This window comes from Yersinia massiliensis (genome assembly GCF_003048255.1).
GTDB classification, from domain to species: Bacteria; Pseudomonadota; Gammaproteobacteria; order Enterobacterales; family Enterobacteriaceae; genus Yersinia; species Yersinia massiliensis_A.
The window spans coordinates 2,594,207-2,709,549 of sequence record NZ_CP028487.1 but is presented as its reverse complement, the minus strand read 5'-3'; the positions used below and the strand labels follow the sequence as shown (position 1 = coordinate 2,709,549).

Below are 115,343 nucleotides of genomic sequence, written 5' to 3'. Positions count from 1 at the left end.
CTTTCTTCTCGAAGTGAAACTTCCGTTAATTGGATCGCATGATCGCCCGCCTGAGCATGAGATAGAAACAGCATATCGTTGACGATAGATGTCATCCGCTCAAGTTCCTCCAAATTTGAGGCCAACAAATCCTCAAGCTCGCTAATCTCGCGGGTACGCGATAAACCCAGTTGTGTTTGTCCCATCAGATTCGTTAGCGGCGTTCTTAATTCATGTGCAACGTCGGCATTAAAGCTCTCAAGTTGTTGCCAGGCGATCGCTTGCCGCTCAAGTACCCCGTTGAAGGCGATAGCGAGTTTTTGCAACTCATCTGGCAGTGTTGCGGTATCCAAGCGTTGCCCGTGATCCCCTGGTGCGAGATGGTGGGCTTGCTCGCTGAGTTTGTTGACCGGACGCATACCGATTCGAGCAATGACAAATCCCAACAGCGCGATCAAAAAGACACCAATGATGGCAATAATCACCAGCGTGCGAGTAAATTCATTCAGCGTCCCCATATAGGGCGTGGAATCGATCGCGACGACGTAGCGCAGTGCGGGGCGTTCACCTTCGGCAGGTATTTCTGCCACAAAGATAAATAATGAACATGAATCCTCTGTTGCACCGGGAACTTTGCTAAACCCACTTTTCAGTGAACCCCACTGAACGCCAACGGGGGGAGGGCCTCCAATCTGAAGTTGGGGGTTATCGCTGAGTAGCCAGTATTGTACTCGTCCCCCTTCCGCAGTCGCCAAATCGGTAAATTTGCTCGACAGTGTTTGCCAGCCATCCAAGGTGGTGCGCGAAAGGATCCACGGTGCCATGAGCGATTCCCTGAACCGCAATTCGTTATGCATTTGCTTTTGCAATGAATCATGCAGAGAACTTCTTAGCACAATACCAACGGCTGAAATGATCAGAACAGAAGCAAGGGCGAACATCAGTGCCAACCGTACTGAAATAGAGCGTTTGATCATGGGGTTGCCCTCCCTTTAATCTGCTGCTCAGGGCGGGTTTCTAAGACATATCCCATGCCTCGCACGGTATGCAGCAGCTTGACTGGGTAGGGCGTATCCATTTTGGCGCGTAAGCGTTTTATCGCCACCTCGACGACATTAGCATCGCTGTCAAAATTCATGTCCCAGACCTGTTCCGCAATCATCATTTTTGACAGGATCTCACCCTGATGTCGGGCTAACAGACTAAGCAGGGCAAATTCTTTTGCGGTGAGTTCAAGACGTTCACCTGCTCGTGTGACGCGTCTTGCCAATAAGTCGAGATGCAGATCGCTGATCGATAACTGAGTGACATCCGCGCCATCGCTAGGGCGGCGACGGAGCAACGCTTGTATACGGGCCACTAACTCAATCAGTGAAAAGGGTTTTGGCAGATAATCATCTGCGCCAAGCCGCAATCCTTTGACGCGCTCATCCACAGAACCGCGAGCAGATAGCATCAACACGGGGGTTTGTTTGCAGGCCCGAAGCCCCTCCAGCACGCCGTAGCCATCCATGCCGGGCAACATCACATCCAACACTATCGCATCATATTCGTATTCGAGGGCCAGATATAACCCGTCCGTACCATTAGCCGCGACATCGACAGTAAACCCCAGCTCGCTGAGTGCGCGATTGATGTAGGAAGATGTTTTTTCTTCATCTTCAACTAAGAGCAGTCGCATGTTTGTCACTCCTTTAATAGCACGATGGGTCATAAACGTCTTATTACCTTCATTCTAACGGAACAGGCCTAACAGCTCGCTGACATTTTCCTGACAATTTTGTCAGGAAAGCTATTTAGCTAACTGACAGAAATGTTATCCGCTGGTCATGCTGATGTCAGTCAATCCTCCTTAGACTATTTGAAAGTCTGAGTTCCCTTAATATAATTAAGCGGAATGTTTAGATAATTATCTGTTTATTCTAAATATTTAGAGGGCTACTTAAATGAAATGCACTATTTTCAAGTCGACATTATTAGCAGCGGTAATCAGTCTTTCATCGGGAGGCGTTATGGCAGCAGATTACAAATTAAATCCCTTCACGTTGGTTTATGACGGCGCAATTACTGAAAATGTGAAAGGCAAAGTGAATATTCATCCGGTCACTTATAAACTAAATGGTTTAGATATTTCAGCTAACGTCTATACCCCAGCGAATTATGATCCAGCCAAAAAATACCCAGCAGTCGTGGTGGCGCACCCTAATGGTGGCGTGAAAGAACAGGTTGCGGGTCTATATGCTCAGCGTTTAGCCGAAAAAGGGTTTATCACCATTGCGGCGGATGCGGCATATCAAGGGGCGAGTGGGGGGCAGCCCCGTAATGTAGACAAACCTTCTTATCGCATTGAGGATATTCACGGCATGGCCGACTTTATCACCCAATACCCCGGTGTTGATCCTGACCGCCTAGGTCTATTGGGTATCTGTGGTGGGGGGGGGTATTCACTAAAAGCGGCGCAAACCGACAAACGATTCAGCGCTATTGCCACATTAAGTATGTTTGATTCTGGTTTAGTGAGACGTAACGGTTATCAGGACTCACAGATTTCCACCATCCAAGAGCGCTTAAAGCAAGCTTCTGATGCGCGAGCGCAAGAAGCGGCTGGCGGAGAAATCATCTACATTGGCGATGCCAAACTGACAGATGAGCAAATTGCCAAATTACCATTTGATTTGTATCGCCAAGGTTTTGAGTACTACGGCAAAACGCATGCCCATCCTAATTCAACCTTCAGATATACCGCCAGCAGTTTACTCGACTTAATGAGGTTCGATGCGGCCAGTAATATGGACTTAATTGATAAGCCACTATTAATGATGGCTGGTAGTAAAGCCGATTCCCTCTATATGACCGAAAAGGCCTTTAAAAACGCGACCCATGCGAAAGATAAAGAATTATTCCTCATTGAGGGGGCGACTCACATTGAAACCTATTGGAAACCGGAATATGTCAATCAAGCCATGGGTAAGTTAGATCAGTTCTTTGGAAAAACGATTAAGTCCTAAAACAAGGCATGACGACCTAGATTTTATCAACAGCTAGATTTTATCAAGAATATCGTGGTGTTAGGTGTATCGGCCTGATGCCACGAAGATGACAGTGGTATGAGGTAAACGTCGCTTTTTCCTGTTTTGGATAAAAGAAAATCGTGTAGACGAGGTATAACCCTACAAACTCAGTGGAATATTGTGTCAATTAATCAAGAACAATAAAAAGATGTCGAAATGTTAATTGAAAACAGAGTTTGACCAGATTAGTTAAAATGATATTTATGACGAGCATTCTCAAGCGAAATATTGCGGCTGGAATATTTTAATTAATATTATTATGTGGTTAGCATTCACCCCCCTCCTATTAACAAGATTAATCTTGCCTTTCCCGAGACTTTGTAGAATAAATAATAAGAAAACTATCAACTATAATCGTAACCATAACATACTGATTCTGTGATTTTTATCCAGGCCGCACACGCGGGATCTCTCATGAATATAGACAAGAAACATCTGAAAATAATAAGCATTGCTTAATAATCAACTACTTTTCATAGTCACTTTTAGTTATTCCCTATAGTGTCTACACAAAGATGTATCAAAAAATAATATTTGAGGAGATAAGAATGTCAGAATCCCCGATCAGTCAAACAGATAGCAAACATTCCAAACAACGTCGTGCCTTATTAAAAGGTGCAGTCGGCATGTCTGTACTGGGTATTGCCAGCGGGCTAACTTTAGCCGTGCCTGGGATATCTTATGCGGCAGCATTAACGCGTGAGGAACGCGATAAACTCACGCCGGATCAAATTATTGCTGGAATGAAAGAAGGTAACGTTCGTTTTAGAAATGGCAAGATGCAACAGCATGACTATTTAGCGCAAAAACGTGCCAGTGCTGAAGGCCAATTTCCGGCTGCAGTCATTTTAAGTTGTATTGATTCACGTGCGCCGGCTGAAATTATTTTTGATACTGGGATTGGTGAGACATTTAATGCCCGTGTTGCCGGTAATGTTTCCAATAATGATTTACTTGGTAGCATGGAGTTTGCCTGCGCTGCCGCGGGGGCAAAAGTTGTACTGGTGATGGGACACACTGCGTGTGGCGCAGTACGTGGAGCTATCGATGGTGTAGAGCTTGGTCATTTGACCGGGCTGTTGAACCAAATTAAACCTGCCATTGCTAAAACTGAGTTTAGCGGTGAAAGAACCGGCAAAAACGCTCAGTTTGTTGATGCTGTCGCTAAAAGTAATGTGCTGCATACGATCGAAGAAATACGCAAACAAAGTGAGATCCTTCGCGGACTAGAGAAAGAAGGGAAAATTAAAATCGTTGGTGCCATGTATAACCTCAATGGCGGCGCGGTTGAGTTTGTAAGCTAATTGTTTACTAAATAAATGTTTGTCAGCGTCGAGTGTAATGACTCGACGCTTATTAATCTTCTTTACCCAATAAAGACTGAACGACGCTTATTATTGATGAGCCACACTTAAAAGCGATAAAGCTTATTGATAAAACTATCCCATGAGTGTGTTTCCTATCCCTAGGATTTGCAGGAGCCTCACAATGATTCCTCCTATATCGACTTGTTAAACCCATCCAAAAACTCAAATAACAGATCATTATTTTAAATAGGTGAGGCTTCGATATGTTTCAATTTGATGCCAATGGCACGCTCGTTATTGCTTCGCTGGTACTATTGCTTGGACGGCAATGCGTCAAGCACATTGCTATCTTGCAAAAATACGCCATTCCCGAACCCATTGCGGGGGGATTATTACTCGCATTACTCTTTCTGCTTATTCATCAGACGACAGGTTGGGAAGCCAACTTTGATACCTCGCTGCGTGACCCATTAATGCTAACGTTTTTTGCCTCTATTGGGCTGAATGCAAATTTGGCCAGTTTACGGGCGGGCGGTAAGGTTTTGGTTCGATTTTTTGTGGTCGTGATAGGGCTATTGTTGCTGCAAAACATGGTGGGTATCGGCATGGCGACCTTGCTAGGTCTGGATCCGCTGATGGGACTGCTGGTCGGGACCATCACCCTCTCGGGTGGGCATGGAACAGGCGCTGCTTGGAGCGCTGTTTTTACGGATAGTTACGGTTTAAGCAATGCGACGGAAGTTGCTATGGCCTGCGCAACGTTCGGTTTAGTCTTGGGCGGATTGATTGCGGGCCCAGTGGCACTTTATCTTATCAAGCACTCCGCTACGCCAGAAGGGAGGGCGGAAGATAGCTTGCAACCGACGACGTTCGAAAAACCTCAGTCCGGGCGAGTGATTACTGCATTGGTCTTAGTCGAAACTATCGCCATGATTACCATTTGTTTGATGGCGGGTCGCTATATTGCGGGAATGTTGGCAGAGACTATTTTCGCATTGCCGGTATTCGTATATGTGCTCTTTATTGGGGTTATTCTCAGTAACTTACTTCTTTATACTGGATTTTATCAGGTATTCGATCGCGCGGTTTCGGTGGTGGGTAACGTCAGTCTTTCGCTTTTCCTTGCCATTGCACTGATGAGTCTAAAATTATGGGAGTTGGCTTCTTTGGCATTGCCCATGTTGGCGATTTTAATTGTGCAGACGCTGACGATGGCGCTGTATGCCATATTTGTGACTTATCGGGTGATGGGTAAAAATTACGATGCGGCAGTGCTTTCCGCTGGGCATTGTGGCTTAGGTTTAGGGGCGACACCCACCGCCATTGCTAATATGCAGGCGATTACCGAGCGTTTCGGTCCTTCACATGTGGCGTTTTTGATTGTCCCGATGGTTGGTGCATTCTTCTTGGATATAGCCAACGCGATTGTCATCAAACTTTCGTTATTATTGCCGATGTTTACGCCATTGGGGTAAAGCGAAGTACTCAATAGCAAACTTCAAAAATATTATGGGTGCTATTAGGTGGCGCAATAACAATAAGAAGGTCATGTGATGACCTTCTTATTCATCCTTATAAGCGTCCCTATTCTTAAACCGGGAATTAACCACTGGGGCTTTTCTGTATCCATCACATACATCATCGGTAATAGTAAAAAGGAATTTTACCTTTCACGGAGATGAAGATGAAAATACAGGCATGGACAGAAAAGCTGCACGCTGGTCGCATAGATAATACATGTATTCGATACCGGACATTGCTGTGTCGCAGGCTGACTGAGCAGGATATTACCGGAGAGACGGTATGAAAAGAATTCAGCTGTCTGGCGGCGTGAAGCCCCTTTATTTGATGATTCCTCTGCTGTTATCGGCATGCCATACCCCTCCATTCCAGTCGCAAGTGAACAACACGATGTCTGTATCAGCAGAAAACATTGACCCAACTAAATCGCTTTTCCCGCTGGAGAATTATTCGCAGTCTGTCGATAAATGGTTCCCCCCTGGCCCTGAAATGCATATTCCAGTCATCGATGCCGCCACGCAGCAAAGGCATTTTTCTGTCCTCAAATCCCACTATTTTGGTATGGGGCAAGATGAACAGTCGCCTTGGAACCCCCATCACATCGCATCCATCCTAGACAAGGGCGCTGAAAGTGCCCGCGATGCCAGCATTAACAAGCACCTCGATAAGAACAGTGTTTCTTGGGGAGAAAACTTTAGGGTCCATTCGGGTGGCTGGAAACAGGCGATAATCGATAACGCGAATACCAGCATTGACCCTGTTTATCACCCCTCCGGTCGGGCTATTGCTGTCAGAGAAGCACTGGTCAGAATACTTCCGACCGCAGATCCGGCTTATGACGACCCTCGCAAAGCCGGGCAGGGATACCCATTTGACAATTTACAGGACTCGGCCATCCGTCCCGGTACCCCTGTGTACGTCCTTGCAGATAGCCGCGACGGGAGCTGGAAATACGTCATATCCCCATCGGTCACTGGATGGGTTCACAGCGAAGATATCGCGGGGGTGGATCAGCAATTTGTCACCGAATGGCTGACGCTGGCGAGAGAAAGTTTGGGCGCATTCATTAAAGAGCCGGTTTCCGTCCATGAAAACGGAAAGTATTATTTCACAGCCCGCCCCGGCACTATCTTGCCATTTCGCAATAAACAGTCGGCCCTTTTTCTGACCGCAATACCGGTACGTGACGTTGATGGTCGCGCGAAAATTCGCTGGGTCAACCTGAAAGAAGGCGAGTTCACTGCTATGCCGTGGAAAATGACGCCCAATAATATCGCAACGTTGATGAAGTCGATGAAAGGCAGACCCTATGGTTGGGGAAATTATAATTTCTATAACGACTGCTCTGCCGAAATACGCAGCTTACTGATGCCTTTCGGTATATTTCTTCCCAGAAACTCGGCGGACCAGATAAAGGCTGCAACCCGTGTTGTTGACCTCAGTAAAGAGGATACCAGTGCACGGATCCGCTATCTCACGGAACACGGCAAGCCATTCACCACGCTGGTCTATATTCCGGGGCATATCATGTTGTATATCGGCAACACGGTGATTAACGGACAGAATGTACCGATGACCTATCAAAATATATGGGGGTTGCGGCCAGCAGGATCCAATAGCCGGAGTATTATTGGCGGTTCTGTATTCTTCCCGTTATTAGCCTCCTATCCAGAGAACCTCGAACTGATGTCACTGGCAGGTAAGGCACAGTTTAAATTGGGATTTATTGAATAGTGGATACGGTTTACTGCTCCGAGTGATTATTTTCTCAAAGTAACCGTGTTGACGGTTACTTTGGTTGTTGTATGCATCTAACTCACTTTAATGTATCTCTTCTGTAAAATTTACTTTACATAATTAGCGAGAATGGTCATTTATTTGATGAGGAATAGTGATAATAATCACAAATTATCTTGGTATACATATTCTTTCATATTATATAAAAGAAGTTGGAAAGTTTAGTTTTCGGTTTCTTCTCTCTCTTAAATGGCCTGTTGGTCAATGAAACTCAACGGGGGGGAGTAACTTGTTGAACATTAAAAAATAAATATAGCTTGCGTAATTTGAATTCATCGTCTTTACATGTTTTCTATTATTGCTATTCATTAATTCGTACAAGACCATTTCCTTATACTGTCATCTCCTACATAATGATATAATATTATTATTTCTGTTGGCTCAGACGATGCATATTTACATTTCATTATTCAGTTGATAATGGGATGTATATGTTTCATTTAAACCGAATGTGAACATTACCATTATTGACTGGAGAGTGAAATGAATTATCCGGCAGAACCATTCCGTATTAAAAGCGTTGAAACTGTGTCAATGATTTCGCGTGATGAACGCATAAATAAAATGTGGGCAGCTGGCTATAATACCTTCCTGTTAAGCTCTAAAGATATTTATATAGACCTGCTGACAGACAGTGGCACCAATGCCATGAGTGATAAGCAGTGGGCCGGTATGATGATGGGTGATGAAGCTTATTCAGGAAGTGAAAATTTTTTTCATCTGGAAAAAACCGTTCGCGAATTGTTTGGCTTTAAACATATTATTCCGACACATCAGGGGCGAGGGGTAGAAAACCTTTTATCCCAACTGGCCATTAAACCAGGTCAATATGTTGCAGGAAATATGTATTTTACTACTACGCGTTTTCACCAAGAAAAGAATGGCGCAACCTTTGTAGATATTGTTCGAGACGAAGCACATGATGCAGCATTGAATATCGCCTTTAAAGGTAATATTGACCTTAAAAAACTACAAATGCTGATTGATCATAAAGGGGCAGAGAATATTGCTTATATCTGCCTTGCTGTGACAGTTAACCTTGCGGGCGGGCAGCCAGTCTCGATGGCTAATATGCGTGCTGTTAGAGAACTGACTCAGGCGCATGGAATTAAAGTGTTTTATGACGCGACGCGCTGCGTGGAGAACGCTTACTTCATTAAAGAGCAGGAAAAAGGCTTCGAAAACAAGAGTATTAAAAATATCGTACATGAGATGTTCAGTTATGCCGATGGTTGCACCATGAGCGGCAAAAAAGACTGCTTGGTAAATATAGGCGGTTTTTTGTGTATGGACGATGATGAAATGTTCTCGATGGCGAAAGAGCTAGTGGTGGTTTACGAAGGAATGCCATCCTACGGCGGCCTTGCGGGGCGCGATATGGAAGCGATGGCAATTGGTCTGCGCGAAGCAATGCAGTATGAGTACATTGAGCATCGCGTGAAGCAGGTTCGCTACCTCGGTGACAAACTGAAGAGTGCTGGTATTCCGATTGTCGAGCCAGTGGGCGGCCATGCTGTGTTCCTTGATGCTCACCGTTTTTGTGATCATCTGACGCAGGATCAATTCCCGGCGCAAAGTCTGGCAGCAAGCATTTATATGGAGACGGGCGTTCGTAGTATGGAGCGCGGTATCATTTCTGCTGGCCGTGACAAAGAGACTGGCGATCATCACCGACCCAAACTGGAAACCGTTCGCCTGACTATTCCTCGCCGAGTGTACACTTACGCGCATATGGATGTTGTTGCAGATGGTATTATCAAACTCTATCAGCACAAGGAAGATATTTGCGGACTGAAATTTATTTATGAGCCGAAACAATTGCGATTCTTCAATGCGTGTTTTGAGTATATTTAATTCTCTTCGGGGGAAATAGAGTGGTACGCGATGAAAACTCACGACTTTTTCTATGACTTTTTTCAGGTGACATAAAATACAACAAGTTGATACCCATCTAGGGATGTGAATCACTGCCCCTCATTATTTACAACAATTAACGCCAGCAATGATGTCTGGCGTCTTTCAAGTGTCTCGTTTATTTATTAAGTAAGCGTGGAAGTTGACTATTAAACTCGAGCAAACAACTGTTCATATATTTTTCTGTTTCAGTGGTTACTTTAGCATATCTATTTGCACTCCAATCAGCCTGTGTCGCTTCCACAGGTGTTGGAGCACATTCAGCGACAGCATATGCAGAGAACATGCTTCCATCTTCAGGGCGTTTATAGATTATGACTTTATACTTCAACTGATACATGGTGTCATTTGCTGCAGCGTCTTTGAAAATAAGAGCCCATGTTGCGTGACCGATGTAAAGCGGTTGCTTGTAGACATACCCACTGGCATTTTTAGCCATCCACTGACTAATATTCTGCTTCAATTTTGGGGTGAGATATGTATCTGTTGGATTTGGTAAAGAATCAATGGCAGTTCCTTTATAGTTTTCTTTATCAAAATCACTGCTCCTAAAACTCCCAGCTAACACAGATAATACCGCTAGGCTTTTTCCCACCGTGTTATGGGTAGGTGTGACTTCACGCAATTTATTGTCTGCTATGCGATTATCGTTCAGTTCTGCTAAGGCTGGTACACTAAATACATCAACCGAACTCCCATTCTCAGCTTTGACAGTTTCGGGTTTGAGCGAGCTAGCACATCCTGTTAAAACGATCATTGATGCAAGTGTTGCCATCATTTTTACATTCATTTTTAATAAAGTCCTAGTTTGTGAAATTAATATTAATCCGGTTTTTTATATTTTTTAGAAATATATCGCGTAGACTCCATGGGTTTTATTAGACCCAAGAGATTGGCTAAAACCAAGATAACGCTTCTTTAATTGAATATTCAGTGAACTGATTTATTTGTTCATCCGAATCGTATTTAAAACATTTTTTTAAGCCGTCTGAGAATATGACAACTTCAGAGTCAGAGAGACGAACATCAATAAAAGCGGCATCTTCCTCTAAAAGGTAGCCGGTTCTACTCTTTCTTTTTCTCTTCCTCTTTATCAAAGATAGGGCAGAAGTTGTTCAACGGTTCCCCTTCATATGGGGGCGAACCGCAAGAACGTTTTCCAAATCCTTATGATTCAATGCATCAGGTTCTGTTTGACGTTCCCACTCCGTTGGGAAGCTATCTTCCGTGCTGCTCAGATAGTTATGCACCATGACGGGCTTAGCAAGTCTCGCATTACCCACTTTCAGTTGTATTGAGAGTGGCCGTTGCGTCCGGTGTTATCTGGTTGCAGCGGCGAGAAGTGGACGTTTTCAAAGCGTACAAGCAAAAAAGTCCGTCCATTTGGACGGAACCTTTCAGTAACTCGTCTTGTACATATAAAATTTTTGCAATTCACTCGGTTCTCTTTCGAGAATACCAAGATAATGCTGATACGACCTAACCAACTCAAGATAGCCACATATCGCACTGATTCCAAAGGCCTCATATAGGTCAACATACCCTTCTTTTTTCTCTGTAATGACACATCCCCAATCATTTGGAAACCTATCATCTAAGACTTCAAAAAGATTTGAAGGCACCCAAAGAGGCATATTCTCCTCAGGACAGAGTAAAAAGTCAGTCCGATTTGAGTAAAACATGACACCATAAACCTTGTATTCAACACCTATTTCCAAAGGAGTGAATTTTGTCTCTTCAGTTTCCCCCATAACCCTTGCGTTATCGGGCAGGTCCTTACCGGACGTCGAGTTACATAGAATCAACATTTTTTGTACCTACTTAAATTTAAAGTCATCTATCTGACCAGTTTTCGTATTACGGACGTAATGTATTTCGACGCCGTTAATGCTTTGCGTCATTTTCACCCAGCCATCTTCTTTCGGCCATCGTGTATCTGCCATGGGAAGTGGCAGAGGGTGACCAGCAGCAGGGTTAGATAAAGTCTGTTCCATTGCTAGTTTTTCTTGCAAGGAATTTGGTTCCGTTCTGCCAGTTGAACCTAGTCCTAATGGTTTTTCTGACATATAAGCTAAATCATTTTTATTCGGACCATTAGGGATAGGTGTTACCGTGCTGTTTCCACCAGTATCAGGCTTACCGTCCGTGTTCCCGGTATTCGTAGCTCCTTGGCCTGACGATTGATTGTTTCCGGTATGAGTCGGTGTACCACTAAGATCTAGCGTTTGATTTCCTCCGGTATTGCTCGGTCCTTTGCCTGTTGTGTCTTGGTTACCGGTATGAAAAGGTGCGTATTTATCCTGCAACGAACTCAGATATTTACTAGTGATCTCATCGTTACCCATCATTTTCAAGGTAACAAGATGCTCCAGTTCATCGGACGTCATCTTATCCGCTATATCCTTCACGACTGTCCCTGCCAACCCTGCAATACCCGCTTTTGCGCCTATCTCCAGTAACTGCTCTGCGACCTTACTACGACATGGCGCAGCGATAGCGCAACCTTCCGCAACAACCTTCAGGAAGTTATTCTCAACCGCATTTTTCCCTGTCTGCGCACCCGCAACCGTATCAGCGGTGCTATCACCGGTCAAGCCACCCGCTAGTCCTGCTGCCAGTGTTGCCAGCGCGCTAACCGTCTGTTTCTGGTCTTCCGAGAGATTGTTTTTATCCCAGCCCATCGCCGCGATAATCACCGGTACCATCAGTTCTGCCGTTGCTGCACCCGCAGCGCCTGCCAATGCACTGTTACCACTGGCATAGGCAGTGACTGCACCCAGCACGGCGTGTGCCATGGCGTTAGCCGCCTGATTATCGCCGGTACTTTTCTTAATGACTTCCGCCAGATACGGTGCTGAAGCGCCCGCCAGTGCCTGCGCCATGTTACCGCCCGCTAGCCCCTGTATCGCTGCCGTCGCTGCTTGAATGCCTTGTTGCAGGGCACTGCCAGTACCGTAAGGCGCCATGGCGGTATTGCGTATCTGGTTGGTCAGTTGTTCTTCCGTTGGCGTCAAGATCCCTTTTTGAGCCAGCGCTTCTTTTGCCGCCTGAATCGCTTCTGGGTCTTTCAGCGCTTTTTCTTCCGCTATTCTGCCCTGCGTGCGAACAATATCACTGACCTGACCACCAATCTCGCCAATGAGCTGCGCTTCTCGCAGGCGGTTCTGCTCTTTCTCTTTATCAAAGATAGGGCCGATACTGCCGTTGGCGTTGTCGGTATCACGGCTCAGGTCATCGACATTCTGCTGCTGTTTATCGGTATCGCGGATGGTAATCGTGCCATCAGCGATGGCTGCTTGCGTAGTGCCAGCGGCATGACCATCATTACCCAGACCGGAGAGCACCACGCTACCCAGATTACTCAGCAGGTCAGACCCCACCGGGCCACCGGTACTCAGGCTGCCACCTTGATGCTCGGCCTTGAAATCGGCTTTGTTTTCGATGTTACTGAAGCCCAGCGTGCCGGTATCCAGACTGTTTTTACTCTTGTCAGCAGTACTGGCAATCACTGCGCCATCAAGCTGGGTGTGTTCGCCGACGGTGATATCAAAGCCACCTTTGCCCGCAAAGATACCGGTCTGTTCCTGCACCGAGTCATAATTGCTGTGTAACTTGTCCTGACTCATGCTCAGATTGGCTGAACCACCTCCGGTCACCGCGACACTGACACCGCCGCTGGTACTGGTCTGCTTCGAATCATAATTGTCGCTGTCCTGCTGGCTTTGCAGCAACAAGTCACGGCCCACATCAACCTTCACCGTTTCGCCACTCACCTGAGCGCCACCGAGGGCCGCTTTCACGCCTTGCAGGGCGGCCAGTCGGCCATTGTTTTCTTCACTGGCATCTTTGGCGGTGGTCACCGCGGTGTTCAGGACGCTGCCGACTGCGTCAGACAGGGCCAGCGTCAGGCCGCTACTTTTTTGCTCGACGCTGTGGGTTTGGCTACTTTGGTTCTCAGCCGCCAAAATGGCGACGTTTTTACCGGTCAGACTGATGTCTTTACCGGCTAACATGTCAGAATCGGTTGCCGAGTCTTGGATCACCAATGTTGAACGACTATGCGTCACCGCTGCGCCCGGTCTGATCCGGTTACAGCGGCGGGAAGTGGGAAGATTTAGGGCTTAGAAGAAAAGATCCCGCCCAGTGGCCGGGAGTTTTCAGTTCATTTGTTTATATATATGCCTCAACCATTCCTCAGATGAAGACCATTCATTGGGGTAATAATAGTTACAATCAATTTTGTTAAGCAGGATGTCCTGTAATTCATCATCTGGCAGAGAAAGTGCCAACAGATAATCTATTTCAGCTTTCATCTGCAACCGCTCTTCCACAGTCTCAGTTGCTTTATAAGCTGCCAATGTTTCATCTACGTTACCAAACAACACCTCAAAGTCCTGGTTAAAGTAACACCTTAGTAAATATGACAAAGAAGAGTATTTTTCATTAATATTCATGGTGTTGGGTAAAGGCTATGAATTAGCGAATGATAGAACTAATATTCAATATAATATTAGGTTTAATCTTTAGCTCAACCTTGCACTCTCTATCAATAGATAGTGTTTTCACGCTGATATACTTGGCCATTACATCTTTTACAATTGAAAACTCACTCACTCCTTCAACTATAAAATACTGTATTTTTTTATCTCCTATTTTCACTTCAGCACTTATCCAACCCTCAACCACAGAAAATGTGAACGTAACGTTAATGCCTAAACAATCAGTCACCTGATAAGAGTATGTTCCCGAGCTTAAATCTATAAAAACAGGTTCACTATCGAAAAAATCAAGTAAATCAATAGAGTCTGGATAGTTTTTTATGTTCATCATTAAACTCCTATTTAGGAATGGTAGTCACAAATTTTCGTGAACCATTAGGTAATATTTCAAATGTTGTTTGTAGTCGAGCGGCCTTACCTGATGGCCCCATCAGAAGAGATTCCCTTACCTCAAACGTACCAAATTCATTTGAAAACGTATTAATTACATTTCTAGGAGTATTTGCTGTTGCTTTAAAATGTTCAGCTAAAATCCTCTGGCCTCCAGCATCGTTATATATACCTAGATTTTCCATCGTAGAAGCTAACTGGTTAGAGCGAGCTGCATTATGTGGGTTACTAGCTGAATTGCCGAATAAATAGTCATATTTTTTTTCATCTATGACTAAATCATTATTCCTTGCATTCTCCTCATCTTCTGGTCCCCAGCCACCTGGTGTACCAGAACCCGTCCCTCCTAATTCCGCCTTGTCTGCCTCAGTCAGATCCTTGCCTATGTTCGGGCCTGATTCATTCTCTTTATCTCCATTCAATGCATCAGCTATCGCAACACCGCCGGCAGCACCGAATACCGCGCCTACACCACCTAGTGTGGGTTTGCTCAGGTCGAGAGGGTTATTCAAACACGTTAATGTTGAACAACCCAGCGCATTATTCTCAACCACCGTTTTACCGGTCTGCGCACCTGCTACTGTATCTGCTGTACTATCGCCAATCAATCCACCCGCCAATCCTGCCGCCAACGTTGCCAGTGCCGAGACCTTTTGTTTTTCCGTTTCGCTTAGTTCACTAACCGGCTTGCCGTAAGCATTTAAAGCGATCATGCCTATCAGTTCACCAGTGACCGCGCCACCCGCACCCACTAGAGCGTTATTACCCTGCGCTGCGGCTAGCGCGGCATTAACTACCGCATGTGCCAGTGTGCGCGATACCGGATCGTCAGGTAAAGTATCGGCGATCAGTTTAGTGATATACGGTGCCACACCATTCGCCAGTGCTGCCGCCATATTCCCACCCGCCAAGCCTTGTACCGCCGCCGTTGCTGCCTGCATGGCACGCTGTACTGCGCCGCCGGTGCCTAGCCCTGACTCGTTAAACGCCTGATTGTAAGCGGTCTGGTAAATCTGGTTATTGATATCCTCAGCAGTGGGCACTTTGTCCGGGTTGGCCTTTGCCCACTGTTTTTCTGCTGCCGCAATATCTTCCGGCGTGACATTCTTCATCCTCTCGTTCGCCGCTTTGGTGGCGATAATATCCCCTTGCGTACGCGCAATATCCATCGCCTGACCACCAATCTCGCCAATGAGCTGCGCTTCACGCAGGCGGTTCTGCTCTTTCTCTTTATCAAAGATAGGGCCGATGCTACCGTTGGCGTTGTCGGTATCGCGGCTCAGGTCATCGACATTCTGCTGCTGTTTATCGGTATCGCGGATGGTAATTGTGCCATCCGCGATAGCTGATTGCGTCGTGCCATCGGCATGACCATCATTGCCCAGACCGGAGAGCACCACGCTACCCAAATTACTCAGTAGGTCAGACCCCACCGGGCCACCGGTACTCAGGCTGCCACCTTGATGCTCGGCCTTGAAATCGGCTTTGTTTTCGATGTTACTGAAGCCCAGCGTGCCGGTATCCAGACTGTTTTTACTCTTGTCAGCAGTACTGGCAATCACTGCGCCATCAAGCTGGGTGTGTTCGCCGACGGTGATATCAAAGCCACCTTTGCCCGCAAAGATACCGGTCTGTTCCTGCACCGAGTCATAATTGCTGTGTAACTTGTCCTGACTCATGCTCAGATTGGCTGAACCACCTCCGGTCACCGCGACACTGACACCGCCGCTGGTACTGGTCTGCTTCGAATCATAATTGTCGCTGTCCTGCTGGCTTTGCAGCAACAAGTCACGGCCCACATCAACCTTCACCGTTTCGCCACTCACCTGAGCGCCCGCCAGTGAGGTATCACGACCGCTGCTGAGCGACAGTGTGCCGCCCGTGTCAATCTGTGTTTCCGTCCAGGTCGTACTGTTACCGTGCTCATTGCCTTGCCCTTTGTTGGCGTTGGCAAAAATACTCAGGCCACTACTGGTGCCATTTAACCCTACACTGACGCCCACACTGCCGCCGCTGCTGCTGTTACTGCCGTCAGTTTTTTGTGTATTGGCCGCGCCGAGTAGCAACACATCTCGAGCCGCATCCAGAGTGGTATCGCCACCGGCTTTGAGTTGGCTGCCTTGCACCACAATATCGCCACTGTTCGCGGGGTGACCATCACCGGTGGCGTTGATGATCAGATTATTGCCCGCCGTCAGGGTCGAACCGGTCACGCTGGTCTGCACCTGATGCTGTTGCGAGGAGGACTTTTGTGAGCCTAATGAGGCGCTGACACCGAACATGCTGGCGGTATCACCTCCTTGAGCCTCTACCAGTCGGCCTGCTTGTACTGCCTGCGCACCACCGAGGGCCGCTTTCACACCTTGCAGTGCAGCCAAGCGACCATTGCTTTCTTCACTGGCATCTTTGGCGGTGGTCACCGCGGTGTTCAGGGCGCTGCCGACTGCGCCAGACAGGGCCAGCGTCAGGCCGCTACTTTTTTGCTCGACGCTGTGGGTTTGGTTACTTTGGTTTTCAGCCGCCAAAATGGCGACGTTTTTACCGGTCAGACTGATGTCTTTACCGGCTAACACATCAGAACCTTTTACCGTTAGGTCTTCACCGGCCGTCATGTTGACATTGCCCAGTACGCTGCCGACGGTGCTGCCAACATTGGAAATTGATTGACCGGTATCGGTCATTTTGGTGCTGTTACTGCCGACCATAACACCAATGCCGCCGGTGCTCATCAGGCCGGATTTTTTCTGCTCAAACAGGTGAGACTCGCTCTCGCTCTGCTGCGCAGTGCCGATGGTGATATTGTCTTTCGCCCGCAAATTAATATCGTTATCGGCCACCACATTGCTGCCCATGACCGCAATATTTTTGCCGCTGACATCAATTGATCCGGCTGACAGCATGGAGCCTACCGCCCAGGTTTGACTAATACTGTCTTCGGTGCGGGTGGTGGTGCTGGAGGCCAGACCTTTTTTAGTGCCGGTATGATTGCGCTGTTCATCATGTTGCTCTGTCTGCGTGGTGAGAGTGACATCGCCGCCTGCGGCCAGTTTTAGCGCGCCATCGGTTTGTATGCCACTGGCACTGATATTGATGTCTTTTGCCGCATTCAGATTAATATCGCCCGTGGCGTTTAACTGGCTGCCACGCAGGGTTTCATCATAGAGCTCCACTGAGCTGGTATGGCGCTTGCTCGAGGATTCACCGGTCACTTGCAGACTGTCCGTGGCGGCACTTAGGTGGATATTTTGTGCCTGCACATCAAGTGAATCGGCATTAATATTGGCCCCCACGGCGGTCAGATTGTTGACGTTAGCCGTTAGCGCACCGCCGACATTGACCTCGCTCCCCAGATGGCGAATATGCTCGCTGGTCGCGCTGCCGTGGCCATAGTTCGAACTGATCTGGTCACGGGTTTGTACCGTATTGAGTAGCCAATCGCCGCCGGTATTGACCTGAATATCTTGGCCCACGTTCAGGCCCGCGCCTTGTTGGATAAAGTCACGTTCAGTATTGATCACCGCATGATTGCTGACGTTGATGCTGGCCAGTGCCCCTAGTAGGGTCTGATTCCGCTGCACAGATCCATTATTGCTGATGAGTTGTTCACTGCTGGTACGCAGTATCACATCGCGGCCGCTATCCAGTTGCAGGTTGGTCGCATTTAAGCGCGCGCTGGTCAGGTCAATGTCGCTGTTCAGTGTACTGAGCAACATATTGCCACCGGCCTGAAGTAAGCCGCCACGGTTATTGAGCGTGATGTCTTGCGCCATGCTGAGGTTCAGGTTATTGGTGGCGATCATCGCGCCTGAGTTATTGAACCCCTGCATATCGGTTAAAGTGATATTCTCTGCTGCAATCAATGATCCGTTAGCCTGTAGGTCACCCGGCTTCACGCCCGCCAAATAGACCACTGGCACCAGCACGGTTTGCCCCGACACTTCGCGGGTTTCCATCAGCACGATATTGGTGGTTAATGCCGCCATTTGTTCAGCACTGAGGTGAGTACCAAGGGCAATATTGAACGCTTTACTGTACTCAAGGCCCGCCGCAAATAACTGCTCGAATTGTTCTTGCGCGCTACGATAATCACTGGCGACCGCTTGGCCCGTTAACGCCAGAATCTGGTCCCGCACTAAACGCTGTTCATAGGCATTATCTCCTAGACGTTTGTGTATCACGCTAGGATCGCTATTCAACTGCTGGAGAACGTAGTCTGATCCGCGCCAGTTATTCAGATTGGCAAAGGCAGGATTTGTTTCTATTAGGTACTGGCTGTTGACGGTGTAGTCAGTACTGAATTGATACAGTCCGCCATTAGGTTGTGTCAGGGAGATACCGTTAAATTCGACAGCCAGATCTTTCCCTGTATTGCTGCTCCCTCCGGGAGGCGTAACAGCACCGGGGTTGGCCCCATTATTGATCGTGCTCCCGCTGCCACTGATGGTTTTTGCGGTGAGGCTGGAGGCGTATTGGTTGGTCGCCTGTTCACTCACCTGTGGACCCCAAGCGGTGCCCCATAAATCACCTTTATAGGTACGATAACGCCACACGCCTGTGGAGGTTGTTCTTTCGATCAGCCGTTGCGCATTCCCCCAACCATCTTGTTGCACAGTGACACCGGTCAGATCAATCTCGCCTTGCGCACTGACTTTACTCCAGTAATTTTCCAGTGTGCCGACTTGAGCGGTCAAGTTCCCGCCAGCCAACAGTTGCGCTTCAGGGCTGATGTTATCGATGCTGTTATAGGCGATAGTCGACGTATAATCTGTGCCGATATAATCGCTATTCATCGAGCCACCATGAGGGGGCTCAGCATAGCGTCCACCCGGAATGTCAGGGTTATCCGCAGTCCAATACGCTGACCCATTCACAGTGTCGGCCACAACAAAGTTGCTATTGGCGGTCAAAATATGGCGACGATTGGTGAGCGTCGTGGCGTAAACCAACAGGTCTTTACCTGACTCAATTAAGCCAGAGATATTGAGTACCTGAGCGGCTTGCTGGTAGAGACCGTTATTGTCTAAAACGCCCGCCAGAATGACGTTACCCATCCCTAAAATGGTGGTCGTTGGCGCCGTGTCGGTGTCAGTGACGGTATCGCTGTTTTCAATCACCGGTGCTAGCAAGGCTAAGGTGCCATTCTCATCGGTGGCACCCATCAGGGCGTTAGGGCCGGAATTGGTGATACGCTCACGTGCTTGGAGAGTGGCTTCGGCACTGATCAGGGTGCCGGTATTGAATAGGGTGTTAACGTCAGTATTGAGGCGGCCACTGGTCAATATCTGTCCGTTGTTGACCAGTGCCCCTGCCGTTGTGAGGCTGGCTTGCGCCGCGATAATATTGCCGTTGTTCAGTAAGCTGTTTGAATCTGTGCTGAGTTGACCCCCTGCCAATATCTGCCCGTCGTTGGTGAAGGAACCACGGGTGTTCAAGGTTAAATCTCGCCCAGCTTGAAGTATTGAGTCAGCTAGATGGCTGAAATCGCTCTGTAATTGAATGCTCAGATCCTCGCTGGTCGTTATCTTGCCCGCGTGGTTGTCCAACTGACCCAGATTTAACGACATGGTGTTCGCCGCCAATGTGCCGCTCTGGTTATCGAGGGTTTGACCGGCATTCGTGTTGGCATTGATGATCAGAGCACCAAGGGAAGTGATATTGGCGCGTTGCGTGCTGATATCGCCACGGGTGGCGGTGATGTTCATCTCGTGGGCTTGTACCAAGCTGTCTGTCAGGTCAATGCGACTGCCGCTTAATGCCATGGCACCTGCGGCGATGTTTTGCCCTTGCGCGATTAAATCCTGCTGGGTGGTGACCTTCAGATTGCCTGCATCCATCAGGCGACCATCACTTTGCACACCCGCACCCAATAGGCTGCTACGATCGCTGTCTAGGCGCTGCGCATTGATGGCGATATTGCCCTTAGAGAGGAGGGTGCCACCACGGTTATCCAGCGCACCAGCCAGATTCAGGTTAAAATCTGCTGCTCCCGTTTGCGCTATCACCCCGCCCACATTGGAGAGTGAATGAGCGTCGAGCGTCATTTGTTCGGCAATCAAACGGGCGCTGTCAGTGCGTAACATCGAGGCGGTCGAGGCGGACAGTTGGTTCGCCGACAAGTCTGCCCCCGTGAGATCGATATCCCCACCTTGGGCGGTCAGCGCCAAATCACTGCTTTGCGTTTGGCTGCCGCTGAGATCGAGGCTTTGCCCGGTGAAGTGCTGCGCCGTCCCGCTGATATTCTTCCCTTGCGCGAGTAACTTTCCGCTGGCTTCAACACGCAGTGTGCCGCTGGTAATGCGGCTGTTGTCGGACTTAATCCCCGCACCTAAGACTGAGTTGTGGCTGCTGTTGACTTCAGCGGCGCGCAGTGAAGTGTCACCGGCGGCGGCAAGGGTGCCGGTGTTACTGAGTTTGCCTGCCGTGGTGAGTTGGGTATTGCCCTGCGCATACAGCACGCCCGCGTTTTCTATCTCGCCAGTGGTCTTCACCGTCAGTTGTTGGGCGCTGCTTATCTGGCCGCTGTTGACCAGCATGCCATCCGCCGTGATGGTGATATCACCCGCAGAGGCACCTATCTCACCGGCATTGCGTACCCCAACACCGCTTTCCGTGCCGATCAGGCGAATTTTACCGGCATACATGCCACCTAAATTGGCGACATCCACGGCCACGGTGGGGCGCGGGCTGCCATCGGCGGCTTTGGTATTAATGTTTTGGTGCGCAGCATCCACCTGATTGCGGCCGGTGGTGACATTCAGGTCATTGGCCCAAAGGCTGGCATTCACTTTGACGGAGCGGGCAATCAGGTCGGTATGGTCCTGACGGCTGCTATCCATGCCTGCGCCTTGGACGATAATCTCGCCGCGCTCAACATCGTAGCCGGTCAGTTGGCCGTTATTCAGTTGCACTTGACCGGTGGTCAGCGTGGCGCGGTTAGCATTGATAAAGCCACAACCTTCACAGGTAATGCCAGCGGGGTTGGCGATCACCACCTGCGCCTTGCGGCCCGCCACTTCGATATAGCCGTTGAGTTTGCTGGGGTCGCGGCTGTTCACCTCATTGAGGATAATATTGGCCTCACCCCGTGCTAGCCACGGGTTAGCGTCAACAAAACCGCCGAGCTGAGTCTGATTGACCCCGTGGCCGTTATTGAGGATCACGCCGCGATTATCGACATCAAACTGGCTGTAGACGTTGCGAGAAACCCCGCCACTGCTGGGCGTTTGAATATTGACCTGCGGCGTGCCGTTGGCACTGCTGATAATAGTCGGCTGCTGACCGGCGGGCGCACCGGCATCGGCCACAATATCCGCCTGAGCCGAGAGTGAGACGCAGCCTAACGCCAGTAGCAGACTAAAATTCAACGACGATAAGGCACTGATGCAGCGGCGTTGCGCATGACCCACACCGGAGGATGGCGATGAGGTGGCCCGACCGGAAGCCGCGATATCCGCGACCACCATCAACAGGCCTCGCGCCTTGTTGAAGACGATTCGGTACAGGTTTTTATTCATCAGTCATTCCAGAAATTATGTTATTTATGAGTCGCATCAGTATTGCCAGTTCAGGCTAAAGCCCATCGTTACCGAGTCAGTTTTAAACCCCTCGGGCTTGGAGAGCGGTTTGCCGGCAAACAGGTCATAATGAGTGTTCAGAACCTTGCCGCGAACGCCCACGACACTGCCCGCCAGATGGCGGCCCACCAGATAAGGATCGCTGCGCCCACTCACCTCGCCGTAATCCACCCCGACATATAGCTCATGTCCGGGCAGGGGCGTGTACCAACCCAGATCGTTGCGCACTGTCCAGCCGCGATCGGCGTTGAGTGTGCGTTCGCCATCAAAGCCGCGCACGGTCCAACGGCCACCAATAGCGAACTGATCCTGCGGGGTCAGTGGCGTGTTGGTGCTCTGGCGCTGGTATTGCAGGTTGTAATGGAATTGTTGTGTCGCGAGGACAAAAGGCACGTCCAACTGCGCATTCAGTCGCAGAATTTTGCTCAAGGCGGTGGCTTCGCCGAAATACTCTTCTTGTGCCGGTACGGCCCCAAACCAGCGGGTACCGCGCTGATAGCTGATCCCCGCGTCCAGCGTGGACTGCGCGATAAAGTGGCGATGTTGTAGCCCGACGCGCCAAGCAGAGGTGCGGCGGCGCTGGACTTCCACTTCGGTATCATTGATGTAGTTTTTCGATGAGCGGGTCAGCACATCGTAGGTGAAGGTAGTTTTCTGGCTGGCGTTGCGGTGCAGTAAACGGCTGAGTTGCAGCGTGACGTTATCGCTTTCACCTCGGTAGTGGTAATCGCTATTAAGACCCGCCACGGTTTGGTGGTAGTCATAGCTGCTGGCGGTGATACCTGCGGTCCAGTAACCGAACGGCAGCGAGTAATGGCCGGTCAGGTTGTTGGTGCCTTTTTCGCCCCGATTTTTAATGGAGCCGCCGGCAGAAACATAAAACTGGTCACTCAGGGACAACGGGTTATCGAGAAACAGCGTTGCACCGCCTTGATAACGACCGGTGCTGCGCGTGCCCGAGTCATCCAGTGAGGCAGCCAGCCGCCACATTTTGCTCTGCTTCCAGCTCAGAGCGATATCCGTCTCACCGGGGGCATCGCCGGGGATCAACTCCATGCTGGCTTGCACTGTGGGGATACGTTGGAGATTCTCCAGCCCCTGCTCGATATCGCGCAGATCCAGCAGGTGACCGGCGCGGGCAGGGAAGGCGGTGAACAGCGTGACATGGCGATCACTCTCGGGTGTCAGGGCCACATGGCGTATTTTGCCGGGCACCACGTGTAGCGTCAGCGTGCCACGGTTCAAATCTTGCTGCGGAGCCAGTACGCGGGTGGTGACATAACCGTGGTCGATCAGGCGGTTCTGCATCTCGCTCATCAGCAGGTTAATGCCTTTCGCGCCCAAACAGTGGCCTTGCGCCTGATTGGCCAGCCGTTGCAACGGTAACCAGCGCGGTAATGGCTGGGTACCCGTGAGTTTTACATGGTCAATCGCAAAGCAAGGTTTCTCAACGGGAAAAACCAGTCGGCCCAAAGACGCAGTGGGTTCGGATAAACGCACATCTGGCGCTGAAGGCGAAAGGCGTTCTTCCAAAGCACGTTGCCGTTCTTGTTGGTGAATGCTTTGCTGAACAGAGGGTAATTCCGCTGAATAGCTAGAATATGAAATAGCCAGCAGCGGGATGAATAACCCCGATGTTAATGGATAATAGGCACGCAGCACAGGGCACATCCTCATTGCCCGGCTGGGGCAGGAATAATGGCTAAAATAATATTTCGGCGCATTATGCCCACATAAAAGTTATTTTCAATGTGTTTTCATAATATAAGAAAATATAAGAAATACCTCACATATTCCGTAGGATATGTCATACGGAAGATAAGATATTTGTAAGAAATATCCGGCTTAAAGACATTTAATTGGTTTTTTATTTGAAGATTAAAACGAGGTGATTACTTCAAATAATAAATTATTTAGTATTAGTAATCGATGGTTGGTGGGTTTCTCATATTTCATGAGGTTTGTACTGCTTTGTATATTTCTCTATTTTTTCGGTGTTACAGATAAATATAAGCGACTTTGTCGATAAGTGACCAAACCAACTCATGTTTAAAACCTTTCTGATTGGGAATAAGTAACAGCCATAACACTCTCTCGCTTATGCTCAACGTTGGTTGGCATACCAAGAAGTGCGCATCGCGTTCCCGGCATCTTTTATCGGAAATGCCGGGAAAACTTGATGTTACCTAGCGATGAGCGCGAACACGCCCCAGCCTAGGTATTCCCGCGTGAACATCACGTGGCGTTTCGGTGATACCGTTAACAAAGCTCTGACCTCTTCTGCGAAGTCATCGTCAGGATTTGCTTCCAGCCAGCGGTGCATTGTCAGCCATCTAGCAGCCTCATACCTGTCCCAGCCTTCCTGATCTGCCAGCACCATTTCCACCACATCGTAGCCGAGTTCATCGAAAGCACTGACAAGTTCAGGGAGCGTCAGAAAATCGGCCAGTGCATTAGCCCCACATGCTTTGGCTATCTCTTCCGTTGCGGGTAACTGACGCCAGTAGGGTTCGCCGATAAGCATGATCCCACCCGGCTTAAGGCTCTTAGCCAGCAGCCCGACAGTTCCGATAAAACCCCCAGCAATCCATGTTGCACCGACGCAGGCGGCCACATCGCATTTTTGTTCTGCAACATATCCGGCGGCGTCGTTATGAATGAAATGTACCTGATCGCTAACGCCAAGCTCTTCAGCGCGCAGTTTGGCCTGCTCGCTGAACAGTGGACTCATATCGATACCGACACCGGTGATTGCGTGATCTCGTGCCCAAGTACAGAGCATCTCGCCCGAGCCGCTGCCGAGATCAAGAATACGGGTATCCGGCTTCATGCGTAGTACACGACCCAGTGTGGCGTACTTTTCTGCAGTGAATGGGTTATGGATGCGGTGCTCGCTTTCAGTGATGTTAAAAATACGTGGAATATCCAATGCTGAATTCCTTTGATCGCGTTGAGTATTAAGGGGGAGTTCCTCTGAGTTTTTTGCTTTTTCCGCCAGCAGTACAAACAGCTTTCCCTCAAATGTCTCGCTGACTGGCCAGAGGTGACTTTCAGGGGAGGGCAGCACGGTAAAACCGACATTACCGAGCAGGCTAGCGTATTCTTCATCGCGCCAAGCCGTCATCTGGTTGCCGAAACGGGTGGTGTCTCCGTTTGCCTCGATTGCCCAGAACTGCGTTGAGCTGATCTGGGTTTCTTCATCCCAGCTGTGTTCCGTCAACAGCAGGTGGGGAACACCAAGAAACAGCCCGTCTGGGCAGCGTTGCCAGCTCGCTTCAGCCATTCCCTGACGCTTAACTTCTTCGAAGGTATGTACTTCAGTGAGCAGCTTGCCGCCCGGTACCAGCCACTGCGCGCAGAGGTTGATGAGTGCGCGCGCGTCCATTGTGCTGAACACATTCAGTTCCCCAAATGTCATCATGATGAAATCGAACGGCTTACTTGGGCAATAGGTACGGATATCCTGCTGAATATAGTCGATATTCAAACCCGCATTCTGCGCCTGCTGGCGGGCCCAACTCACCGATGCTGGTGAGAAATCCACGCCAGTGCAATGAAATCCTCGTTCCGCTAACCGGTGAGTATAAAAGCCGGGACCGCAGCCGAGATCGAGGATATGTGCGCCAGCGGGTAACAAGCTGGCGATCCACGCCACCTGCTGCTCAATGACGTCCTGCCTACGGCTGGCCCAGTCGTGATCCTGCGACAAATGGTTCTCCAGCATGCGCTGGCTAAAGGCCGGTTCGTCCCAAGGGATTTTGCTTTCTTCCGCTGACAGTTGTATGTGACGAGATGTTGAAATAATGGTGCTGATATCCATCATGCACTCCTTAGCAATTATCGAACTGAGCGCGAACGTTATTCAGCCCAGTGGTGTTGATACGATAGGGTTGACCGTTGACTGACTTGATCAGTTTTTTGGTTTTGAGTTTTTTGAAGATGGCGAGCGTGCAGTCGGTGAGCAGCAGCCCTTCGCGGCTGTAACATTCAACGGCGGTAACGCGGCCTGACGAATCGCGGACATGCGCAATACGGCCACCTTTAGCGAGTACGTGTAAGGTACGTTGTTCCTGACGGGATAAATTCATACTGGAAAACCTGTTTAATCATCATGTGCAAAACGTGCAAACACACAGCGGTGTCCGCATTCGATTTCGGCGCATTGATAATCAGTCCGTCCTGAAAAGGTCGGTAAGCTGATTATCGGATGATTACATTCTCCAGCATCAAAGCCTCGGGTTGAGTTGAAAGGTATTTACGGAGCGAATGATAACACATACTTTTGATAGGGATATACGTCAGGCGGAAAAGTGTGATCGGGTTCGGAAAAACGCTATGAAATGAAAAATCCACGCAAGTGCGTGGATTTTATGGTGTTCGTCAGGCTTCATGAGATGCAGTTAAATCTCAGCAAACAACAGAAACGAATTAGACGTTGAACTGTGATTGTTTTTTATGGTATTGATTTTTATTGTTTTATTTTATTTAATTTTTATCTGTACTCATGTTTATACTCATTTTTGAGTTGGCTCACATTCGTAATGCGAAGGTGCTGGGTTCGGCTCCTATTATCGTTACTATTTCAAACTCTTTTCAAGTCAATTGAAATCAACTAAAAGCCCGTATGATGCGGTTTTGGCCCGTACCTTATCTCTGTTATCAACTGGGCTCAACCGAAATCATAGTTGGGGGCATAAGTGGGGATATTCTGCGTTTGGCTTTGGGAGATGCCCTAATGAAGCTTAATGCTTGACAAATCGACAACGCTAAATCCAGAGAGAAAGCCTACAAACAGTCGGATAGCGCTGGTTTGTATCTTGAGGTTGTTCCCTCTGGTTCCAGATACTGCCGCATGAAATATCGCTTCAACGGGAAAGAGAAGCGCATGGCCTTTGGCGTGTACCCTACCGTGACTCTCGCGCAGGCGAGGGCATTGCGTGATGAAGCCAAGAAAAAGTTGGCCGAAGGGATCGATCCATCAACAACAAAGAAATAAGAGAAACTGGTTTGCGATGTACAACTCAACAACACGTTCCAGACCGTAGCGCTTGAGGGCATGCGACGAGAGTTGGTCGACGGTCTGAAGGATATGCCTCTGACATTCTGGAGGCTTTTAATAAATACATTTTCCCCTTTATACAGGGCATATTCTTATCTCGTTCTGTTGTCGAGTGGATTCTATGGATAACTGGCTACAACAGTGGGCGATGAAGAACCAGCTTTCCATCGCATCCCGCACGTTTGTCTGCTTCGACGATGCTAAGGTGATGGCTTCCTACTCGCTGGCTTCCAGCGCTGTAACAACAAATACTGCCCCCGTGCGCTTTTGTCGCAATATGTCTTACCCGATCCCCTTCTGATGCTGGGACGCCTAGAGGTGGATAAATCGCTACATAGGCAAGGTATGGGGCTGGCACTGATACGTGACGCCGAGTTGCGGGTAATACAGGTGGCGGAAACCATCGGTATTCGCGGGACGCTGGTTGATGCGTTGTCTGACGAAGCGCGGGAATTTTATCTGCGGGTGGGGTTTGAGCCGTTGCCGATGGATCCGATGTTGCTGATGGGGGATTTTGTGGGAAGCGCTATCTCAAGAACGGCCATTTAGTAATACCTTAACAAGAAAAACACCACTTCCCCCTCAAAAGCTAAGTATATTGATGTAAGATTCTTTACAGAGGGGTATAATCTTTCTCTATGATTTTATGGCAAATTAACAACCAGTTACGGTTTGTTAGACGAAGATATTTGGTATGGGCGTATGAGCAGTGTTTTTGAGAGAGAGAACGATAATATTCGGGTACTTTCACTTTTCTCTGGTTGTGGTGGTATGGATTTTGGAATTACCTCAGCTGGTGGAGACATCGTCTTTGCCAACGATGTTGTAGAGAATGCCTGCAAAACATTAGGGAATCATTTCCCCGATAGTGATATCAGGCATAGTGATATCTCTCAAATTATGTCTTTTCCGGATGTTGATATTGTTGTTGGAGGCTATCCCTGCCAGTCATTTTCAATGGCAGGTAACAGAGAACCTAACAATGACGACAGAACAAACCTTTATAAACACTTTCTACGGGTATTAGAGACTGTTCAGCCGAAGTATTTTGTTGCTGAAAATGTTTCGGGCTTGAAACATTTAGGGGCAGGTAGCTTTCTGGAAAAACAGCTCACGGCATATAAAGCTGCCGGGTACCAAGTCAGCTATCATATGGTAAACGCGAGGGCTTACGGCGTGCCTCAGTCGCGCAAGCGTTTGTTTATTATTGGCGTCAGAAACGATCTGGGACAATACTTTGAATTTCCTGCTGAAACACATGGCAAAGCGACAAAAAAGAATCCTCATTTAAAACCCTATGCTTCACATGGTGAGGCTATTAGGGATTTACCACTATGGCCTGAAGGTGAGTTTTACGAACGACCACATGATCCTGAAGGGCATTTCTCATGGTATTTCATGTCCCGAAATCGTAAAGCTCTATGGGACAGCCCTGCTTACACCGTCGTAGCTAACTGGCGTCATGTGACATTACATCCTGCCAGCCCGGTGATGAAGTTAACATGGTCAAACCTCGAGGATGGCTGGAAGCAGCGCTGGGACTTTTCTGATGAATATGAGCATCTAATTGTTGATACTTCTCGCCCCAAACTGGAACAGGCAAGGCGGTTATCATGGCGGGAATGTGCACGAATACAAACTTTTCCACAGGGTTTTGAGCCTGTAGGAGACGTCGAGTCAAAATTTACCCAAATTGGGAATGCTGTTCCTCCACTGCTGGCTGAGGTACTTTTTCGGCATTTATTTTCTGGTGCTGGTTTGAAAAAGATGACAGCGAACGGTAATTAGGCGGTGAGTATGGATGATTCTTTCCCGGTTACTTTAGAAGAATGGAATGCTGAACTAGTAAAGATCGTATTTCTTGAGTCTTCGCATACGGGCTCGACTTTAAGCCGAATTGATACTACGGGACGTATTTTTGAGCAACTTGCAGGTCCACGTAGCAAAGAGGATGCTAAGCGAAGTTTCCTGATTTCGTTTGGAAAAAAAGCGTCTAAAATCCAGGATGCTCTCAGAGATGAGTCGCGATTAGACATTTTAGCGCAAATAAAAGGATACCCTACTTATTTTGCCGTTTTATATTTAACATTACTTGCTGCCAGTGCTGATGATGAAACACATGACGAAGGTGATTTTCGGGTTCGATTTTCTGTGCTGCTTGGCTTTGATAAAAATAAAAAATTTGTTTTTACTGAATTACCCAACTTATGGGAAAGGTTAGAAAGATGGAGTAGTATAAGACAAAACTGTACCCGTTTAATCTTGCCAAGGCCATCAAAGCATGAAAGATTGATTGGATATTCCAAGAGAATTGCTTTTCCCTGCTACAAAGATGAGGTCTTTTTACGGAATATTCTCATCGATAATAAATTAGATAACCATTCAACTTTTGAATCAGTTAATAAGGTAGTACATCAATATATATCTTATTTTAGCGAAGTTTTTAACCAAGAGTTTATTGAGTTCAGAACATTACTTTCAAAGGCTGCCATGCAGCAGGCTTATGACTCTCCTTTTTGGGGCGCTGTTCGTGATATCACTGTACATACAGAGAGAGAACAACTCAAAGAGAATGGTAAGTATTGTATTCACATGGAGTTTAATGATTCCGGTAATCCGGAGATTTATCTTCTTATGGATGACGCTGCTGCTACAGCCTCAGAAATCCAGCATTATTACTCCTTGCCTAATGAAATAGAGAACTATAATAATATATATTACGAACGAGACACAGGCACCACATTAAATTCCTTGGATTTATTATTAAAAAAACGGAAGGGTTATTTCTATAGATCACGAGTGGGAGTCGCGCTGCGGTCTGGGTGTTTACCGCTTTTTCGTGATGATTTTTGTCATATTAGTTCAGAAGGAGAATATTATGAAAATTCTCCAACCTATTTAATACTTCATCATACATATGCAGACAGTATTTTCACTGTCTTGAAGACGGTTGGCGAAAGAGTACAACGTCGGGATATTAAATCTACCAAATGGTCGATAGTTTCTTCCGATAAAGTTGGCAGGCAAACGCTGGATAAGATTTCCCGTTTGTTACCAGAAGAAGCCCGTCGTTTTCTAATACAGGGATGGCAGCCTGCTCGACCTCGTATGTCAGGTGCAGCGCGATTTGGACAGGCTATACTGCTTAACCCTGCCAGTACACCGATAATTCATATGCCTGAAGTACTAAGAGGATGCTATGTCATCAGCAATAAAGACGGAGAAGAATTAACTCATGGCTCGCTATCTCAGGGAGATGAAGGATTATTCATTCCACCAGAGGAGTTGGTGGAAATTTCTGGTCAGGCATTTTGTCGCTACGAAATTACGTTAGCGCATTCAGATATCCCAGTAAATTTTGATGTACACGTGTTAGACCACGCGCCTTACGCCACTTATTGTAAAATTACAGAGCCACATGATTGGCTTATTGATGGACCATCGGGAGTATTAATGGCGTTAGGGGATACGGCAGTGATCCCCCCACTGAAACGCGAAGAAATAACACCATTTAGTGGTGCTCAGATGTTATGGCAGTATGAAAATTGCCTTCCTGTAACATGCCAATATACCGAGTTACATAATATACCCGCAGCATTTGACTGGCTCGCTGAGGCGCTGGCATTGCGTTTTCAACGTCGTAGCACATTGCCTTTTGGCGAATTAAAACAACATATTGACCCCGTATCACAGGTAACGAGGATACCCGAGTGGCAATTGCGTCGCATGCTCTTTGCTGCTGGCTGGCTTTGTGTAGTACAACGACGTCATGGGCCATATTCGTTAGTCTCATTGGCTGAAAGAACCATTTCCGTTGATGTCACTGAGCAGGGAATTGTTGCCCGAATTCTGGGGATGTTTACAAGAAGTGAACGTAGTCTTCTCCAAGAAGCACTTAATAACGGTGAGCGAATAGGGCATCGGTTGGTTGAGGATAAAGGTTGTTCAATGGGTTGTATTGAATTGCATCTATCAGCCAGAGAGCGTATTCATGCTTTCATTGAACAGTTTGGGTTACGTTTGGTTAGTCACGACGATTTCCCCGTAAATGCTTTGAGCGGAGTATTGCTACCGCTGTCTCAAATGCAGTTTATCCCGGCTTTACCCCCGGAACTCCATGTGTCGCTATGGCAAGCTGAAAAATACCAATGGTCAGAAGAACAGCGGCTTACTCAAACGGCTAATAATCTATTGATACGGTGTCAGGAAAAGCAGCGTTATCGTTATTTTATTCGGCAGAACACCGGATACTGGCAAACTGATAGCTTCTCCTGGGCATTAATGGCTCAGATGATATGTTCAGGAGAAACGGTTGGCGTGCAAAAAGGCGATACTGACTGGTGCTGGTCAAAGAAAATCTTTGCGTTACCGCCCTCCGTTTTACAGTGGTGGATCCATGTTGCCCATGGATGCTTGTCGATAACAGATAATGGTGGTTACTTATTTGCAGGGGGGAAATTTCCACTCTGGGACAATGTAATGGTTTCCCCTTCGTGCCAACGCGCGTTGGAACGACGGAACAGAGCGCTGACAACACGCAAGCTGCGTAGAACCTTACAGTAATTTTACAGAATCAGGTGGTAAGGAGAACGTTTAACATGGCTAAAAAGAAAAGTATTATCAGCGACCGGCTGGGCCAAATGTACAGCTTCGGTACAGAATCTCATGAATTGATCAGATGCTTGCAAGAGTGCAAGCAAAGGCTCACCAGAAATGGCGCTAAAGCAGATAATTTACCGAAAGGACCAGAGAAAAGGTTACATTTTCTCCGTACGTTACCACCTAAGGCCAAACTTGTTGTGTCTGATTGGCTTCGTGAAAATTTAACGTTTTCTGAACAAAATGACCCACAAAATGTTCTTAGAGATCTGTTAGAAGCAGAAAGTAATGCGGAAGATATTGAACACTGTAAACCGTTATGGCGCACTATTCTGGGATTCTATATTTCTTCTGACTGCCCTGAAATTATAACGAAATTCCTGAATGGTGAAGAAATAGATTTACCCCAACATGGTGTTTCTGACTCTTCCACAATTAATTTCATGGATGAAGACATTGAACATTGTGCCTTAATTAGTCAGGGTAGAGAAATTCCTAAGCCAGAGCGCACTATACCGCTGTTTGTTGGGGGATTGGTTGATGCACTCAGGGGAACGCGAACAGCCGATAATCGATGGCGGACAAAGCTATCAGAACATTCTTTACCGATGGCGCGAAAATTGGGTGAGCTTATCGATCAGTTTGAAGCCAGTTACGACCTTAAAACAATAGATGGTACCAGTGTAATACAGGCTCCTCCCGTTGTTTCCAAAGAAATCGACAGTTCGATGGACGAAGTTATGTTCATTGGAAAAGTGTTAGCGTTAACCGCGACCGGCGCTTTTTTTGTTATGCCGATTAGTCTGTTAATTAATGGCAACCTACGAGACCTCCCGGAGGAACTGGTAAGAGATCTTTTCCCCCATGGAGGTGAAGCCATTGGTTTTGAAAGCTATTTCAGCAAAAAATTTACTCGGGGTGAAATAGCAATATGGAAAGCCCGATATCAGCCGTCTGATAAACCCGCGCAGTATGTTATTACTGACTACCTGTCGCGCGTTTATCCTGTCGTTGCGCTGCCTCATGCCTCTGATGAGCCTGATGCTGTCAGAGAGTGGTTACTGACCCGCTACCAGCCGCAAAACGATACGGCGGTCATTTTTCACCTAAGTGATGGCGTATCCCTAAGATTACCGGGTGACTTGTCTGATCCTAAAAAATATGACTTTGATATGCCGCTAGAGAGTTATCGTCAGGTTTCTCAGACACTACTTGGTTCTCATGCCCTCAGGGTGATCACTGAACTCCCTCAGGTGAGTAAAAAATATGATTGCGCTGAAGCCAGCACGTGGATCAAACGCCTGCTTAAACGAACTGATTCAGCAAAAGATTTCCCTCAATTCAGTAAAGGACAGCTACAAAATTTAACCCATTTTATTGCTGAACATGAGTCTGATAATGAGGCTTCCTATCTTCGTGCATTATCTCACCTGGAACAGATAGCAGATACAAGATCCTTTCTTAACGATACGACTCAACAGTTATTGGCTTTACCTGAGGTCGAAGCGCAAATTAATATTGAGAAACAAGAAACACTGACTCGTTACGAAGAAGAACAGTACCAGATTAAACAATCAATAAAGGTATTATCTGAAAAGAAAATACAGCTTGAAAATGAAATCGACGACCAGAAGAAAAAACTGAAAAAAGAGACCGATCGTATTAATAAAGCGCTACGTCAGCAAGAAAATGAACTGGAACAACGGATTAAAAAGACCTTCGAAGCTGCATCTCAAGCGGGAATTGAAACGCTGGCCCAGACAGCATTACTGCGGGCGATAATTAAAAATGAAACAGTGCAGGAACAACCTGCCCAACGACGAATAGCACCAGAATCTGTAGCCGAATCAGTAAATTCTAATTTTCCATTAGCAGAGACGAATGCCCTGACTCGCAAACATCAACTATCATCGGCTATCGAAAAACAGGCTCTGGCGACGGGACTAAGTGAATCTTTATTATCCAGCCTGATTGCCGCTGTGAGTGTTACACCCGCAGTCGGATTGATGGGAAAACAGACGAAAGAGACTATCGCCTCACTAGCGAACCTCTTAGCCGGGAATGTTTGGGGAGAAGTATCGGTACATAGCGATCATTTTAGCTTCAGTGATTTAATGAACTCCCCCACATTGATCCGTTTATCCGGCGATACTGATACCATGACACTAGGCGATTTTTTGACCCATCAACAAGAGGCAGGGCTGGCGAGCATCGTTGAATTGCGTGGTTTTAACCGCACTCCTCCAGAAACGCTGCTCCCTGAACTCCAAGAGTGCTTATTCAGAACTCGCCATCCTGCCGCATGCAGTTGGACGGATCGGCGGCAGGCTCTACGACATTTGCCCATCCGACACCCGATACTTTTTTTACTCACATTCACCACCGGGAAAAGCACGTTTCCATTACAGGCTCCTCTTGCTTACCAGTTACCCCTGTTTCTTGCAGAAAATATATGGTCGGATGAACGGCCATTTGAGCAAAATACTGACATCACGCCTTCTCGTATTACCCTTGAACTATGGCAGACAATCTATGTGGACAACCCCCAGCCAGAGCACCAAGCTTGTGCGCCAAGGGAAGTGCTAGAAGCAGCGCTACTCTCTTTACTTCCTGATGAACAAGCACAAGCTGTTGCCCGTCTGGCTTATAGCCTAGGCCGTAGTACGGCACAAGATATTGCGACCACGATTGACGCTCTTGCCCCGGAGTTAGGGCCATATGTTCAGGAAATGACTACCGGTGAATCTGCAAGCGTACTTGAGACCCTTTTCCAGTTATAAGCAAAGGATTAATAATGAATAACCCACTGGAAACATTTGAATCAATAAGAGATTTTTATATTTCGTACCTTGAAACGGCCTTCCGTATTGGTTCATCAGACATACAGACTGAACGGCGAGCGTTACTGGAACAGCAAGGGACATTATGCGCCGATCTATTTCTTGAGCCGATGTCCCGATATCAGAACTATAGCTTAACTATCAGTGAATTACGAAATGATGCTCATGGTCAGACATGGTTGCCAGGGTTTAATTCGCAACAAAGGGCGGCATTCATCGACCTCTGTTTAGGTGGACTTCTGCCCCGCAATAAAACGGATTCAACCAAGGGACGTTTTAATCTTTATACCCATCAACTGGACATGCTGAAAAGAGGGGTACAGTCAGGGAAACCGGGCATTGTCACCTCCGGGACCGGCTCCGGTAAAACCGAATCATTTTTACTGCCGGTTCTGGCACAAATCGCAAAAGAAGCCACCGGCTGGCCTCAAAGTCCTGCGTTGAAGCACTGGCAACCGTGGTGGCATAAGGTAGCGGATAAACAGCCCAGCTTCATGCGCGAGCAAGAGGCCGCTGCACGTCCGAAAGCGGTACGCGCGCTGATCCTCTACCCGATGAATGCACTTGTAGAAGATCAACTGGTACGTATGCGACGGGCACTGGATTCTAGGGAAGCTCATGATGTCATGGATGAGCATTTTGGCGGCAACCGAATCTTTTTTGGCCGTTATACCAGCGCAACTAAAGTAACTGGCTGGCTCAAACATCCCCGACTCAGTGAAGAAAAAAATGAGAAAAAGCGCGTGGCTAAAAAAATCACTGAGCTACGTGAGTATATGCAATTAACGGAAGAGACCCATCAGGAGGCGGTACGACAAGCGCAGCAGGACAAGGATAACGAATTATCGTTTAATTTCCCCAGAACCGCTGGCGGAGAGGTTCTCAGCCGCTGGGAAATGCAAAAGACACCGCCCGATATTCTGATCACCAACACCAGCATGCTCTCAACGATGCTGGTTCGCGAGGTGGACGATCCTATTTTTGAGCAAACCCGACAGTGGATTGAGCGCGATCCTGATGCCTATTTTTATCTTATTCTTGACGAACTTCATCTACAGCGAGGAACCGCCGGTACTGAAGTCAGCTACTTGCTTAAACATTTGATCAACCGGCTAGGGCTGGATCAGGAAAAACACCGACACAAATTGCGTATTCTGGCCTCCAGCGCCTCTTTACCCGTTGAAGGGCCTGAAGGTGATCAAAGCGTCGAATATTTATGGGGGATGTTTGGTCAGCGGGGATTACCTTCAGGTGCCTCTTCCGGCGACTGGAGAGAATGTATTATCAAAGGTGGCACCCTTCCCCCGGGCAATATGTCTCTTTTCCAGGGGGATCTGGAGGCGTTTTATCATGCAGTGCTTCAGTTACAGCAAGCACCACTTACCTCATTACAACACTGGCACAATGTCGCCCGCAGCATGGGAATGACAGCCAGTGAAGCCTCTACAGAACAACTAGCGCAACGTGTCGTTTTACAGGCGGCCAACCTGCTTGAAAGTGGCTGCTATACGGACGATCATTCTCCGAGAGCTACGTCAATCAAAATGCTTAGTTCACGCCTTTTTAACGCTCAACCCCATAGTGACAAAGCGCTCCAGGCATTAATCTGGTTACGCTCGACTGAGGGAGACTGGCCGCAATGGTTTTCACATGCCTTTCCTGATGATATCGGTGCGCCCCGTTTCCGCGCCCATGCTTTTTTGCGCGCTCTTGAGGGGTTATATGTCGCGCCATTGCCCGTCCCTAGCGCTGCATCTGCGCAAGAAATTAATCACAGATATTTTGGCGATCTTACCGTGGAATCCGGCTTACGATACGGCAAAGATAAAAAATCACGGCGTGTCGAATTACTCTATTGTGAATGTTGCGGTAATCTCTTTTTGGGGGGTAAACCTTCGGTCTTTTCCGGTTCAGAAAGTCGAATTGAACTTTTACCCAACGACCCTGATACGGAACAACTGCCCGAACACGCAAAATCAGTCATGGTAGAACGCCGATCTGCTGAAGAATACGCGCTATTTATGCCCGTCGTCGAACGTTTCTGGCCGAAAGGAGATGAGGAGCTAAACAGCGATAATGACAATACTTTTGGTACTTGGGTAAAAGCCAGCTACGATCCATTTACCGCGACTATTCAACACCCAGTATTGCTCTTAAAACCGCTACCGGAAAACCATATCGCGGGCTGGTTCTATTACGTCAAACCCGGTGAATTTGCCTCCTCGGAAAGAGGCCAGTCATCCAGTCAGTCACCGGGAACGGCGCTACCTTTTCAGTGTCCGGCGTGCGGTACGTCCTATAAATACGGCAAAGGTAAGCTCTCCCCAATCCGTAGCTTTCGCGTCGGTTTTTCGAAAACGACACAGCTACTGGTCAGCTCGCTAGTGGCGGAACTACAGCGATCGGGTAACCGTGAGCAACTGGTAACGTTTTCAGACAGTCGTCAAGATGCCGCAAGGGCCGCGCTCGATCTGGAATCGGGTCACCATGACGACGTCAGACGAGAAATTGTTGTCCATTCGCTACAAACCATTGCGGCTGATAAACCGTCCCATAACCAACTAAAAATACGCCAGGCAGAGATAGAGAACCGGAACAAAACACTAGTTAACCTCAGCGTAAGGTCGGATGAGGAAGAGGATGAATTGGATCAACTTGCTGATGAACGAAAGAAAATCAGAGGGTTATTATCAAAGCCTGAAGCTGACTGCATACCTTTGCGTGAAATCCTCGAACCTGAATCACCGGATGCAGGTCAATCGCTTGGCCCGCTGTTAAGGGCGCAGGTAGATGCAGGTATTCACCCTTCCGATCGTACTGGCATCGCGCCTGTTCCCGATCCAGAAAAACATGAAGAAGGCACGCTGACCTTTGCATGGCAACAACTCTTTGAAAAGAACGCGCAGGGGGAGTGGTGCTGGAAGGCGCTTCCATCCTATGAAGACAACCTGCTTGTGGCACGACAGGAGATTTCACGCGATCTGAAACGGCTGGTGGGGGAAAGCGTATTCAGTAAAACCTACTTCGCGCTGGAAGAGTCCGGTTGGGGTTATCCCTGCCTTCCCATTACCGGAAACGACTCACGGGAACATCTCGCGATTTATGACGCAATGTTTCGTGTATTGGCGGACGCATATCGGGTTACCCCTTCACAATATACAAAGCCAGAAACTCCATGGAGTTCAGCGCGCGATGTCAATCGTAGAAACCGCCTGTACCGTTTTACGCAGGAGATATGCCAGTGTTCAGGAGGCGAGCCTTTATCTTTAATTGATAGTTTTCTCCGGCGACTAGAGCTGGCGGGTCATCAGGGCGGTATTATTGATATTGGTAAAATGCACTTTCGCCTGGCGGAACCTACCGATCGTGTCTGGCGCTGCTCCCGTTGTGGACGTATACACATGCACACCGGCGCGGGAATCTGTACTCGCTGCTACTCTCCTTTACCAGAAACGCCGTGCAGTGAGGCAAAAACGCTCCAGATGCAACACTATCTCGGCAAACGTCTCTCACATTCTTCTGGTATTCACAGGATGCGCTCAGAGGAACTGACTGGAATGACCGAAAATCCGGCGGCAAGGCTACGCCGGTTTAAAGGTATTTTGATTGCCGACGACGATGATATTTTACCAGAAGGAATGAAAAATTTTGAGCCCGATCGAGATCTTGACCGGGCAGCTCGGGTGGTTGATGTGCTTTCCGTAACCACAACCATGGAAGTGGGCGTGGATATCGGTGATTTACGTGCGGTCTTTCAGGCCAACATGCCGCCACAGCGCTTTAATTATCAACAACGTGTCGGACGTGCCGGACGACGTGGACAAGCGTTTTCATTCGTATTAACCGCGTGTCGAAGTAAGAGTCACGATCTGTTTTACTTCCGCTATCCGGAAAAAATTACCGGCGACCTCCCTCCGCCACCGTTTCTGACTACAAAGCTGGAAATGATCTGCCAGAGACTGGTACGAAAAATCTGGCTGGTGTCGGCATTCAAATGGTTAAGACAGCAAACGGAAAAAGCCGATCACCCATGGCCGGTTGACGACTACGCACACGTCCCTGATAACCATGGTGAGTTTTTCCCGGTGCACTGGCTGAAAGAAAACCAAACGGACTGGCTGCCAAAAATCCGGCTGGCCATCGAAGCAACCATCCTGGCGCGCGATGAATTTGCCCAGACTAGCACACAGCAAAACCCCCATTTGTTCCAGAAAATTATTCAGCCTTTGACGCCGGAACAGCTGATTCAGGATATCAACGCCGTACTGAACGACAGCGCGATGGAGGCGAAAGGACTGGCAGAAGCGTTGGCGGAACACGGTAAATTCCCAATGTATGGCATGCCGACCCGATCACGCCTTTTGCTGACAAGGCCTGTCAGCACAGGTGAAAAAGAAATCGAATTCGCCAGCATGGACCGCGATCTGGATATTGCGATACAGGAATTTGCCCCCGGAAAAATTCTGGTTCAGGATAAACGACGCTACTTTACAGCAGGTTATAGTGGACTGCTTAAACAGAGCAGAAAAAATCCACGATCATTTTATTCAAATGCCTGCGAACCGGGTGAACTCAGAACAATGACCGCCTGTCCGGTGTGCAACATCTGGGCTCCGGCAAACTCTCTGGCTACCGAATGTACTATCTGCGGTGCCGTTATGGATAAGGCAGAGCGTTATCAATGCTATGTTCCTTATGGATTTATCACCACGTTGGAACCAAAATCGGCCAAAGAGGATTTTGATCAGATCCTGACCACGGCCAGTCGTGTATCAATTGCAGAAGCCTACGCTTTTTCTGCAACGCCTGAGCCTGACGTTAATGTGGCGATACAGCTTCAGCCACAGACATGTCTGCACCGCCTGAATCGGGGAATTTATACCGATAAAACATGGCGTGGTTTCAGCGCAACACAGGGGAGCCTATCGGTCCCTTTCAGAAAGCAGGGGACCTACCAGCCGCTTTGGGCGAACCGGGTTTGGATGGATAGTCAAATAATTGAGGCCGACCTGTTAGTTAAAAACCGCTTTAGCGATCGGGGAGAAACCCGAAACACATTTTATCTTGCCGCGCCTAAAGTGACTGATCTACTTGCGCTGATGGTTGCCCAAACCCCGCCGGGTCTCCGGCTACAGTATTCCACTCTAACTCCGGCATTCAGAGCTGCTGCGCTCTCGGCGTCTTTTATCATTGTTAACTATGCATCAAAAGAGCTATTGGATATTGATCCTGAAGAAATTGAAATTCTGGAACCCCGCGTTCAAATGCTGAAAAACGGTAAGTCGGTACCGGTTCTGCAAATGGCCGATCGTCTGGTTAATGGTTCAGGGTTATGTGAACGGCTGCAGCAGAAGGGCGCATCCGGTTCTCTCATTATACTTGAGGTCATGAAGAATATTTTAAATAACAAAACGGCTTACCCGCTGGCTGAGTTCCTGCAATCCGATCATCGCGAACGATGCTTTCAAGGGTGTTATCACTGCCTGCACCGATACGGAAATCAGCCGTATCACGGGTTGCTGGACTGGCGTCTGGGACTGGATGTTATTCAACTTCTTCTGGATCAAACCTATAACGCCGGGCTGAACGGTGATTTTACATCTCCAGGCGTGTCGGACTGGCCGGAAAATGCCCTACGATTAGCCAAAGAGGCCGCTTCGCTATATAGCGACAGTAACGTAAAAGTGATGGGGAATATACCCGTGATTCGCACCGGTGACGGGCGGTGGGCCGCCGTACTACATCCATTCTGGGATCCCGATGCTGCATTTGCTGCAAACCCCGAACTTGAGGCATTTTCATATGAGGTGGACGTAGACGCGACGAATACTTTTGCATTGTCCCGCCGCATGGGGACTGAAATGGCGAAATTACGGACTCAGGCGTCCTCATCTCAGGAGTGATAATGCAATGAATGAAATGACGCTATCGCGTACTCGTCCGGTGCTTCCTTCCCTGTTGGGTTATTTCGCCGTTTGCCCGGCGAAATACCTGCTAGAAAGTGAAGCTCATTCTTACGCTCGTTTACCGCTGCACTCAGGAGTGATTCTGGGCCAGGTAATACATCAACGGGTCAATTCAGTGATACGCAGGGAGGCCGCTTTTGGGAATTATACCCTCAGGCAACTGGAAAATGATTTTTCGATCGAGCTGACCGCCAATCGACGTGCCGGGCCGGTAGCAAACTGGATATATGACCGTCACGGCGTTGCCGGGCTGGTGTCACGCCAAATGCTTGTTACCCAGATCCGCTACGTCAGATCGCTTATGCCGCCTGTTTTCGTAAAAGGGGGCCCTGCACAAGAAAAAACATTACCCGTTGGCCGGGAGGTTATGCTGACCAGCAGTGATTTCGATATGCATGGGCGGGCCGACTTCATATATCAGGAGCAACCCGATCGGTTAAACGTAGTTGATTTGAAAACCGGAAAGGTAACAGATGAACAAAACCAGCCGAAAGAAGCTAACCTGTTACAGATTGCGGCCTATGGCATAATGGTACAAGAGCGAGCACCGGATATGAACATTGGGTTAGTTCTGACGGGGAGCCGTGATAGTTGGGAAGGGACACTGAATACAGACCTGATTGAACGGGTCACTACAATTATCAAAAATATTAATCGACTTTTGCCACGGAATATCCCACTTTCAGTATATGAGTTGGCTTGTCCTGGTACGTACTGCTCCAATTGTTCCTGCCGTTGCTCGTGCCCGGCCTGGACAGAAAAGCTACGCAAGCAGATGCAACCGTCTCTTTCTGACCATCAGCATGGCGGAATCGATATCAGTGGAAAATTACTTGATGCGGAAAGTGACGATCATCTTCTTACGCTGAAGATCCAGCTACACGATAATTCAGTTGTTAAGGTCTTTCGTTTGCCCTCCAGCACCATCCCAGATCCAACGGAAATAACAGGAAAACAAATTGCATTGTACGGATTAAACACCTTCAGTGAGACACCAACAGAGTATTTTCCCCGCAACTTCTACGTCATCAATATGCAGGATACAAGAAGGTCGGCGTTTCAGTTTCACTGGCAGAGTGAAGGAGAGAATTAGACCTGGGGGAAAACGCTTACCTTAAACAACGCTCGATGATCTTACCCGTCATATATTGACGCTCAGCCAGCGGTGATTACTCATGACAAAACCAGCATCGACCAGCAAAATGGCCCGTAAGCAGTACACACCCTAATTCCTCGATGAAGCCCTGAAACTGGCTGAGCGTATCGCTGTCGCTACCCGTGAGCTCAGCCTGTGACCTGCTCCCTTTTGATTAATACATGCGATTCTTTTTAATATCTGCATATGGCACGGAGCGCACATATAGAGTCAATTAAATTAGCGCGTCGGAACAACGGCGGCGGTCATTGATTGGTCACAGTCCCTAACATTACTAATGTATAGCATGAATGTCTTCGGCTGTTGTGCCAATCTGAATCAATCCCATCCACCGGTCAAATTCTAAAAAAAATCCTCTTCTTGTCGACTGGCATCCTTTGCCGTTTAACTATCATAAACCATACACATTTATATAAAATTGTCCCTTGCCATCCTCTGTTTTCTGAATCCGGTAGGTGATTGGTAGGGAATTTTGCAAGTCTGGTTTTGTAAACGTTAAATCAGCAGCACACTGATAAACATCAAGACCTGATTCATGGCTAATTGTTCTAACATTTTCAACTGAAATACGCACATCCTTATCCAGTGTCATGCCTTTCTCAATTGTCTTTCTTGCAATATCTACGACCAGATTTTTTGCATCATCACTACTGCATTTCGGTGTTTTCTCGCCGCAGCCAGCCAGCAAACCAGCTGCAATTAATACCAGAAGTATTGCTCTTTTCATCTGTAGTTCCTTCGTTAATTAACGATACTTATTACTTCTTATTAAATAGACCATCCATTGCGCCTGTCGCGGAAGCCCCACAGTAATCTTCGCAACCACGAGTCATAACGCTGGCCTTGCCATTATTCAGTTCACTAATTACTGCAACACACTGGCTGGTATTGTCATTCCAGACCCAGCGACGCTTCTGGCTTTCTCCTGCAGCTATTTGCTGTGCTGTACCCTCTATATTGCATACGCCCGAACCATCCCCCGTTGAGGCATTAATGTTGAATTCAGCATTGCCCTTTCCCGGATTCAGAGTTAGAACCGCTCCAGGTTTTACGTACTGCGCTGCCGCGACAGGTAGCGTTATGGCTGCCATCAATAAGGCCAACAGTTTTCTGTTCATTAATTAATTCCCTGTTAAGTGATACGGATGTTTTTGGTGATTTTCCCCAGTGCCAGCGGTCTGCGTTTTTCCACAAAGAAATAAACGACGTTGAATGCGGACTTGCGATGATTCCCTCGACCAAGAGAGGGCCAGTTGCGGAAAGATTCGATCTGTTCTTGTGAGTAGGGCGTGTCAGAGAAGTCAAACAGCACAAGCAAGGCTTTGCCGTCATGTTTCATCAATTTCTTTACTTCTGTACTGTTGACGGTCGCAGAGACATTGGAACGTGCCGCAGTTGGTTTACGTACTGCAAACTCAACGGCTACATCATCAATGACAAAATCAATGTAACCGTGCCCGGATACAGTTCCTGGCAGCTTGCTTTTTACTTCCGGTGATACGTTATCTGCAAACCAACCCAGCAAATAGCAACGTACCAAAGGCAGTAATTCCCGCTCGCTACATTCGTTCAGACGCAGGGTTTTGACGAACTCCCTGCGATAAAGAGAACAGAAAAAATACTCAAAACATTCCGTTATTTCAGTGATGGTGGTTGCCATGGCTGCATCCTTTACCTGCTATTAGGTCCATTTTTAAGGGCATACCTTTCCGGCCATAATGTTTCCGGTGTCGTATCCAGAGCCCCGGCAATAATGCGTTCAGCTCTGGGGTAATGACGCTCTAAGGCGTTATTTAATGTCCGTGGCGCAAGGCCGTGACTGCGTGACAGTGACGCCAGCGTTAACCCTCGCTTGTGAAGTGCCGCCACAATATCGGCACGATGCCAGTTCCCTGAACTTCCTTTGCTTTGCTTTTTCTGCGATGCTGCTGAGTTACGCACAGTATTAACTCCATGGAATCAGTACATGGATATTAAATACGAATAAAAGATACCTCTAAAGTTCTTTTGGTATCTATTTATTGGTTTTCATATTAACGCATTGATATCTGGTGAAATTTATATGAGCAGCAAGAAAGCAGTATCGGCTATATCGACCCATCCTGAAGCTTCTGTGGAAGAGGGAAAAGGCTGGCTGACAGCAGAGGAATTCACCCGTATTGAGGGAATGCCGGGCACACCTCGCGGTGCAAGAATGCGCCTGGAAAAGCTGGCATCTCTGCACCCGGAAATACGTCGTAAAAGGACTGCCGGGAAAGGCGTTGTTTACCATATCAGCGCAGCCACAATGTCGCTTGATGACGAGAGAAACAGGGCTAAGGGCGAAGCGTTTACTCTCGCAGACAGCGATCGCCAACTTAGTCTCTGGATACAGCTATATCGCAATATGTCACCAGCTTCGCGGGCGCAACTGATGGAGCAGGCTCTTAGGCTGGTAAAAGACGATCTGATGTCTAAGGGGCCTGAAGTTTCTGAGCTGGCGGTACAAATCATGAATCTGCCCGAGGATGAGCGTAAGAGCCTGTTTGAAAAGCTGAACGGGAAGGTGTGATAGCGTCAATTTTCCGCCATGCCAGACATAAGGAACCACCCCGGAATCCTGACCTGTCTGACATGGCAGAATGGAAAGTATGCCATTATTTACTAATGAATAAAAAACAGTTTTCAGTTATTTCATTTCTGAACTACATATTAGTTTCTTATTGTTACTATTTGCAGTGAAAGTACATTTTTGATATAATGATATTGCTGATGAACTATATTTCACCCAGTCAGTACGTTGTCATGCACTTACCATTTATTAGGTGATTAAACCCCACCTGTGCTGGTGCAGACATAACGTCTTATCAGAATATGTTGAACAGGAAAATCACTGATGAATATTGTCCATCAGGAAGGGCTAGCTATGCCCGTCGATCAGGAATTAATAAATATCATATTAAATGAAGCGGGAAATCCACCGCCGCATAAAGCCAAAATTACAGCCGTCAGTCTGTTATTTAAAGACCTGAGTTACAGCGCTGAAAATGGCGTTACCATCCTGTCGAAATACGGCTTATTTTACGTAATGATGAATGGTATTTTGATTACATCACCGACTTCAGTTATATGGGAGTGGTTTACCCCGAACTGGAAAAGGAAATTGATATCAGCTGGAGTCAGAAATATGTCTTTCTTGATCATGTTGGTGATCTGCCTGTTAACGCCGGAAGGGAGTTATTTGAACTCTGGCAATCCAACTTTATTCAGTATCACGCCATGAATGTCTACACCGTTACCGTCCTGTGGGAAAGTTAATTCCGCCACGCTAATTATTAATACTTCATGAGGAATTATCTGTGACAACTGACAGAGGGATACGTGCGTCTCAACAGGGCGAACTGGACTGTCTTTGCGGTGCTTATTGTATGGTTAACATGCTGAGCTGGCTTTATGACGGCAGGGTGAAACGACGCCCATTAATGAACCGGCTTATTCAGGTTTATCAGCAGCGCTGGCCTTTGCATGAATGGCTGACTGAAGGGATTGAAGAAGACCGTTTAGACTGGCTGATAGCTCAGGTGTTGCAGAAAGGGTATTACAGCCGCCAGTTCCCGGTTGAAATCACCAAACCCTTTGCAGGGAAGCGGGGGTTATCAGACGGGCGACTTTTCAGGGAAATGCAGCGGTTTCTGGACGTCACTGATCATTCCCGCCTGATTATGCTCAGCGACCAGTTTCACTGGTCCCTTCTGGTCAAAATAGATGAAGAAACGCTCTGTTTCTTCGACAGCAACGGGCGAACCACTATGCCCCGTAAAGCCTTTTCCCTGCGTACTGGCGTAACCCGCCGCCAGCTGTTTCCCGACGCCATTTACTTCATTGAACGGGAGTTCTGAAATGACCATGTTTACCCAGCGTGAAACCCGTATCCTCGACCAGGCGCGTGACATTATCAGTAGATACTACCAGCGTGGGGTTCAACTCTGTTCCCCTGATGATGTACGGCGGTGTGTGATGGTTGAGCTGGCACCGCTTGAACATGAAGAGTTTGGCATCATCCTGCTCGATAATCAGAATCAGCTGCTGCACCGTGAAATCCTGTTCAGGGGTACGTTAAACTCGGTCAGCGTTCACCCCCGCGAAGTTATCAAACGTGTGCTAAAACATAACGCCGCCGCAGTCATCCTTGTCCACAACCACCCCAGCGGCGAGCCTGAACCCAGCCGTTGCGATATTAAGTTGACCAAAAAGCTTCAGGAGCTTCTGGAAATGCTGGATGTGCGGTTGCTTGACCACTTTATCGTGGCAGGAACTGAAACGGTGTCGATGGCTGAACGGGGACTGGTGTGATGCTGAAAGTTACCTGGTTTAATGTACGTTATTGCGGGTTACGCCCATGAGCAGGACGGCGTTGCGTCAGGTCGTGCCGGTGGTGCAAACCACCGTGTTCGATGCGTATATTGGCGGTCTGGCCCCCTCGGGACGGCGGGGCATCACCAGTCTGTTAAACCGCAGCGCCAGCATACTTAAACGCGGTGTGGATGCAGCGGACTATCCGTGGGAACAACTCAACTACGCCGCCGTTGCTAAAGTACGTGCGGCACTGCTGGATGACGGTTACGCCGTGTCATCGGTCAACATGGCGCTGTCAGCGCTCAGGGGAGTGGCGCAGACAGCCTTTAATCTTAATTGTATGAATGCCGAAACGCTGGCTCGTATCCGGTCTGTTAAGCGTGTGAGCGGCGATATCCAGCGCAAGGGAAGGGCGCTGGACAGGCAGGAAATCCGCGCGCTGATTCATGCCGCAAAACAGCATCCGCAACCGGTACGGCGCTGTCGTGATGCCGCCATAGTGCTGACGCTTTGTGGAACGGGCCTGCGGGCCGGGGAACTGGTTAAACTTGAGCGCTGGGACTATGACAATGGCATCCTGACGGTGAGGCAAGGGAAGGGGCGAAAATACCGTGAAATTCACGTGGCGGATGCAGTTGATAAAGCTATCCGCGCTTGGCTGAAGGTCAGCGTAAACGAAGCTGAAAACGCACTGTTCAGCCGTACCCAGCGCAACGGGAAGACCGCCAGCCAGCCTCTGACAACAACCGGGTTAACGGGTATCCTGGTGGAGTTACAGCATACGTCAGGTATTGCACGTTTTACTCCACATGACATGCGGCGTACCTTCATCACCCGCTTGCTGGAGCAGGGTGTGGATATCAACACCGTCCGCCAGTTGGCAGGACACAGCGACATATCCACGACTACACGCTATGACTGCCGTGGTGAGAGCATGAAAATCAGCGCCAGCAAACGTATCAGGTGTTTTTAGCTGCTGAGGAGATTCAGTAGCGACTTAAGTTTTATCTTCAGCACTCAACCGCGCGTACTTTTGATTCTGGACGTTAATTTGTGCATTGATATTTTCAGGCTGAAGCATCCATGCAACATCCTCACGCGTCCATTTTTTTCCGTCAGATAGTTGTTTAAACGGGGGTTTCCACTTTCCATACTCATTAAGTTTTTCTGCTACCGATGCATATTTCTCACGATCTGACTCCCCCGTGTGGAGTTTATCAAAGCGGCCTTTAACGAGCTGGTAAACAGTGTAGATTTCCTGTGCCTTAGGGGACCTGCCCGGGACTATCACGGGGTGCTCCTCCAGCCCATAAATCCCATTTAGCTCTCCCCCATTGAGCAGGTCATTAAACATGTGATTCACGCAGGCACTCAGCACATCCGCCGCTTTCTTTGCGTCGATTTTATCCGGGCTAAAACCCGTTCCCGTCAGTTTCCGGGAAATCAGCGCCAATTTTTGTCGGGTATCCCGCCCCAGATAGAGCTTCTTCTCCAGAAATTCAAAGACCTCATTACTGCTTTTACGTGCCCGGTGGCATTTCGCGTCAGCCTTGTTGCTTGGGTTACCAATCACAGGTCACCTCCATGATAGTGTTTTGTTTAAAATATCATCATTGAGCCTCAGTAGAAAAGGGCTCTTTATGTGACCGTTTCAGAGACATAAAAAGGTACTTCCGAATGACATAAACATGAACGATGCCTTCAATGTGCTCAACGAAGGCAGCGTTGGGCGAATCCTTGCGTTTTTTGGTGGTTGTAAATAACCCCGCTCCTGAAACAGCTCAAAGGAGCACAAGCATGAACACTAACCGTATTTTGCGTAAAAAAGAGGTTCTTCATCTGACGGGGATCTCGTCAGCGACGTTGTACCGACTCATCTCGAAAGGAGCCTTTCCAGAATCTAAAAAACTGACTGGTGATAGTGGCCGGGCAGTGGGCTGGGGATTAAATGAAATTCAAAACTGGGTTAACGGTCGTATGCAGGCGGGAGAGTAAAATGAAAGAGATAAATTCGAACACCAGTGCAACGAACAAAAAGTTAGTTCCCTGGTTTAAAACCATGGGGAAACAAATTGGTTTACCACAATATCAGATAGCTGCTGTGTTAAAGGAGCAGAAGGTTCGGATAGATAAGCTTAACTATGTATCTGCTTACTGGGTTTCCATCGCCCTCACGCAGGATATTAGGGGACGCGACGGCCTGTGGAATGTCTACGGCAAACTGGCGCTAATTCTTGAGCGTTGCAAATACATTCCCTGCGGGAGCAGGGCCTGTGCATATTGTACAGCAGCTCAGCAATTGCATTATCAGGGGTGGGATGTTACCGGGAAGCATAAGTTATATCAGGGGCCTGCAGTGCGTATAGATTTTTTTAACCTGGACGATCCGAATTCATCCTGTCACTGGGATGAAAATAAGTTAGTCGAAATGCATGGGGATGGCATGCTGAAGTAACCGGTGGACTGCCATTTCTGTTTAGTCAATAAATGAACCTTACCCTGTTACTCTACTCTGGTGGCAGGGTAATCAATTCAATCAGGAATAATCAAAGATGAACGAATCTTATTACTTCAGAACATCCAACCCGGATTACATTCGCCACGCCCCCTCAACGCTTGAGATTTTAAGTCAGGCATTCCCCACTCTTATTACGCAGCAGGAAAGTGAGCATGAACTGCAGCATCTTATCCATCTGCTGAATAAACTGAAAGGCAGTAATCGCTGCTATAACGTCATTGCCCAAAAACTCGGGCAGTGCAGAAATGAAGCTCCGTGCAAAAGTATTGTCTGTCCGCATTGCCAGCGGGAACGCATTCTGAAGCAACTGGCAATGTGGCATGTCCTGCCGGGGAATTCAGCAGAATACGTGGGAGTGGTCCTGTTTTACAACAAGGAGACGCAAACTCCGCCGCCATGGAAGAACACTGGGGCGCTCAGGGCGCAAATCGGTCGTTATAAGCAGAGGATAAGCCGGGTTCTTAACCGTCTGGGATACGCCGGACCGGCCACAGGAACTTTTAGCATGATGCGACATATCCCTGATGGCCCAGAAGAGCGTATTTTCTGGGTTCCACAGTTGTGTTTATTCCTGCCCAATGACAGTACGTTGATTAAGGGGCTAAAAGCGCATATGTCGCGAAGTGGTGGGGCATTCATTGATTCGTCGACTGTCAACACGCCGGTAATCGTGCTCAGGTATAAAGACCCCGCGAGGCTGCTTTCATGCGCCCTAAATACAGTCTGGCACACAGCAGATTACACACTGACTGATAAAGACGCCCTTGTTAAGTCAAGAATAGAGCCACTGAAAGGCCGGACACTGTTAAAAAGCCTGCTTACCCTGGACTCACTCGGAACAGGTGTCGTTTCTTTTTCGTTTGGGCAACTCCCAGGGAAGGTGCACTGATTTATCGGTAATGCAGCAACCGCAATGCACTTTTGCTGGTGATTAAATTGCAGTGGAACGACGAATAACACCGGCGACCACTGCAATTTTGTAGTTGTAAAACTGCAGCGCTGGCCAGTGATTTTGATTGCGTTGATGCACTTTAAAATTCCAACTGCTCCGGTTTTAACGTAACCGTCTGTTTTCTGCAGGGTCTTACGGATGCCTCTGCGCACCCGATCCTTGTCATCAACTGACGAGTTAGCGCATCTGCGAGGGCTTTCTGCGTTTCTGCCAGTGAATATTCTACACACAATGGGGGGAGCGGTCAGCGAGCACCATTGCCATTGAGCGCAACGGAGAGCCTAGGGACATGTAGCATAACGGAGGCTTCATCCCCTTCTCATGTCATTAAACGATACGGCGAACGAGCGCAGTGAGTGAGGGAAGGCGTCAGCCTGAACAGGGGGAAAGATTTGCGACCGGAGTGGAGCAAATCATGGGCGGAGCCCATCCTCGCGACTGGGGTTTTGACTTTCAAATTGCCCGACTTAGAAACAGGTGGAATAGCAGGTGTAAAAGCCTGCGTAAGAGACCACGTAATGTTCAAAGTAATAGCCGATGCAACGATCCCATGCTGAGACGGGACCGTGAATACTGAAAAGGATTATCCAGTGAAGATCCCTTAGTGGGTTTATGACCGTATTACTGAATTAACGGACTGTGTGGTGGGGGATACGCAATGGGCTGTCACCCGCCGGCAGATATTGCGTCGGTTCTTGGCCCATATATGGCTGGAGGCAGACGATGATGGATGGACTATATGCACTGTCCGGGATATCCGTATCTGTTACGCCAGCCTTCTAAGTGAATGTGAGATCAATTACCAAGGCAGGGCCTCCATATCTATGCTGGTCGATTTCCTGCCGACACTGCCGGATATCGAATTTCGTGCAGGGAAAGCGTGCGTGGATGTTAAAAAGCGTAAAGCCAGTGCATGGCAGTTCAATCCCAGGCGGCCTGTGTGTGATAAGTCTGCCCGGGGCAAGCTAAACCTAGTTGACCTTGAAACCGGTGAGTCTGTCAGTTTCACGACTTTGCTTAAGGATAATGGGAAAGCTCCCGGGCATGTGATCGATGTTGAGAAACGGCAGACTGACCTAAAACAAAGGGAAAAGGCGTTCCTGGGCAAGGTTACGCGGGGGCGCATGCACATCAACCTGGTGAAGGAATTACGTAGCCGAGAGCCTGATTCCTATTACCGTGCAGGAATACGCAGTCTTAACCATCTCTACAATGGCAGGATTGAGGGACAATATGTCACTTATGACCATCATTATCGTCTGACATTTGGAGGGCGGTATTACGATCAGGCGTTCCAGAATCTACCCAATGAGTTGAAAGCGAAGTTTCGTTGCGGGTTACTCAACTATGACATCGAAGCCTGCAATCTGGCCTGTCTAAACCATCTGTTCAGGGAGTATGATGTCGATTTTCGTGTGGATACTTCTGTCTATGCGGAGATGATGGAACATACCGGGCTGACCCGGAAACAGTGCAAACAGATGGTCCATACCACCACTTACAGAATTGGGCGTGTGACTATTGGTATTAATGATGGCCTTGGGGCAAAAGTGTATAAGTGGTGCGGTAACAGCAAAAAAAAGGCGCTAAAGATTTTGCGTTGGTGGAACCGTTATATCAGTCCATTGAAATCTGCGCTTGAGTCATTGCTGGAACGTGTGCATGGCACACACCGCAAGAGTTGTTCATCACCGCGGAACTATCACAGGTACGCTAATGAAGTCGGATTAATACTGGATCTGAATAGTGAGGTGTATCAGCGTGAAAAGACTCACCATCAGCAATATGCGCGGGATAAGGCACTCTTGGCGTTTATGATCTGTGGTGTGGAGCAGGCGTATATCCGTGAGGTAGTCAGTCTGAACCTTGGTCGTGTCTGCATGCTCGATCACGATGGGGTAGCGGCAACGGGCGCGCTTTCACTGCCGGACTGGCGGGGTTTCACGATGAAGGTGAAGGACTAGCTTACTTTCTTGAATTTAACTATCTGCGATCTCTGATAAGGGCGTATTACGTTGTCAATCATAATGGGATATGCGCATTGGAGCACGATGTGCATATCCAGAAAGTGATCCACGTCCGCTTTGAGCGAGGAGCAGACGTTGAGGGCTATAAGAAGACTACTTAATGTTAGCCGGCTTCAACACAAGCGTGCCGTAGTGTGCTTCGCGGTGACAGTTCGGACAGAGTGCAATAGCATTTTCAAAAGAGTCTTCTCCACCGTTAGCAAGCCACTCCACATGATGCACTTCAAGATACGGTCTACCATCTTCCCGCTTGAATGGTGCATCACGTAGGCAGCTTTGACACTTACCTCCAGCTAAGGCTAATACCTCTGCTACAACGAGGGGATTACGCTTGAAGGTATAGCTCTTTATAATGACCCTTTCTGGCGTGGTGTTAGCTGTAGCCAGCTTCTCTCTACGTTGTTCTGAGGTAAGTTGAGACGCTGTTTCTATGGCCTTTTCAAACTCACTTTTAACCGGACGTGTTAGCCATTTGCCGTCTGAAGCTTCATAGATTTCAAAAACACCATGAAGTGCGGAATCATAGACCTCGAAAACGTTTCCGCGCTTGAAAAGTCGATCATATTCATGGTGGCGATGGGTGACATCATCTGTTCGTCTGGCAGTCCTGTTAAAACTCCAGTGACCACGATTGCAGTTAACTGCGTTAACTATCAGATTCAAATAAGTATTATCTTTGTAATGTGGAAATCTTTTCTTTAAAATTGCATCGACCTGAGCAGCCGTAGCTTTTCCAGCAAACTCGTTTTCAACTATCTCAGCGGTTGTTGTGCGGATTGGTTTATCACCATAAACATACTTACGAGCCATTTCTCTATTCCTTGAAAAGTTCTGGAAGGTGTTGCTGAAGCATAGGCGCGGTGAACATCTTTGACCTGCTCCCAGCAAACTAACATAGCATGATGTAAGCAAGTTCCGCTCCTGGCACAAAGCGGGCTGACATACTGAGCTTAAGGTCCGCTGTGAGCGAAAAGCGGAAGTTCACTTCAGCACGCCTTAAGAGGACGAGGAGTAGTTGCTAGCGGAAATATTTTGGCGGCTTGCCCATGCTTTCAGTTAAAGGATCTATTTAATGCATAGCACGTTATCCGTCACGGGGAATTGGTGCTATGATCGTAATCGCCCCGTCTAGTTGGTGAGTTGTGATATTTGCCGATGGACCAGGTAATACAATTCGGGCTGAATTACCTCCAAATGATCTACTAGTTACCCTCCTTTTCCAATTACTAGCCAGTTTAGGTGATAGACAGTACAAAAAGTCATGACCTGCATATAATGCTTTAATGCATCATTTATATTGTATTGATCTGATATATTAAGAACATCTATGCGTGAGAGTAAATACTGAAACCAGATCTCTACAGCAGATGGTTCCTGAACCTCTGAAACACTACTAATAATAGCATTAGCTAGCTTGCTGAGTGATTGTTCAGCACTTTCACTTATGGGTTGCGCATTTTCAATAAGCCTCTCAATCCGAGTTTGTAAGGAATCGAATTCGATGTGCACGAAGTCAGGATTACCCACCCCCATTACCCCCCCATTTTCGTAATACCACGCACCATGTGTTTTAAGAGCCCCCACAGGCGGAAACGTGCTGTTTTGAACTATAGTCTGATTTCTTGTATGACTATACAAATCACTCTGAGTATGGAAAGCAGGTGCGGCATAGCAAACGATGGCTTTTCCATGCAAAACCTGCTCCATTTTTTCAAGCGCAATCTGCTGGTGTGGTGTAACTGAAAATTTCCAATAGTCTCCAATGATACCCTTATCCTTTAACTTTTTGGCTGGGCGGGTACCCGAATGAGGACGTTTAGCTTGCAGGAAAAGATTTAAATTGAAATCGGGAAGGATTTTCGTTTTTTTTCTTTTTTCCCATATGTAATCCCAATTATAACTATTTAAAATCACTCCAGTCATAGGATGGTTGCTTTCATGCAATTCCCAAAAATAGCGATGCGTTATGTAGGACGCGCGATCAATTCCAATATGCTTTTCAAAGACTTGACCTGGCTCCCAAACAAGATGATTACCATACTCCAGCTGATTGTATAGTGGGCCACGATATTCAGACTCTTCAAAATCTGCAGGGGTCATTTATTTTCCAATTAAGTATCCATAGAGGAATTGTGTTTATAACCTGAGTAAGGATAAGCAGCAACTACAACGACTTTCTTTTATTATTATTGCGTTCACTCTTACCCGTTACCTCCGATCCTGGCACTAAGGAGCCAACTATGATGGGCTTTCTCGTCATGCGTGAACATTGGCTACAATCTAAAATCCAGTTCCATTCTGAAATCAAAACTCGGGAGAATACCTCACAGGAGACATAGCACCTTTCTTTCTGAGGTCATCGGGGATCTTCTTACCTATATAAAGCTGTGTAATTTCAGGAGATGCAGCCCTACCCCGGAAACCAAAGCGGGAACTTTGAGTAGCTTCAAACTCATCATCTGCATCCCATGAAGCTATCTCAGGGAAATTCTCACGAGTAGACTTGAGCCACTCATCAGCAATAAATACGCCCCTAACGATACCTCTTACTGTCGCCAGTATGACCTCAGCCTTACGAGCTCGTTCAACGCTGACACGCCAGCTAAACCGTACAGCATCATAGAGGTCAATATCCTTTGAACTTCTGTTAACCGATATCATTAGGGTCTTGTGTTGGAACGCAATTGTTTCAGGTTGGTACGTAGCAATTAACTCTTTTATGTGTGCAGCACCGAACTCATTACTGCCAGCACCGTTCATAATGTTAGTTAAACCGGGATAGGCGTCTATGAGTGCAGCTTCAACCTCGTAAGCGGTCTTTTCTTCAGCCATACCGTGCCGATGGATAACATGGATCACCTCAAGACCGGCTAATCTGATCTCTCGAAGTTGCTTGAGTTTGTTACTAAGTAACTCATCATCATCCATTGCTGCAACCTCACCACGCATATGAGCAAAGACACGATTACCTTTCCCTTTCCCTACGTAGAACGTACTGCCATCCCTCGGATCAATTAGGCGGTATACATACCAGCCAAGATGTTCGATCACTCCTGCCGGAAATTCATTAATATCCATATAACAATGCCTGCAATTTAACTGATGTGTTACAAAATAAACACAATACTGTCGATTGACAACTTATAGTCCCCAATAGTTAGCATTACGATTTTTACCGTCATAAATAAGCAATGCCCGCTCCTGGCACAAAGTGGACCCTGAGGAATGAGTTCTATCCTCGTGGTTCACTAAGTGCAGCAAGTTCTACTCGAATCCTGCTACCCATTTGTCCAACATATCAGCCCATTCCTGCATCATCACTTTACGCTCATCAAGATAAGTTGCATGGTTGTATGTGCGACGAACATTGTTGGTATCAGCGTGCGCAAGTTGGGCCTCAATAGCATCAGGTCGATAGCCCATTTCATTTAAACGCGTACTTCCTGTAGTTCTGGTAGCATGGGGGCTATAAATGCCACTCCATCCGAGGCTTTTAAGTAGCTGGCGCAGCGAGTGCGATGTCATTGGACCTAGCGGATTATCTCTGCCCGGGAAAAGATGCTGCCGATGCCCGGTTAATCCCTGTAGTGTTCTGAGCATTTTGACAGCTTGGAAGGGTAGGGGAATAACGTGTTCTCTGCGGGCTTTCATTCGCGCTGCCGGAATGGTCCACAGGGCGTTATCAAGATCGAATTCTGTCCATTCTGCTTCGGTGGCTTCTGCAGGACGCGCCAATGTCCACCACATAAGCCACATGCAATAGCTAACCTGGTACGAGCCACGACTATTGTCAAAACAGCTTAATAACTTTCCGATTTGCTGAGGATTCAGTGCTTGTTTGTGCTGTGTCTTATTAGCCGGAAGGGCCTTGCGCACAGGCCATACGGGATCGCTATCAGCTCTAAGCGTCGCGACTGCCAACTCAAAAACTGATGAAATGGTGCGACGGGCTTCAGCGGCAACTGTTGGTGCTCCTCGTTTAGCGGTTTCCTGAAGAATTTTAAGTATATGGTGTGGACTGATCTCTCTGACAGGGAGCTTACCGATGGCGGGAAAAACCACACGTTCAAGCATATCCAGTCGCCGCGTTTTGGTGATTTCGGCCCAGTCTTTCATCTGCAACCACTCTTTAGCGATCAGCTCAAAGGTGTTGGATGCGTCGTTGACCTTGCGGATCTTATCTAACTGGCGAGCCTGTGTCGGGCTAACTCCATCCGCGACTTGTTTACGCGCTTGCTCACATTTTTCTCGAGCTTCGGCAAGTTTGACCGTTGGGTACTCACCCAACGCGAACATGCTGGATTTGCCGTTGAGTTTAAACCGATAGCGCCATGCCTTTTTGCCGTTGGGTTTCACTTCGAGGTAGAGACCATTGAAGTCATTGAGTCGATAGAGTTTTTCTTTCGGCTTAGCAGTGCGGCATTGCGTATCGGTGAGCATAACGGGGCCTTGTTTATTTATTATACCGTTATTGTACTCACTTAAAATGAAGATGGAAGAATGTTGTACTCATCCATGTACTCATTTTTGACAGCGTTGTTACGAGATGAATTGAGACATTGTGAAACGAAAAATCCACGCAATTGCGTGGATTTTATAGCTTTTTGTGATTCTTATGAGATTCAGCGAAACCTCATAAGACAACACATTTTATTTAGACGTTGAACAGGAAGTTCATCACGTCGCCATCTTTTACGATGTATTCTTTGCCTTCTGAACGCATTTTTCCGGCTTCTTTTGCGCCTTGCTCACCTTTGTAGGTAATGAAGTCATCAAAAGCGATGGTCTGGGCGCGGATAAAGCCTTTCTCGAAGTCAGTATGGATTTTACCCGCCGCTTGTGGTGCGGTTGCGCCAACTGGAATGGTCCAAGCGCGGACTTCTTTAACACCGGCGGTGAAGTACGTTTGCAGGTTCAGCAATTCGTAACCTGCACGGATAACACGGTTCAGGCCCGGTTCTTCAATGCCCAGCTCGGCCATAAATTCAGCGCGGTCGGCATCTTCCAACTCGGCGATATCAGACTCAACAGCAGCGCAAACTGCAACGACCACAGAACCTTCTGCCGCCGCTATGGCGCGGACTTGATCTAAATATGGGTTATTTTCGAAGCCATCTTCATTGACGTTGGCAATGTACATGGTCGGTTTCAGCGTCAGGAAGCTCAGATAACGGATCGCGGCTTTATCTTCATCGGTCAGGCTCAGCGAACGCAACATGCCTGCATTCTCTAAATGCGGCAGACATTTTTCCAGTGCTTCCAGTTCAGCTTTCGCGTCTTTATCGCCGCCTTTGGCTTTCTTCTGCACACGGTGTATGGCGCGCTCACAAGTTTCCAGATCAGAAAGTGCCAATTCAGTATTGATGGTATCAATATCATCAGCCGGATCGACTTTCCCTGCGACGTGGATAATGTTGTCGTTTTCAAAACAACGCACGACATGGCCAATCGCTTCTGTCTCACGAATATTGGTCAGGAATTGGTTACCCAGACCTTCGCCTTTAGACGCGCCTTTCACCAAGCCAGCGATATCAACGAATTCCATGGTTGTTGGCAAAATGCGTTGCGGCTTAACAATCTCTGCCAGTTGGTCCAGACGCGGGTCCGGCATTGGCACCACACCCGTATTGGGCTCAATGGTACAGAACGGGAAGTTAGCTGCTTCGATGCCCGCTTGTGTCAACGCGTTGAACAGGGTGGATTTACCTACGTTAGGCAGGCCCACAATACCGCATTTGAATCCCATGTTTTATATCACCTTAAATAACTTAAAAATCAAACTGTTAGAGTTAACAAATTGATGTAATCAAAATTTATGCTGCCATTATACACATATTGATGATTTATCTCGATCATGCTGTTTCTCTACGAATGGCAATTTAGAGTCCATGGGTGATAGGTAATTGATTTTGCTAACTCTGTGTGCGAGATCACGCTTCTGCTATCTGAAGTTTTCTGGTGAATGTCCGATAACCAAATATTACATTCTGAATTTTTAGTCTGGATTATCCCAATGGAAATGAGCATCTATAAATGGCTAATAGTAATTTTGCTGGGTGGGGTAGTCGGTATTGTGGGAATGCGTTTTATAACGGCAGATATTGAGCCAACAGGTCCCACCTTCGCACAGTTGGTTGATCAATATGGCGTAGAAATAGAAAACCACTCAGGCAAAAGCGTCAGGTATGTGGGCTACAAAAAAAAGACTCTTTATGAGGATTTCGATAGCGTTCAACTGACATTCACGGCCACAACAGACAAGTTCGAGCGTACCCATGAGTTGTCTGAGAATAAGACTAAAGCCTCGGCATGGGATACGCTTTTTTGTACCGACAAGCTGAGCGATATTGCTGATGAATATGACGGTAAGAGCAATAATTTTCTCGGGCAGGTGAGGGTAATCGTTTCTGGTGTCGTATTGACCAACGAAGGGCAGCAGGGGATTAATGCGCTGTGCAACAAAAATGAATGAAAGTCAGCTCTAAGGATGACTCCCCAGCAGATGCTATTCGCAGGGGAGTGTTATCTCAGGCGAGTGGGATAAGGTCTTATACCGTAGCCTTAAAAGAGTGCAGGCGATTCATCGCTTTGGTAATGCCGTCTTGCATCAACACTTCGGTGCAACGTATAGATTCATCAATGGCATCATCGATCAGGGTTTGTTCGCTGGCAGGGGGCTTGCCCAGCACAAAACCGACAACTTTACTTTTATCACCTGGATGCCCAATACCAATACGCAGGCGGTAGAAATTAGGATTATTACCGAGCTTATTTTGAATGTCTTTCAACCCGTTATGACCGCCGTTGCCGCCGCCTAGCTTCAATTTCGCCACACCGGGAGGGATATCCAGCTCATCATGCGCGACTAAAATCTCTTCAGGTAAGATTCGGTAAAACCCTGCCATTGCGACCACAGCTTTACCGCTGAGATTCATAAATGTAGAGGGTACTAGCAAGCGAACATCCTGACCTGCCAGATTCAATCGTGCGGTATAGCCGAAGAATTTCGCTTCTTCTTTTAGTGATTGGTTGTGGCGTTCGGCCAATAAATCTACGTACCATGCACCCGCATTATGGCGAGTTTGGGCATATTCAGCACCTGGATTTGCCAGCCCAACGATTAATTTAATACTGCTCACGTCGTCATTCGCTATTACGAAAGGAATTTAGGTGCCACAGTTTACCTGTCATGGCGTGTAATGACAAAACCAAGGTTTTGGTTTTGTAAACGAGAACCCATAGGGATAGTTTGTTATTTGGCGACAACGATCGCGAGGGGTTATATTGACCGAATAGGAATATTCAGACGACAGATTAAGCGCGTAATTTAAAAATAATGATTCACAAAGTGAATAATCGCTTCAGCTTATAATTCAATTACGGTGCTAAATGTCTGGAAAGTGTAAAGATTTGTTGGATTATATTTGTCAGTTGTGATCACACGCGCAATACCATTCTCGCTAGCCTGACTATACTAGGTTATTAAGTGGACACAGATAATCACATTTAGCAAGCAGTTTCATCGTTCGGCTGGGTGATTATTTATTGGAAACCGAAGTGGAGGTGGCATATGAAACGTAAAACTGCTGCAAGACTGGGTAATGCGCTGATGGGGTTAGGTTTGCTGACCATGGTAGTAGGTGTCGGTTACTCAATTCTGACTGAAGTCACGCAACTCGGTTTACCGCAATTTTTCGCCCATGGAGCGGTAATGAGTATTTTTGTTGGAGCATTGTTGTGGTTAGTTGGTGCTCGTATCGGTGGACGAGAAGAAGTCGCAGACCGCTATTGGTGGGTCAAACACTTTGATAAACGTTGTACTCGTAATCAGCGTCATTCATAACGAGTAGTGACGTTAAGTGATTCACCTATAACAGTTATTAGTTTCTAACGGCTATTCATTGTGAAGTGAGGAAAGGTAGCCAATAGATGTTGTCGCCAAAATAAAACCTGTCTTCTCAGTTGTTAAATTGAGCTGATGTACAGGAGGGGGAAATGACGGCTCAAAAATCCATTGATTTAGGTAATATTGACCAAGAGTAGAAAACCCGTTGTCGCAACTGCTTCAACGGGTTTTTCTTTATCTGCTTCAGTTCACTTATTGCATCATATCTACAGGCCACAAATATCCTACGCAACGCCCACAGAGTGGCCCATCACGCAAAAACTTAATGGCTAACTGCGGCTAAAATTCGCCGCAGGAATAGTCATAGCCTGATACTGATTAATGCTCAAACATCGCAGAGATCGACTCTTCATTGCTGATACGGCGGATGGCTTCAGCCAGCATGCCAGACAGCGTCAGAGTACGTACATTTTTCAATGCTTTAATTTCAGCTGATAGTGGGATGGTGTCACACACAATCACTTCGTCGATAACGGAGTGTTTGATGTTCTCAACCGCATTACCAGAGAAGATCGGGTGAGTCGCGTAAGCAAACACGCGTTTCGCACCGCGTTCTTTCAATGCTTCAGCCGCTTTACACAAAGTGCCACCGGTATCGATCATATCGTCAACTAACACACAGTCGCGACCCGCAACGTCACCAATGATATGCATCACTTGTGAAACGTTTGCGCGTGGACGACGTTTATCGATAATCGCCATATCAGTATCGTTCAGCAGTTTTGCGATGGCTCTGGCGCGGACGACGCCGCCGATGTCTGGTGAGACAACGATTGGGTTTTCCAAATTCTGCTGCAACATATCTTCCAGCAGGATTGGGCTACCAAATACGTTATCTACAGGGACATCGAAGAAGCCTTGAATCTGTTCAGCATGAAGGTCCACTGTCAATACGCGGTCAACCCCAACACTTGAGAGAAAATCGGCAACAACTTTGGCAGTGATCGGCACACGGGCGGAACGCACACGGCGATCCTGACGAGCGTAACCGAAGTAAGGAATAACAGCAGTAATTCGTCCTGCGGAGGCGCGACGCAGGGCATCAACCATGACAACCAATTCCATCAGGTTATCGTTCGTGGGTGCGCAGGTGGACTGGATGATGAAAATATCACCACCGCGTACATTTTCGTTGATTTGCACGCTCACTTCGCCGTCGCTAAAACGACCTACAGCGGCGTCACCAAGACTGGTGTACAAACGGTTGGCAATACGTTGTGCTAGTTCCGGGGTGGCGTTACCAGCAAAAAGCTTCATATCAGGCACGAGAAGAACCTCAGGCATGCGTCCAGAGAAGATATAGTCATATCAGTAATCAGGGGCGATTATTCATACTGATAGCAATATACATACGGGTATTTAAAGCCAAAACACAGTTTAACTCTAACCGTCATTTTCAAATTGCAGGGGTGATGACTGCTCTCGCGTGCCGCCTTTCTGCTTTTTGAACGGTAGTCGGTATAAACAGCATTATGTACCGGCTTTCAATCAAGTGAGACAGGTATTTTCAGAACCCAAGGTCAGTGGGGCCATTACTTCGACCTTACGTAACGTTGTAAATCGTTATCTGTGCTCACTGCTTTCAAACTTCCCCGTGCGGGCACGGTGCAGTGGTGAAACGTTCACACCACGAGCAACAAAACCGTGCAACCACTCAGGGGTAATACTTAACACCTGCCGGGCGGATGACTCAGTGTCGAATTCAGCAAACACACAAGCACCTGTTCCGGTCAGACGTGACGGAGCGTATTCTAACAGCCATGAAAGAGCCTGTTCAACCTCGCGAAAACGTTTTCTTGCGATCGGTTCGCAATCATTTGCGTAAGGAGCGCTTAAAAGCGCCGCCAGCGGGCGAATGGGCGTGTTTCTTTTTAATTCAGGATCAGAAAAAATAATCGGTGTTGGGATGCTGACTCCGGGGTGAACGACCAAATACCACTTCTCTTCAGGTGTCGCTGGTTGCAATTTCTCCCCAATGCCTTCGGCAAAAGCCGCATGTCCGCGAACGAATACCGGTACATCGGCCCCCAAAACTAATCCAAGGGCGGCTAATTCTTCATCAGATAGACCACATTGCCAGAGCGAATTGAGGGCGACTAGCACCGTGGCGGCATTAGATGAACCGCCTCCCAATCCCCCCCCCATCGGCAAAATCTTGTTAATACTGATATCTGCACCCCGTGGTGTATTTACCGCACAGGGCTGCTTTTGTAGCAATCGTGCGGCTCGAATGATCAGATTATCTTCGTTTGCCACACCCGCTACCGGTGTTAATAAGTGAATCTGGTCATCGTGACGCGGCACAATGGTCAGTTCATCACCGTAATCGAGAAACTGGAACAGCGTCTGCAATTGATGGTACCCATCCGCACGCCGCCCAGTGATATACAGAAACAAATTCAGTTTTGCCGGTGACGGCCACACATGTTGATTGAGGGTAGCCATATTATTTGACCGTCCAGTTATCCATTTTAAGTTTGATTCGTTGCTCGCCTTGGCTCAATTCCATTCGGCTAGGTAATGCTGGCGTGACTTGAGTATTGTATTCTTGATAATCCACTTTCCAGGTAACACCTGCTTGCGTGTAAGTTAGCTGTTTTAGGCGGTACTTATCGTCCAAAGTGAAATCAGTCGTATCTCCGGGTAAGCCCAGAATCCATTGACGCAAGCTGTCTAATGGGATAGCCATGCCGGTCAGTTTCTGAATCATTTCTTGCGGGTTATCACTGACGTAGCGTTTACCTTGATTGTCAGTCAACTGAGTGACACCCGGTTGAACAAGTAATTCAAGCTCGGTACTGCCTAACGGGTTGGTTAGCAGCAGGCGATAACGCTCTGGCGCGGTTTGTTGCCAGAAGAAGCGGGCATAAACTTTCTGCTTTTCAGAAATATAGGCAAAAGCACCGCGAGTCTGGAATTGGCTTAATTGTTGTAGCTGTTGTTCATGTTGACGCCATTGTGGCGATGTAGGGCTAGTTGCAGGGCCGCGCGGCGGCGTGGTGCTACAAGCTGCCAGCAGCAAAGTCGCTAAAGGAAGCAGGCGATAAAAACTGATTTTGCGCTGAGGCATGGGTATAAATCCTATCGGTCGCAGGGGTTGCACTGATGGCACATTGTTATAAAGCAGCTTTATGATAAAGCAAATCCCATTGATGCGTAGCAATAATGGGCATTATTGCTGCTCACGCTAACGGGCTGAAGCTGGCGCGTCAATATTTTGCCCTGTTTTGTCATGAGAGTAAGTAACTTTGTTGTACAGCAGATAACCAATTTCTGATCATAATTTATGATAATACCTAGGATATTACACTGTGACTTTTATTGAACTCGCGCATCAAGTAGAATGCGGTTCAGAAGAGAATCCTTACTAACACCAGTATTACTCGAAGCCGTTCCCATGACTCTGCTTGCATTAGGCATTAACCACAAAACTGCGCCTGTATCGTTACGTGAACGAGTGACTTTTTCACCGGAATCGATCGATCAGGCACTTGCTAGCTTGCTCCAACAGCCGTTGGTGCAGGGCGGTGTTGTATTGTCTACTTGTAACAGAACTGAGTTATATCTCAGCGTCGAACAGCAAGAGAATCTGCACGAACAACTCATCGCTTGGTTGTGTAACTACCATCAGCTCAGTCAGGAAGAAGTCAGAAAAAGTCTGTACTGGCATCATGGCAATGACGCAGTCAGTCACTTGATGCGCGTCGCGAGTGGTTTGGACTCTCTGGTCCTCGGTGAGCCGCAAATTTTGGGGCAGGTGAAAAAAGCTTTCGCTGAGTCTCAGCGTGGTCAATCACTGTCTGGTGAATTAGAACGGTTGTTCCAGAAATCCTTTTCGGTCGCTAAACGAGTCCGCACCGAAACAGAAATTGGGGCGAGTGCCGTTTCGGTCGCGTTTGCGGCTTGTACACTGGCGCGGCAGATATTTGAATCACTGTCTGAGCTCAATGTGTTGCTCGTCGGTGCGGGTGAAACTATTGAGCTGGTGGCACGGCATTTACGTGAGCATCAAGTCAAACATATGATTATCGCTAACCGTACTCGCGAGCGGGCGCAATCGCTGGCGACCGAAGTCGGGGCGGAAGTCATTACTTTGCCAGAAATCGACGCGCGTTTGGCCGATGCTGACATCATCATTAGTTCAACCGCCAGCCCGTTGCCGATTATTGGTAAAGGGATGGTCGAGCGGGCGCTGAAAAGCCGCCGCAATCAGCCAATGCTGTTTGTGGATATTGCCGTGCCTCGCGACATTGAGCCTGAAGTCGGTAAATTGTCCAACGCCTATTTGTACAGTGTTGATGATTTACAAACGATCATTCAGCACAACATGGCACAACGTCAGGCTGCTGCTGTTCAGGCCGAATCGATTGTCCAACAGGAAAGTATGAATTTTATGACCTGGCTGCGTGCGCAGGGGGCGGTAGAAACGATTCGTGATTACCGTTCTCAGGCCGAACAGATGCGTAGCGAGATGACCGCGAAAGCATTAGCCGCCATTGAGCAGGGGGCGGATGTCGAGCAGGTGGTGAATGAATTAGCCTATAAGCTCACCAACCGCTTGATTCATGCACCCACCAAATCCCTCCAACAAGCCGCTAGCGATGGCGATATGGAGCGGTTGCAATTATTACGCGACAGCCTTGGGCTGGATCAGCATTAGTTTCCTCTAATTACAGGGTTTAAAACCACGGATGAAGTCTTCTATTGTTGCCAAACTGGAAGCGTTACAAGAGCGCCATGAAGAAGTCCTAGCGCACCTTGGCGATGCCAGCGTTATTGCCGACCAAGACCGTTTCCGCGCGTTATCTCGTGAATATGCGCAATTAACCGACGTCACTCGTTGTTTTAAAGAGTGGCGCAGCGTGCAAGATGATCTCGAAGCGGCAGAAATGATGCTGGAAGATCCTGAAATGCGGGAAATGGCACAGGAAGAGCTGAAAGAAGCCAAAACGCGCAGTGAAGAGCTGGAACAACAGTTGCAACTGTTGCTGCTGCCAAAAGACCCTGACGATGAGCGTGATTGCTTCTTGGAAATCCGTGCTGGGACCGGTGGTGATGAGGCGGCTATTTTTGCCGGTGATATGTTCCGTATGTACAGCCGTTATGCTGAATCTCGCCGCTGGAAAGTGGAAATCATGAGTGCCAGTGACGGCGAGCATGGTGGTTATAAAGAAGTGATCGCTAAAATCTCCGGTGACGGTGTTTTTGGGCAGCTAAAATTTGAGTCCGGTGGGCACCGTGTTCAACGTGTGCCGGAAACCGAATCACAGGGGCGTATTCATACTTCCGCATGTACTGTGGCGGTGATGCCTGCGGTGCCTGAAGCCGAAATGCCTGAAATCAACGCTGGTGACTTGCGTATTGATACTTTCCGCTCCTCTGGTGCCGGTGGTCAGCACGTAAACACCACCGATTCCGCTATCCGTATTACCCACATTCCAACGGGGATTGTGGTGGAATGTCAGGACGAGCGTTCACAACATAAAAACAAAGCAAAAGCGATGTCGGTATTGGGCGCGCGTATCCGTGCTGCCGAAATGCAAAAACGCCAACTGGCTGAAGCCTCAGAGCGGCGCAACTTGCTCGGTACCGGCGACCGTTCTGATCGCAATCGCACCTATAACTTCCCACAAGGGCGCGTGACTGATCATCGTATCAATCTGACGTTGTACCGTTTGGATGAAGTAATGGAAGGTAAACTAGACATGCTGATCCAGCCGATTGTGCAGGAATACCAAGCAGATCAACTCTCCGCATTATCTGAGCAAGATTAATGGATTACCAGCAGTGGCTGTCGCTTGCGGCAGCCCGTTTTAACCAAAGCGATAGCCCGAAGCGTGATGCGGAAATCTTGTTGAGCTACGTCACAGGGCGGGCGCGCACCTTTCTACTGGCTTTCGGGGAAACGGTATTGACCCCCGAAGAGCTAGCAGCGTTAGCACCACTGCTCGAGCGCCGTGAGCAGGGCGAACCTATTGCTTATCTGGTTGGCGAGCGAGAGTTTTGGTCGCTGCCACTGAGTGTCTCTTCCGCTACATTGATTCCACGCCCTGATACAGAATGCCTCGTTGAGCAGGCGCTTGCACATCTGCCATCCACCCCTTGTCGTATTTTGGATTTAGGCACAGGGACAGGGGCAATTGCGTTGGCACTGGCTAGTGAACGGCCCGACTGCACAGTGATGGGCGTTGATATCAAAAATGATGCTGTGGCCTTGGCACGGCATAATGCCGAGAAACTCGCGCTGTTGAACGTTCATTTTCAACAAGGCAGTTGGTTTCAATCGGTGAGCGGTAAATTCACACTGATTGCCAGTAACCCTCCTTACATCGATGCCAATGACCCTCACCTTAATGAAGGCGATGTCCGCTATGAGCCGCAAAGTGCGCTGGTGGCCTCAGATGAAGGGATGGCTGATTTGGCCGAAATCATCCGTCAGGCACCTGCTTATCTGGAAACGGGCGGGTGGTTGATGTTGGAACACGGATGGCAGCAGGCGCAGGCCGTACAAAAACACCTTAAAAATTCGGGTTTTAGTGCTGTAATTACCCATAAAGATTATGGTAATAATGAGCGTGTGACTTTGGGGCAATGGGCTGTTTAATCGTGCATGTTCGCGGTGTACATGAAATTCATGCAGCCATGCAAACGAAGAAAAATATAATAAGGAAGCAAGCGCCATGTGGGTTGACTATATCGCCATGAAGTATTTGCATTTACTGACCGTGGTTATCAGTATTATGCTGTTTGTATTACGTTTCTTCTGGAAATGTCGAGGCTCAGCGATGCTGGACAAACGCTGGGTAAAGATAACGCCGCATATCAACGATACGCTGTTGTTTGTTAGTGGTATCGTTTTAATCTTTATTACCGGATTTTATCCTTTCAGTCCGCAAGGAACATGGCTGACTGAAAAGCTGTTTGGCGTTATTATCTATATCCTGCTTGGCTATGTCGCATTAGGTAAGCGAACCCGCAGTCAGACTCGTCGCTGGCTTGCATTTATACTCGCATTGGGTTGCCTGTATTTAATTATCAAACTGGCAACAACTAAGTTACCACTGCTGATGGGATATTTATGAGTAGTATTGCTGATTTCGAATTTAACAATGCGTCCCTGTGTGATGGGGTGTTACTGGTGACCCAGGAGATTCGACAAGATTTTCCACTAGCTGATGTGCGTAATCAACTGCAACAGCTGGTCGATGATGCGCGGGCTGCTATGCCTGCCGATCTCAATCAAGATCAGCAATTAGAAGTGCTTATTGATCTGTTTTACCGCCAATGGAAATTTGGCGGTGCAAGTGGTGTTTATCGCCTCTCTGATGCTATTTGGCTGGATAAAGTTCTGCTTAAGCGGCAAGGGACACCTGTGTCGTTAGGCGTCATTTTCCTCTATATTGCCCATCAATTGGATTTACCTTTAATGCCCGTCATCTTCCCCACTCAATTGATTCTTCGTGCCGATTGGCTCGATGAAGAGATGTGGCTGATTAACCCGTTAAATGGTGAAACACTGAACGAGCACATGCTTGAAGTGTGGATCAAGGGTAATTTAGGGTTGAGCGCTGAGCTCGAAGACGAAGACTTAGAGGAAGCGGAAAACACCATTATTGTTCGTAAAATGCTCGATACGCTGAAAGCTGCATTAATGGAAGAGAAACAGATGGAGCTGGCATTGCGTGCGAGTGAGGCGGTATTGGCGTTTGATCCCGATGACCCCTATGAGATCCGTGACCGCGGCCTGATATATGCTCAGTTGGATTGCAATCACATCGCTATTTCTGATTTAAGCTATTTTGTCGAACAGTGTCCTGAAGACCCGATCGCTGAAATGATAAAAATGCAGATCCACTCCATTGAGCAGCAGCGGGTGACATTGCATTGATCGTTTTACTATCAAGGTTGTGTCGCAACAACAAGATAACAATTATCTGTATTGCCAATGCCTGTAGACATAATTTGCTGTAACTAATCTCGGTTTACCCTTCATAAAGGTATTTGTATGAAACAGAAAGTGGTTAGCATTGGCGACATCAAGGTCGCGAACGATTTGCCTTTCGTGCTGTTCGGCGGCATGAATGTGCTTGAATCTCGCGATCTGGCGATGCGTATTTGTGAGCATTACGTCACCGTGACCCAAAAATTGGGCATCCCTTATGTTTTTAAAGCCTCGTTCGACAAAGCCAACCGTTCTTCCATTCACTCATACCGTGGCCCCGGTTTGGAAGAAGGGATGCGAATCTTCCAAGATTTGAAACAGCAGTTTGGTGTGAAAATCATCACTGACGTGCATGAAGCCAGTCAGGCGCAACCGGTATCAGAGGTGGTTGACGTTATCCAATTGCCCGCATTCTTGGCACGCCAGACTGATCTCGTTGAAGCCATGGCCCGTACCGGCGCTGTAATCAACGTGAAAAAACCACAATTCGTTAGCCCTGGTCAAATGGGCAATATCGTCGAGAAATTCAAAGAGGCGGGTAACGATCAAGTGATTCTTTGCGATCGCGGCAGCAACTTTGGTTACGACAATTTAGTGGTAGATATGTTGGGCATCAATGTGATGGTGCAAGCCACTGGCGGGCATCCGGTCATTTTCGACGTGACCCATGCGCTGCAATGCCGTGATCCGTTCGGTGCTGCATCCGGTGGTCGCCGTGCTCAAGTGGCTGAACTGGCCCGCGCGGGTATGGCGGTGGGTCTGGCAGGGCTGTTTATCGAAGCACATCCAGAACCTAACAGTGCCAAATGTGACGGCCCATCAGCATTGCCATTGGCGAAACTCGAGCCATTCTTGGTGCAGATGAAAGCCATCGACGATTTGGTGAAGAGTTTCCCTGAGCTGGATACTAGCAAGTAACTCAGTTTCATGCGGTATTGCCAGTGGCATTAGCTATTGCGCTTATCCTGAGCATGAAAAGTAACTTGAGCATGAAAAGTAAAAGGCAGCCTTCTGGGCTGCCTTTTTTAAATCGCTGAAATCTGTGTTTTAAATACAACGTCGACATTCTAAAACAACGCCGCTATTTTGAATACAGCGCCTCCAAGGCTTCCGGCAGGCTAGTGTAGAAACTTAGCTTACCATCAATAGGCTTAACTCTGGCTCTTGCCAGCGTCTTCAGTGGTTGGAAAGGAATATCGGTAATAATGAGTTGCTGATCTTCCTTCAGCGCCTCAGTGAAACGCAGAAACGCATTCAAGCCACCGGCATCCAGAACGGGCACGGCATCCCATTGCAGAATGATCGTTTGATATTGCTCACTGCGGCCCAGTAACTCGCTAAATATTCGTTCAGCAGCCGCGAAGAACAGTGGCCCGTTAACGCGCAATATTAGCGTTTGCGCATTGACCGCTGCGGGTATTTCACTAAGCCGCGTCATACGTGCAATGCGCCGCATAAATAGCAGTGAGGCCAAGACAATTCCCACCGTAATGGCAATCACCATGTCGAACAACACCGTTAAACTCATACACAGCAACATCACAATAATGTCGTCTTTAGGCCCACGGCGCAGCAAATCGACAACTTTGTGTGCCTCACTCATGTTCCAAGCCACAATCAACAGTAGCGAGGCCATGGCGGCTAAAGGCAGATAAGACAGCATAGGAGCCAGCACTAACAAGGCCAGCAGCACCAGTAGGGCATGAACGATGGCAGATATGGGTGAGGTAGCACCAGCACGGACGTTTGCAGCAGAGCGGGCAATTGCCGCTGTCGCCGTGATCCCACCGAAGAATGGCGCGACCATATTCCCTAAACCTTGACCCACTAATTCACTGTTTGAATGATGTTTTTGTCCCGTCATACCGTCAAGCACAACTGCGCAGAGAAGTGATTCAATCGCCCCTAGCATCGCCATCGAAAAGGCGGCCGGCAGCAACGCAGAAAGGGTTGTCCAGTTTAAGGCAAAGTCTTGACCATTCGCGGCCGGTAGGTGCCAAGGTAAAACAAACTGCGGCAGGATCGGTGGAATGCCATGCCCTTGGGTTCCATCGGCCAGCAAATAACCAAAACGTGAACCGATAGTGGCGACCTGATGGTCAAATAGCGATAGCACGCCCATGACCGCAGTCCCCGCAACCAATGCTGGTAAGTGACCCGGTAACTTTAATTTTAGTCGCGGCCAAAGAATCAAGACCATTAGTGTGACGGTGGCAATTAACGTATCGCTGAAATTGATGGTGGGTAGGGCTTGCGCCAATGCGCCGACTTTACCGACATAATTTTCTGGCACTTCGCTCAGGTGTAAACCAAAGAAATCTTTCACCTGCATAGTGGCAATAGTAATACCGATCCCTGAAGTAAACCCTAAGGTGACTGATAACGGGATATATTCTATCAAACGGCCAAGTCGGCCTAAGCCCATACAAAGTAAAAATAGACCAGATATTAAGGTTGCGACTAACAGGCCAGCCAACCCGAATTGCTGTGATACCGGATAGAGAATAACGACAAAGGCCGCTGTTGGGCCTGAAACGCTATAACGGGAGCCACCGCTAACGGCAATAACAATCCCTGCGATGGCAGAAGTATATAAGCCGTACTGCGGCGGGACACCACTGGCAATCGCCAGTGCCATCGCCAAAGGGATGGCGATAATGCCGACAGTAACACCGGCAATTATATCTTTTAGAAGTCGTTGAAGTGTATAGGTTTCTCGCCAGCAAGCGTCAATTATCGCGCTGAACGGTCTAATGCCGTTAATTCCGTGCGTTTTCATCTAAGGTCTAAACCAAATAAAGAAAAGACAAAATAAATGGCGGGCCAATAAGGGTCCGTCTCGAGTGGTAGATAACTACGATACGCCAAATAGGTGACTGAGATCTAGATGTATATCAATCTCTACCGGAATTGAGATAACAGCCCCTTTTAAAAAGGGTAATAAGTAGACAGTTTCATTGTGGCTGTGAGAATTTCACTTATTGCTAAATTGAAAGTGATATTTATCGGTGCTAGCCAGTCTTTTTTGCACTAAGCATTGGAAATGGAACATTAGCCTAGCATCGAAACGGGCGCTTATTCGACAGAGAAACAGCAATTCTAAGTGGCGGCGGGTTTTCCGAAAATATGGATAGATCCCAGAATGAAATTATTCCGCGATAAAGCCTATTCCATGGCTACTATTTAAGTTAGAAACTAGGGTAATAATCACGTTCAATGTTTAGGGATTCCGATGAAAAGCATCAGTTTAAAATATAATTTAACATCGATGGGCAATCGTTCACGCCAATGTTGGTTAAAAACAACTGTGAGAATTCAAAGGACTGACGATACACCATGAGTGAATTAGAATATCTTTCTACATTGTACCGAGATACTTGCGTAACCTATGCAACGCTCTCGATTAGTTATTTTGTTTTAAGTAAAAGCAGTGCCTTCTCCTATCGTGGGGATGTGTGGAAACGTGTCGTCTTTGGTCTGGTTGCGGGGTTGGTTTCGCTCTATCTCAATCAGGACCAGTGGATTATTTCAGGTTCGTTTTTTTACAGTTTTGAGATGATCCCAATTGTTTTGGTCACGTTCTATGGCGGTTGGTTGAGTGGTTTGACGGCGTTAGTTATCAATATTGCCTTTACTGGGTGGCTGACATTAGATAATGCCCTAATCGCTATCATTTTTATTTCGCTGTTACTCGCTAAAGTCTGGACGAAAAAAAATAATCGCGTCTTTTACACCACCATTGTCTTGATCGCTATTTACCGAATGGTCGTCGCAGTCCTCATCGTGCCAGATAAATTACTCTGGACGCCGATAGTGGTGTATCAACTAATTTCTGCTCTTTGCTTAGCAATTTGTTATCACGCACTCAATTTTAAAGAGCGCCATATTGACGCTTATTTCACGATGAAGAATCGGGCGAATATTGACAAGCTGACTCAACTGAATAACCGGGCAAGTGCCGATTATCGGTTGGCAGCGATCCATAGTAGCCGGCAAGCCTGTGGATTAATGATTATGGATATCGACCACTTCAAGCATGTGAATGACACCTACGGACATGAAGGAGGGGACTTATTGCTCGCGGCCATAGGAAGATTATTAACTGCAAATGTTCGCGACAAGGATTTCGTGGGGCGTTTTGGTGGCGAGGAATTTATTATCATTACCTACAGCCATGATCCAGACGATATTAAAGGGGTCGCTGAGCGAATTCGCCAACAGGTTGAGAAATTAAGCGTGGAATTACCTGATGGTCGCAAAACCAGCGCCACGATATCCATTGGTGCTTCGCTGTATTTACCCGGGATGTCGATGCTAAAAGCCATGAAAATGACTGACGATGCCCTTTATCTGGCAAAAAAACAGGGCAGGAATCAGGTCGTTTACAGCCGATTAATGCCATTCTCGCCGCTGGGGGATCGTATTACTCGAGAAAGACGTCGCCGCAAATCAGCATGAGTTGAGATGTAGGAATATATCGTATCAAAGAAAAAGGCTCTGACTTTCGTCAGAGCCTTTCGCTCGAATATGGCGGTGAGAGAGGGGTTCGAACCCTCGATACACTTACGCGTATACACACTTTCCAGGCGTGCTCCTTCAGCCACTCAGACACCTCACCGTACGTTGCTGCGCTAAGCACTGCAACGGGGCGGTACTATAGGGATCCGCGGCTTGATGGTCAAGCAGAATTTATTCGTTGCCATTCATCTGCTTATTCTGCGCTCAGATAGGGTGAAACGCAGGCAAATCAAGGGGTATCACGCCAATATCGAATGTCAGGAAGGGGCTAAAATGAAATAAAAAAAACGGCAATCGAGCCTCAAATGCAGGGGAGATACGCCTGATTTGTGTCAATTGCCGCTTAATTTTACTGTCTGTACTTAATTGTATTGCCACTGCATAAATCTTACTATCGCGACATTGTGCATACATTGTCACGATTGAATATGGCGGTGAGGGAGGGGTTCGAACCCTCGATACGCTTACGCGTATACACACTTTCCAGGCGTGCTCCTTCAGCCACTCAGACACCTCACCGTATGTTATCAACCACGTTAAACGTGCTCGACCGGCGTAATGTAGGCAAAAGTGTGTTCAGCGTCAACCCTCTTATGTCGCCTTTATTACTGATTAGCCAAAGTTATATCAGTTTGCTGATTTCATCGGCATTTCTTGCGGGTAGCACTTGCATCTGACCGTTAATCGCGGAAATCTAGCAGGTACTTTCGCAAGGAGCTGGCAAATAATGAATATTATTTTTTATCACCCGTTTTTTGAAGCAAAGCAGTGGTTGTCAGGGATAAAGTCCCGTTTACCGGCCGCCAATATCAGGCAATGGCGACGGGGAGATACACAACCCGCAGATTATGCGTTGGTTTGGCAGCCACCACAGGAGATGCTGGCAAAACGCACTGAGCTGAAAGGAGTTTTCGCATTAGGGGCCGGTGTTGATGCTATTTTAGATCAGGAACGCCGACATCCTGGGACATTGCCTGCTGGCGTGCCGTTAGTTCGGTTGGAAGATACGGGGATGTCCTTGCAGATGCAGGAGTATGTTGTTTCCAGCGTATTACGCTATTTTCGCCGAATGGATGAGTATCAGCTGTTACAGCAACAAAAAATCTGGCAGCCCTTGGAACCACATCAGCACGACAAATTCACCGTTGGGATACTGGGGGCGGGAGTCTTAGGCAAAAGCGTGGCGCACAAGCTTGCCGAATTTGGTTTCACCGTACGCTGCTGGAGCCGTACGCCAAAACAGATAGATGGCGTGGCCAGTTTTGCCGGTAAAGAAAAGTTCCCTGCTTTCCTTCAAGGGACACAATTATTGATTAATTTGCTCCCGAATACCCCTGAAACTGTCGGTATTTTGAATCACTCGCTCTTTTCACAACTGAATGCCAATGCTTATATCATCAATATTGCTCGCGGTGCACATTTGCTTGAGCGTGACTTATTAGCCGCCATGAACGCAGGGAAAATTGCTGCGGCGACCTTGGATGTGTTTGCTGAGGAACCCTTGCCTTCAATGCACCCTTTCTGGAGCCACCCACGTATCACTATCACACCGCACATTGCCGCAGTCACTCTGCCTGAGGCCGCAATGGATCAAGTGGTGGCCAACATCCAAGCCATCGAATCGGGTAGGGAGCCGCTGGGGTTGGTTGATGTCGAGCGGGGCTATTGATTGAGTGTGAAATAATTGATTTAGCACACAATGACGATTTCTGAGGTCTGCACTGCGGGGACAGGTATTTCTCAAGCAAGGTTTTTAGCGCTGCTGATGAGAAGAATTCCTGCTATCATTAGCGGGCTATATTTTGCCTGCAAATAAATGTTCCCCGCGTTAAAAGACTTTGTGGAGTAGTCATGTATCCTGTTGATTTACATATGCATACCATCGCTAGCACCCATGCTTACAGTACGTTGCACGATTACATCGCCGAGGCTAAGCTCAAAAACATCAAGCTGTTCGCCATCACTGACCATGGCCCAGACATGGCAGATGCGCCACATTACTGGCATTTTATGAATATGCGAGTCTGGCCGCGTCTGGTGGATGGGGTGGGTATTTTACGCGGTATTGAGGCCAATATTAAAAATTTGGACGGTGATATCGATTGTACCGGCCCGATGCTTGATGCCATTGATCTGCTGATCGCTGGCTTCCATGAGCCTGTTTTCCCGCCACAAGATAAGGCCGCCAATACTCAAGCGATGATTGCCACCATGGCGCAAGGCAATGTGCATATTATTAGCCACCCCGGTAACCCTAAATACCCGGTTGATATTCCCGCCATCGCAGCAGCAGCGGCTAAATACAATGTTGCCTTAGAGCTGAATAACTCATCATTTAGCCATTCACGCAAAGGTAGTGAACCGAACTGTCGTGCGATCGCCGAAGCTGTTCGTGATGCTGGCGGCTGGTTGGCCTTAGGTTCCGACTCTCATATCGCTTATTCATTGGGTATTTTCGAGCATTGCGAACGCATTATTGCGGATGTGGATTTCCCAGAAGCGCGTATTTTAAATGTCAGCCCGCGCCGTTTGCTGAATTTTCTTGAGCAACGAGGCCGTCCCGGCATCCCTGAATTAGCCGATTTATAATATTTCAGTGACGTTGTCACTGTTAGTTTCGAAGCGTGATAAAAAAACAGGAAGATGTAAATGAATGATTTTTCTCTGGTATGCCGGATCCTTGGGTCGCTCTTCTATCGCCAGCCACAAGACCCGCTACTAGAACCGCTGTTTACGCTGATCAGTCAGGGCAAATTGGAACAACATTGGCCGCTGGAACAAGGCGAGCTACTGGCCCGTTTGCAGCAAGAATATCAGCCTGATGCGCTGGCGGCAGACTATCAGGCAATGTTCGTCGGTGATGACCGCAGTGTCTCGCCTTATGGTTCTGATTATGATGATGCGCGTCCCGAAGCCGACGTCAGGGCCTTTTTGCAACAGCGCGGTATGCCATTAGGTGATGCCCCGACAGACCATTTTGGCGGGCTATTATTAGCGGCATCTTGGTTGGAAGATCAGGCAGCAGAAGATGAAGTTGCCGCACAGACTGAACTGTTTGATGAGTTTCTACTGCCATGGTGTGGCCGTTTTCTTGGCAAAGTAGAAGCGCATGCGACCACGGGTTTTTATCGTACATTGGCGCAGTTGAGCCGCGAGGCATTGCAGGCGTTGTGGGATGAGTTATCAGAAATGGGCAGTTCGGAAGAATAATACGACTTTCCGTTATTGGCGCTACCGCTATTCTGGCGATGTTTCCTCACCAGAATAGCGGCTCAACGGAACTTGCTCACACATTGTCATGCCAGTAACGTTGAGTTGATAAGCTTGAACAGGGTTGATTAATCAGTCAGTGGGATGACTAATTGGCCTGGTTTTACTTCTAACCCTTTCGCCAATTTCTTCGCCATCGCTTCCGCTTTACTCTTATCGCCATCTAACACATAGGCGGGTTGCTGATCAAAGTATGACTTCAGTGACTGATTCAAATAAGGCGTGAGCATCTTCATCACCGAGTCCATCTTCTCCGGTTTAACGGTGTAATCCGTTAGCTCCATATCCTTGAGGAAGATAGCGCCTTTTTCACGATCAAATGTCGGCTGCGCTTTTAATGTTAGTGTCATATCGGCACTTTGGGGGCCGAGAATAGACGTGATATCTACTTTCGCGTTACCCGTTAATGTGACTTTACCCGGCTCTGCACGGCCAATCTGGCTCTGCAACTGCGTTAGAGTGATATGGGCATCAGCCAGACCCGGAATGCCAATCTGTTTCTCGTAGTTATTATGCTTTTGCAGGTAGTCATTCACTTCCTGCTCACTTAGGGTGTATTGCGTCAGTTGGTTGCAGCCGACCAGCGTTGCAGTTGCCAGTAGCGCCGCCGCGCCCCACATTATTTTCTTCATTAAAGCCTCATAGCAATTTGCACAATCACATCAAACAAAACGAATTTTCCCGATAATAGCCGGTTAATCTATTGCTTTGTATCACTAACCGCCATTTTATCTGGGTAACGGTTGCTTTGTATTCTTAATTAACGTTTTGTTTGGGTGTGAAGGTATAAGCCGAGTTTGAAATTGCCGCGATAGTGGGGCAATGTTGGACTATTGCCAATCAGATAAGCCTGAATAAGATGTTCAGGTGACTTATTGGCCGCTCAACATCGCGGATTCAATCCGGCGTTGATTAAATTGCCAGTACAATCCGATTAAGGTCACTAAGCCAATCAGGCCCAACATAAACCACGGCAATTCCGGCATTTCTAGCGTTCGACCAGTATCGTACATCCAGCCACCACCGGTATAACCTAGTGCCCCACCCAACGCCAAACCGAGACGGCTAAAGCCCATATAGCTGCCGCGAGCACGTGAATCTGCCAATGACGCCCCTAACGTTTCGCGGGCGGGTTCGGCAATAATCGAGCCGATGTAGAAGAAGCAAATAAACATAAAGAGTGTTTGTAGATGGCTAATCAGGCCGATCGGGAACAAGCTGAGTGTCATGATCAGTAAGCCAGCCATTAAACGCTGCTCAAGGCTAAAACGTTTCTCGCTCCAGCGGGCAATGGGGTAGAGCAATGTTAAGGAAAGCGCAGCCTCAATGGCATACATCCATTTTACTGCGGCGGGTGAGCCGGCAACTTCATTAACCATGATTGGCAGCATGAGCATCACTTGTACTGCGAGCATGTAATAACCGGTTAGCGTCAGCACATAGGTGACGAAGCGACGATCGCGTAGCACCCTCATCAGCCCTTCTTTCATAGGAGCACGCACGGTAGAGATGCGATAAGCAGGTAGTAACCAAAGATTCCAGCCTGCGGCTAAGACGAAGATTGCCGCACCTGTCCAGCAAACAAAATGGAAATCGTATTGCAGCAACCAACTCCCGATCAGTGCGCCAATCACAGCGCCAGCACTGTCTTGCATCATCAGCAATGAGTAAAAACGGCCGCGCTCATGAGGTCGAGTGAGCTTAATCACCAATGCGGTACGGGGTGGATCGAATAAAGTGCCACCTAAACCGGATAAAGCACATGCGAGCCAGAGTATCCAAGGTTCATCGGCCATGGCCATTAACGCAAAGCCTGCTGCGCGCATTAGCATGCCAGTCACTATCATGGGTTTAGCGCCGAAACGGTCGGCGATAGCCCCACCGAAAATGCCCAGTCCTTGCTGGACCAGTTGCCTTAATCCCAAGGCAAGACCCACGATCAATGCTGCCCAACCCATTTGATCGACAAATCGGATAGAGATGAGTGGGAACACGACAAAGAAGCCCAACACCACTAATAAGTTATCAAGCAATAAAAAGTACTTACCCAAGCTCCGAGCTTGCGATACCAAGGCCATGCTTCACCGTCAGAAATTAACTAAGGAGGGAATAGAAACTACGCATATGATTTGTAGCCAATATAGTTTGTACCCAAATCATCAGAAACGATAGGGGTTAGATTGATAATATTTTTTTATCGTCAATACGTTACCTCAGCAACAGATTCATAATAAAATGAATTATTAGCATTTCAGCGACGTCATTTTGCTGTATTGATGTGGGGAAAGAGTACAAGCGTAGTTTTACGTAGCGCCTACGTAACAGGTATATTGAACCCGCTAAATGCTATGTAATGTGCAGCATACCGCCAAGGGGAGCAGATGTTCGGCTATCATTCAGCAACACCTAAAATACGCTTGACCACTGATCGTATGTCATTGCGGCTGGTCCATGAGCGTGATGCTTATCGCATGGCGGAGTATTACGCTGAAAATCAGACATTTCTCAAGCCGTGGGAGCCGGTGCGCGATCAAAGCCACTGTATGCCGTCAGGGTGGCAGGCGCGGTTGGGAATGATCATGGAGCTGCAAAAACAAGGCAGCGCCTACTATTTCATTTTGTTAGATCCTGAAGAGAAAGAAGTACGCGGTGTAGCAAACTTTAGCAATGTTCTGCGCGGCTCATTTCACGCCTGTTTTTTGGGCTATTCACTCGGTGAACGCTGGCAGGGTCAGGGGTTAATGTTTGAAGCGTTACAACCGTTGATTCGCTACATGCAACGGCAGGAGCGGATGCACCGTATTATGGCTAATTATATGCCGCATAATCATCGCAGCGGCAGTTTACTTGAGCGCCTAGGTTTTGAGCGTGAAGGCTACGCGAAGGATTATTTATTGATCGACGGTCAGTGGCGAGATCATGTGTTGACGGCCTTGACTAACAAAGAATGGACACCCAATCGCTGAGGTTAGGATGAAACACACTCTAAATGCGCTCGAAGCCCGAGTGATAGGCTGTTTGCTGGAAAAACAAGTCACGACGCCTGAGCAGTATCCGATGTCGCTCAATGGTGTGACGGTGGCGTGTAATCAAAAAACCAACCGTGAACCGGTGATGGAATTATCTGATTCCGACGTGCAGCAAACGCTGGATTTTTTGCTAAAAAAACATCTTATTCGGACTCAAAGTGGCAACCGAGTCATGAAATACGAACATCGTTTTTGTAATTCTGAGTTTGGTAACCTTAAATTTTCGCCTGCGGAATTGGCGGTCATCACTACGCTATTATTACGCGGTCCGCAGACTCCCGGTGAATTACGCACTCGCACAAATCGGATGCATGAATTTGCTGATGTGGCTGAGACAGAAGACATTCTGAATCAACTCTCTCTACGTGAGGACGGGCCATTTGTGGTGCGTTTAGCCCGTGAGCCGGGTAAACGTGAGAGTCGCTACATGCATTTGTTCAGTGGCGATATCGCGCCAGCATTGCCAGACGAAGACAATGCCGTTGGTGGAACCCGCGCCCTTGAAACGCGAGTTGCGCAGTTGGAGCAACAAGTTATGGCGCTGACCCGCCGTTTGGATGAAGTTTTGATCCAGTTAGATGATTGATAAGGATGATATGAAAAAACTGCGTGTAGGGATCGTCGGGCTAGGGGGGATTGCCCAAAAAGCCTATTTACCTATCTTGACTCAAGCGTCGGACTGGCAGTTGGTGGGGGCCTTCTCACCTAATCAGATTAAGGCGCAACCGGTGTGCGACAGCTATCGTATGCGCTATTTTTCGCGTTTAGATTCACTCGCCGAACAATGCGATGCCATTTTTGTCCACAGTAGCACAGCCAGCCATTTTCAAGTGGTGAGTGAGTTGCTACAGGCTGGCATCCATGTTTATGTTGATAAACCGTTGGCCGAAACGTTGGCGCAATCTGAACAGTTGATCGCGCTGGCTGCAAAACAACGTTTAGCGTTAATGGTTGGCTTTAACCGCCGTTTTGCGCCGGTATATCAGCAGCTAAAACAACAGCTGGCTTCTCCAGTTTCGTTGCGGATGGAAAAGCACCGCCAGAACGGTATCGGCCCCAATGATGCCCGTTTCACGTTACTCGATGATTACCTTCATGTGGTGGATACGGCTCTGTGGCTCGGAGGCGAGCCGGCAAAATTAACGACTGGCACGTTACAGACGAATGCTCAAGGTCAAATGCTGTACGCGGAGCATCATTTCGAGGCAGGGCAGTGTTCAATCACCACCAGTATGCACCGTGATGCGGGTACTCAACGCGAAAGTGTGCAAGCAATCAGCCCCGGCAGCTGTTACCAGATCAACAATATGCACCAGTGGCAACAGGAATCTGAGGGGCAGATTATCAGTTTGCCGGTGCCCAGTTGGCAAACTACGCTGGAACAACGAGGGTTCGTCGGTGCTGTGCGTCACTTTATCACGGCGGTGAATAACCAAACGGCACCTCAAGTCTCGGGCGAAAAAGCGATTTATGCACAACGCATGATAGAAGCGATGTTACAGCCTCAGGCTGCGGGCTAAATATAGGGTAGGTGAGCGTGAGTAAAAGCTCATCTGCCTCAGCAAGTTGTTACATTTTACGATAGCAATTCACGGCCGGTTACGTAGACTAGCGGCTGTTTTATATCGTGTTAGGGCCACCGTTAGTTAATGGCCACTATTGGGTAGAAGCAGCGCCTGCGGAATGCAGGCGTTACTCTTTACGGCGTATTTGAAAAACAGATCAAAAAAATTGATCGGAAAACAGATCACAACCCCAGATCAGAAAACCTATGAATTTACTGAAATCACTGGCAGCCGTCAGTTCAATGACCATGTTTTCCCGCGTATTGGGCTTCGCTCGTGATGCCATAGTGGCGCGAGTTTTTGGTGCGGGTATGGCGACGGATGCCTTCTTTGTGGCATTCAAATTACCGAATCTCCTACGGCGTATTTTTGCCGAGGGTGCATTCTCACAGGCTTTTGTGCCTATTCTGGCGGAATATAAAAGTCAGCAGGGCGAGGAAGCGACGCGCACATTTGTGGCTTATGTCTCCGGTCTGCTAACCCTGATACTGGCGGTTGTCACCGTGTTGGGTATGCTAGCCGCGCCTTGGGTGATTTTTGTCACAGCCCCCGGTTTTACCGATAACGCCGATAAGTTTGCGTTAACCTCTGCACTGCTGCGCGTGACGTTCCCTTATATTTTACTGATTTCATTGGCTTCACTGGTGGGGGCGATCCTCAATACGTGGAATCGCTTTTCCATTCCTGCCTTTGCGCCGACCTTCTTGAATATCAGCATGATAGGTTTTGCACTCTTTGCCGCCCCTTACTTTAATCCGCCAGTGATGGCGCTGGCGTGGGCAGTGGTGGTGGGGGGCGTGTTGCAATTAGGGTATCAGCTTCCTCATCTGAAAAAGATTGGAATGCTGGTTCTGCCGCGAGTATCACTTCATGACGCGGGTGTCTGGCGTGTTATGCGGCTAATGGGCCCCGCGATCCTCGGGGTGTCAGTTAGCCAAATTTCTTTGATTATCAATACTATTTTTGCTTCTTTCCTCGTGTCCGGTTCCGTCTCTTGGATGTACTATGCTGACCGTTTGATGGAGTTCCCCTCTGGCGTATTGGGTGTGGCTTTAGGCACTATTTTGCTGCCATCACTGGCAAAAAGCTTCTCCAGCGGCAACCATGACGAGTACTCGAAACTGATGGATTGGGGTCTGCGGTTATGTTTCTTACTGGCATTACCCAGCGCAGTGGCGTTAGGCATATTAGCCAAGCCGCTGGTGGTATCACTGTTCCAATACGGTAAGTTCAGCGCCTTTGATGCTGCCATGACCCAACGCGCACTGGTGGCGTACTCAGTGGGTTTGATGGGGTTGATTGTGGTCAAAGTTTTAGCGCCGGGGTTTTACTCGCGCCAGAACATCAAAACGCCAGTGAAAATTGCCATTATCACCTTGATATTGACTCAGGTGATGAACCTGATTTTCATTGGGCCGCTTAAACATGCAGGGTTATCGCTCTCGATTGGTCTAGGGGCTTGCCTGAATGCCAGTTTGCTATATTGGCAATTGCGTAAGCAGCAGATTTTCCATCCACAGCCGGGTTGGGCCATTTTTCTGACTAAATTGGTTGTCGGCGTCATCGTCATGTCGGGGGTGTTGCTGGGGCTATTATGGGTGATGCCTGCATGGGATATCGGTGGGATGGCATATCGGTTACTACGCTTATCCGCGGTGGTGGTGGCGGGGGTCATTGCCTACTTTGCTGCGTTGGCATTACTCGGATTTAGATTGCGGGATTTTGCTCGGCGAACGAATTGATGACGCTATACCCGTGCTGGACAGCGTAAAAAGAAAAAGGCCCTTTGGGGCCTTTTTTATTGTCAATAATAGGTGAAAATTACATCCGTTCTACGGTGCGAATACCCAGAGTATCCAGACCTTGCTTGAGGGTTTTTGCCGTTAGCATCGCGAGTTTCAGGCGACTTTGGCGAATCTCTTCGCTTTCAGCATTCAGGATCTGGCAATGTTCGTAGAAGCTGGAGAATAAACCTGCTACGTCATACAGATAAGAACACATCACATGTGGCGTCCCTTCACGGGCGACCATCGTAATCACTTCTTCAAATTGCAGTAGGCGCGTGGCCAGTGCCGCTTCGCGATCTTCGGTGATCACCAGCGGCAATGTCAGGCTATTTTCATCGATGCCAGCACGCTTAAACACCGAAACGACACGGGTGTAGGCATATTGCATATAAGGTGCCGTGTTGCCATCCAGTGCCAACATGTTATCCCAGTCGAAGATATAGTCAGTGGTGCGGCTCTTAGATAAGTCTGCGTATTTCACTGCACCAATACCCACGGCTTCCACCACTTGCTGCAGTTCATCCGCAGGCATGTCCGGATTTTTCTCGGCGATCAGTTTACCGGCACGTTCAATCGCTTCATCTAACAAATCGGAGAGCTTAACAGTGCCACCTGAGCGGGTTTTAAATGGCTTTCCATCTTTGCCGAGCATCATGCCGAACATATGGTGTTCTAGCGGCACAGATTCTGGTACATAACCGGCTTTGCGCACGATAGTCCAAGCTTGCATCAGATGTTGATGCTGGCGGGTATCGATGTAATACAGTACGCGATCGGCGCCCAGCGTCTCATAGCGATACTTGGCGCAGGCAATATCTGTGGTGGTATAGAGGTAGCCGCCATCTTTTTTCTGGATAATGACGCCCATCGGCTCGCCATCTTTATTTTTATACTCATCCAGATAGACCACGGTAGCGCCATCGCTCTCTACTGCCAGACCTTTGGCTTTCAGGTCGGCGACAATGCCAGGTAACATGGCGTTGTAGAGGCTCTCACCCATGACATCGTCTTTGGTCAAGGTGACATTGAGGCGATCGTAAGCAATTTGGTTTTGCGCCATGGTGATATCCACCAATTTGCGCCACATTTGACGGCAATACTCGTCGCCGCTTTGCAGTTTTACCACGTAAGCACGAGCGCGTAAGGCGAAGGCTTCATCTTCATCATAGGTTTTCTTGGCTTGCTGATAGAAAAGCTCAAGATCCGATAAGTCCATATCACTGGCACTTTCGTTCTGCATTTTTTCTAAATAGGCGATCAACATACCGAACTGCGTACCCCAGTCACCGACGTGGTTAGCACGAATAACATTGTGTCCTAAGAACTCCAATGTCCGCACTGCGGCATCACCAATAATGGTTGAGCGTAAGTGACCGACATGCATTTGCTTGGCCACATTGGGTGCAGAGTAATCAACCACGATAGTTTGCGGTTCTACCGGTGAAACACCTAATTTAGGGGCAGTGAGCGCGTGTTCCGCTTGACTGGCTACCCATTGGCGATCGAGGAAGATATTAATAAACCCAGGGCCGGCAATTTCAACTTTGCTGGCAATACCTGCAAGATCGAGCAGTTCAATGACTTTTTCTGCCAGTTGTCGGGGTTGCATGCCCAGTTTTTTGGCGACGGCCATAACACCATTCGCTTGATAATCGCCAAATTGCGCTTTAGCAGATTGGCGAACTTGAGCTTCGCTACCTGCTGGAGCACCTGCTGCAATCAGCGCCTGGCTGACTTTGTCTGAGAGAAGAGCCTGAATATTCACCGGGTTACCTTAATTACGCACGAAAGAGACATTAATGACGCACAAAAGAATCTCTGTGCCAGTTAATTCAAACGGGGTCAGCGCCGAGCACGACAAAAATGAACCGTAGTGAGGCGGGCTGACAGCGAGTTAGTCGCAAGATGGCAGGATTTATATCATATTTGCCCTCCGACGTCAGCATCAGGGCGGTTGTTGCGGTGAAGAATACCCACAAATAGATCAACTGATTATTTTATTAGCAATGATGAGAAAAACATTATTAATTGAGCGGATAAAATATGGCTGTTACGGACTAATAACGGTAGATTATGGCCGCTTGACTGAAATCATTGCTTAAACGGAGAGCCAGATGCGCAGCCTGAAAGATATTGCTCAATTGCAGGACTTAATTATCGACTTACCGATTTTTGAGCAAAAACTCGCTAACTTCTCCGCCAAATTGAATTTGGATTTAACACAGTTTAGCGCTGATCATATTTCATTACGTTGCTATCAAACCGAAACGGCTGAACGCTGGCGCAGTGGACTATTGCAGTGCGGTTATTTAATGTCCGAGACGCAAATTAATGGTCGGCCAATTTGCCTGTTCGATTTAGTCAACCCCTTATCCGTTGGGCCATGGCAGATAGATTGCATTGAACTGCCGTATCCGGGGAAAACCCATTATCCCCATCAAGGCTGGGAGCATGTTGAGTTGGTGATATCTGGCGACCCACAAACTCTGAGGCAGAGAGCCAGAGCCTTATTACCGGCTGAGTTACCGGCCGGGATGACTGAAAAATTTAGCTCGCCGCAAGGGGAGCGTGAGCGTTTAGCCAATCCCACTCTCGCTGTTAGTGATGGTGAGATAACGATTAAGTTTCACCCTTATACTTTGCGGCAAATAATAGAGAGTGAGCATAACAACTAACGTCAATAGGTTATTTATTTCATTCTTGATGATCACTTATGGTTATCGCTGTGACTAACATCTACTCATGGACTCAAAATGAGTGCCATAGTAAGTGAATTGTATCGCTGATTCGATTTTGTTTTGCTGTGATTGATATATTAAGCATCCCAATTATTGAATAATGGAATTTTTTAATTCTAAGGTGATAGCTGTGCTTCGCTATCTATGTAAGCGATATATGTCCCAAAAATACGGGTGAAAATAACTGCCGCAGTGGCATCCATCAAACGGGGGAGAGAATGACGACATTGGAAATTTGTTGCTATAGCGTCGATTGCGCACAAGTAGCAGAAAAGGCAGGAGCCGACCGGATTGAATTATGCTGCGGTCAGTCCGAAGGGGGGCTAACCCCGAGTGCTGGTGCGTTAATGCAAGCCAGAGAAACCGTTACAATTCCGGTGCACCCGATCGTACGGCCTCGAGGCGGTGATTTTTGCTATAGCAACAATGATTTCGCTATCATCAAAAATGATATTGCTCGTATTCGGGATATGGGTTTTGCCGGTGTCGTGGTGGGGGTACTTGATACTGACGGCCATATTGATATGCCGCGAATGCGGGAAATCATGTCTGTCAGTGGCAACTTAGCCGTCACCTTCCATCGCGCATTTGATATGTGTCAGAATCCGATGGTGGCCCTGCAGCAACTCACCGATCTGAATGTGGCACGAATTCTTACCTCAGGTCAGCAGCAGAATGCGGAGTTGGGGCTGGTCTTGCTGAAAGATTTAGTGGCTGCAACACAGTCACATGGGCCGGTTATCATGGCTGGTGCAGGTGTTCGCCTGACCAATATGCAGAAGTTTATTGATGCAGGTATTCAAGAGTTGCACAGTTCGGCAGGCCGTTCAGTGCCATCGAGTATGAAGTATCGCAAGGCCGGTGTGACCATGTGCGCCGACAGTGATGTGGATGAGTTTGCACATTATTGTGTTGATGGTGAAGTGGTTGAGGCGATGAAGAGTTTGTTGGTGATGGGTGCACCGCTTTCACAAAGTGCTTAGTTCCTACGTACTTGAAGCGACAGTGTGGTTAGCGGCCTCGGTGATCAACTTGAGGCCGTTTTTTATCAGTAGGTGTTATGGTTTGCGTGCGATCAGCACAGCACGAAGCGGCGCAGGGTAACCTTCTATCGTTTTGCTCGCGTCTTGCGGGTCTAGAAACTCAGCTAACGACTCACTGGTCATCCAGTCTGTGCGGCGCTGCTCATCAGTGGTGGTCACCGCCATATCCGCGATTCTGACATCGACAAACCCGCACTTCTCCAACCACTCTTTCAACGCCGGTGCGGAAGGAATGAAATAGACATTGCGCATTTGAGCATAGCGATCTCCAGGCACCAATACTTGCCGGTTATCACCTTCAACCACGAGCGTTTCAAGCACTAATTCGCCTTCACTGACCAACTGATTTTTCAATTGATAGAGGTGATCCAGAGGGGAGCGGCGGTGATAAAGCACGCCCATGGAGAATACCGTATCAAAGGCCGCCAGTTCAGGTAGTTGCTCAATGCCTAACGGCAGTAAATGCGCGCGCTGATCGCCGCCGAGCAGTTTACGAATGGCTTCGAACTGGCACAAAAACAGCTGCATCGGATCGATACCCACCGCCAGGTGAGCCCCTTCACCAATCATGCGCCAAAGGTGGTAACCACTGCCGCAGCCAACATCCAAAATAGTGCGCCCAGCCAGTGGACTGATATGCGGCAACACGCGTTGCCATTTCCAATCAGAACGCCATTCGGTATCGATATCCAGCCCATATAAAGAGAAGGGGCCTTTGCGCCATGGCATTAAGGCGCGCAACATATTTTCCATGCCTTCACGCTGACCCGCAGAAATCGGCGGTGACATTTCAGCCCGCACGCCATCACGTAGATCTAAAGAGGTTGGCGTGAGTAGTGGCAAATGCTCGACCGCGTTAAACCACGTTTTAAACTTGCCGTGCAAGGATTCACGTTGCCAAGCGCTGAGTTGAGCGGGCAGGGTATCAAGCCACGGGCTTAACGGACCTTTGGCAATGAGCCGGTAAAAATCGCCAAATTCAATCATTGCGCGTCTCCTGCTTTCAGGGCAATCAGCGAACCAAAGTTAAAACATTGGAACCACACTTCTGCATGTTCGAAACCTGCTTGGTGTAGGCGTTGCTTATGGGTTTCAACGGAGTCGGTTAGCATGACATTCTCAAGCATGCTGCGCTTTTGGCTAATTTCCAGTTCGCTGTAGCCATTGGCGCGCTTAAAATCGTGGTGCATGTTAAACAGCAGTTCGCCGATGTCGCTATCTGCAAAATTGAATTTCTCGGATAACACAAGGGCACCACCTGGGCGAAGCCCTTGATACACCTGATTAAGTAGCCGTTGACGATCCGCAGGCTCAAGGAATTGCAGCGTGAAATTAAGCACGACCATTGAGGCGTTTTCCAACTGAATATCCAGAATATCGGATTCCACCACTTCGACAGGCGTATCAGCCCGAAAAGCATCGAGATGACGACGGCAACGTTCAACCATGGCGGGGGAGTTATCTACGGCAATGATTTTACAGCCGTCGGCTTTGATGTTGCGGCGCATTGATAGGGTAGCCGCGCCGAGCGAACAACCGAGATCGTATATCTGGCTGTGCGGCTGAACAAAACGCTCCGCTAACATGCCTATCATCGAAATAATATTGGAATAGCCGGGGACTGATCGCTGGATCATATCGGGGAACACTTCAGCGACTTTTTCGTCGAAGGTCCAGTCACCTAATTTGGCGATCGGGGCTGCGAACAGGCTATCACGCAGTGGCTCTGCTGCCCCAGATGGATGGCGTTGCGCGTCGTTTTGAGATTGAGTGTCGCGATTTGGCATGACTGTCATTGGCATTAACAAGAAATTTAAGGCGCGTATTATAACAGAAAAAGGTGTAGAGAAGCGCGATAAACCGTGGACAGGTCAGAGAACGGCGGGAAAGGCATGAAGGCGGGGATAACCCGCCCGAACTAACCGTGTTCCTGCGGCGTGCTTGCAGGGAACGGATAACGCAATAACAGGGTCAGGTTAGACTGAAAATCTGATCCCAAGGTAGGTAATAAATATTGGCGATAACCATTAATACCAAAGAAACATAAGTGGCACTCATCCCCGAGCGACGCCAGCGAATTTCGCGATGACGTAAACCATAATAATGTAGCAAGCGGCCAACGATCAGCATCAATCCGCAGAGATGAATCATCCACGTCAATGCACCATTCATCTCCATCATGATGAGTAAAATTACAGCGATAGGAATATATTCTACGGCATTACCGTGTACGCGGATGGCAGTCTGTAATTCATAAAAACCACCATCACCGTAAGCAACCCGATACTGGTTTCTTAACTTCACGACATCAAATGAAAGCTTGATCAATAACAGTGCGCCCAACACAACATAAAGCGAGCTAACCATTTTCAACTCCATTGCCCAACCATAGACTGGCTGAATAATGATAACCGCCTACTGGGTAACTGTCGCTAGAAAAATAACAGGAATGTCATTTCATGAGGTTAAGTTAACCGTTTGGAAAGATGAACTTAAAATAAGGTGTCTTGTTCAGGCCAATCGGGTGCCGGTGCTAGCGTAGGGATCGTTGCGGCCAAGTGTTGCCAAATCTTTTGTGCCTGTTGCGGGGAGTCGCCATTATCAGGTGTGTGAATGAATACATAAGGCTGATATTGCTGTTCCCAGAGGGGGAGTTTCTGCATCCAAGGTGCAAAGAGGGCCAAATTATCATCGAGCTGGTCGCCACCAATAAAACGCACCAGTGGTTGCCCTCCGGTGACGACGGCATGGACCGGTAAACGTGGCTTTTTACTCTGTGCATCTCGCACGGCGGGCGTTAAAGGCTTTGCCGCATGAATAGGGCGGCTATCTAAGATGACTCGATTAATAGAACGTTGGTGTAAGCCTTGATTCAGCGCCAATTCCGCAGCCCCTTTGGCGAAAAACTCAGGATGGCGTACTTCGACCCCGTAATGAAAACCATGAGGCAATTTATCCAAAAATTGCCATAAGCGGCCTAAATCTTGAGGCCCAAAGGCAGCGGGTAACTGTAGCCACAACTGACCAATACGCGCATGCAAAGGGGCTAGACACTGGTAAAAAGCATGCAGCTCTTGCTCGCATTCACGCAAAGCAGCCTGATGGCTGATAGTCGAAGGGAATTTAAAGCAAAAACGAAAACTGTCGGAGGTCATATCACGCCAGCGTTGCACGATTTCTAATCGAGGCAGAGCATAAAACGTCGTATTGCCTTCAACGCAATTGAAGTATCGGCTGTAGTCAGCGAGATCCTTGATGCCCAGCCGGTTCCAGGCGGGGTGTTGCCATTGCGGCAGTCCTATAAACAAATATCCTTCCTACTTGACGTTGCCGCGTTGTTAGCGGCGTTCATTCACCCGAATCACTGACTGGAGTCAGCTCATCGGGATTCACTCACTTGCTGCCTAGCCGCAACGCCAATTAGTTTGGATATTCCAGTTTAACGTGACGTTGCCGCGTTGTTAGCGGCGTTCATTTACCCGAATCACTGACTGGAGTCAGCTCATCGGGATTCACTCACTTGCTGCCTAGCCGCAACGCCAATTAGTTTGGATATTCCATTTTAACGTGGCGTTGCCGCGTTGTTAGCGGCGTTCATTTACCCGAATCACTGACTGGAGTCAGCTCATCGGGATTCACTCACTTGCTGCCTAGCCGCAACGCCAATTAGTTTGGATATTCCATTTTAACGTGGCGTTGCCGCGTTGTTAGCGGTGTTCATTCACCCGAGTCACTGACTGGAGTCAGCTCATCGGGATTCACTGATTGGAGTGAGTGATTCGGTTTTTATTCGCTCGAATTTAGCGTTATGCGCCCAGTGCTGCAAGCACTTCAGCGCTGCTACGCACACGTGATATCCGCGGGAAGATATTATTGACGGCAAATTGCTGCATCTCAGTGCTTGCGGTACTGCAACCATCTTCGGCAATCACTAATTCATAACCGTGCTCCCAAGCTGCACGGGCGGTCGACTCCACACCAATATTGGTGGCAATCCCGGCTAACACGATGGTTTTTATACCGCGACGGCGCAATTGCAAATCTAAATCAGTACCGTAAAACGCACCCCATTGATGCTTAATCACCTGAATATCATGCTGTGTAACAGCAAGTGCCTCAGGGAAGCTCCACCAATAATCAGGCAAACCACCCTCAGGCGGCGGGCTTGGTTGATCGACCGGTTGTTTAAGCGCATCGGCGAATGAGTCAGACCAACCTACACGCACAAATACGACCGGCGCGCCGAGTTCGCGGAATTTTTCCGCCAAACGGGCGTTAGTCGCGATAACCTGTTCAGCACTGTACGGGCCTTTGGCGTAGGGTAAAATTCCCTGTTGTAGATCGATCAACACCAATGCGGTGGTTTTAGCATCAAGTTTCATTGTGTCTAGCCTCGATATCATAACGTTTGATGATGGACGAAAGGGTTAAACTGACAGCCCATTTCTGCCAGCATATGTTATCGGCCAGTCCATAGTAGGGGGAAAATTTGTTAAATGATGTGTTAAAACACCGTCGAAAGGGATTAAGTCGTGCCTGAGCTGTGCGTTCGCTCTTATCTACGCCTCGAATTTCCTTTATAATAGCCCCCATTTTTCGACAGTCTTAACTCCAGAATACCTAAGAAAACAGCTGCACGGGCAGTGCATAACGCGTGCGGCATCGGCTGAGTAAAAGGATATTGTATGCGTACTGAGTATTGCGGGCAGTTGAATCTGTCCCATGTGGGCCAAGAAGTGACTCTTTGTGGTTGGGTTAATCGTCGCCGTGACTTAGGTGGCCTGATTTTTATTGATATGCGAGATCGCGAAGGCATCGTTCAGGTATTCTTCGATCCAGACCATAAAGCCGCTTATGAGCAAGCTTCTGAGCTGCGTAACGAGTTCTGCATCCAGATCACCGGTACTGTGCGTGCACGTCCTGATAGCCAAATTAATAAAGATATGTCGACGGGTGAAGTAGAAATCTTCGCTAACGCGCTGAATATCATCAACCGCTCTGAGCCGTTACCACTGGACTCTAATCAGACCAACAGTGAAGAACAGCGCCTGAAGTATCGCTATCTGGATTTACGTCGCCCAGAAATGGCTGATCGCCTAAAAAATCGCGCTAAGATCACCAGTTTTGTTCGTCGCTTCATGGACAGCCATGGTTTCCTTGATATTGAAACCCCAATGCTGACCAAAGCGACCCCTGAAGGTGCGCGTGACTATCTGGTTCCAAGCCGTGTACATAAAGGCAAATTCTACGCCTTGCCTCAGTCACCACAGTTGTTCAAACAATTACTGATGATGTCTGGTTTTGACCGCTACTATCAGATTGTAAAATGCTTCCGTGACGAAGATTTACGTGCCGATCGTCAGCCTGAATTTACCCAGATAGACGTTGAAACCTCTTTCATGACCGCCGACCAAGTGCGTGAAGTGATGGAGAAGCTGGTGCGTGAACTGTGGCAGGAAACCAAAGGTGTTGATCTGGGCGATTTCCCAGTGATGACTTTTGCGGAAGCCATGCGCCGTTACGGTTCTGATAAGCCAGACCTGCGCAACCCATTGGAATTAGTGGATGTGGCCGATCTGGTCAAAGAAGTTGAGTTTAAAGTCTTCTCCGGCCCTGCAAATGACGCTAAAGGCCGTGTTGCTGCACTGCGCGTACCGGGCGGCGCTCACGTCACACGTAAGCAAATTGATGAGTATGGTCAATTCGTCGGCATCTACGGTGCAAAAGGTTTGGCTTGGTTGAAAGTCAATGACCGTGCTGCCGGTATGGACGGAGTACAAAGCCCTATCGCTAAATTCCTCAGCGCTGAAGTGTTAGAGGCAATTCTGACCCGCACTCAGGCAGAAAGTGGCGATATTCTCTTCTTCGGCGCGGATAGCAACAAAATCGTGACTGATGCGATGGGCGCATTGCGTTTGAAAGTCGGGCGCGATCTGCAATTAACTCAACTTGATGTCTGGGCACCGCTGTGGGTTGTTGATTTCCCAATGTTTGAAGATGACAGTGAAGGCGGCCTGACGGCGATGCATCATCCGTTTACTGCGCCGAAAGACATGAGCCCAGAACAATTGGCGGCAGCACCGACCACAGCGATCGCCAATGCGTACGATATGGTGATCAACGGGTATGAAGTGGGTGGCGGTTCTGTGCGTATTCACCGTACTGAAATGCAACAGCAGGTATTTGGTATTCTTGGGATCAATGAGCACGAACAGCGTGAGAAGTTTGGCTTCTTGCTAGACGCATTGAAATACGGCACACCTCCACATGCAGGTTTGGCCTTTGGTCTGGACCGTTTAGTGATGCTGTTGACCGGTACGGATAATATCCGTGATGTTATCGCCTTCCCGAAAACCACGGCTGCGGCTTGTCTGATGACTGACGCGCCAAGTTTTGCCAACCCTGCTTCACTGCAAGAGCTGTCTATCAGCGTCGTGGCGAAGAAAGGTGCGGCGGAAGAAGAGAACCAGTAATGAATTATAAACGCCCCGAATCGATTCTGGCGGTTATCTACGCCAGATCCAGCGGTCGGGTGCTGATGTTGCAACGCAAAGATGACCCTGACTTCTGGCAGTCCGTCACTGGCAGTCTGGAAGAGGGGGAAACGCCGTTGCAAACCGCGCAGCGCGAAGTAAAGGAAGAAGTCGGCATCGATATACTGGGTGAGAACTTAGCGCTGCTTGACTGCCATCGCTGTGTGGAATTTGAACTCTTTGCGCATTTGCGCCGCCGCTATGCACCGGGTGTCACGCGGAATAAAGAACATTGGTTCTGTGTGGCAATACCCGAGGAGCGAGATGTGGTTATCACTGAACATCTTGCCTACCAGTGGCTCAATGCAGCAGATGCCGCCGCTTTGACCAAGTCCTGGAGCAATCAGCAGGCGATTGAAGAGTACGTCTTTTAGGCTATTTTGGAGATACTTATGGCAGGTCATAGTAAATGGGCCAACACAAAACACCGCAAAGCGGCGCAGGATGCCAAACGCGGTAAGATTTTCACTAAAATTATCCGTGAATTAGTGACTGCGGCACGTTTGGGTGGCGGTGATCCCGGTGCGAACCCACGTTTACGTGCGGCTATCGATAAAGCGCTGTCCAATAACATGACGCGCGACACACTGAACCGTGCGATTGCGCGTGGTGTTGGCGGTGACGAAGATAACAACATGGAAACCATCATTTACGAAGGTTATGGCCCTGGTGGCACTGCCGTGATGGTTGAGTGTTTGAGTGATAACCGTAACCGTACCGTATCTGAAGTTCGCCATGCCTTCACTAAAACCGGTGGCAACTTAGGAACGGATGGTTCTGTCTCTTATCTGTTCACCAAAAAAGGCGTCATTTCTTATGCGCCTGGTTTGGAAGAAGATGCGGTGATGGATGCAGCGTTGGAAGCTGGCGCAGATGATATCGTGGTGTATGACGATGGTGCCATCGATGTGTTTACGGCTTGGGAATCACTGGGTGCGGTGAAAGATGCCTTGGATGCCGCCGGTCTGGTTGCAGAAGGCGCAGAAGTCGCTTTGATCCCATCAACCAAAGCAGATCTTGATGCAGAAACTGCACCAAAACTGCTGCGTTTGATCGACATGTTGGAAGATTCTGATGATGTGCAAGAGGTTTACCATAACGGTGAAATCTCTGATGAAGTCGCAGCTACACTCTAAAAAGCGTCATCGCATTCTGCTCATTCGCAATATCTGTCAGTATCGCTGGTCACACTCTGTGGCCAGCATTTTTTAGCGCTGCAAACAAGGTAAAAACTGGTATGGCGATCGTCTTAGGTATCGATCCCGGTTCTCGTGTCACCGGTTATGGCGTGATAAGCCAACAAGGTCGCCAACTGACTTATCTGGGGAGTGGCTGTATACGTACCGTTGTTGATGATATGCCCACTCGCCTGAAGTTGATTTATGCTGGCGTGACGGAGATCATCACCCAATTTCAGCCTGATTTTTTTGCCATCGAACAAGTGTTTATGGCGAAAAATCCCGATTCAGCCTTAAAGTTAGGGCAAGCGCGCGGCGCGGCGATTGTTGCTGCGGTTAATCTGGATTTACCGGTATCCGAGTACGCTGCTCGCCAAGTCAAACAAACCGTAGTGGGAACAGGGGCGGCTGAAAAAAGCCAAGTTCAGCACATGGTCCGCACATTGTTGAAACTCGCTGCGAATCCTCAGGCCGATGCGGCTGACGCATTAGCCATTGCTATCACGCACTGCCATCTCAGCCAAAATACCCTACGAATGGGCAATGATCAGCTGACGTTGGCGCGAGGCCGGATCCGTTAAGCCGCATTTTAATGCGAGCAAGTTAACTGTTATGGCAGGCTGGATATCCATCCAGCCTTTTTTATGCTATAAACAGCCAATTATGTTTGTACACAATGATATTAAAGTGGCAGAACAGCAGCAAATGAACATGCCCTTAGGCCAGTGAAAGTTGCACATTTGTCTGCTGCTTTAAAGACGAAGATTTTGGGTAAGGAGAGATTCACGTGATAGGGCGCCTCAGAGGTATCATTTTGGAAAAACAGCCGCCGTTAGTGCTGCTGGAGACAAACGGTGTTGGCTATGAAGTCCAACTGCCCATGACCTGTTTTTATGAGTTGCCCGAGCTGGGGCAAGAAGCCATCATCTTTACCCAATTTATCGTCCGCGAAGACGCGCAACTCTTGTATGGCTTCAATAATAAGCAGGAGCGAGCACTGTTTCGCGAATTGATCAAAGTTAATGGCGTCGGGCCGAAATTGGCGTTAGCTATTCTTTCCGGCATGTCAGCACAGCAATTCGTTTCAGCCGTAGAGCGCGAAGATATCACCACATTGGTGAAATTACCCGGCGTTGGCAAGAAAACCGCAGAACGTTTGGTTGTTGAAATGAAAGATCGCTTCAAAGGCTTGAATGGTGATTTGTTCAACAATACCGGCGATATTACCTTACCTGTATCCACTTCGGCGAAAGTCTCTGATGCAGATAACGAAGCTGAAGCGGCTTCAGCGTTGGTGGCTTTAGGTTATAAGCCACAGGAAGCTAGCCGTTTGGTCAGCAAAATAGCCAAACCGGGTGCAGATTGTGAAACGTTGATCCGTGATGCCTTACGTTCCGCATTATAGAAAATGAATTTATAGGCCAAAGTCATTGGCGTTGCGGCTAGACAACCACAAAAGGCTGCGAACTTCTCTGTGGCACCAAGCACGATGGATATAAAGAGGTAGATGATGATTGAAGCAGACCGCCTGATTTCAGCGGGTGTTATCAGTGATGAAGAGAGCCTTGATCGCGCTATCCGCCCGAAATTATTGGCTGAATATGTCGGGCAACCCCATGTTCGTGAACAAATGGAAATCTTCATTCAGGCGGCAAAACAGCGTGGTGACGCACTTGACCACGTGCTGATCTTTGGCCCTCCGGGCTTGGGCAAAACGACATTGGCGAATATTGTCGCCAATGAGATGGGCGTGAGTTTGCGCACCACCTCCGGCCCTGTGTTGGAGAAAGCGGGTGACTTGGCGGCGATGTTGACCAACCTAGAACCGCACGATGTATTGTTCATCGATGAAATACACCGTTTGTCACCCGTTGTAGAAGAAATTCTGTATCCCGCGATGGAAGATTACCAGTTAGATATTATGATTGGTGAAGGTCCAGCCGCACGCTCAATCAAAATCGATTTACCCCCTTTTACTTTGATAGGCGCGACAACCCGTGCGGGTTCGTTGACGTCACCGCTGCGTGATCGCTTTGGTATCGTGCAGCGCCTCGAGTTTTATCAGGTGGCTGATTTAGAACATATCGTCTCGCGTAGTGCTAAGTGTTTAGGGTTGGATCTCACTGCTGAAGGCGCGCACCAATTGGCACGTCGTTCGCGAGGGACACCACGAATTACTAACCGCCTCTTGCGCCGAGTGCGTGATTTTGCCGAAGTCCGCGCTGATGGTGCCATTAATGGTGATATTGCCATGCAAGCATTGGATATGCTGAATGTGGATGCCGAAGGCTTTGACTTTATGGACCGTAAGCTATTACTGGCCGTGATTGATAAGTTTATGGGCGGCCCAGTGGGGTTGGACAATCTTGCGGCTGCCATTGGTGAAGAGCGGGAAACCATCGAAGACGTATTGGAACCTTATCTGATCCAACAAGGTTTTATCCAGCGCACACCCCGTGGGCGAATCGCCACCAATCACGCTTACAAACATTTCGGTATTACGCGGGAAGAATAAAACGCGACGGATAAAGATTAGGTGTGATTTGTTTTAAATGGGAAGGGTGGTCATTAAAAACGGGGGCTAATGTGATAACCCCCGCTTAATCAAATCATTATCCGCGTGCTTTTTGCGACAGACTCAGTACGAACATCACCGCAGCGCAAAGCACCACTGATGGCCCTGCTGGCGTGTCATATAAAGCTGAGAAAGTTAAGCCGCCAGTCACCGCAATCATACCGATACCAATTGCAATGCCTGCCATTTGTTCTGGTGTGCGGGCAAAGCGGCGAGCCGCAGCAGCAGGAATGATCAGCAATGAAGTAATAATCAGAGCGCCAACAAACTTCATCGACAACCCTATCGTCAGGGCGGTGACTAACATTAGCATCATCCGCACCCGCTCCAAGTTAACCCCATCAACATGAGCTAGCTCTGGGCTGACGGTCATTGACAACAAAGCACGCCACTGCCAGCAAAGCACCCCTAATACCACTAGCACACCCGCTGCAATGAGCCAGATATCACTTAGTGTGACCGAGAGCAGGTCACCAAATAGATAGGCCATCAAATCGACCCGTACATTATGCATTAGGCTAACGACCACCAAACCCAGTGATAATGCACTGTGAGCCATGATACCTAATAAGGTATCAACCGCGAGTTGTGGACGACGTTCTAACCACACCAGAATGAGTGCTAGCACCATGGTCATGGCAATTACAGCATAAAAAGGATTCACATTTAGCAATAAGCCAAAAGCGACCCCTAATAAAGAGGCATGAGCTAATGTATCGCCGAAATAGGACATCCGCCGCCAAACGACAAATGATCCCAGTGGGCCAGCCGCAGTCGCCAGAAGAATACCGGCTAACCAACCTGGTAGTAATAATTCAATCATGCGTCACGACTCCCACTGCTTTTCAAAATAATCTTTCCGTGTAAATCGTGGCGATGATTATGGTGATGTCGATAGACCGCGAGCTGTTCGGCACCGCGCTGGCCAAACATGGCGATAAATTCAGGGTGCGTCGAAACCACCTCTGGTGCGCCGGAACAACAAATATGTTGGTTTAGGCACAATACCTCATCAGTTTTTGCCATCACTAAATGCAAGTCATGTGAGACCATCAATACGGCACAGTTTAACTCTTTGCGCAGTTGTTCAATCAAGTCATACAGTGCCAATTGGCCATTAACATCAACACCTTGCGTCGGTTCATCTAGCACCAATAGCTGTGGGCGATTGAGTAGCGCGCGCGCGAGCAGTACCCGTTGATTCTCACCACCAGATAATTTTTGCATGGGTTGCTCTAACAAATGCGCAGCGTGAACACGCTTGAGGGCAGGCAGAATATCGGCTTTTTTAACACCAGGCTTCAAACGCATAAAGCGGCTGACGGTGAGCGGCAATGTTGCATCGAGATGGAGTTTTTGCGGCACATAACCAATGCGTAAACCCGGCTCACGAATCAAACTGCCGCTGGTAGGGGCAATCAATCCAAGCACGACGCGAACCAGTGTCGATTTACCGGCACCGTTCGGGCCAAGTAAGGTTAATATCCTTCCTGGGCGCAGTGAAAGAGAAATATCATTCAGTACCCGCCGGTGACCAAAAGTGACGGATATTTTATTTAGAGTTACCAAAGTGGACATTATGATTACGTTTGCAGAACCGAGTGAATGTTATAATATTACGCTTTACTCAACTAAACGTCGAGAATTCGTATTATGTTACATAAAAATAAGTGGCTAAAACAGGCAATGCTCGCGAGCGCAATTATCATCGCAAATCCATTTAATATTGCCTCAGCAGCGGTCGTTACATCAGTACGGCCATTAGGTTTTATCGCTTCAGCCATTGCAGATGGCGTGTTACCGACCGAGGTTTTATTGCCTGATGGCGCTTCTCCGCACGATTATGCGCTTCGTCCATCGGATGTCCAGCGGTTACGCAGTGCTGAGCTTGTAATTTGGGTTGGACCGGAAATGGAAGCCTTTTTAGCTAAACCACTTTCTCAACTGGCTGATAATAAACAGATTGCACTATCTGAGCTTCCCTCGATTATGCCATTGTTAATGAAAGGCGATGAACATGACGAGCATGAAGGTGAAGAAGCAGGGCATGACCATGATCATGCTAAAGATAGTCACGATGATGGGCACCACCACGGCGAATATAATATGCATATTTGGCTATCGCCCACTATCGCCAAACAATCTGCAATCGCGATTCACGACAGATTATTGGAACTTATGCCGCAAAATAAGGACAAACTAGATGCTAACCTGCGCCGATTCGAGGATCAATTAGCGCAAAATGAAAAAAATATTGCTAATATGCTAAAGCCTGCCCAAGGTAAGGGATACTTCGTTTTTCATGATGCCTATGGCTACTTTGAAAAACACTTTGGCTTGAGCCCGTTAGGGCATTTTACGGTCAACCCCGAAATACAACCTGGTGCACAGCGTTTACATCAAATTCGAACACAGTTGGTTGAGCATAAAGCGGTATGCGTTTTTGCTGAGCCACAATTCAGGCCAGCCGTCATTGATGCCGTTGCCAAAGGAACAGACGTTCGTTCAGGAACACTGGATCCGTTGGGCAGCGGCATAGTATTAGGTCAGGACAGCTATGTGAACTTTTTGTCTCAGTTGTCGAACCAATACGTGAGCTGCCTGAAGTAAGATTAAAAGGATACTTATAAGTGCAGCAGATAGTCCGAACTATCACCCTTGCGTATAGCAATCTCCCTCGGCCCCATCGCGTTATGCTGGGGTCGTTGACTGTTATGACACTGGCCGTCGCTGTTTGGCGGCCTTTTGTATATCACCCAGAGCATGAGCCGGTCGCCAAAAGTGTGGTGCTAGATACTGCTCAACCCCGTATTCTACTGCCCGAAGCCAGTGAACCCATCGATCAACCAACGCCTGATGATGAAATCCCGCAAGACGAATTAGATGCCAAAGATGCCGGTGAAACGGGGGTCCATGAGTATGTTGTCTCAACAGGAGATACGTTAAGCAGCATTCTGACTCAGTATGGCATTGATATTTCAGATGTTTCATTGCTTGCGACGCAGAACCGTGATCTTCGTAACCTGAAGATTGGGCAACAAATTTCCTGGACTGTGAATGATGCAGGCGATTTGCAACGTCTGACTTGGGAAGTCTCTCGTCGTGAAACACGTGTTTATGATCGTGTTGGCAATAATTTTAAAGAGACGAAAGAGCTACAAAAAGGTGAGTGGAGCAACAAAGTTCTAACGGGGAGCCTTGATGGTAGTTTTGTCACCAGTGCGAAGAAAGCGGGTTTAACCAATTCTGAGATTCGCGCAGTGACCAAAGCATTACAGTGGCAGCTGGATTTTGCGAAGTTGCGCAAGGGGGATCAATTCTCAGTCTTGATGTCTCGCGAAATTCTTGATGGTCGTAGTGAGCAAAGCCAGTTGGTTGGGGTGCGCATGCGCTCTGGAGGCAAGGATTATTATGCTATCCGTGCCGATGACGGCAAGTTCTATGATCGCCAAGGCTCTGGTTTGGCCCGTGGTTTTATGCGTTTTCCTACCATGAAACAATTCCGGATCTCGTCTAACTTCAATCCTCGCCGCCTTAACCCCGTGACCGGGCGTGTTGCACCCCATAAAGGTGTGGATTTTGCCATGCCGGTAGGGACACCTGTACTTGCTGTCGGTGATGGTGAAGTGGTTATTGCAAAACGCAGTGGTGCTGCAGGTAACTATGTGGCGATTCGCCATGGTCGCCAATACACCACACGCTATATGCATTTGAAGAAACTTCTGGTGAAACCGGGGCAAAAAGTTAAACGCGGTGATCGTATCGCATTGTCAGGTAATACCGGTCGTTCAACAGGCCCGCATCTGCACTATGAGTTCTGGATGAACCAGCAAGCAGTAAATCCACTGACTGCGAAATTGCCACGTTCAGAAGGTTTAAGTGGTAAAGACCGCAGCGATTATCTGGCTATCGCGAAGCAGGTTATTCCACAACTGCAATTAGATTAATGTTGATCCAGTAGCCGTTGGGCTACTGGATTGTCTATATCTGATGCAAGTCACCCTGTAGACTCAAAAATAAAATCTATTATTAGTCCACTCGAAAATTCCAAGAGTTCTTCCATGCATAAAGAGAAAAACGACGCTGCTGGTTTTATTCCGGTATTTAAAAAGTCTTTCCTGCACCCACGTTTTTGGGGGGTGTGGTTAGGGACGGGCTTAATGGCGGGGATGGCGTATGTGCCACCGAGATTTCGTGATCCCTTGTTAGCCGGTATTGGCCGCCTTGCGGGGAAGTTCGCTAAAAGCGCCCGTCGTCGTGCCCGTATCAATCTTCTTTATTGCATGCCGGAGCTGCCAGAAGCTGAACGTGAGCATATTATTGATCAGATGTTTGCGACTGCTGCGCAACCATTAATGATGATGGCTGAGCTCTGTTTTCGTGACCCTAAAACAGTGTTATCCCGCGTCCAATGGCATGGATTAGATATTTTGGATGGACTACAGCAGCAGGAACGTAATGTTATTCTGTTGGTGCCTCATGCTTGGTCGATTGATATTCCGGCAATGTTGCTAGCCGAGCAAGGTAAACCGGTTGCCGGTATGTTCCACCATCAGCGTAACCCGCTGGTGGATTATTTGTGGAATAGCGCGCGCTTGCGGTTTGGTGGACGTATCCATGCAAGGGAAAGCGGTATTAAGCCATTTATCAGCTCAGTGCGTCAGGGATTCTGGGGCTACTATTTGCCAGATGAAGACTATGGCCCTGAACAAAGTGAATTTGTTGACTTTTTTGCTACTTATAAAGCGACACTGCCTGCCGTCGGGCGTTTAATGAAAGTCTGCAAAGCGGCGATTGTGCCGATGTTCCCCGTTTATAATTATCGTGAACATCGCCTTGATATTTATATACGCCCACCGATGGATGATTTGGCAGATGCTGACGATGCGTACATCGCTCGCCGAATGAATGAAGAAGTTGAAATCTTGGTTAAGCCGAACCCAGAGCAATACACTTGGATTCTTAAGCTGCTGAAAACCCGTAAGGAAGGCGAGATTGAACCTTATGTTCGCAAGGATCTTTAATGCCCATTTCGCTAGGCGCCAGCAAGGCCCTTTAGCCTAAATGAGAAAATTGAATATAAAAAAAACCCGCCATTAATAAGCGGGTTTTTTGTTCTTTAATGCTTAAAACTGATTATTCAACGCGAATGATGCGGCTAGTATTGGTGGTACCAATCGTCCCCATGACATCACCTTGCGTCACGATAACCAGATCACCAGAAATCAGGAAGCCTTTATCTTTCAGGCGATTCACCGCTTCAGTCGCAGCCATAACACCATCAGTGTGGGTATCGCAGTAAACCGGCGTCACACCACGGTAGATAGCCGTTAGATTTAAGGTGTGGTCATGACGAGACATTGCAAAAATCGGTAAACCGGAGCTGATACGGGACATCATCAGTGCAGTACGGCCCGATTCGGTCATCGCGAGAATTGCTGTGATGCCTTTGAGGTGGTTTGCTGCATACATGGTCGACATCGCAATAGCTTCTTCGACATTGTCGAATTGCACATCCAAGCGGTGTTTTGACACATTGATACTGGGGATTTTTTCTGCGCCCAGACACACGCGTGCCATCGCAGCGACTGTCTCGGCAGGATACTGACCTGCTGCGGTTTCAGCTGAGAGCATGACGGCGTCGGTACCATCTAACACGGCGTTTGCCACGTCCATGACTTCAGCACGTGTTGGCATTGGGTTGGTAATCATCGACTCCATCATTTGAGTCGCGGTGATCACAGCACGGTTAAGCTGACGCGCACGGCGAATCAGTTTTTTCTGGATACCGACTAGCTCTGGGTCACCAATTTCGACACCCAAGTCACCACGAGCAACCATCACGACATCAGAAGCAAGAATGATGTCATCCATGGCTTCGTCTGTTGCTACCGCCTCAGCACGCTCAACTTTTGCTACGATTTGCGCGTTGCAACCTGCATCACGGGCCAGACGACGAGCGTAGTGCAAATCTTCGCCTGTACGCGGGAAAGACACTGCCAAGAAATCGACACCAATTTTAGCGGCGGTAATAATGTCAGCTTTGTCTTTTTCTGTCAGCGCTTCGGCAGACAGGCCACCACCGAGTTTATTAATGCCCTTGTTATTGGACAGAGGGCCACCCACGGTGACTTCAGTGAAGACTTTCATGCCTTGTACTTCAACAACTTTCAGTTGTACCCGGCCATCATCAAGCAGCAAGATATCGCCAGGGACTACATCAGCAGGCAGGCCTTTATAATCAATACCGACCTTGTCTTTATCGCCTTCGCCTTTTGCCATGTTGGCATCGAGCAGGAATTTATCGTGCACATTCAGGAAAACTTTTCCTTCCTTAAACGTAGACACACGGATTTTAGGACCTTGCAAATCGCCAAGAATAGCAACATGACGCCCTAAGCGAGCGGCAATTTCACGGACTTTATTGGCCCGCAACTCATGATCTTCAGCACTACCATGGGAAAAATTCAGGCGGACTACGTTTGCACCAGCGGCAATAATCTTTTCCAGATTATTGTCGCGGTCCGTAGCCGGCCCCAGTGTAGTAACAATCTTGGTCCTTCTGAGCCGTCTGGACATCTCTTACTCCGTTGACTGATGAAGCATGGTGTTGTTAAAACAGCGGATAATGAATCCGATAGTAAAATGTCATTCAGTTACAAATTTTACGACGAAACCTGTTCATGTTTTACGACGAAAGTTTGTCATGGATACGACAAAATAGTGTCATGCATGTTACCCGCTTGCAGATGTAATACGATTAATACACAAAAAACAATCGAATTACCCAGTGAGCTAGTGTTGAGCATAGTGGCTCTGGTTGTATTTTCCTGAGCCAAAGTGACGACTATTCCTCAATAATACGTCAAATTGTTACGGCAGAAGATGCGCTAACACAATACAAAGTGACTTCTCTGCCAGATGCTTTTCTCGCTATTACCGCTATTCACCACTGTTGATGTGCGGTAAACCTTTATCAAAACGTGACTCTTTCAATGCGTCTTTAACCCGTTTTAGGTTATCCCTGAATTTTGCTCCTCGGCGCAAGGTAAACCCCGTCGCTAAGACATCAATTAAGGTGAGTTGAGCAATACGTGACACCATCGGCATATACACATCGGTGTCTTCAGGTACGTCCAGCAGCAGCGACAATGTTGCTTCATGTGCCAGTGGGGTATCGCGTGAGGTGATGGCTATCACGGTGGCATCGTTTTCACGGGCTAGGTGAGCGAGCTCTACCAAGCTTTTTGTGCGGCCAGTATGGGAGATTAATACCACCACATCACCTTCACTGGAATTCATGCAACTCATACGCTGCATCACGATATCATCAAAATAAATTACTGGAATATTGAAGCGGAAAAATTTATTCATCGCATCATGGGCCACGGCAGCTGATGCGCCAAGACCAAAGAACGATATTTTCTTCGCTTGTGTTAATAAATCAACAGCCCGATTAATGGCGGCAATGTCTAGATTGGTTCTCACCATATCCAGACTAGCCATAGTGGATTCGAAAATTTTGCCTGTGTAAGCGGCTACACTATCATCTTCTTCAACATTTCGATTCACATAAGGTGTGCCATTAGCCAGACTTTGCGCCAAATGAAGTTTAAAATCAGGGAAGCCTTTGGTGTCCAGCCGACGACAAAAACGGTTTACCGTTGGTTCACTGACGTTCGCCATTTTGGCGAGTGTAGCGATACTCGAATGGATAGCGGTTTGTGGGGAGGCGAGGATCACCTCGGCAACTTTCCTTTCTGATTTGCTCAGGAGGTCCAGATTATTTTGGATATTTTCCAGCGTATTCATATAACGAGAGCCACCCATGGGTTTTACCGATTTCATTTAAAGGAGAAATCTATGCCTGTTTAATGAAAATATACTACGAGCTGGGACCCGTTGGCAGTGGCATCTGGTTGGATGTGAGGCTTTTTCACCAGAATATGACCTGTGTCTAATTTTCATAATGGTAAATAGTAGTCAAAATCGTCATAAAATTACATTTTCAAGTAGCGCCGCCTGATTTGACGCGGCCTGCCGCCTGAATGGATATTTTTTAACCTTTTTTGACCTGCTTTTATCTGGGTTTACTGGCTATAGTCAAAGAGAGTACATTAGTAATGTAAGAAAATTACAAATATCCTGCAACGAGGAGAATAACATGGCGGTAACTAATACAGCCCAAGCAGCCCAGGCGTGTGATCTGGTGATTTTCGGCGCTAAGGGAGACTTGGCTCGCCGCAAACTGCTGCCTTCCCTTTACCAATTAGAGAAAGCGGGTCATATCCACCCTGATACTCGGATCATCGGTGTAGGCCGTGCCGAATGGGATAAAGACGCGTACACAGCCGTGGTAAAAGAAGCCCTCGATACCTTTATGAAAGAGAAGTTAGATGATGAATTGTGGCAAAAGCTCAGTTCACGTCTCGATTTCTGTAATTTAGATGTCAACGACAGCAAGCATTTTGCCAAACTAGGTAAAATGTTAGACCAAAAAAATCGCACCACTATTAACTACTTCGCCATGCCACCCAGTACCTTTGGTGCAGTTTGCAAAGGATTGGGAGAAGCGGGGCTGAATAAAGAACCAAGCCGTGTCGTCATGGAAAAACCACTGGGGACGGATTTAGCGTCTTCGCGGGTGATTAACGATCAGGTCGCCGAATACTTCAACGAATGTCAGGTTTACCGTATCGACCACTACTTGGGTAAAGAAACGGTGTTGAACCTGTTGGCACTGCGGTTCGCTAACTCATTGTTTGCCTCCAACTGGGATAACCGCACGATAGACCATGTGCAGATTACGGTTGCAGAAGAAGTCGGGATTGAAGGGCGCTGGGGCTATTTTGATCAGGCTGGCCAGATGCGTGACATGATCCAAAACCATCTGCTGCAAATTCTGACCATGATCGCCATGTCACCCCCTGCGGATTTAAGTACTGACCGTATCCGTGACGAGAAAGTGAAAGTGCTGCGATCACTACGTCGCATCGATCATACCAACGTGCGAGAGACCACTGTACGCGGCCAATACACAGCTGGATTTGTACAGGGCAACAAAGTCCCCGGCTATCTGGAAGAGGAAGGGGCCAACAAGAGCAGCAACACTGAGACGTTCGTGTCTATCCGTGTTGATATCGATGACTGGCGATGGGCTGGAGTGCCGTTCTATTTGAGAACCGGTAAGCGTTTGCCAAGTAAGTGTTCTGAAGTCGTGGTCTACTTCAAAAACCCTGCGCTGAACTTATTCCGTGAGTCCTACCAACAACTGCCGCAAAACAAGCTGACCATTCGTTTGCAGCCAGATGAAGGCATTGAGATCGAAGTGCTGAATAAGGTGCCAGGTCTGGAACATAAGCACCGCCTGCAAACCACCAAACTTGACCTCAGTTTCTCTAAAACTTTTAACGAGAAGCATCTCGCAGATGCCTACGAGCGCCTGCTGCTGGAAACCATGCGTGGGATCCAAGCACTGTTCGTTCGTCGTGATGAAGTCGAAGAGGCTTGGAAGTGGGTAGACTCCATCATGGATGCATGGGCTGCTGATAACGAAGCGCCGAAGCCGTATCAAGCTGGTACATGGGGGCCAGTGGCATCCGTTGCCATGATTACCCGTGATGGCCGTTCTTGGAACGAGTTCGAGTAGGCTACTCGTCCTAACAAGTTACGCCACCTCCCGCTATTTAGGTGGCGTGCCACCGCCAAGGAAGTAGGGCGGGCAGCTAGGGGCAGGAAGCCCACGCAATAATAAAGAGCTGTTAGCTGGCTCGCAATCTGATTCTTTATGGCAGGCGGAAAGCATCTGTGAATATTCTGCGTGCCATATTTCAACTGGCACCTTCGGGTGAGTACATGCCAATCGGCATAAGTGGAGATAACAACTGATGAAAAGCTGGAAAACGAGCGCAGAACAGATCATGACCGCAGGCCCCGTTGTCCCGGTGATTGTGATTAACAAGCTTGAGCAAGCTGTACCTTTGGCAAAAGCCTTGGTAGCAGGTGGCGTTCGGGTGTTGGAAGTGACGCTACGCACCTCTTGTGCTGTTGAAGCCATTCGTGCCATCGCCAAAGAAGTCCCAGAAGCGATTGTGGGTGCCGGTACCGTACTGAACCCGCAGCAGCTAGCTGACGTCGTTGACGCAGGTGCTCAGTTTGCTATTAGCCCAGGGTTAACAGATGAATTGCTCAAAGCGGCCACTGAAGGTGATATCCCATTGATCCCAGGGATCAGTACTGTTTCAGAGTTAATGCTCGGCATGAGCTATGGTCTGCGTGAGTTTAAATTCTTCCCAGCTGAAGCGAATGGCGGTGTTAAAGCACTGCAAGCCATCGGTGGTCCATTCTCCCAAGTGCGTTTCTGCCCAACCGGTGGCATTACACCAAACAATTACCGTGATTATCTGGCGCTGAAAAGTGTACTGTGCATTGGTGGTTCATGGTTGGTTCCTGCTGATGCGTTGGAAAATGGTGACTATGCGCGTATCACTGAATTAGCGAAACAAGCTGTTGCGGGTGCTACTGCATAATTGACTCACTCCCGAAGTTGAAGGGTTAACATAAGCATCGTGAGCAGTAAAAGGCAGGTTTTCCCCTGCCTTTAATACATTATGTCTTAGCAAGCACCTTTATCTTCCCAGACCTTGCTCCAACCCGTACCGTTGCCGGTGGTGTCAGTCACAGCATCATCACCGGGTATGTTGTCAGCAGCAACCCACCATTTATTGATGTAAATCCGTCCATTTTTACTCACTTTTGTCGGTTCACCATAGGCTTTCTGCTCCCATGATGGCGTATTACATTGTTGAGGTGTGACGGGTTTGGATTCGATGGCGGATTGTAGTTCGTCTTTAACGGCGACATCGCATGGGCCTTTATCTTCCCAAACCTTACCCCATCCTGTGCCGTTGCCAGTTGTGTCTGTTTCAGCAACATCACCAGGCATAGCGGTAGCGGATACCCACCATTTATTCGTGTAAATGCGGCCATTTTTGCTGACGGTGGTCGGCTCACTGTAAGCTTTTACCTCCCAAGAGGGCACATTACATTGAGTTACCGGCTTAATTTCTTCCACCACTTGTTCAGCTTCAATGGATTGGTCAACATCACCGACTTCACCCTTTAGAAATTGGCTACCATCATAACTCTCCAAATATTCCCAATATTCATTACTGGTCTGATTGGAAGGGAAATACCAATATGAGCGCGTTTTTAGTCGGTAATAGTCACGGGTATGAGTTAATGTATTGTCGGATTGATAATAAGTGCCAACAACACCTTTAGGTGATGCATCGTTCCAAAGATTAATGTCTCCTTCTATTTGGTAACGTTGCTTGATGACGTCGTTAAAAGCGTCACGAAACGATATATTGTCACCCGTGGTTTTCAATCGAGTCGAACTGGCTAGCCTAATTGCCATATTATTGTTATCGGTCACTGTAACTGGAATTGATAGCATCGCATTTTGAAGTACGTTCTGAGGCGCACGCAGGGTGATCTCATGGCCTCTATCCGCAATCACTTGAACGCCCGACGGAATATCCCAGCGGTAAGTCAGCGCTGAAGCATCTCGGTTAGTCACATCGACAGATACGCTGAATATATCCCCTGCATTGACCGTGTCGGGGAGGCGGACATCACCGGTCATATTCTGCTCAGTCAGTGAGTAAGTGTGAGCAATATTAGCGTCGGTATTCAACCAAATCGGCTTCGTTAACTGAGGTAAATTCATCGCTTCCAATTGAGCGCTTGTATCCTTCGTCGGTTTCAGGCCCCAACGATCAAAAAACGATGTCAGGTTTACGCCGGCAACTCGACTCGTTTCAAGTATAAAACGCTGCTTTTTTTCATCGTTGTTTTTTGGCTGCTCAGTGGGTGTCATCGTGCGATAACGATCGCCAAGTCGTTGGTAGAAGTCTTGCCCGAAAGTCAGATCCAACTGCCAAAACATCGCAAAACGGATATAAGAGTCTACATCCTCATAATTGTGTCCTGTTGACGCCATTAACTCGTAAACATTATTCCAACGCGACTCGGCTTCAAGACGAGACGTTTCTCCCAGCGCGCGTTGAACGTACAAAGAAGTTAGATTGACAGTTGTTTCACCATCGTTATCAAAAGTCCATGCTCGCATTTGGTAGTGGTGACCTAACTCATGCCATGGTCCCCATGCTTTTTTTAGTAAGTCAGTCGTTATCACCTCTGGAATACCTGACATATTCGTTCTTAACCCAAAATCCGACGCTGACATATAACCTGATGTGCTGTCAGACTTACTGGTGAACTGATACTGGAATGGGGTTGCACGATGGGGGAAGGCTCTTTTAGAACTGAGTCCAAATTGTTCTTCGGCGAGATCAACGATGCGGTCCCACAACACGAGTACTCCCTCAGGGTCGGTTGCCTGCTTACGCATATTTTTAATTGGCATGGTGAGGATCATGCGCTTGCCAACCAGTTCAGCAAAAGGTGAGTCGCCGTACTTTTTCAAATTTATCTGCCAATCTTCAGGTGTATTCTCACCTAGGATGAAGCGAGGCATTGGCTTTCCGCCTTCGAGCAAATTAATGATGATTTCGCTGCTGCCGGGTTGATTCGTTGCAGCAAAATAAATTGCACCGGCATGCTTAACTTCGATTTCATTAATACCCGGTTTCAGTTTAACAATCTGCTTACCACGGTTTTCATCTTTACCCTTATTGATTGGCACAATCCATAGCTCAGGTAACACATTAATGTCTTCTCCATGATGCTGGTATTCAATCTTTAGCGTTTCACTTTTATTCGCCCAGAAGCCACTGGATTGAGTGGGATGAGTTAAGTACTTACGCTTCTGCTGCTCTATAAAATAATTGGGAGAACCATTCTGGACTAGCAGAATTTGTCGAGAGACTTCAAGATGATTGGCAGCTGTTTCAGCTTGTTGAACAGATTGATTGACCCGAACATCTGAAATGGCGGCAGATAATGTGGATGAGAACCCTAAAGCGAGTAATAAGCTCAGGGCGATAGGTGTCGTGCGTAAAGTAGGATGCAACATAAAGCCATCTCCAGATAGCGTTCAACTCCAATTCATTTAATTGAAGAGTGAATTAGGTTAAAAAAACAATTTTCGAGAGAGGCAATCTAGCGCATCTATCCTGAACTGAACTCGAGGGCTAAGGCGGGATCAAAGTAAGTCGAAAAAGGTCATAAGCATTAAGGTAGATAAGTGATAACTAATAATTTTAAGGAGATTTTATGACTTATTTTATAAGGGAAAGAGATACTGGGGCTCCTCAAAGTTTGGTCATTCAGCAGGGCCTGTATGGTTAACAGCCGCTTAGGAATATAAAAGTGATCGATAGACGTGTTAACCAATTCATCTCTAATCCATAAAAATTAGCTTAATGAGAAGTAAATCAACCAGTCGTCTTCAGGCTAAAGAGAGAAGCGAGTGCTAATTTTTATTTTCCGGAATCACTAACTTATTATTTTTAAATCTCTTTTTTGAGCTATTTGTTAAATTGATGGTTTGCTTTATAAGATTGGCTGTGGTAAAAATACAACAGTGAATTATTCCAACTTGATGAGGGTTTTAGGCGTATCGCACTGGTTTTTGCTAACAAGTATGTGGCACAAGCAGGTGTGGCTAAAAAAAAGAGATATATTATGATTAAAACTAATGGAATTACTTTCAAACCGTCTACCTGCCAACTCTTCCTGTCTGCCATTCTGGCCAGTGAGCATCACTGGTGCAGCGAGCTGTAGCGTCTTTCTTCTTCAGTCGTCAGTAAATTTTTGACAAAATTTATACGCCAAGTGAGTTTCTATTTCTTACGGCCTATGCACGCCTATTCCTGACCAATGGGGCGTCGAATAAGGATAACCGTAATAAATAGACCTTAGCGTGCGTTTGTACCCTTTATTTCAAATTATTGTACGTTTGCTGCCTTTGTTAAGCCAAAAGTCTGGCTCGAGTCAGCCTATAAGGATTAACAGTTTTATCAGCTTCCTACATCTTGAAATCTATCGGGTATCTGTATGTTAGGAGAAGAAAGATGATTTATTGGATATTTTTAGGTTTAGCGATTGTCGCTGAAATTATTGGCACTTTGTCGATGAAGTACGCCAGTGTCAGTGGTGAAATGATGGGGCATATCGTGATGTATTTTATGATAACTGGCTCCTATATTTTGCTCGCGCTAGCGGTAAAAAAAGTCGCCTTGGGTGTGGCTTATGCTTTATGGGAAGGGATCGGGATCCTGATTATTACTATTTTCAGCGTCCTATGGTTTGATGAAAGTTTATCAGCCATGAAAATAGCAGGCTTAGCGACCTTAGTGGCTGGCATCATGTTAGTGAAGTCGGGTACACGTAAACCGAAAAAGCCAAGCGACCAAAACAGGCGTGCGGGTGAGCATCATGCAACAGCTTGAGTTGTACCATATTGCTTTTCTGATTTTGGCGGTCATTCTGGAGATTATCGCGAATATCTTGCTGAAAATGTCAGATGGTTTCCGCCGCGTGTGGCTGGGTATCTTATCGTTGCTGTCAGTATTAGGGGCATTCAGTGCTTTGGCTCAGGCGGTCAAAGGTATTGAGCTATCAGTGGCATATGCTTTATGGGGCGGTTTTGGTATTGCCGCCACAGTGGCCGCCGGTTGGATTCTATTTAACCAACGACTCAACTATAAAGGCTGGATAGGCTTAGCGTTGCTACTGGCTGGGATGGTGATGATTAAGCTGTCTTGAGATCGACTTCTTACTTTATGTTCTAGTGAACCGTAAGTTGTAGTTGAACGTAAGTTGCGGCGGAAAATAAGTTGCAGGGGAGATGCCCCTGCAACACTCATGACGACAGAATAATTTCTAGCCTTTGCCCGCCAGGGGCAAAAAACTAGATTGCCGCAATAATCTTAATTTCAACTTTATAGTTTGGATTCATCAGTTTGGCCTCGACGGTACAACGTACCGGTGCATTGCCATCAACGACCCACGCGTCCCAAGCTGCATTCATCGCGGCGAAATCTGCCTTATCCGCCAAGAAAATGGTGGCATCCAGAATACGGCTTTTATCTGAACCCAGTTGGTTCAGGATCATATCGATAGCAGCCAAGGTGTTGGCCGTTTGCGCAGTGGCATCAGCATCCAAATTTTCCGGTACGCTGGTGTAATAGATAGTGTCGTTGTGAACTACCGCATCAGACCAACGTTTTTCTGGATTAATTCGTTCAATACTCATTTTCACTCCCTTGCATCAATGTCAATCTCAGTTGTTGGGGTAAGGGTAGCATAGCTTGCGGCGAGAATGTGTGGTCGTAGGACGATAGGATTGGCATAATCACCGCTGATTTCGCCCGGAAGAGACAGAGTGATAGACGATTTTGCAACAGATGGCGCATTAGCGCAGGCCATTACAGGTTTTAATCCCCGAGAATCCCAACGCCTGATGGCTGCGGCTATCAGTGAATCTATTGATGCCAAGCAGCAATTGGTCGTAGAGGCGGGCACCGGCACGGGTAAAACATTTGCCTATTTGGCCCCGGCATTACGGGCTGATTGCAAAGTGATCATTTCTACCGGCTCTAAAGCGTTGCAGGACCAACTCTATTCTCGCGATCTGCCGACAGTTGCCAGTGCGTTAAAATACAAAGGGAAATTGGCCTTACTGAAAGGGCGCTCAAACTACCTTTGTCTAGAACGTCTTGAGCAACAATCATTGGCTGGTGGCGAGTTGGCCAGTGAGACATTGGTCGATTTGGTTCGTTTGCGAGGGTGGTCGGCGGAAACCGTTGATGGCGATATCAGCACTTGCGGCCAAGTCGCGGAGGACAGTTTCGTCTGGCCACTGGTCACCAGCACCAATGATAACTGTCTGGGCAGTGACTGCCCGTTGTATAAAGAATGTTTCGTGGTGAAAGCTCGGCGCAAAGCGATGGACGCTGATGTTGTCGTGGTTAACCATCATCTATTTTTGGCCGATATGGTGGTCAAAGAGAGTGGCTTTGCTGAGTTAATCCCCACCGCAGATGTGATGATTTTCGATGAAGCCCATCAAATTCCTGACATTGCCAGCCAATACTTTGGTCAGCAGCTCTCCAGTAGGCAACTGATGGATTTGGCGAAAGACATTATTATTGCCTATCGCACGGAAGTACGGGATTCCGCACAGTTGCAGAAAAGTGCTGACCGGTTGTCGCAAAGCACCCAAGATTTCCGTTTGGTGTTGGGCGACCCCGGTTATCGTGGCAATTTACGTGATGTCATGGAGCAACCGGCTATACAACGTGCGTTGTTGCTGCTCGATGATGCGCTAGAACTCTGCTACGACGTCATGAAATTGTCATTAGGGCGTTCGGCCATGTTAGATGCGGCCTTTGAACGTGCCACGGTTTACCGTAACCGCCTCAAACGTTTAAAAGACGTCACAGTGCCAGGTTACAGCTATTGGTATGAATGCAATTCACGCCATTTTGTTTTAGCGCTGACCCCGCTTTCTGTTTCGGACCGCTTTCGCGAATTGATCGAAGAGAAACCGGGAACCTGGATTTTCACCTCCGCAACATTATCTGTTAATGACCAATTGTTGCATTTCACCACTCGATTAGGCCTGACGAACGCTAAAACCTTGCTGTTACCCAGCCCATTTGACTATGCCAATCAAGCTTTGCTCTGCGTGCCGCGTAATCTTCCTTCCGCCAATGAGCCGGGCGCTGCGCGTAAATTGGCGGTCATGCTCAAACCATTAATTGATGCGAACAAAGGGCGTTGTTTCTTCTTATGTACCTCTCATCAGATGATGCGAGGGCTGGCGGAAGAATTTCGCGCCAGTATGACATTGCCAGTTTTGGTCCAAGGTGAAACTAGCAAAGGTCAGCTACTGGCGCAGTTCGTGGCGGCAGGCAATGCCTTATTAGTGGCCACTAGCAGTTTTTGGGAAGGGGTGGATGTGCGCGGGGATGCATTATCTTGCGTTATTATCGATAAGCTGCCCTTCACTTCACCGGATGATCCCTTACTCAAAGCTCGAATTGAGGATTGCCGGTTACGCGGGGGAGACCCGTTTAACGATGTGCAACTGCCTGATGCGGTCATTACGCTAAAGCAGGGGGTGGGGCGTTTGATTCGTGATATTGATGATCGTGGGGTACTGGTGATTTGTGATAACCGGTTGGTCATGCGGCCTTATGGCGCAATGTTCCTTAATAGCCTGCCGCCAGCGCCTCGAACGCGTAATTTGGCCAAAGCCATCGCTTTTCTCCAACAGCGCACGTCAGACTAAGCGAGCAAGGGAAAAGCGAGGAAGGGTGTGATATCATGCGCGCCCTGTGTTGAATTCATACTTTTTTCCTGCCGAGGTTGGCAATGTCCACGCGAATTTTAGCGATCGATACCGCAACAGAAGCTTGTTCTGTCGCACTTTGGAACAACGGCGATATTCATACGTTGTTCGAGCTTTGCCCACGGGAACACACCCAACGAATTTTACCGATGGTGCAGCAAATTTTAGCTGAATCGGGCATCACTTTGGGTCAGCTTGATGCATTGGCCTTTGGTCGTGGCCCAGGTAGTTTTACCGGCGTACGTATTGGTATTGGCATTGGGCAGGGGCTGGCATTGGGTGCAGATTTGCCAATGATCGGTGTATCCACCTTACAAACTATGGCGCAAGGGGCATTTCGTCTCACCGGCGCTTCTCGAGTGTTGGCTGCGATAGATGCACGAATGGGCGAGGTTTACTGGGGTGAGTTTGAGCGAGATGCTGCAGGGCACTGGCTTGGTGATACGACTGAAGCGGTGATGACGCCAGCACAGGCGCAGGTACGTGCGGAAGAGTTGAGTGGTCATTGGGCAACGGTCGGCACGGGTTGGCAGACTTACCCAGATTTGATTAGTGGCGAGCAATTGTTGTTGGCTGATGGTCAAATGATTTTGCCTCACGCCGAAGATATGTTGCCTCTGGCATTGTCATTATGGGCAAGTGGAAAGGCCGTCAGCGTGGAAAATGCTGAACCGGTGTATTTACGCAATGAGGTGACTTGGAAGAAATTACCTGGTCGTTAGAAACGTGCTTCCCAACATTTACCGAATGAAAATAATGAGCTGAGCAACTTGTTATCGCAATTAGAGTCTAAAATATCAGGATAGCTAATGATAATAGGGCGTACAGACTATGATGATAAAAACATCGATAACTCAATCGACAAATCATAAAAACCGTAAATGGAGACTAGGTTTTCTGGGCTTTGGGGCTCTATTACTGTCCGGTTGTGTGACGATCCCGCCTGCGATTCAGGGTACGACAGCCACACCACAGCAGAATCTTAATCTGGTTCGAACCGATCCAACGGTCTTTGTTGGTCAAGAAGCGCGTTTTGGTGGCACAGTCATCAGTGTCGCTAACGAGGTACACCGTACCCGCCTTGAGATTTCAAGTGTGCCGTTAGATTCTGGTGCCAGACCTATTTTGGGTGAACCTTCGCAAGGGCGAGTGATTGCTTATGTGAATGGCTTCCTCGAGCCAGCCGATTTTCGTGGTCATCTCGTCACGGTTGTCGGGCCAATTACCGGTGTCGAAGAAGGCCACATTGGCAAGACGCCCTATAAGTTCGTTGTCATGAATGCCACGGGTTATAAGCGTTGGCATATTGAACAGCAAGTGATGATGCCACCCACCATGGGCCCATGGGGCTATCGTCACCCAGATATGTGGGGACCAGGCTGGGGATGGTACGGTCCCGGCCCAATGCCGATACAAACTATCGTGACTGAATAGCGCGATTTGTTTAACTGGTGATATGAATAAGATAAGGCGCTGAATATAGCGCCTTTTTTATGTTTATTAGAGTACGGGACTTAGTTGAAAGAATTATAAAATCAATCTGTTAGGTTTTATCACATTAATGTAAAATATTAACCAATTGATTTAATTGAATATTAATGTGTAATTCTCGTTGCCTTAACCTTATTTGGAATCATTGCACGAGAAAATAGTGATGTATCTCCCAACCTTAAAATTGTTTAAAAGCAAACTGGTACGCTGAGTTAAAATATTGTTAAAGTTCTGGTGTAAATTTGGGTCTTTCTTAGCGACCAATAACAATTTCAGGAGTACTACCTTGGAAAAAGTATGGCTAAAGCGTTATCCGGCTGATGTTCCCGCAGAAATAGATCCGGATCGCTATTCTTCTTTGGTGGAAATGTTTGAGAACGCGGCGTTGCGTTATGCGGACCAACCTGCATTCATCAATATGGGCGAGGTCATGACTTTCCGTAAATTGGAAGAGCGTAGTCGTGCTTTCGCTGCTTATTTACAGCAGGGTTTGGGTTTACAAAAGGGTGACCGGGTCGCTTTAATGATGCCAAACCTGTTGCAATATCCTATTGCTCTGTTTGGTATTTTACGGGCAGGCATGGTTGTAGTGAATGTTAACCCGCTCTACACCCCACGCGAGTTGGAACATCAGTTGACGGATAGCGGCGCTGCGGCAATTGTTATCGTCTCCAACTTTGCTCATACGTTAGAAAAAGTGGTTTTTAATACCCAAGTTAAACACGTTATTTTAACGCGTATGGGCGATCAATTGTCCGCGGCGAAAGGGACGCTAGTGAATTTCGTGGTGAAATACATTAAGCGGCTCGTGCCAAAATACTATTTACCGGATGCCATTTCTTTCCGCACTGCGCTGCAAAAAGGCCGTCGTCTGCAATATGTTAAGCCGGATGTAATTAACACTGATTTGGCTTTTTTGCAGTATACCGGTGGTACGACCG

The 115,343-nt window shown here is 47.9% G+C and carries 94 protein-coding genes, 2 tRNA genes and 3 pseudogenes (2 of these 99 running past the window's edge); 57 read left to right on the top strand and 42 right to left on the bottom strand.

Annotation, left to right across the window (positions count from 1 at the left end; genetic code table 11):
* Both DA391_RS12615 and DA391_RS12610 read right to left on the bottom strand, forming a co-directional pair.
* On the bottom strand, positions 1–956 hold the 5' portion of the coding sequence (locus tag DA391_RS12615) for a heavy metal sensor histidine kinase (RefSeq protein WP_108087773.1). Its footprint begins 496 nt before the window's first position; 956 of the gene's 1,452 nt are visible here — the first part of the coding sequence; its start codon is at positions 954–956; its stop codon lies beyond the left edge, outside the window.
* Complete coding sequence (locus DA391_RS12610; RefSeq protein ID WP_057650716.1) at positions 953–1,660, bottom strand: heavy metal response regulator transcription factor; 708 nt, start codon at positions 1,658–1,660, stop codon at positions 953–955. Before DA391_RS12610 ends, DA391_RS12615 begins: the two co-directional genes overlap by 4 nt.
* Positions 1,661–1,991: 331 nt before the next feature.
* Between DA391_RS12610 and DA391_RS12605 the strand changes: the two genes are divergently transcribed.
* From DA391_RS12605 to DA391_RS12585, 5 genes are all read left to right on the top strand, one after another.
* Positions 1,992–2,987 (top strand): alpha/beta hydrolase, encoded by a 996-nt coding sequence (locus DA391_RS12605; protein WP_409994395.1) that lies wholly within the window; start codon positions 1,992–1,994, stop codon positions 2,985–2,987.
* 611 nt (positions 2,988–3,598) lie between these two features.
* Positions 3,599–4,354 carry a carbonic anhydrase gene (locus tag DA391_RS12600; protein ID WP_050081492.1) on the top strand — a complete coding sequence of 252 codons (756 nt, stop codon included), beginning with the start codon at positions 3,599–3,601 and terminating at the stop codon, positions 4,352–4,354.
* A gap of 266 nt (positions 4,355–4,620) precedes the next feature.
* Positions 4,621–5,832, top strand: a complete 1,212-nt coding sequence (gene gltS / locus DA391_RS12595; RefSeq protein ID WP_108087772.1) for a sodium/glutamate symporter — start codon at positions 4,621–4,623, stop codon at positions 5,830–5,832.
* A gap of 328 nt (positions 5,833–6,160) precedes the next feature.
* Positions 6,161–7,612 (top strand): SH3 domain-containing C40 family peptidase, encoded by a 1,452-nt coding sequence (locus DA391_RS12590; RefSeq protein ID WP_240624726.1) that lies wholly within the window; start codon positions 6,161–6,163, stop codon positions 7,610–7,612.
* Positions 7,613–8,158: 546 nt separating this feature from the next.
* Positions 8,159–9,529 carry a tyrosine phenol-lyase gene (locus DA391_RS12585; RefSeq protein WP_108087771.1) on the top strand — a complete coding sequence of 457 codons (1,371 nt, stop codon included), beginning with the start codon at positions 8,159–8,161 and terminating at the stop codon, positions 9,527–9,529.
* Between the two features lie 178 nt (positions 9,530–9,707).
* On the opposite strand, the gene DA391_RS12580 is transcribed toward DA391_RS12585, so the two are convergent.
* The 9 genes from DA391_RS12580 to DA391_RS12540 all read right to left on the bottom strand — a co-directional run bounded on the left by DA391_RS12580 (position 9,708) and on the right by DA391_RS12540 (position 26,140).
* Complete coding sequence (locus DA391_RS12580) at positions 9,708–10,379, bottom strand: DUF6139 family protein (protein WP_050285941.1); 672 nt, start codon at positions 10,377–10,379, stop codon at positions 9,708–9,710.
* A gap of 607 nt (positions 10,380–10,986) precedes the next feature.
* A complete protein-coding gene (locus DA391_RS12575; protein WP_129111493.1) occupies positions 10,987–11,340 on the bottom strand; it encodes a hypothetical protein in 354 nt (117 codons plus the stop codon).
* Between the two features lie 66 nt (positions 11,341–11,406).
* Complete coding sequence (locus tag DA391_RS12570; protein WP_315850855.1) at positions 11,407–13,656, bottom strand: VENN motif pre-toxin domain-containing protein; 2,250 nt, start codon at positions 13,654–13,656, stop codon at positions 11,407–11,409.
* A gap of 90 nt (positions 13,657–13,746) precedes the next feature.
* Positions 13,747–13,974: a contact-dependent growth inhibition system immunity protein gene (locus DA391_RS12565; RefSeq protein WP_108087770.1), complete on the bottom strand. Its 228-nt coding sequence runs from the start codon at positions 13,972–13,974 to the stop codon at positions 13,747–13,749.
* A gap of 91 nt (positions 13,975–14,065) precedes the next feature.
* Positions 14,066–14,419 carry a hypothetical protein gene (locus DA391_RS12560; protein ID WP_145566097.1) on the bottom strand — a complete coding sequence of 118 codons (354 nt, stop codon included), beginning with the start codon at positions 14,417–14,419 and terminating at the stop codon, positions 14,066–14,068.
* Between the two features lie 7 nt (positions 14,420–14,426).
* Entirely contained in the window at positions 14,427–21,992 is a 7,566-nt protein-coding gene (locus tag DA391_RS12555) for a hemagglutinin repeat-containing protein (RefSeq protein WP_108087768.1), read from the bottom strand.
* Between the two features lie 36 nt (positions 21,993–22,028).
* A complete protein-coding gene (locus DA391_RS12550; protein ID WP_108087767.1) occupies positions 22,029–23,723 on the bottom strand; it encodes a ShlB/FhaC/HecB family hemolysin secretion/activation protein in 1,695 nt (564 codons plus the stop codon).
* A gap of 511 nt (positions 23,724–24,234) precedes the next feature.
* Complete coding sequence (locus tag DA391_RS12545) at positions 24,235–25,875, bottom strand: class I SAM-dependent methyltransferase (RefSeq protein WP_108087766.1); 1,641 nt, start codon at positions 25,873–25,875, stop codon at positions 24,235–24,237.
* A 7-nt stretch (positions 25,876–25,882) separates the two neighbouring features.
* Positions 25,883–26,140, bottom strand: coding sequence for a YjhX family toxin (locus DA391_RS12540; protein ID WP_108087765.1), 258 nt, complete (start codon positions 26,138–26,140; stop codon positions 25,883–25,885).
* Between the two features lie 668 nt (positions 26,141–26,808).
* Here DA391_RS12540 and DA391_RS12530 point away from each other — a divergent pair.
* The 7 genes and pseudogenes from DA391_RS12530 to DA391_RS12500 all read left to right on the top strand — a co-directional run.
* Positions 26,809–27,191: pseudogene (locus DA391_RS12530) on the top strand (tyrosine-type recombinase/integrase); the annotation flags it as partial.
* A pseudogene (locus tag DA391_RS12525) lies at positions 27,173–27,660 on the top strand (GNAT family N-acetyltransferase). The pseudogenes DA391_RS12530 and DA391_RS12525, both read left to right, overlap by 19 nt.
* 153 nt (positions 27,661–27,813) lie before the next feature.
* A complete protein-coding gene (locus DA391_RS12520) occupies positions 27,814–28,899 on the top strand; it encodes a DNA cytosine methyltransferase (protein WP_108087764.1) in 1,086 nt (361 codons plus the stop codon).
* Positions 28,900–28,908: 9 nt separating this feature from the next.
* Complete coding sequence (locus tag DA391_RS12515; protein WP_108087763.1) at positions 28,909–31,674, top strand: hypothetical protein; 2,766 nt, start codon at positions 28,909–28,911, stop codon at positions 31,672–31,674.
* Positions 31,675–31,709: 35 nt separating this feature from the next.
* Positions 31,710–34,490, top strand: coding sequence for a kinetochore protein (locus DA391_RS12510; RefSeq protein WP_108087762.1), 2,781 nt, complete (start codon positions 31,710–31,712; stop codon positions 34,488–34,490).
* A 14-nt stretch (positions 34,491–34,504) separates the two neighbouring features.
* Positions 34,505–40,453, top strand: a complete 5,949-nt coding sequence (locus tag DA391_RS12505) for a DEAD/DEAH box helicase (RefSeq protein ID WP_108087761.1) — start codon at positions 34,505–34,507, stop codon at positions 40,451–40,453.
* A 7-nt stretch (positions 40,454–40,460) separates the two neighbouring features.
* Positions 40,461–41,609 carry a PD-(D/E)XK nuclease family protein gene (locus DA391_RS12500; RefSeq protein WP_108087760.1) on the top strand — a complete coding sequence of 383 codons (1,149 nt, stop codon included), beginning with the start codon at positions 40,461–40,463 and terminating at the stop codon, positions 41,607–41,609.
* Between the two features lie 454 nt (positions 41,610–42,063).
* Here the strand turns inward: DA391_RS12500 and DA391_RS12495 are convergent, their stop codons facing one another.
* From DA391_RS12495 to DA391_RS12480, 4 genes are read right to left on the bottom strand one after another with little or no spacing between them, the layout of a single operon-like run.
* Positions 42,064–42,399 (bottom strand): hypothetical protein, encoded by a 336-nt coding sequence (locus tag DA391_RS12495; RefSeq protein WP_108087759.1) that lies wholly within the window; start codon positions 42,397–42,399, stop codon positions 42,064–42,066.
* A gap of 31 nt (positions 42,400–42,430) precedes the next feature.
* Positions 42,431–42,790, bottom strand: a complete 360-nt coding sequence (locus tag DA391_RS12490) for an acyl-CoA dehydrogenase (protein WP_108087758.1) — start codon at positions 42,788–42,790, stop codon at positions 42,431–42,433.
* 14 nt (positions 42,791–42,804) lie between these two features.
* Positions 42,805–43,332, bottom strand: a complete 528-nt coding sequence (locus DA391_RS12485) for a hypothetical protein (protein ID WP_108087757.1) — start codon at positions 43,330–43,332, stop codon at positions 42,805–42,807.
* 11 nt (positions 43,333–43,343) lie between these two features.
* On the bottom strand, positions 43,344–43,541 hold the full coding sequence (locus tag DA391_RS12480) for a helix-turn-helix domain-containing protein (protein ID WP_236936170.1): 198 nt from the start codon (positions 43,539–43,541) through the stop codon (positions 43,344–43,346).
* Between DA391_RS12480 and DA391_RS24490 the strand changes: the two genes are divergently transcribed.
* From DA391_RS24490 to DA391_RS12455, 6 genes and pseudogenes are all read left to right on the top strand, one after another.
* Complete coding sequence (locus DA391_RS24490) at positions 43,469–43,621, top strand: hypothetical protein (RefSeq protein WP_240624724.1); 153 nt, start codon at positions 43,469–43,471, stop codon at positions 43,619–43,621. The two genes, DA391_RS12480 and DA391_RS24490, sit on opposite strands and share 73 nt — an antisense overlap.
* Positions 43,622–43,734: 113 nt before the next feature.
* Positions 43,735–44,223 carry a hypothetical protein gene (locus DA391_RS12475; protein ID WP_167398174.1) on the top strand — a complete coding sequence of 163 codons (489 nt, stop codon included), beginning with the start codon at positions 43,735–43,737 and terminating at the stop codon, positions 44,221–44,223.
* 354 nt (positions 44,224–44,577) lie between these two features.
* Positions 44,578–44,969, top strand: a pseudogene (locus tag DA391_RS24640) (DUF2787 family protein).
* A 119-nt stretch (positions 44,970–45,088) separates the two neighbouring features.
* Positions 45,089–45,550, top strand: a complete 462-nt coding sequence (locus DA391_RS12465; protein ID WP_108088273.1) for a hypothetical protein — start codon at positions 45,089–45,091, stop codon at positions 45,548–45,550.
* A 1-nt stretch (position 45,551) separates the two neighbouring features.
* Positions 45,552–46,004 carry a RadC family protein gene (radC, locus tag DA391_RS12460; RefSeq protein ID WP_021179435.1) on the top strand — a complete coding sequence of 151 codons (453 nt, stop codon included), beginning with the start codon at positions 45,552–45,554 and terminating at the stop codon, positions 46,002–46,004.
* Positions 46,005–46,050: 46 nt separating this feature from the next.
* On the top strand, positions 46,051–46,980 hold the full coding sequence (locus tag DA391_RS12455) for a tyrosine-type recombinase/integrase (RefSeq protein ID WP_108087755.1): 930 nt from the start codon (positions 46,051–46,053) through the stop codon (positions 46,978–46,980).
* Positions 46,981–47,004: 24 nt separating this feature from the next.
* On the opposite strand, the gene DA391_RS12450 is transcribed toward DA391_RS12455, so the two are convergent.
* A complete protein-coding gene (locus tag DA391_RS12450; protein WP_108087754.1) occupies positions 47,005–47,580 on the bottom strand; it encodes a hypothetical protein in 576 nt (191 codons plus the stop codon).
* A gap of 224 nt (positions 47,581–47,804) precedes the next feature.
* Between DA391_RS12450 and DA391_RS12445 the strand changes: the two genes are divergently transcribed.
* The 4 genes from DA391_RS12445 to DA391_RS12430 all read left to right on the top strand — a co-directional run bounded on the left by DA391_RS12445 (position 47,805) and on the right by DA391_RS12430 (position 51,441).
* A complete protein-coding gene (locus tag DA391_RS12445; protein ID WP_071701106.1) occupies positions 47,805–48,002 on the top strand; it encodes a helix-turn-helix transcriptional regulator in 198 nt (65 codons plus the stop codon).
* Position 48,003: 1 nt separating this feature from the next.
* Positions 48,004–48,462, top strand: coding sequence for a hypothetical protein (locus DA391_RS12440; RefSeq protein ID WP_071701107.1), 459 nt, complete (start codon positions 48,004–48,006; stop codon positions 48,460–48,462).
* Positions 48,463–48,559: 97 nt separating this feature from the next.
* Entirely contained in the window at positions 48,560–49,414 is an 855-nt protein-coding gene (locus tag DA391_RS12435) for a hypothetical protein (RefSeq protein WP_108087753.1), read from the top strand.
* Positions 49,415–50,301: 887 nt separating this feature from the next.
* A complete protein-coding gene (locus DA391_RS12430; protein ID WP_240624720.1) occupies positions 50,302–51,441 on the top strand; it encodes a hypothetical protein in 1,140 nt (379 codons plus the stop codon).
* Between the two features lie 156 nt (positions 51,442–51,597).
* Here the strand turns inward: DA391_RS12430 and DA391_RS12425 are convergent, their stop codons facing one another.
* The 5 genes from DA391_RS12425 to ychF form a co-directional block, all read right to left on the bottom strand.
* Positions 51,598–52,314, bottom strand: a complete 717-nt coding sequence (locus tag DA391_RS12425; RefSeq protein ID WP_108087752.1) for an HNH endonuclease — start codon at positions 52,312–52,314, stop codon at positions 51,598–51,600.
* Between the two features lie 396 nt (positions 52,315–52,710).
* Positions 52,711–53,604: a hypothetical protein gene (locus DA391_RS12420; protein ID WP_108087751.1), complete on the bottom strand. Its 894-nt coding sequence runs from the start codon at positions 53,602–53,604 to the stop codon at positions 52,711–52,713.
* 204 nt (positions 53,605–53,808) lie between these two features.
* Positions 53,809–54,582 carry an LEM-3-like GIY-YIG domain-containing protein gene (locus DA391_RS12415; RefSeq protein ID WP_108087750.1) on the bottom strand — a complete coding sequence of 258 codons (774 nt, stop codon included), beginning with the start codon at positions 54,580–54,582 and terminating at the stop codon, positions 53,809–53,811.
* A 186-nt stretch (positions 54,583–54,768) separates the two neighbouring features.
* On the bottom strand, positions 54,769–55,944 hold the full coding sequence (locus DA391_RS12410) for a tyrosine-type recombinase/integrase (RefSeq protein WP_108087749.1): 1,176 nt from the start codon (positions 55,942–55,944) through the stop codon (positions 54,769–54,771).
* Positions 55,945–56,158: 214 nt separating this feature from the next.
* A complete protein-coding gene (gene ychF / locus DA391_RS12405; protein ID WP_050285545.1) occupies positions 56,159–57,250 on the bottom strand; it encodes a redox-regulated ATPase YchF in 1,092 nt (363 codons plus the stop codon).
* 267 nt (positions 57,251–57,517) lie between these two features.
* On the opposite strand from ychF, the gene DA391_RS12400 reads away from it, so the two are divergent.
* Positions 57,518–57,976, top strand: a complete 459-nt coding sequence (locus DA391_RS12400; RefSeq protein WP_108087748.1) for a hypothetical protein — start codon at positions 57,518–57,520, stop codon at positions 57,974–57,976.
* A gap of 76 nt (positions 57,977–58,052) precedes the next feature.
* On the opposite strand, the gene pth is transcribed toward DA391_RS12400, so the two are convergent.
* A complete protein-coding gene (gene pth / locus DA391_RS12395; protein WP_050081292.1) occupies positions 58,053–58,643 on the bottom strand; it encodes an aminoacyl-tRNA hydrolase in 591 nt (196 codons plus the stop codon).
* A gap of 431 nt (positions 58,644–59,074) precedes the next feature.
* Between pth and ychH the strand changes: the two genes are divergently transcribed.
* Positions 59,075–59,347 carry a stress-induced protein YchH gene (gene ychH, locus DA391_RS12390; RefSeq protein ID WP_019209792.1) on the top strand — a complete coding sequence of 91 codons (273 nt, stop codon included), beginning with the start codon at positions 59,075–59,077 and terminating at the stop codon, positions 59,345–59,347.
* Positions 59,348–59,728: 381 nt separating this feature from the next.
* Here ychH and prs read toward each other — a convergent pair whose 3' ends face one another.
* The 3 genes from prs to lolB all read right to left on the bottom strand — a co-directional run bounded on the left by prs (position 59,729) and on the right by lolB (position 62,480).
* Positions 59,729–60,676, bottom strand: coding sequence for a ribose-phosphate diphosphokinase (gene prs / locus DA391_RS12385; protein ID WP_004390739.1), 948 nt, complete (start codon positions 60,674–60,676; stop codon positions 59,729–59,731).
* Between the two features lie 297 nt (positions 60,677–60,973).
* Positions 60,974–61,855: a 4-(cytidine 5'-diphospho)-2-C-methyl-D-erythritol kinase gene (ispE, locus tag DA391_RS12380; RefSeq protein WP_050081291.1), complete on the bottom strand. Its 882-nt coding sequence runs from the start codon at positions 61,853–61,855 to the stop codon at positions 60,974–60,976.
* Position 61,856: 1 nt separating this feature from the next.
* Positions 61,857–62,480 carry a lipoprotein insertase outer membrane protein LolB gene (gene lolB, locus DA391_RS12375; protein ID WP_019209794.1) on the bottom strand — a complete coding sequence of 208 codons (624 nt, stop codon included), beginning with the start codon at positions 62,478–62,480 and terminating at the stop codon, positions 61,857–61,859.
* 327 nt (positions 62,481–62,807) lie between these two features.
* On the opposite strand from lolB, the gene hemA reads away from it, so the two are divergent.
* The 6 genes from hemA (at position 62,808) to kdsA (ending at position 68,270) form a co-directional block, all read left to right on the top strand.
* A complete protein-coding gene (hemA, locus tag DA391_RS12370; RefSeq protein ID WP_050081289.1) occupies positions 62,808–64,070 on the top strand; it encodes a glutamyl-tRNA reductase in 1,263 nt (420 codons plus the stop codon).
* 31 nt (positions 64,071–64,101) lie between these two features.
* The gene (gene prfA / locus DA391_RS12365; RefSeq protein WP_019209796.1) at positions 64,102–65,184 is read left to right on the top strand and encodes a peptide chain release factor 1; all 1,083 of its coding nucleotides are present in this window, start codon (positions 64,102–64,104) and stop codon (positions 65,182–65,184) included.
* Complete coding sequence (prmC, locus tag DA391_RS12360; protein WP_050081288.1) at positions 65,184–66,014, top strand: peptide chain release factor N(5)-glutamine methyltransferase; 831 nt, start codon at positions 65,184–65,186, stop codon at positions 66,012–66,014. Before prfA ends, prmC begins: the two co-directional genes overlap by 1 nt.
* 76 nt (positions 66,015–66,090) lie before the next feature.
* A complete protein-coding gene (locus tag DA391_RS12355) occupies positions 66,091–66,492 on the top strand; it encodes a SirB2 family protein (protein ID WP_050081287.1) in 402 nt (133 codons plus the stop codon).
* On the top strand, positions 66,489–67,298 hold the full coding sequence (gene sirB1 / locus DA391_RS12350; protein WP_019209799.1) for an invasion regulator SirB1: 810 nt from the start codon (positions 66,489–66,491) through the stop codon (positions 67,296–67,298). Before DA391_RS12355 ends, sirB1 begins: the two co-directional genes overlap by 4 nt.
* Positions 67,299–67,415: 117 nt before the next feature.
* On the top strand, positions 67,416–68,270 hold the full coding sequence (gene kdsA, locus DA391_RS12345; RefSeq protein ID WP_049608141.1) for a 3-deoxy-8-phosphooctulonate synthase: 855 nt from the start codon (positions 67,416–67,418) through the stop codon (positions 68,268–68,270).
* Between the two features lie 163 nt (positions 68,271–68,433).
* Here the strand turns inward: kdsA and dauA are convergent, their stop codons facing one another.
* Positions 68,434–70,131, bottom strand: coding sequence for a C4-dicarboxylic acid transporter DauA (gene dauA, locus DA391_RS12340; RefSeq protein WP_050285549.1), 1,698 nt, complete (start codon positions 70,129–70,131; stop codon positions 68,434–68,436).
* A gap of 557 nt (positions 70,132–70,688) precedes the next feature.
* On the opposite strand from dauA, the gene DA391_RS12335 reads away from it, so the two are divergent.
* A complete protein-coding gene (locus DA391_RS12335) occupies positions 70,689–71,810 on the top strand; it encodes a GGDEF domain-containing protein (RefSeq protein WP_050081285.1) in 1,122 nt (373 codons plus the stop codon).
* Between the two features lie 70 nt (positions 71,811–71,880).
* On the opposite strand, the gene DA391_RS12330 is transcribed toward DA391_RS12335, so the two are convergent.
* Positions 71,881–71,970: transfer RNA gene (locus DA391_RS12330), tRNA-Ser, on the bottom strand.
* A 329-nt stretch (positions 71,971–72,299) separates the two neighbouring features.
* A tRNA-Ser gene (locus DA391_RS12325) sits at positions 72,300–72,389 on the bottom strand.
* Positions 72,390–72,597: 208 nt separating this feature from the next.
* On the opposite strand from DA391_RS12325, the gene ghrA reads away from it, so the two are divergent.
* The 3 genes from ghrA to DA391_RS12310 all read left to right on the top strand — a co-directional run bounded on the left by ghrA (position 72,598) and on the right by DA391_RS12310 (position 75,080).
* Positions 72,598–73,539, top strand: a complete 942-nt coding sequence (gene ghrA / locus DA391_RS12320) for a glyoxylate/hydroxypyruvate reductase GhrA (RefSeq protein WP_108087747.1) — start codon at positions 72,598–72,600, stop codon at positions 73,537–73,539.
* A gap of 182 nt (positions 73,540–73,721) precedes the next feature.
* A complete protein-coding gene (locus DA391_RS12315) occupies positions 73,722–74,459 on the top strand; it encodes a phosphatase (protein WP_108087746.1) in 738 nt (245 codons plus the stop codon).
* A 60-nt stretch (positions 74,460–74,519) separates the two neighbouring features.
* The gene (locus DA391_RS12310) at positions 74,520–75,080 is read left to right on the top strand and encodes a TorD/DmsD family molecular chaperone (RefSeq protein WP_050081282.1); all 561 of its coding nucleotides are present in this window, start codon (positions 74,520–74,522) and stop codon (positions 75,078–75,080) included.
* Between the two features lie 128 nt (positions 75,081–75,208).
* Here DA391_RS12310 and DA391_RS12305 read toward each other — a convergent pair whose 3' ends face one another.
* Together DA391_RS12305 and mdtH are read right to left on the bottom strand one after the other, a co-directional pair.
* Complete coding sequence (locus DA391_RS12305; RefSeq protein ID WP_050081281.1) at positions 75,209–75,772, bottom strand: lipoprotein; 564 nt, start codon at positions 75,770–75,772, stop codon at positions 75,209–75,211.
* Positions 75,773–76,012: 240 nt separating this feature from the next.
* Positions 76,013–77,218: a multidrug efflux MFS transporter MdtH gene (mdtH, locus tag DA391_RS12300; protein WP_050081280.1), complete on the bottom strand. Its 1,206-nt coding sequence runs from the start codon at positions 77,216–77,218 to the stop codon at positions 76,013–76,015.
* A 303-nt stretch (positions 77,219–77,521) separates the two neighbouring features.
* On the opposite strand from mdtH, the gene rimJ reads away from it, so the two are divergent.
* From rimJ to murJ, 4 genes are all read left to right on the top strand, one after another.
* Positions 77,522–78,106, top strand: a complete 585-nt coding sequence (rimJ, locus tag DA391_RS12295; RefSeq protein ID WP_050081279.1) for a ribosomal protein S5-alanine N-acetyltransferase — start codon at positions 77,522–77,524, stop codon at positions 78,104–78,106.
* 7 nt (positions 78,107–78,113) lie between these two features.
* A complete protein-coding gene (locus DA391_RS12290; RefSeq protein ID WP_098904490.1) occupies positions 78,114–78,755 on the top strand; it encodes a YceH family protein in 642 nt (213 codons plus the stop codon).
* Positions 78,748–79,689, top strand: a complete 942-nt coding sequence (locus DA391_RS12285) for a Gfo/Idh/MocA family protein (RefSeq protein WP_050081277.1) — start codon at positions 78,748–78,750, stop codon at positions 79,687–79,689. Before DA391_RS12290 ends, DA391_RS12285 begins: the two co-directional genes overlap by 8 nt.
* A gap of 251 nt (positions 79,690–79,940) precedes the next feature.
* Positions 79,941–81,476, top strand: coding sequence for a murein biosynthesis integral membrane protein MurJ (gene murJ / locus DA391_RS12280; RefSeq protein WP_050081276.1), 1,536 nt, complete (start codon positions 79,941–79,943; stop codon positions 81,474–81,476).
* 79 nt (positions 81,477–81,555) lie between these two features.
* Here murJ and argS read toward each other — a convergent pair whose 3' ends face one another.
* The gene (gene argS / locus DA391_RS12275; protein ID WP_050081275.1) at positions 81,556–83,286 is read right to left on the bottom strand and encodes an arginine--tRNA ligase; all 1,731 of its coding nucleotides are present in this window, start codon (positions 83,284–83,286) and stop codon (positions 81,556–81,558) included.
* 349 nt (positions 83,287–83,635) lie between these two features.
* Here argS and DA391_RS12270 point away from each other — a divergent pair, with 349 nt between their 5' ends.
* Complete coding sequence (locus DA391_RS12270) at positions 83,636–84,196, top strand: VOC family protein (RefSeq protein WP_050285552.1); 561 nt, start codon at positions 83,636–83,638, stop codon at positions 84,194–84,196.
* A 281-nt stretch (positions 84,197–84,477) separates the two neighbouring features.
* Complete coding sequence (gene cutC / locus DA391_RS12265) at positions 84,478–85,242, top strand: copper homeostasis protein CutC (protein WP_108087745.1); 765 nt, start codon at positions 84,478–84,480, stop codon at positions 85,240–85,242.
* 75 nt (positions 85,243–85,317) lie between these two features.
* Here the strand turns inward: cutC and cmoB are convergent, their stop codons facing one another.
* The 5 genes from cmoB to DA391_RS12240 all read right to left on the bottom strand — a co-directional run bounded on the left by cmoB (position 85,318) and on the right by DA391_RS12240 (position 89,684).
* On the bottom strand, positions 85,318–86,289 hold the full coding sequence (cmoB, locus tag DA391_RS12260) for a tRNA 5-methoxyuridine(34)/uridine 5-oxyacetic acid(34) synthase CmoB (protein ID WP_050081272.1): 972 nt from the start codon (positions 86,287–86,289) through the stop codon (positions 85,318–85,320).
* The gene (cmoA, locus tag DA391_RS12255) at positions 86,286–87,089 is read right to left on the bottom strand and encodes a carboxy-S-adenosyl-L-methionine synthase CmoA (protein ID WP_050081271.1); all 804 of its coding nucleotides are present in this window, start codon (positions 87,087–87,089) and stop codon (positions 86,286–86,288) included. Before cmoA ends, cmoB begins: the two co-directional genes overlap by 4 nt.
* 184 nt (positions 87,090–87,273) lie before the next feature.
* Positions 87,274–87,669, bottom strand: a complete 396-nt coding sequence (locus DA391_RS12250; RefSeq protein WP_019209819.1) for an MAPEG family protein — start codon at positions 87,667–87,669, stop codon at positions 87,274–87,276.
* Positions 87,670–87,794: 125 nt separating this feature from the next.
* Complete coding sequence (locus DA391_RS12245; RefSeq protein WP_050285554.1) at positions 87,795–88,610, bottom strand: DUF72 domain-containing protein; 816 nt, start codon at positions 88,608–88,610, stop codon at positions 87,795–87,797.
* Between the two features lie 498 nt (positions 88,611–89,108).
* The gene (locus DA391_RS12240) at positions 89,109–89,684 is read right to left on the bottom strand and encodes a hydrolase (RefSeq protein WP_050081269.1); all 576 of its coding nucleotides are present in this window, start codon (positions 89,682–89,684) and stop codon (positions 89,109–89,111) included.
* A gap of 303 nt (positions 89,685–89,987) precedes the next feature.
* Between DA391_RS12240 and aspS the strand changes: the two genes are divergently transcribed.
* The 6 genes from aspS (at position 89,988) to ruvB (ending at position 95,528) form a co-directional block, all read left to right on the top strand.
* Complete coding sequence (aspS, locus tag DA391_RS12235) at positions 89,988–91,775, top strand: aspartate--tRNA ligase (RefSeq protein WP_019209822.1); 1,788 nt, start codon at positions 89,988–89,990, stop codon at positions 91,773–91,775.
* Positions 91,775–92,209, top strand: a complete 435-nt coding sequence (gene nudB / locus DA391_RS12230; protein WP_050081268.1) for a dihydroneopterin triphosphate diphosphatase — start codon at positions 91,775–91,777, stop codon at positions 92,207–92,209. Before aspS ends, nudB begins: the two co-directional genes overlap by 1 nt.
* Before the next feature lie 18 nt (positions 92,210–92,227).
* A complete protein-coding gene (locus DA391_RS12225) occupies positions 92,228–92,971 on the top strand; it encodes a YebC/PmpR family DNA-binding transcriptional regulator (RefSeq protein WP_050081267.1) in 744 nt (247 codons plus the stop codon).
* Positions 92,972–93,072: 101 nt separating this feature from the next.
* Positions 93,073–93,594 carry a crossover junction endodeoxyribonuclease RuvC gene (gene ruvC, locus DA391_RS12220; protein WP_050081266.1) on the top strand — a complete coding sequence of 174 codons (522 nt, stop codon included), beginning with the start codon at positions 93,073–93,075 and terminating at the stop codon, positions 93,592–93,594.
* 206 nt (positions 93,595–93,800) lie between these two features.
* Positions 93,801–94,418, top strand: coding sequence for a Holliday junction branch migration protein RuvA (gene ruvA / locus DA391_RS12215; RefSeq protein WP_050081265.1), 618 nt, complete (start codon positions 93,801–93,803; stop codon positions 94,416–94,418).
* A gap of 105 nt (positions 94,419–94,523) precedes the next feature.
* Complete coding sequence (gene ruvB, locus DA391_RS12210; protein WP_019209827.1) at positions 94,524–95,528, top strand: Holliday junction branch migration DNA helicase RuvB; 1,005 nt, start codon at positions 94,524–94,526, stop codon at positions 95,526–95,528.
* A gap of 97 nt (positions 95,529–95,625) precedes the next feature.
* Here ruvB and znuB read toward each other — a convergent pair whose 3' ends face one another.
* Positions 95,626–96,411 carry a zinc ABC transporter permease subunit ZnuB gene (znuB, locus tag DA391_RS12205; RefSeq protein ID WP_050081264.1) on the bottom strand — a complete coding sequence of 262 codons (786 nt, stop codon included), beginning with the start codon at positions 96,409–96,411 and terminating at the stop codon, positions 95,626–95,628.
* Positions 96,408–97,166: a zinc ABC transporter ATP-binding protein ZnuC gene (gene znuC, locus DA391_RS12200; RefSeq protein ID WP_050081263.1), complete on the bottom strand. Its 759-nt coding sequence runs from the start codon at positions 97,164–97,166 to the stop codon at positions 96,408–96,410. Before znuC ends, znuB begins: the two co-directional genes overlap by 4 nt.
* 75 nt (positions 97,167–97,241) lie before the next feature.
* Here znuC and znuA point away from each other — a divergent pair, with 75 nt between their 5' ends.
* The 3 genes from znuA (at position 97,242) to lpxM (ending at position 100,612) form a co-directional block, all read left to right on the top strand.
* Positions 97,242–98,198, top strand: a complete 957-nt coding sequence (gene znuA / locus DA391_RS12195) for a zinc ABC transporter substrate-binding protein ZnuA (protein ID WP_050081262.1) — start codon at positions 97,242–97,244, stop codon at positions 98,196–98,198.
* Positions 98,199–98,218: 20 nt separating this feature from the next.
* Positions 98,219–99,535 (top strand): murein DD-endopeptidase MepM, encoded by a 1,317-nt coding sequence (mepM, locus tag DA391_RS12190; protein WP_050081261.1) that lies wholly within the window; start codon positions 98,219–98,221, stop codon positions 99,533–99,535.
* Between the two features lie 114 nt (positions 99,536–99,649).
* The gene (gene lpxM / locus DA391_RS12185) at positions 99,650–100,612 is read left to right on the top strand and encodes a lauroyl-Kdo(2)-lipid IV(A) myristoyltransferase (RefSeq protein WP_050081260.1); all 963 of its coding nucleotides are present in this window, start codon (positions 99,650–99,652) and stop codon (positions 100,610–100,612) included.
* A 112-nt stretch (positions 100,613–100,724) separates the two neighbouring features.
* Here lpxM and pyk read toward each other — a convergent pair whose 3' ends face one another.
* Entirely contained in the window at positions 100,725–102,167 is a 1,443-nt protein-coding gene (pyk, locus tag DA391_RS12180; protein ID WP_019209833.1) for a pyruvate kinase, read from the bottom strand.
* 363 nt (positions 102,168–102,530) lie between these two features.
* Complete coding sequence (locus DA391_RS12175) at positions 102,531–103,418, bottom strand: MurR/RpiR family transcriptional regulator (RefSeq protein ID WP_271312044.1); 888 nt, start codon at positions 103,416–103,418, stop codon at positions 102,531–102,533.
* Positions 103,419–103,752: 334 nt separating this feature from the next.
* Between DA391_RS12175 and zwf the strand changes: the two genes are divergently transcribed.
* A complete protein-coding gene (zwf, locus tag DA391_RS12170) occupies positions 103,753–105,237 on the top strand; it encodes a glucose-6-phosphate dehydrogenase (RefSeq protein ID WP_050081259.1) in 1,485 nt (494 codons plus the stop codon).
* Between the two features lie 238 nt (positions 105,238–105,475).
* Positions 105,476–106,117, top strand: a complete 642-nt coding sequence (locus tag DA391_RS12165; RefSeq protein ID WP_019209836.1) for a bifunctional 4-hydroxy-2-oxoglutarate aldolase/2-dehydro-3-deoxy-phosphogluconate aldolase — start codon at positions 105,476–105,478, stop codon at positions 106,115–106,117.
* Between the two features lie 86 nt (positions 106,118–106,203).
* On the opposite strand, the gene DA391_RS12160 is transcribed toward DA391_RS12165, so the two are convergent.
* On the bottom strand, positions 106,204–108,627 hold the full coding sequence (locus DA391_RS12160) for a M60 family metallopeptidase (RefSeq protein ID WP_057649502.1): 2,424 nt from the start codon (positions 108,625–108,627) through the stop codon (positions 106,204–106,206).
* A gap of 1,000 nt (positions 108,628–109,627) precedes the next feature.
* On the opposite strand from DA391_RS12160, the gene mdtJ reads away from it, so the two are divergent.
* The gene (gene mdtJ / locus DA391_RS12155) at positions 109,628–110,005 is read left to right on the top strand and encodes a multidrug/spermidine efflux SMR transporter subunit MdtJ (RefSeq protein WP_049608208.1); all 378 of its coding nucleotides are present in this window, start codon (positions 109,628–109,630) and stop codon (positions 110,003–110,005) included.
* Positions 109,992–110,321, top strand: coding sequence for a multidrug/spermidine efflux SMR transporter subunit MdtI (mdtI, locus tag DA391_RS12150; protein ID WP_019209839.1), 330 nt, complete (start codon positions 109,992–109,994; stop codon positions 110,319–110,321). Before mdtJ ends, mdtI begins: the two co-directional genes overlap by 14 nt.
* A 145-nt stretch (positions 110,322–110,466) precedes the next feature.
* Here the strand turns inward: mdtI and DA391_RS12145 are convergent, their stop codons facing one another.
* Positions 110,467–110,811 carry a RidA family protein gene (locus DA391_RS12145; protein ID WP_019209840.1) on the bottom strand — a complete coding sequence of 115 codons (345 nt, stop codon included), beginning with the start codon at positions 110,809–110,811 and terminating at the stop codon, positions 110,467–110,469.
* 129 nt (positions 110,812–110,940) lie between these two features.
* On the opposite strand from DA391_RS12145, the gene DA391_RS12140 reads away from it, so the two are divergent.
* The 4 genes from DA391_RS12140 to fadD all read left to right on the top strand — a co-directional run.
* The gene (locus DA391_RS12140; RefSeq protein ID WP_108087744.1) at positions 110,941–112,851 is read left to right on the top strand and encodes an ATP-dependent DNA helicase; all 1,911 of its coding nucleotides are present in this window, start codon (positions 110,941–110,943) and stop codon (positions 112,849–112,851) included.
* A gap of 83 nt (positions 112,852–112,934) precedes the next feature.
* Positions 112,935–113,633, top strand: coding sequence for a tRNA (adenosine(37)-N6)-threonylcarbamoyltransferase complex dimerization subunit type 1 TsaB (gene tsaB, locus DA391_RS12135; protein ID WP_108087743.1), 699 nt, complete (start codon positions 112,935–112,937; stop codon positions 113,631–113,633).
* Between the two features lie 109 nt (positions 113,634–113,742).
* The gene (locus DA391_RS12130) at positions 113,743–114,345 is read left to right on the top strand and encodes a Slp family lipoprotein (protein WP_057645083.1); all 603 of its coding nucleotides are present in this window, start codon (positions 113,743–113,745) and stop codon (positions 114,343–114,345) included.
* Positions 114,346–114,688: 343 nt separating this feature from the next.
* Positions 114,689–115,343, top strand: the beginning of a protein-coding gene (fadD, locus tag DA391_RS12125; protein WP_050081254.1) for a long-chain-fatty-acid--CoA ligase FadD. The gene runs 1,040 nt beyond the window's last position; the window shows 655 of its 1,695 coding nt (coding positions 1–655); it begins with the start codon at positions 114,689–114,691; its stop codon lies beyond the right edge, outside the window.

What these genes read in the sequence shown, in the direction of transcription:
- nudB (WP_050081268.1), top strand. Translation starts at nt 91,775, where the DNA reads ATGAATTATAAACGCCCCGAATCGATTCTGGCGGTTATCTACGCCAGA.
- DA391_RS12505 (WP_108087761.1), top strand. Translation starts at nt 34,505, where the DNA reads ATGAATAACCCACTGGAAACATTTGAATCAATAAGAGATTTTTATATT.
- cmoB (WP_050081272.1), bottom strand. Translation starts at nt 86,289, where the DNA reads ATGATTGAATTTGGCGATTTTTACCGGCTCATTGCCAAAGGTCCGTTA.
- DA391_RS12585 (WP_108087771.1), top strand. Translation starts at nt 8,159, where the DNA reads ATGAATTATCCGGCAGAACCATTCCGTATTAAAAGCGTTGAAACTGTG.
- DA391_RS12165 (WP_019209836.1), top strand. Translation starts at nt 105,476, where the DNA reads ATGAAAAGCTGGAAAACGAGCGCAGAACAGATCATGACCGCAGGCCCC.
- DA391_RS12250 (WP_019209819.1), bottom strand. Translation starts at nt 87,669, where the DNA reads ATGGTTAGCTCGCTTTATGTTGTGTTGGGCGCACTGTTATTGATCAAG.
- hemA (WP_050081289.1), top strand. Translation starts at nt 62,808, where the DNA reads ATGACTCTGCTTGCATTAGGCATTAACCACAAAACTGCGCCTGTATCG.
- znuA (WP_050081262.1), top strand. Translation starts at nt 97,242, where the DNA reads ATGTTACATAAAAATAAGTGGCTAAAACAGGCAATGCTCGCGAGCGCA.
- DA391_RS12285 (WP_050081277.1), top strand. Translation starts at nt 78,748, where the DNA reads ATGATTGATAAGGATGATATGAAAAAACTGCGTGTAGGGATCGTCGGG.
- mdtH (WP_050081280.1), bottom strand. Translation starts at nt 77,218, where the DNA reads ATGGCCTTGGTATCGCAAGCTCGGAGCTTGGGTAAGTACTTTTTATTG.
- DA391_RS12145 (WP_019209840.1), bottom strand. Translation starts at nt 110,811, where the DNA reads ATGAGTATTGAACGAATTAATCCAGAAAAACGTTGGTCTGATGCGGTA.
- DA391_RS12415 (WP_108087750.1), bottom strand. Translation starts at nt 54,582, where the DNA reads ATGGATATTAATGAATTTCCGGCAGGAGTGATCGAACATCTTGGCTGG.
- ruvC (WP_050081266.1), top strand. Translation starts at nt 93,073, where the DNA reads ATGGCGATCGTCTTAGGTATCGATCCCGGTTCTCGTGTCACCGGTTAT.
- DA391_RS12425 (WP_108087752.1), bottom strand. Translation starts at nt 52,314, where the DNA reads ATGGCTCGTAAGTATGTTTATGGTGATAAACCAATCCGCACAACAACC.
- DA391_RS12435 (WP_108087753.1), top strand. Translation starts at nt 48,560, where the DNA reads ATGAACGAATCTTATTACTTCAGAACATCCAACCCGGATTACATTCGC.
- prmC (WP_050081288.1), top strand. Translation starts at nt 65,184, where the DNA reads ATGGATTACCAGCAGTGGCTGTCGCTTGCGGCAGCCCGTTTTAACCAA.
- znuB (WP_050081264.1), bottom strand. Translation starts at nt 96,411, where the DNA reads ATGATTGAATTATTACTACCAGGTTGGTTAGCCGGTATTCTTCTGGCG.
- tsaB (WP_108087743.1), top strand. Translation starts at nt 112,935, where the DNA reads ATGTCCACGCGAATTTTAGCGATCGATACCGCAACAGAAGCTTGTTCT.
- lpxM (WP_050081260.1), top strand. Translation starts at nt 99,650, where the DNA reads ATGCATAAAGAGAAAAACGACGCTGCTGGTTTTATTCCGGTATTTAAA.
- DA391_RS12575 (WP_129111493.1), bottom strand. Translation starts at nt 11,340, where the DNA reads ATGGGGGAAACTGAAGAGACAAAATTCACTCCTTTGGAAATAGGTGTT.
- lolB (WP_019209794.1), bottom strand. Translation starts at nt 62,480, where the DNA reads ATGCCTCAGCGCAAAATCAGTTTTTATCGCCTGCTTCCTTTAGCGACT.
- DA391_RS12465 (WP_108088273.1), top strand. Translation starts at nt 45,089, where the DNA reads ATGCTGAGCTGGCTTTATGACGGCAGGGTGAAACGACGCCCATTAATG.
- DA391_RS12290 (WP_098904490.1), top strand. Translation starts at nt 78,114, where the DNA reads ATGAAACACACTCTAAATGCGCTCGAAGCCCGAGTGATAGGCTGTTTG.
- pyk (WP_019209833.1), bottom strand. Translation starts at nt 102,167, where the DNA reads ATGTCCAGACGGCTCAGAAGGACCAAGATTGTTACTACACTGGGGCCG.
- DA391_RS12495 (WP_108087759.1), bottom strand. Translation starts at nt 42,399, where the DNA reads ATGAAAAGAGCAATACTTCTGGTATTAATTGCAGCTGGTTTGCTGGCT.
- kdsA (WP_049608141.1), top strand. Translation starts at nt 67,416, where the DNA reads ATGAAACAGAAAGTGGTTAGCATTGGCGACATCAAGGTCGCGAACGAT.
- DA391_RS12520 (WP_108087764.1), top strand. Translation starts at nt 27,814, where the DNA reads ATGAGCAGTGTTTTTGAGAGAGAGAACGATAATATTCGGGTACTTTCA.
- DA391_RS12580 (WP_050285941.1), bottom strand. Translation starts at nt 10,379, where the DNA reads ATGAATGTAAAAATGATGGCAACACTTGCATCAATGATCGTTTTAACA.
- DA391_RS12440 (WP_071701107.1), top strand. Translation starts at nt 48,004, where the DNA reads ATGAAAGAGATAAATTCGAACACCAGTGCAACGAACAAAAAGTTAGTT.
- DA391_RS12485 (WP_108087757.1), bottom strand. Translation starts at nt 43,332, where the DNA reads ATGGCAACCACCATCACTGAAATAACGGAATGTTTTGAGTATTTTTTC.
- DA391_RS12445 (WP_071701106.1), top strand. Translation starts at nt 47,805, where the DNA reads ATGAACACTAACCGTATTTTGCGTAAAAAAGAGGTTCTTCATCTGACG.
- ispE (WP_050081291.1), bottom strand. Translation starts at nt 61,855, where the DNA reads ATGGCTACCCTCAATCAACATGTGTGGCCGTCACCGGCAAAACTGAAT.
- DA391_RS12560 (WP_145566097.1), bottom strand. Translation starts at nt 14,419, where the DNA reads ATGATGAACATAAAAAACTATCCAGACTCTATTGATTTACTTGATTTT.
- DA391_RS12555 (WP_108087768.1), bottom strand. Translation starts at nt 21,992, where the DNA reads ATGAATAAAAACCTGTACCGAATCGTCTTCAACAAGGCGCGAGGCCTG.
- prfA (WP_019209796.1), top strand. Translation starts at nt 64,102, where the DNA reads ATGAAGTCTTCTATTGTTGCCAAACTGGAAGCGTTACAAGAGCGCCAT.
- DA391_RS12335 (WP_050081285.1), top strand. Translation starts at nt 70,689, where the DNA reads ATGAGTGAATTAGAATATCTTTCTACATTGTACCGAGATACTTGCGTA.
- ghrA (WP_108087747.1), top strand. Translation starts at nt 72,598, where the DNA reads ATGAATATTATTTTTTATCACCCGTTTTTTGAAGCAAAGCAGTGGTTG.
- DA391_RS12500 (WP_108087760.1), top strand. Translation starts at nt 40,461, where the DNA reads ATGAATGAAATGACGCTATCGCGTACTCGTCCGGTGCTTCCTTCCCTG.
- DA391_RS12270 (WP_050285552.1), top strand. Translation starts at nt 83,636, where the DNA reads ATGCGCAGCCTGAAAGATATTGCTCAATTGCAGGACTTAATTATCGAC.
- DA391_RS12455 (WP_108087755.1), top strand. Translation starts at nt 46,051, where the DNA reads ATGAGCAGGACGGCGTTGCGTCAGGTCGTGCCGGTGGTGCAAACCACC.
- ychH (WP_019209792.1), top strand. Translation starts at nt 59,075, where the DNA reads ATGAAACGTAAAACTGCTGCAAGACTGGGTAATGCGCTGATGGGGTTA.
- DA391_RS12175 (WP_271312044.1), bottom strand. Translation starts at nt 103,418, where the DNA reads ATGGGTGGCTCTCGTTATATGAATACGCTGGAAAATATCCAAAATAAT.
- DA391_RS12130 (WP_057645083.1), top strand. Translation starts at nt 113,743, where the DNA reads ATGATGATAAAAACATCGATAACTCAATCGACAAATCATAAAAACCGT.
- DA391_RS12400 (WP_108087748.1), top strand. Translation starts at nt 57,518, where the DNA reads ATGGAAATGAGCATCTATAAATGGCTAATAGTAATTTTGCTGGGTGGG.
- DA391_RS12490 (WP_108087758.1), bottom strand. Translation starts at nt 42,790, where the DNA reads ATGAACAGAAAACTGTTGGCCTTATTGATGGCAGCCATAACGCTACCT.
- znuC (WP_050081263.1), bottom strand. Translation starts at nt 97,166, where the DNA reads ATGTCCACTTTGGTAACTCTAAATAAAATATCCGTCACTTTTGGTCAC.
- gltS (WP_108087772.1), top strand. Translation starts at nt 4,621, where the DNA reads ATGTTTCAATTTGATGCCAATGGCACGCTCGTTATTGCTTCGCTGGTA.
- DA391_RS12225 (WP_050081267.1), top strand. Translation starts at nt 92,228, where the DNA reads ATGGCAGGTCATAGTAAATGGGCCAACACAAAACACCGCAAAGCGGCG.
- DA391_RS12355 (WP_050081287.1), top strand. Translation starts at nt 66,091, where the DNA reads ATGTGGGTTGACTATATCGCCATGAAGTATTTGCATTTACTGACCGTG.
- DA391_RS12610 (WP_057650716.1), bottom strand. Translation starts at nt 1,660, where the DNA reads ATGCGACTGCTCTTAGTTGAAGATGAAGAAAAAACATCTTCCTACATC.
- DA391_RS12600 (WP_050081492.1), top strand. Translation starts at nt 3,599, where the DNA reads ATGTCAGAATCCCCGATCAGTCAAACAGATAGCAAACATTCCAAACAA.
- dauA (WP_050285549.1), bottom strand. Translation starts at nt 70,131, where the DNA reads ATGAAAACGCACGGAATTAACGGCATTAGACCGTTCAGCGCGATAATT.
- DA391_RS12310 (WP_050081282.1), top strand. Translation starts at nt 74,520, where the DNA reads ATGAATGATTTTTCTCTGGTATGCCGGATCCTTGGGTCGCTCTTCTAT.
- DA391_RS24490 (WP_240624724.1), top strand. Translation starts at nt 43,469, where the DNA reads ATGTCCGTGGCGCAAGGCCGTGACTGCGTGACAGTGACGCCAGCGTTA.
- cmoA (WP_050081271.1), bottom strand. Translation starts at nt 87,089, where the DNA reads ATGCCAAATCGCGACACTCAATCTCAAAACGACGCGCAACGCCATCCA.
- rimJ (WP_050081279.1), top strand. Translation starts at nt 77,522, where the DNA reads ATGTTCGGCTATCATTCAGCAACACCTAAAATACGCTTGACCACTGAT.
- mdtJ (WP_049608208.1), top strand. Translation starts at nt 109,628, where the DNA reads ATGATTTATTGGATATTTTTAGGTTTAGCGATTGTCGCTGAAATTATT.
- DA391_RS12315 (WP_108087746.1), top strand. Translation starts at nt 73,722, where the DNA reads ATGTATCCTGTTGATTTACATATGCATACCATCGCTAGCACCCATGCT.
- ruvB (WP_019209827.1), top strand. Translation starts at nt 94,524, where the DNA reads ATGATTGAAGCAGACCGCCTGATTTCAGCGGGTGTTATCAGTGATGAA.
- DA391_RS12410 (WP_108087749.1), bottom strand. Translation starts at nt 55,944, where the DNA reads ATGCTCACCGATACGCAATGCCGCACTGCTAAGCCGAAAGAAAAACTC.
- DA391_RS12510 (WP_108087762.1), top strand. Translation starts at nt 31,710, where the DNA reads ATGGCTAAAAAGAAAAGTATTATCAGCGACCGGCTGGGCCAAATGTAC.
- DA391_RS12540 (WP_108087765.1), bottom strand. Translation starts at nt 26,140, where the DNA reads ATGAATTTATCCCGTCAGGAACAACGTACCTTACACGTACTCGCTAAA.
- cutC (WP_108087745.1), top strand. Translation starts at nt 84,478, where the DNA reads ATGACGACATTGGAAATTTGTTGCTATAGCGTCGATTGCGCACAAGTA.
- aspS (WP_019209822.1), top strand. Translation starts at nt 89,988, where the DNA reads ATGCGTACTGAGTATTGCGGGCAGTTGAATCTGTCCCATGTGGGCCAA.
- DA391_RS12590 (WP_240624726.1), top strand. Translation starts at nt 6,161, where the DNA reads ATGAAAAGAATTCAGCTGTCTGGCGGCGTGAAGCCCCTTTATTTGATG.
- DA391_RS12545 (WP_108087766.1), bottom strand. Translation starts at nt 25,875, where the DNA reads ATGATGGATATCAGCACCATTATTTCAACATCTCGTCACATACAACTG.
- ychF (WP_050285545.1), bottom strand. Translation starts at nt 57,250, where the DNA reads ATGGGATTCAAATGCGGTATTGTGGGCCTGCCTAACGTAGGTAAATCC.
- sirB1 (WP_019209799.1), top strand. Translation starts at nt 66,489, where the DNA reads ATGAGTAGTATTGCTGATTTCGAATTTAACAATGCGTCCCTGTGTGAT.
- murJ (WP_050081276.1), top strand. Translation starts at nt 79,941, where the DNA reads ATGAATTTACTGAAATCACTGGCAGCCGTCAGTTCAATGACCATGTTT.
- DA391_RS12430 (WP_240624720.1), top strand. Translation starts at nt 50,302, where the DNA reads ATGCTGGTCGATTTCCTGCCGACACTGCCGGATATCGAATTTCGTGCA.
- DA391_RS12420 (WP_108087751.1), bottom strand. Translation starts at nt 53,604, where the DNA reads ATGACCCCTGCAGATTTTGAAGAGTCTGAATATCGTGGCCCACTATAC.
- DA391_RS12475 (WP_167398174.1), top strand. Translation starts at nt 43,735, where the DNA reads ATGAGCAGCAAGAAAGCAGTATCGGCTATATCGACCCATCCTGAAGCT.
- DA391_RS12240 (WP_050081269.1), bottom strand. Translation starts at nt 89,684, where the DNA reads ATGAAACTTGATGCTAAAACCACCGCATTGGTGTTGATCGATCTACAA.
- DA391_RS12515 (WP_108087763.1), top strand. Translation starts at nt 28,909, where the DNA reads ATGGATGATTCTTTCCCGGTTACTTTAGAAGAATGGAATGCTGAACTA.
- radC (WP_021179435.1), top strand. Translation starts at nt 45,552, where the DNA reads ATGACCATGTTTACCCAGCGTGAAACCCGTATCCTCGACCAGGCGCGT.
- DA391_RS12605 (WP_409994395.1), top strand. Translation starts at nt 1,992, where the DNA reads ATGGCAGCAGATTACAAATTAAATCCCTTCACGTTGGTTTATGACGGC.
- DA391_RS12305 (WP_050081281.1), bottom strand. Translation starts at nt 75,772, where the DNA reads ATGAAGAAAATAATGTGGGGCGCGGCGGCGCTACTGGCAACTGCAACG.
- mdtI (WP_019209839.1), top strand. Translation starts at nt 109,992, where the DNA reads ATGCAACAGCTTGAGTTGTACCATATTGCTTTTCTGATTTTGGCGGTC.
- zwf (WP_050081259.1), top strand. Translation starts at nt 103,753, where the DNA reads ATGGCGGTAACTAATACAGCCCAAGCAGCCCAGGCGTGTGATCTGGTG.
- DA391_RS12550 (WP_108087767.1), bottom strand. Translation starts at nt 23,723, where the DNA reads ATGTGCCCTGTGCTGCGTGCCTATTATCCATTAACATCGGGGTTATTC.
- DA391_RS12160 (WP_057649502.1), bottom strand. Translation starts at nt 108,627, where the DNA reads ATGTTGCATCCTACTTTACGCACGACACCTATCGCCCTGAGCTTATTA.